The organism is Salinivibrio sp. IB868 (assembly GCF_001995655.1).
GTDB classification, from domain to species: Bacteria; Pseudomonadota; Gammaproteobacteria; order Enterobacterales; family Vibrionaceae; genus Salinivibrio; species Salinivibrio siamensis.
Genome location: NZ_MUEW01000007.1, coordinates 57,672 through 173,014, shown reverse-complemented (window position 1 = coordinate 173,014; position 115,343 = coordinate 57,672). Strand labels below are relative to the sequence as shown.

103 protein-coding genes, 4 tRNA genes, 1 pseudogene and 1 riboswitch (2 of these 109 cut by a window edge) are annotated in these 115,343 nt (G+C 52.0%); of the genes and pseudogenes, 62 read left to right on the top strand and 46 right to left on the bottom strand.

Annotation, left to right across the window (positions count from 1 at the left end):
- The 4 genes from BZG20_RS09595 to rsgA all read right to left on the bottom strand — a co-directional run.
- Nucleotides 1–551 carry the start of a methyl-accepting chemotaxis protein gene (locus BZG20_RS09595; RefSeq protein WP_077578845.1) on the bottom strand. It extends 1,336 nt beyond the left edge of the window, so only the first 551 of its 1,887 coding nucleotides appear in the window; the start codon lies at nucleotides 549–551; the stop codon falls past the left edge of the window.
- Nucleotides 552–790: 239 nt separating this feature from the next.
- The gene (locus BZG20_RS09590) at nucleotides 791–2,197 is read right to left on the bottom strand and encodes an SLC13 family permease (RefSeq protein WP_046074391.1); all 1,407 of its coding nucleotides are present in this window, start codon (nucleotides 2,195–2,197) and stop codon (nucleotides 791–793) included.
- A gap of 200 nt (nucleotides 2,198–2,397) precedes the next feature.
- Nucleotides 2,398–3,198, bottom strand: a complete 801-nt coding sequence (gene asd, locus BZG20_RS09585) for an archaetidylserine decarboxylase (protein WP_152799775.1) — start codon at nucleotides 3,196–3,198, stop codon at nucleotides 2,398–2,400.
- Between the two features lie 158 nt (nucleotides 3,199–3,356).
- Nucleotides 3,357–4,409, bottom strand: a complete 1,053-nt coding sequence (gene rsgA / locus BZG20_RS09580; RefSeq protein ID WP_046074389.1) for a small ribosomal subunit biogenesis GTPase RsgA — start codon at nucleotides 4,407–4,409, stop codon at nucleotides 3,357–3,359.
- Between the two features lie 79 nt (nucleotides 4,410–4,488).
- On the opposite strand from rsgA, the gene orn reads away from it, so the two are divergent.
- The 5 genes from orn to BZG20_RS09555 all read left to right on the top strand — a co-directional run bounded on the left by orn (nucleotide 4,489) and on the right by BZG20_RS09555 (nucleotide 5,555).
- Complete coding sequence (gene orn / locus BZG20_RS09575; protein ID WP_046074388.1) at nucleotides 4,489–5,034, top strand: oligoribonuclease; 546 nt, start codon at nucleotides 4,489–4,491, stop codon at nucleotides 5,032–5,034.
- A gap of 132 nt (nucleotides 5,035–5,166) precedes the next feature.
- Nucleotides 5,167–5,242, top strand: a tRNA-Gly gene (locus BZG20_RS09570).
- 37 nt (nucleotides 5,243–5,279) lie between these two features.
- A tRNA-Gly gene (locus BZG20_RS09565) sits at nucleotides 5,280–5,355 on the top strand.
- Between the two features lie 30 nt (nucleotides 5,356–5,385).
- A tRNA-Gly gene (locus tag BZG20_RS09560) sits at nucleotides 5,386–5,461 on the top strand.
- Nucleotides 5,462–5,479: 18 nt separating this feature from the next.
- A tRNA-Gly gene (locus BZG20_RS09555) sits at nucleotides 5,480–5,555 on the top strand.
- Between the two features lie 470 nt (nucleotides 5,556–6,025).
- Here BZG20_RS09555 and queG read toward each other — a convergent pair.
- The gene (queG, locus tag BZG20_RS09550; protein ID WP_158010030.1) at nucleotides 6,026–7,153 is read right to left on the bottom strand and encodes a tRNA epoxyqueuosine(34) reductase QueG; all 1,128 of its coding nucleotides are present in this window, start codon (nucleotides 7,151–7,153) and stop codon (nucleotides 6,026–6,028) included.
- 80 nt (nucleotides 7,154–7,233) lie between these two features.
- Here queG and BZG20_RS09545 point away from each other — a divergent pair, with 80 nt between their 5' ends.
- The 14 genes from BZG20_RS09545 (at nucleotide 7,234) to rlmB (ending at nucleotide 23,646) form a co-directional block, all read left to right on the top strand.
- The gene (locus tag BZG20_RS09545; RefSeq protein WP_077578843.1) at nucleotides 7,234–8,706 is read left to right on the top strand and encodes a bifunctional ADP-dependent NAD(P)H-hydrate dehydratase/NAD(P)H-hydrate epimerase; all 1,473 of its coding nucleotides are present in this window, start codon (nucleotides 7,234–7,236) and stop codon (nucleotides 8,704–8,706) included.
- 67 nt (nucleotides 8,707–8,773) lie between these two features.
- Nucleotides 8,774–9,244 carry a tRNA (adenosine(37)-N6)-threonylcarbamoyltransferase complex ATPase subunit type 1 TsaE gene (gene tsaE, locus BZG20_RS09540; protein ID WP_046074385.1) on the top strand — a complete coding sequence of 157 codons (471 nt, stop codon included), beginning with the start codon at nucleotides 8,774–8,776 and terminating at the stop codon, nucleotides 9,242–9,244.
- Nucleotide 9,245: 1 nt separating this feature from the next.
- Nucleotides 9,246–10,934, top strand: a complete 1,689-nt coding sequence (locus BZG20_RS09535) for a LysM peptidoglycan-binding domain-containing protein (protein ID WP_077578842.1) — start codon at nucleotides 9,246–9,248, stop codon at nucleotides 10,932–10,934.
- Nucleotide 10,935: 1 nt separating this feature from the next.
- Nucleotides 10,936–12,948 (top strand): DNA mismatch repair endonuclease MutL, encoded by a 2,013-nt coding sequence (gene mutL, locus BZG20_RS09530; RefSeq protein ID WP_077578841.1) that lies wholly within the window; start codon nucleotides 10,936–10,938, stop codon nucleotides 12,946–12,948.
- Nucleotides 12,941–13,882 carry a tRNA (adenosine(37)-N6)-dimethylallyltransferase MiaA gene (gene miaA, locus BZG20_RS09525; RefSeq protein WP_046074382.1) on the top strand — a complete coding sequence of 314 codons (942 nt, stop codon included), beginning with the start codon at nucleotides 12,941–12,943 and terminating at the stop codon, nucleotides 13,880–13,882. Before mutL ends, miaA begins: the two co-directional genes overlap by 8 nt.
- A 77-nt stretch (nucleotides 13,883–13,959) precedes the next feature.
- Complete coding sequence (gene hfq, locus BZG20_RS09520; protein WP_046074381.1) at nucleotides 13,960–14,238, top strand: RNA chaperone Hfq; 279 nt, start codon at nucleotides 13,960–13,962, stop codon at nucleotides 14,236–14,238.
- A gap of 28 nt (nucleotides 14,239–14,266) precedes the next feature.
- Nucleotides 14,267–15,559, top strand: a complete 1,293-nt coding sequence (hflX, locus tag BZG20_RS09515) for a ribosome rescue GTPase HflX (protein WP_046074380.1) — start codon at nucleotides 14,267–14,269, stop codon at nucleotides 15,557–15,559.
- Nucleotides 15,560–15,608: 49 nt separating this feature from the next.
- Nucleotides 15,609–16,769, top strand: coding sequence for an FtsH protease activity modulator HflK (gene hflK, locus BZG20_RS09510; protein ID WP_046074379.1), 1,161 nt, complete (start codon nucleotides 15,609–15,611; stop codon nucleotides 16,767–16,769).
- Between the two features lie 2 nt (nucleotides 16,770–16,771).
- Nucleotides 16,772–17,662, top strand: coding sequence for a protease modulator HflC (gene hflC / locus BZG20_RS09505; RefSeq protein ID WP_046074378.1), 891 nt, complete (start codon nucleotides 16,772–16,774; stop codon nucleotides 17,660–17,662).
- A 92-nt stretch (nucleotides 17,663–17,754) separates the two neighbouring features.
- A complete protein-coding gene (locus tag BZG20_RS09500; RefSeq protein ID WP_046074377.1) occupies nucleotides 17,755–17,940 on the top strand; it encodes a DUF2065 domain-containing protein in 186 nt (61 codons plus the stop codon).
- A 117-nt stretch (nucleotides 17,941–18,057) separates the two neighbouring features.
- Entirely contained in the window at nucleotides 18,058–19,356 is a 1,299-nt protein-coding gene (locus BZG20_RS09495) for an adenylosuccinate synthase (RefSeq protein WP_046074376.1), read from the top strand.
- Between the two features lie 203 nt (nucleotides 19,357–19,559).
- Entirely contained in the window at nucleotides 19,560–20,195 is a 636-nt protein-coding gene (locus tag BZG20_RS09485) for a tetratricopeptide repeat protein (protein ID WP_077578839.1), read from the top strand.
- A 217-nt stretch (nucleotides 20,196–20,412) separates the two neighbouring features.
- The gene (gene rnr, locus BZG20_RS09480) at nucleotides 20,413–22,908 is read left to right on the top strand and encodes a ribonuclease R (RefSeq protein ID WP_077578838.1); all 2,496 of its coding nucleotides are present in this window, start codon (nucleotides 20,413–20,415) and stop codon (nucleotides 22,906–22,908) included.
- A 3-nt stretch (nucleotides 22,909–22,911) separates the two neighbouring features.
- Nucleotides 22,912–23,646, top strand: a complete 735-nt coding sequence (rlmB, locus tag BZG20_RS09475) for a 23S rRNA (guanosine(2251)-2'-O)-methyltransferase RlmB (protein WP_046074372.1) — start codon at nucleotides 22,912–22,914, stop codon at nucleotides 23,644–23,646.
- 78 nt (nucleotides 23,647–23,724) lie between these two features.
- Here rlmB and BZG20_RS09470 read toward each other — a convergent pair whose 3' ends face one another.
- From BZG20_RS09470 to BZG20_RS09460, 3 genes are read right to left on the bottom strand one after another with little or no spacing between them, the layout of a single operon-like run.
- Entirely contained in the window at nucleotides 23,725–26,355 is a 2,631-nt protein-coding gene (locus tag BZG20_RS09470; RefSeq protein ID WP_077578837.1) for a glycosyl hydrolase family 18 protein, read from the bottom strand.
- Nucleotides 26,356–26,364: 9 nt separating this feature from the next.
- A complete protein-coding gene (locus BZG20_RS09465; RefSeq protein ID WP_077578836.1) occupies nucleotides 26,365–27,537 on the bottom strand; it encodes a lytic polysaccharide monooxygenase in 1,173 nt (390 codons plus the stop codon).
- Nucleotides 27,538–27,589: 52 nt separating this feature from the next.
- Nucleotides 27,590–30,415 carry a glycosyl hydrolase family 18 protein gene (locus tag BZG20_RS09460; protein ID WP_077578835.1) on the bottom strand — a complete coding sequence of 942 codons (2,826 nt, stop codon included), beginning with the start codon at nucleotides 30,413–30,415 and terminating at the stop codon, nucleotides 27,590–27,592.
- 610 nt (nucleotides 30,416–31,025) lie between these two features.
- Between BZG20_RS09460 and rpsF the strand changes: the two genes are divergently transcribed.
- From rpsF to rplI, 4 genes are read left to right on the top strand one after another with little or no spacing between them, the layout of a single operon-like run.
- Complete coding sequence (gene rpsF, locus BZG20_RS09455; RefSeq protein WP_046074370.1) at nucleotides 31,026–31,436, top strand: 30S ribosomal protein S6; 411 nt, start codon at nucleotides 31,026–31,028, stop codon at nucleotides 31,434–31,436.
- Between the two features lie 8 nt (nucleotides 31,437–31,444).
- Complete coding sequence (priB, locus tag BZG20_RS09450) at nucleotides 31,445–31,747, top strand: primosomal replication protein N (protein WP_046074369.1); 303 nt, start codon at nucleotides 31,445–31,447, stop codon at nucleotides 31,745–31,747.
- Nucleotides 31,748–31,763: 16 nt separating this feature from the next.
- Nucleotides 31,764–31,991, top strand: coding sequence for a 30S ribosomal protein S18 (rpsR, locus tag BZG20_RS09445; protein ID WP_021023493.1), 228 nt, complete (start codon nucleotides 31,764–31,766; stop codon nucleotides 31,989–31,991).
- A 32-nt stretch (nucleotides 31,992–32,023) separates the two neighbouring features.
- A complete protein-coding gene (gene rplI / locus BZG20_RS09440) occupies nucleotides 32,024–32,473 on the top strand; it encodes a 50S ribosomal protein L9 (RefSeq protein WP_046074368.1) in 450 nt (149 codons plus the stop codon).
- 47 nt (nucleotides 32,474–32,520) lie between these two features.
- On the opposite strand, the gene BZG20_RS09435 is transcribed toward rplI, so the two are convergent.
- Nucleotides 32,521–33,267, bottom strand: coding sequence for a DUF481 domain-containing protein (locus BZG20_RS09435; RefSeq protein WP_077578834.1), 747 nt, complete (start codon nucleotides 33,265–33,267; stop codon nucleotides 32,521–32,523).
- A gap of 177 nt (nucleotides 33,268–33,444) precedes the next feature.
- Here BZG20_RS09435 and BZG20_RS09430 point away from each other — a divergent pair, with 177 nt between their 5' ends.
- Together BZG20_RS09430 and alr (BZG20_RS09425) are read left to right on the top strand one after the other, a co-directional pair.
- Nucleotides 33,445–34,836 carry a replicative DNA helicase gene (locus tag BZG20_RS09430; protein WP_077578833.1) on the top strand — a complete coding sequence of 464 codons (1,392 nt, stop codon included), beginning with the start codon at nucleotides 33,445–33,447 and terminating at the stop codon, nucleotides 34,834–34,836.
- Nucleotides 34,826–35,956 carry an alanine racemase gene (gene alr, locus BZG20_RS09425; protein WP_077578832.1) on the top strand — a complete coding sequence of 377 codons (1,131 nt, stop codon included), beginning with the start codon at nucleotides 34,826–34,828 and terminating at the stop codon, nucleotides 35,954–35,956. The genes BZG20_RS09430 and alr (BZG20_RS09425) overlap by 11 nt, the downstream gene beginning before the upstream one ends.
- 40 nt (nucleotides 35,957–35,996) lie before the next feature.
- Here alr (BZG20_RS09425) and BZG20_RS09420 read toward each other — a convergent pair whose 3' ends face one another.
- Nucleotides 35,997–36,431, bottom strand: coding sequence for a secondary thiamine-phosphate synthase enzyme YjbQ (locus BZG20_RS09420; protein ID WP_077578831.1), 435 nt, complete (start codon nucleotides 36,429–36,431; stop codon nucleotides 35,997–35,999).
- Nucleotides 36,432–36,660: 229 nt separating this feature from the next.
- Between BZG20_RS09420 and pgi the strand changes: the two genes are divergently transcribed.
- Nucleotides 36,661–38,316: a glucose-6-phosphate isomerase gene (pgi, locus tag BZG20_RS09415; protein ID WP_046074363.1), complete on the top strand. Its 1,656-nt coding sequence runs from the start codon at nucleotides 36,661–36,663 to the stop codon at nucleotides 38,314–38,316.
- 156 nt (nucleotides 38,317–38,472) lie between these two features.
- Here the strand turns inward: pgi and BZG20_RS09410 are convergent, their stop codons facing one another.
- Nucleotides 38,473–38,937, bottom strand: a complete 465-nt coding sequence (locus BZG20_RS09410) for a chemotaxis protein CheX (protein WP_046074362.1) — start codon at nucleotides 38,935–38,937, stop codon at nucleotides 38,473–38,475.
- Between the two features lie 29 nt (nucleotides 38,938–38,966).
- Nucleotides 38,967–39,410 carry a zinc uptake transcriptional repressor Zur gene (gene zur, locus BZG20_RS09405; protein ID WP_046074361.1) on the bottom strand — a complete coding sequence of 148 codons (444 nt, stop codon included), beginning with the start codon at nucleotides 39,408–39,410 and terminating at the stop codon, nucleotides 38,967–38,969.
- 282 nt (nucleotides 39,411–39,692) lie between these two features.
- Here zur and azu point away from each other — a divergent pair, with 282 nt between their 5' ends.
- From azu to BZG20_RS09375, 6 genes are all read left to right on the top strand, one after another.
- A complete protein-coding gene (gene azu / locus BZG20_RS09400; RefSeq protein ID WP_046074360.1) occupies nucleotides 39,693–40,139 on the top strand; it encodes an azurin in 447 nt (148 codons plus the stop codon).
- A gap of 104 nt (nucleotides 40,140–40,243) precedes the next feature.
- Entirely contained in the window at nucleotides 40,244–41,221 is a 978-nt protein-coding gene (locus tag BZG20_RS09395; RefSeq protein ID WP_077578830.1) for a glycosyl transferase family 90, read from the top strand.
- A gap of 100 nt (nucleotides 41,222–41,321) precedes the next feature.
- A complete protein-coding gene (locus BZG20_RS09390) occupies nucleotides 41,322–41,837 on the top strand; it encodes a hypothetical protein (protein WP_077578829.1) in 516 nt (171 codons plus the stop codon).
- A 291-nt stretch (nucleotides 41,838–42,128) separates the two neighbouring features.
- Nucleotides 42,129–43,103 (top strand): hypothetical protein, encoded by a 975-nt coding sequence (locus BZG20_RS09385; RefSeq protein ID WP_241829527.1) that lies wholly within the window; start codon nucleotides 42,129–42,131, stop codon nucleotides 43,101–43,103.
- 3 nt (nucleotides 43,104–43,106) lie between these two features.
- The gene (locus tag BZG20_RS09380) at nucleotides 43,107–43,493 is read left to right on the top strand and encodes an STAS-like domain-containing protein (protein WP_077578828.1); all 387 of its coding nucleotides are present in this window, start codon (nucleotides 43,107–43,109) and stop codon (nucleotides 43,491–43,493) included.
- A complete protein-coding gene (locus BZG20_RS09375; RefSeq protein ID WP_077578827.1) occupies nucleotides 43,490–43,825 on the top strand; it encodes a hypothetical protein in 336 nt (111 codons plus the stop codon). The genes BZG20_RS09380 and BZG20_RS09375 overlap by 4 nt, the downstream gene beginning before the upstream one ends.
- Nucleotides 43,826–44,078: 253 nt before the next feature.
- Here the strand turns inward: BZG20_RS09375 and BZG20_RS09365 are convergent.
- A pseudogene (locus BZG20_RS09365) lies at nucleotides 44,079–44,258 on the bottom strand (tyrosine-type recombinase/integrase); the annotation flags it as partial.
- Nucleotides 44,259–44,638: 380 nt separating this feature from the next.
- On the opposite strand from BZG20_RS09365, the gene dusA reads away from it, so the two are divergent.
- The 9 genes from dusA to alr (BZG20_RS09320) all read left to right on the top strand — a co-directional run bounded on the left by dusA (nucleotide 44,639) and on the right by alr (BZG20_RS09320) (nucleotide 54,871).
- Nucleotides 44,639–45,667 carry a tRNA dihydrouridine(20/20a) synthase DusA gene (gene dusA / locus BZG20_RS09360; RefSeq protein WP_074214095.1) on the top strand — a complete coding sequence of 343 codons (1,029 nt, stop codon included), beginning with the start codon at nucleotides 44,639–44,641 and terminating at the stop codon, nucleotides 45,665–45,667.
- A 158-nt stretch (nucleotides 45,668–45,825) separates the two neighbouring features.
- Nucleotides 45,826–46,089, top strand: a complete 264-nt coding sequence (gene pspG / locus BZG20_RS09355) for an envelope stress response protein PspG (RefSeq protein WP_046074320.1) — start codon at nucleotides 45,826–45,828, stop codon at nucleotides 46,087–46,089.
- A gap of 161 nt (nucleotides 46,090–46,250) precedes the next feature.
- Nucleotides 46,251–46,895, top strand: coding sequence for a TIGR04219 family outer membrane beta-barrel protein (locus BZG20_RS09350; RefSeq protein WP_046074319.1), 645 nt, complete (start codon nucleotides 46,251–46,253; stop codon nucleotides 46,893–46,895).
- A 216-nt stretch (nucleotides 46,896–47,111) separates the two neighbouring features.
- Nucleotides 47,112–48,620, top strand: coding sequence for an aldehyde dehydrogenase family protein (locus BZG20_RS09345; protein ID WP_077578825.1), 1,509 nt, complete (start codon nucleotides 47,112–47,114; stop codon nucleotides 48,618–48,620).
- Between the two features lie 123 nt (nucleotides 48,621–48,743).
- A complete protein-coding gene (locus BZG20_RS09340; RefSeq protein ID WP_046074318.1) occupies nucleotides 48,744–48,971 on the top strand; it encodes a hypothetical protein in 228 nt (75 codons plus the stop codon).
- Nucleotides 48,972–49,111: 140 nt separating this feature from the next.
- On the top strand, nucleotides 49,112–50,920 hold the full coding sequence (locus BZG20_RS09335) for an assimilatory sulfite reductase (NADPH) flavoprotein subunit (protein ID WP_077578824.1): 1,809 nt from the start codon (nucleotides 49,112–49,114) through the stop codon (nucleotides 50,918–50,920).
- The gene (gene cysI / locus BZG20_RS09330; RefSeq protein ID WP_077578823.1) at nucleotides 50,920–52,635 is read left to right on the top strand and encodes an assimilatory sulfite reductase (NADPH) hemoprotein subunit; all 1,716 of its coding nucleotides are present in this window, start codon (nucleotides 50,920–50,922) and stop codon (nucleotides 52,633–52,635) included. Before BZG20_RS09335 ends, cysI begins: the two co-directional genes overlap by 1 nt.
- On the top strand, nucleotides 52,628–53,407 hold the full coding sequence (locus BZG20_RS09325; protein ID WP_077578822.1) for a phosphoadenylyl-sulfate reductase: 780 nt from the start codon (nucleotides 52,628–52,630) through the stop codon (nucleotides 53,405–53,407). The genes cysI and BZG20_RS09325 overlap by 8 nt, the downstream gene beginning before the upstream one ends.
- Nucleotides 53,408–53,635: 228 nt before the next feature.
- A complete protein-coding gene (gene alr / locus BZG20_RS09320) occupies nucleotides 53,636–54,871 on the top strand; it encodes an alanine racemase (RefSeq protein WP_077578821.1) in 1,236 nt (411 codons plus the stop codon).
- A gap of 79 nt (nucleotides 54,872–54,950) precedes the next feature.
- On the opposite strand, the gene BZG20_RS09315 is transcribed toward alr (BZG20_RS09320), so the two are convergent.
- Nucleotides 54,951–55,571: an FKBP-type peptidyl-prolyl cis-trans isomerase gene (locus tag BZG20_RS09315; protein WP_046074313.1), complete on the bottom strand. Its 621-nt coding sequence runs from the start codon at nucleotides 55,569–55,571 to the stop codon at nucleotides 54,951–54,953.
- A gap of 125 nt (nucleotides 55,572–55,696) precedes the next feature.
- Between BZG20_RS09315 and BZG20_RS09310 the strand changes: the two genes are divergently transcribed.
- Complete coding sequence (locus BZG20_RS09310; RefSeq protein ID WP_198531472.1) at nucleotides 55,697–56,317, top strand: LysM-like peptidoglycan-binding domain-containing protein; 621 nt, start codon at nucleotides 55,697–55,699, stop codon at nucleotides 56,315–56,317.
- Nucleotides 56,318–56,724: 407 nt separating this feature from the next.
- On the top strand, nucleotides 56,725–58,356 hold the full coding sequence (locus BZG20_RS09305; RefSeq protein WP_077578819.1) for a methyl-accepting chemotaxis protein: 1,632 nt from the start codon (nucleotides 56,725–56,727) through the stop codon (nucleotides 58,354–58,356).
- A gap of 65 nt (nucleotides 58,357–58,421) precedes the next feature.
- Here BZG20_RS09305 and BZG20_RS09300 read toward each other — a convergent pair whose 3' ends face one another.
- Both BZG20_RS09300 and cpdB read right to left on the bottom strand, forming a co-directional pair.
- Entirely contained in the window at nucleotides 58,422–58,889 is a 468-nt protein-coding gene (locus BZG20_RS09300) for a GNAT family N-acetyltransferase (RefSeq protein ID WP_077578818.1), read from the bottom strand.
- 79 nt (nucleotides 58,890–58,968) lie between these two features.
- A complete protein-coding gene (gene cpdB, locus BZG20_RS09295) occupies nucleotides 58,969–60,933 on the bottom strand; it encodes a 2',3'-cyclic-nucleotide 2'-phosphodiesterase (RefSeq protein WP_046074310.1) in 1,965 nt (654 codons plus the stop codon).
- Nucleotides 60,934–61,215: 282 nt separating this feature from the next.
- On the opposite strand from cpdB, the gene cysG reads away from it, so the two are divergent.
- From cysG to cysC, 5 genes are read left to right on the top strand one after another with little or no spacing between them, the layout of a single operon-like run.
- Nucleotides 61,216–62,643, top strand: coding sequence for a siroheme synthase CysG (gene cysG, locus BZG20_RS09290; protein ID WP_077578817.1), 1,428 nt, complete (start codon nucleotides 61,216–61,218; stop codon nucleotides 62,641–62,643).
- A 12-nt stretch (nucleotides 62,644–62,655) separates the two neighbouring features.
- Nucleotides 62,656–63,564 carry a sulfate adenylyltransferase subunit CysD gene (gene cysD, locus BZG20_RS09285; RefSeq protein WP_077578816.1) on the top strand — a complete coding sequence of 303 codons (909 nt, stop codon included), beginning with the start codon at nucleotides 62,656–62,658 and terminating at the stop codon, nucleotides 63,562–63,564.
- A 9-nt stretch (nucleotides 63,565–63,573) separates the two neighbouring features.
- Nucleotides 63,574–64,998, top strand: a complete 1,425-nt coding sequence (cysN, locus tag BZG20_RS09280; protein ID WP_077578815.1) for a sulfate adenylyltransferase subunit CysN — start codon at nucleotides 63,574–63,576, stop codon at nucleotides 64,996–64,998.
- 3 nt (nucleotides 64,999–65,001) lie between these two features.
- Nucleotides 65,002–66,744: an SLC13 family permease gene (locus BZG20_RS09275; RefSeq protein ID WP_077578814.1), complete on the top strand. Its 1,743-nt coding sequence runs from the start codon at nucleotides 65,002–65,004 to the stop codon at nucleotides 66,742–66,744.
- 34 nt (nucleotides 66,745–66,778) lie between these two features.
- Nucleotides 66,779–67,405: an adenylyl-sulfate kinase gene (gene cysC / locus BZG20_RS09270; RefSeq protein ID WP_077578813.1), complete on the top strand. Its 627-nt coding sequence runs from the start codon at nucleotides 66,779–66,781 to the stop codon at nucleotides 67,403–67,405.
- Here cysC and BZG20_RS09265 read toward each other — a convergent pair.
- The 7 genes from BZG20_RS09265 to BZG20_RS09235 form a co-directional block, all read right to left on the bottom strand.
- Nucleotides 67,402–68,304 (bottom strand): TIGR03899 family protein, encoded by a 903-nt coding sequence (locus BZG20_RS09265; protein WP_077458108.1) that lies wholly within the window; start codon nucleotides 68,302–68,304, stop codon nucleotides 67,402–67,404. The two genes, cysC and BZG20_RS09265, sit on opposite strands and share 4 nt — an antisense overlap.
- A gap of 238 nt (nucleotides 68,305–68,542) precedes the next feature.
- On the bottom strand, nucleotides 68,543–69,040 hold the full coding sequence (locus tag BZG20_RS09260; RefSeq protein WP_069361660.1) for a DUF3299 domain-containing protein: 498 nt from the start codon (nucleotides 69,038–69,040) through the stop codon (nucleotides 68,543–68,545).
- A gap of 3 nt (nucleotides 69,041–69,043) precedes the next feature.
- Nucleotides 69,044–70,303: an ABC transporter permease gene (locus tag BZG20_RS09255; protein WP_077578812.1), complete on the bottom strand. Its 1,260-nt coding sequence runs from the start codon at nucleotides 70,301–70,303 to the stop codon at nucleotides 69,044–69,046.
- A complete protein-coding gene (locus BZG20_RS09250) occupies nucleotides 70,300–70,995 on the bottom strand; it encodes an ABC transporter ATP-binding protein (protein ID WP_077578811.1) in 696 nt (231 codons plus the stop codon). Before BZG20_RS09250 ends, BZG20_RS09255 begins: the two co-directional genes overlap by 4 nt.
- Nucleotides 70,996–71,035: 40 nt before the next feature.
- Nucleotides 71,036–71,764, bottom strand: coding sequence for a DUF2796 domain-containing protein (locus BZG20_RS09245; RefSeq protein WP_077578810.1), 729 nt, complete (start codon nucleotides 71,762–71,764; stop codon nucleotides 71,036–71,038).
- 25 nt (nucleotides 71,765–71,789) lie between these two features.
- On the bottom strand, nucleotides 71,790–72,113 hold the full coding sequence (locus tag BZG20_RS09240) for a hypothetical protein (RefSeq protein ID WP_046074299.1): 324 nt from the start codon (nucleotides 72,111–72,113) through the stop codon (nucleotides 71,790–71,792).
- 63 nt (nucleotides 72,114–72,176) lie between these two features.
- Nucleotides 72,177–72,734, bottom strand: a complete 558-nt coding sequence (locus BZG20_RS09235; protein ID WP_077578809.1) for a YtfJ family protein — start codon at nucleotides 72,732–72,734, stop codon at nucleotides 72,177–72,179.
- A 373-nt stretch (nucleotides 72,735–73,107) separates the two neighbouring features.
- Between BZG20_RS09235 and BZG20_RS09230 the strand changes: the two genes are divergently transcribed.
- Complete coding sequence (locus BZG20_RS09230; protein ID WP_025673598.1) at nucleotides 73,108–73,314, top strand: DUF1107 domain-containing protein; 207 nt, start codon at nucleotides 73,108–73,110, stop codon at nucleotides 73,312–73,314.
- Nucleotides 73,315–73,410: 96 nt separating this feature from the next.
- Here BZG20_RS09230 and msrA read toward each other — a convergent pair whose 3' ends face one another.
- Complete coding sequence (gene msrA / locus BZG20_RS09225; RefSeq protein ID WP_046074408.1) at nucleotides 73,411–74,049, bottom strand: peptide-methionine (S)-S-oxide reductase MsrA; 639 nt, start codon at nucleotides 74,047–74,049, stop codon at nucleotides 73,411–73,413.
- 182 nt (nucleotides 74,050–74,231) lie between these two features.
- Between msrA and BZG20_RS09220 the strand changes: the two genes are divergently transcribed.
- Both BZG20_RS09220 and BZG20_RS09215 read left to right on the top strand, forming a co-directional pair.
- Entirely contained in the window at nucleotides 74,232–75,935 is a 1,704-nt protein-coding gene (locus BZG20_RS09220; RefSeq protein ID WP_241829526.1) for an autotransporter assembly complex family protein, read from the top strand.
- Nucleotides 75,932–79,702 carry a translocation/assembly module TamB domain-containing protein gene (locus tag BZG20_RS09215; protein ID WP_077578808.1) on the top strand — a complete coding sequence of 1,257 codons (3,771 nt, stop codon included), beginning with the start codon at nucleotides 75,932–75,934 and terminating at the stop codon, nucleotides 79,700–79,702. Before BZG20_RS09220 ends, BZG20_RS09215 begins: the two co-directional genes overlap by 4 nt.
- 49 nt (nucleotides 79,703–79,751) lie before the next feature.
- Here BZG20_RS09215 and ppa read toward each other — a convergent pair whose 3' ends face one another.
- Both ppa and fbp read right to left on the bottom strand, forming a co-directional pair.
- Complete coding sequence (gene ppa / locus BZG20_RS09210) at nucleotides 79,752–80,279, bottom strand: inorganic diphosphatase (protein ID WP_046074295.1); 528 nt, start codon at nucleotides 80,277–80,279, stop codon at nucleotides 79,752–79,754.
- Nucleotides 80,280–80,405: 126 nt separating this feature from the next.
- Nucleotides 80,406–81,428 carry a class 1 fructose-bisphosphatase gene (gene fbp, locus BZG20_RS09205; RefSeq protein WP_046074294.1) on the bottom strand — a complete coding sequence of 341 codons (1,023 nt, stop codon included), beginning with the start codon at nucleotides 81,426–81,428 and terminating at the stop codon, nucleotides 80,406–80,408.
- A 255-nt stretch (nucleotides 81,429–81,683) separates the two neighbouring features.
- Between fbp and mpl the strand changes: the two genes are divergently transcribed.
- The gene (gene mpl / locus BZG20_RS09200) at nucleotides 81,684–83,057 is read left to right on the top strand and encodes a UDP-N-acetylmuramate:L-alanyl-gamma-D-glutamyl-meso-diaminopimelate ligase (protein WP_077578807.1); all 1,374 of its coding nucleotides are present in this window, start codon (nucleotides 81,684–81,686) and stop codon (nucleotides 83,055–83,057) included.
- Nucleotides 83,047–83,667 (top strand): flavin prenyltransferase UbiX, encoded by a 621-nt coding sequence (locus BZG20_RS09195; RefSeq protein WP_046074292.1) that lies wholly within the window; start codon nucleotides 83,047–83,049, stop codon nucleotides 83,665–83,667. Before mpl ends, BZG20_RS09195 begins: the two co-directional genes overlap by 11 nt.
- A gap of 40 nt (nucleotides 83,668–83,707) precedes the next feature.
- Here BZG20_RS09195 and BZG20_RS09190 read toward each other — a convergent pair whose 3' ends face one another.
- The 3 genes from BZG20_RS09190 to argR form a co-directional block, all read right to left on the bottom strand.
- Nucleotides 83,708–84,139, bottom strand: a complete 432-nt coding sequence (locus BZG20_RS09190; protein WP_046074291.1) for a universal stress protein — start codon at nucleotides 84,137–84,139, stop codon at nucleotides 83,708–83,710.
- A gap of 59 nt (nucleotides 84,140–84,198) precedes the next feature.
- Complete coding sequence (locus BZG20_RS09185; protein WP_077578806.1) at nucleotides 84,199–86,769, bottom strand: TRAP transporter permease; 2,571 nt, start codon at nucleotides 86,767–86,769, stop codon at nucleotides 84,199–84,201.
- Between the two features lie 292 nt (nucleotides 86,770–87,061).
- On the bottom strand, nucleotides 87,062–87,532 hold the full coding sequence (argR, locus tag BZG20_RS09180; protein WP_046074289.1) for a transcriptional regulator ArgR: 471 nt from the start codon (nucleotides 87,530–87,532) through the stop codon (nucleotides 87,062–87,064).
- Nucleotides 87,533–87,838: 306 nt separating this feature from the next.
- On the opposite strand from argR, the gene mdh reads away from it, so the two are divergent.
- A complete protein-coding gene (gene mdh / locus BZG20_RS09175) occupies nucleotides 87,839–88,777 on the top strand; it encodes a malate dehydrogenase (RefSeq protein WP_046074288.1) in 939 nt (312 codons plus the stop codon).
- 77 nt (nucleotides 88,778–88,854) lie between these two features.
- Here mdh and ispB read toward each other — a convergent pair whose 3' ends face one another.
- Nucleotides 88,855–89,826, bottom strand: coding sequence for an octaprenyl diphosphate synthase (ispB, locus tag BZG20_RS09170; RefSeq protein ID WP_046074287.1), 972 nt, complete (start codon nucleotides 89,824–89,826; stop codon nucleotides 88,855–88,857).
- 367 nt (nucleotides 89,827–90,193) lie between these two features.
- On the opposite strand from ispB, the gene rplU reads away from it, so the two are divergent.
- The 6 genes from rplU to folA all read left to right on the top strand — a co-directional run bounded on the left by rplU (nucleotide 90,194) and on the right by folA (nucleotide 94,045).
- Entirely contained in the window at nucleotides 90,194–90,505 is a 312-nt protein-coding gene (gene rplU / locus BZG20_RS09165) for a 50S ribosomal protein L21 (RefSeq protein ID WP_046074286.1), read from the top strand.
- Between the two features lie 18 nt (nucleotides 90,506–90,523).
- On the top strand, nucleotides 90,524–90,781 hold the full coding sequence (rpmA, locus tag BZG20_RS09160) for a 50S ribosomal protein L27 (RefSeq protein ID WP_046074285.1): 258 nt from the start codon (nucleotides 90,524–90,526) through the stop codon (nucleotides 90,779–90,781).
- A gap of 217 nt (nucleotides 90,782–90,998) precedes the next feature.
- Nucleotides 90,999–92,159, top strand: coding sequence for an Obg family GTPase CgtA (gene cgtA, locus BZG20_RS09155; protein ID WP_046074284.1), 1,161 nt, complete (start codon nucleotides 90,999–91,001; stop codon nucleotides 92,157–92,159).
- A gap of 145 nt (nucleotides 92,160–92,304) precedes the next feature.
- Nucleotides 92,305–93,084: a threonine/serine exporter family protein gene (locus BZG20_RS09150; protein WP_046074283.1), complete on the top strand. Its 780-nt coding sequence runs from the start codon at nucleotides 92,305–92,307 to the stop codon at nucleotides 93,082–93,084.
- Nucleotides 93,081–93,545: a threonine/serine exporter family protein gene (locus BZG20_RS09145; protein WP_046074282.1), complete on the top strand. Its 465-nt coding sequence runs from the start codon at nucleotides 93,081–93,083 to the stop codon at nucleotides 93,543–93,545. Before BZG20_RS09150 ends, BZG20_RS09145 begins: the two co-directional genes overlap by 4 nt.
- A 17-nt stretch (nucleotides 93,546–93,562) precedes the next feature.
- Nucleotides 93,563–94,045: a type 3 dihydrofolate reductase gene (gene folA, locus BZG20_RS09140; RefSeq protein WP_046074281.1), complete on the top strand. Its 483-nt coding sequence runs from the start codon at nucleotides 93,563–93,565 to the stop codon at nucleotides 94,043–94,045.
- Here folA and apaH read toward each other — a convergent pair.
- The 6 genes from apaH to lptD are packed head-to-tail and all read right to left on the bottom strand — an operon-like array spanning nucleotide 94,042 to nucleotide 100,736.
- Nucleotides 94,042–94,869: a bis(5'-nucleosyl)-tetraphosphatase (symmetrical) ApaH gene (gene apaH, locus BZG20_RS09135; RefSeq protein ID WP_077578805.1), complete on the bottom strand. Its 828-nt coding sequence runs from the start codon at nucleotides 94,867–94,869 to the stop codon at nucleotides 94,042–94,044. The two genes, folA and apaH, sit on opposite strands and share 4 nt — an antisense overlap.
- A 17-nt stretch (nucleotides 94,870–94,886) precedes the next feature.
- Nucleotides 94,887–95,270, bottom strand: a complete 384-nt coding sequence (gene apaG, locus BZG20_RS09130) for a Co2+/Mg2+ efflux protein ApaG (protein WP_046074279.1) — start codon at nucleotides 95,268–95,270, stop codon at nucleotides 94,887–94,889.
- A gap of 14 nt (nucleotides 95,271–95,284) precedes the next feature.
- Nucleotides 95,285–96,091, bottom strand: a complete 807-nt coding sequence (gene rsmA, locus BZG20_RS09125; protein ID WP_077578804.1) for a 16S rRNA (adenine(1518)-N(6)/adenine(1519)-N(6))-dimethyltransferase RsmA — start codon at nucleotides 96,089–96,091, stop codon at nucleotides 95,285–95,287.
- A complete protein-coding gene (pdxA, locus tag BZG20_RS09120; protein ID WP_046074277.1) occupies nucleotides 96,081–97,073 on the bottom strand; it encodes a 4-hydroxythreonine-4-phosphate dehydrogenase PdxA in 993 nt (330 codons plus the stop codon). Before pdxA ends, rsmA begins: the two co-directional genes overlap by 11 nt.
- Nucleotides 97,063–98,358 carry a peptidylprolyl isomerase SurA gene (surA, locus tag BZG20_RS09115; RefSeq protein WP_046074276.1) on the bottom strand — a complete coding sequence of 432 codons (1,296 nt, stop codon included), beginning with the start codon at nucleotides 98,356–98,358 and terminating at the stop codon, nucleotides 97,063–97,065. Before surA ends, pdxA begins: the two co-directional genes overlap by 11 nt.
- 53 nt (nucleotides 98,359–98,411) lie before the next feature.
- Nucleotides 98,412–100,736, bottom strand: a complete 2,325-nt coding sequence (gene lptD, locus BZG20_RS09110; protein ID WP_077578803.1) for an LPS assembly protein LptD — start codon at nucleotides 100,734–100,736, stop codon at nucleotides 98,412–98,414.
- Nucleotides 100,737–100,890: 154 nt separating this feature from the next.
- On the opposite strand from lptD, the gene djlA reads away from it, so the two are divergent.
- Nucleotides 100,891–101,712, top strand: coding sequence for a co-chaperone DjlA (gene djlA, locus BZG20_RS09105; RefSeq protein ID WP_046074274.1), 822 nt, complete (start codon nucleotides 100,891–100,893; stop codon nucleotides 101,710–101,712).
- A 12-nt stretch (nucleotides 101,713–101,724) separates the two neighbouring features.
- On the opposite strand, the gene BZG20_RS09100 is transcribed toward djlA, so the two are convergent.
- The 3 genes from BZG20_RS09100 to rapA all read right to left on the bottom strand — a co-directional run bounded on the left by BZG20_RS09100 (nucleotide 101,725) and on the right by rapA (nucleotide 106,457).
- Complete coding sequence (locus tag BZG20_RS09100; RefSeq protein WP_077578802.1) at nucleotides 101,725–102,696, bottom strand: D-2-hydroxyacid dehydrogenase; 972 nt, start codon at nucleotides 102,694–102,696, stop codon at nucleotides 101,725–101,727.
- A gap of 68 nt (nucleotides 102,697–102,764) precedes the next feature.
- Entirely contained in the window at nucleotides 102,765–103,508 is a 744-nt protein-coding gene (rluA, locus tag BZG20_RS09095; protein WP_077578801.1) for a bifunctional tRNA pseudouridine(32) synthase/23S rRNA pseudouridine(746) synthase RluA, read from the bottom strand.
- A gap of 39 nt (nucleotides 103,509–103,547) precedes the next feature.
- Nucleotides 103,548–106,457: an RNA polymerase-associated protein RapA gene (rapA, locus tag BZG20_RS09090; protein ID WP_077578800.1), complete on the bottom strand. Its 2,910-nt coding sequence runs from the start codon at nucleotides 106,455–106,457 to the stop codon at nucleotides 103,548–103,550.
- 316 nt (nucleotides 106,458–106,773) lie between these two features.
- On the opposite strand from rapA, the gene BZG20_RS09085 reads away from it, so the two are divergent.
- The gene (locus BZG20_RS09085; protein ID WP_077578799.1) at nucleotides 106,774–108,147 is read left to right on the top strand and encodes a PhoH family protein; all 1,374 of its coding nucleotides are present in this window, start codon (nucleotides 106,774–106,776) and stop codon (nucleotides 108,145–108,147) included.
- A 45-nt stretch (nucleotides 108,148–108,192) separates the two neighbouring features.
- Here BZG20_RS09085 and BZG20_RS09080 read toward each other — a convergent pair whose 3' ends face one another.
- The 7 genes from BZG20_RS09080 to leuC form a co-directional block, all read right to left on the bottom strand.
- The gene (locus tag BZG20_RS09080) at nucleotides 108,193–109,197 is read right to left on the bottom strand and encodes a GGDEF domain-containing protein (protein ID WP_077578798.1); all 1,005 of its coding nucleotides are present in this window, start codon (nucleotides 109,195–109,197) and stop codon (nucleotides 108,193–108,195) included.
- Nucleotides 109,198–109,263: 66 nt separating this feature from the next.
- Complete coding sequence (thiQ, locus tag BZG20_RS09075) at nucleotides 109,264–109,968, bottom strand: thiamine ABC transporter ATP-binding protein (protein ID WP_077578797.1); 705 nt, start codon at nucleotides 109,966–109,968, stop codon at nucleotides 109,264–109,266.
- Nucleotides 109,962–111,551, bottom strand: coding sequence for a thiamine/thiamine pyrophosphate ABC transporter permease (gene thiP, locus BZG20_RS09070; protein WP_077578796.1), 1,590 nt, complete (start codon nucleotides 111,549–111,551; stop codon nucleotides 109,962–109,964). The genes thiQ and thiP overlap by 7 nt, the downstream gene beginning before the upstream one ends.
- A gap of 5 nt (nucleotides 111,552–111,556) precedes the next feature.
- Nucleotides 111,557–112,552, bottom strand: coding sequence for a thiamine ABC transporter substrate binding subunit (gene thiB, locus BZG20_RS09065; protein ID WP_077578795.1), 996 nt, complete (start codon nucleotides 112,550–112,552; stop codon nucleotides 111,557–111,559).
- Between the two features lie 43 nt (nucleotides 112,553–112,595).
- A riboswitch (TPP riboswitch) is annotated at nucleotides 112,596–112,697 on the bottom strand.
- 38 nt (nucleotides 112,698–112,735) lie between these two features.
- On the bottom strand, nucleotides 112,736–113,527 hold the full coding sequence (locus tag BZG20_RS09060) for a DUF547 domain-containing protein (protein WP_077578794.1): 792 nt from the start codon (nucleotides 113,525–113,527) through the stop codon (nucleotides 112,736–112,738).
- Between the two features lie 146 nt (nucleotides 113,528–113,673).
- Nucleotides 113,674–114,276, bottom strand: coding sequence for a 3-isopropylmalate dehydratase small subunit (gene leuD / locus BZG20_RS09055; protein ID WP_077578793.1), 603 nt, complete (start codon nucleotides 114,274–114,276; stop codon nucleotides 113,674–113,676).
- A 9-nt stretch (nucleotides 114,277–114,285) separates the two neighbouring features.
- Nucleotides 114,286–115,343, bottom strand: the 3' portion of a protein-coding gene (gene leuC, locus BZG20_RS09050) for a 3-isopropylmalate dehydratase large subunit (protein ID WP_077578792.1). 364 nt of this gene lie beyond the right edge of the window; only the last 1,058 of its 1,422 coding nucleotides appear in the window; the start codon falls outside the window, past its right edge; it ends in the stop codon at nucleotides 114,286–114,288.

Here is a 115,343-nt window from a genome sequence, read left to right as displayed (position 1 = left end):
TTGGGTAACCGCACGTTGAGCACTTCTTGCACAATGGCGTCAACGGAGAGATCCGCCGCGATAACGCCCTCAAAGCGTTGATTGAACGATTTGGCAAAACTGATCACCATCCCGGCACCATTGGCATCGACATAAGGTGGTGTGATAATGAGCTCATTGGCGGCGTTGGCTTGTTTGTACCAAGGTCGAGTCCGCGGGTCATAATTGGCCGGCCAGCTTTCTGTTTTGTCACCATAAGCAATCGAGCCGTCTGCAAAGCCGGCGTAAACGGTGAGAAAGTTACCCTGGCGCTTGGTCAGCAATAATTCACGATCGACATTCTGCTGGGTCGCAATCAGTGGCACATTGGCGACTAGCATGTCACTGCGGATATCTAGCCACTCTTCGATAAAGTTGCTGGTGGAAAGACCGACATCGCGCATTTGCTCAGTGACGTTTTGCTGCGTCTCTTGTTCCAATTGGTTAACGGAAAACCATGCCTGTACTGCACTGACTAAGGCAACGACCAAAGCAACAGCAAGCAATATTTTGGTCTTGATGGTGAATTTCATTAAAGATCCCTCGTACTACCACGTTTTGATGACACTTTCTTATTGAGTATCTGCTTAATTGTAGAAAGCTTGAGTCAATGAGGGATAAAGAATTTTGCAAAAAGTGGATTTATCCTCAACGCTCAGCTGGCTGTCTTACTCACATCATCAGTGTTATCCCATTTTTAGCGGATGAAAAATATCAATTTTCTCGTTCTGGGGCGAATCTATCGTTTTGTGTCTCAATCGTTAAACGATTGTCATGTGAGTAAGAGGACAGCGGTATAAACTAGGCCTAAGCCACTTATGCCTAAGATGATACCGACTTTGACCAAATCTTGACTGCTGATAAATCCGGTTGAATATGCTAGGGAGTTGGGTGGCGTCGAGACCGGCAGTATCATCCCCAAGGAAGCGGAGAAGGCGACCACAATCAATAGCCCCTGCATACCGCCAATGCTTGCCAGTGCGGGCATGGAGGTCGCGATGGCCGCGGCTATCGGCATTAAGAGGTTAGCGGTGGCTGTGTTGGACATAAAGTTCGCCATCAGCCAGCAGATAATCGACAAGGTAACCAGCACCGTCATGGCGGTAAGCAGGCTGTAATCGACCGCATGAGCGAGCGCCGCGGCTAGGCCGGTTTGGTCGAGCGCGATCCCCATGGCAATCCCGCCAGCGACCAGCCACAACACATCCCAGTTAATTTGTTTGAGCTCTGGCTTACCAATAATGCCAGTGAGGGTAAAAATCGCCAGTGGGATCACCGCCACCACATAAGTATTCATGCCATGCAAACTGGTGGTGAGCCACAGCACGATCGTGAGGGCGAAGGTGATATAGACAGTGTAAGCCTGCCAGCTTTGTAAAAAACGGCCTTCTAAAGCGAGATTCACGCGGGTTTGTTGACTCTGAAAGAGCCGTTGTAATAGCCACCAGGCGAAGGTGAGCTGAACGATCACGAAAGGCAGGCCCATCTGCATCCAACCCAGAAAAGAGACTTTATACTCCCCCGTTAAATACTGTAAGGCAATAGCGTTAGGTGGTGTGCCGATAGGTGTGGCAATGCCACCGGTATTCGCTGCCACGGGAATACAAAGCACGAGTGCCTTGACCAAAGGATCACCTTTGGGTAACACCGCGATAATTGGCGTTAATAGGGCCAGCATCATCACCGTGGTGGCAGTGTTTGACATAAACATCGAAAATACCGCGGTAATCAGCATCAGGCCAAGCATGATAAATTTAGGGTGGTGACCAAACGGCCTCAACAGCACACGTGCTAAATTGATGTCGAGTTCATATTTTGATGCGGCAATAGCCAGTGAAAACCCGCCCATAAACAGAATAATGATAGGGGACGAAAAGGCGCTGAGAATGTCGGTATAAGGAATTAAGTCTCCGCGAGGATGATGCAGTGTGATACCGCGAAACCAGTGTAAGCCTTTATCGGATATCATCACCAACTGCAGGGTAATGATCAGCAAAGAGGTTGAAAACACCGGCACAGGCTCAAGGACCCACAGCAAGGCCGCCATCAGAAATATCGCTAACAAACGGTGCTGAATGATAGTGAGGTTAGCAATGGGTAACCAATCGGTAGGGACTAACAGTAGTAACAGCGGTAAGCCGAGGGCGACCAGCAATTTGATAAAACGAGCATTAACCACAAATACGCTCCTTCGTCATGGATGGGCGAGCGCGTTCCGCCTTAGACGCGAAGAGTCGCGTGCGCCTTATTATCAGTAATGGAATATCCGTATCATACGGCGCTTTATCTTGGATTAACGGGAAAAATATCCGAATTTCGACACAAAAAAGGGACATAAATGCCCCATATTTCACATTTTTCTCAGGTTTTTAGCGGGAGTTAGTGCTGGCGGTGTGCGTAAGCTTGCCCCAATTGTGTCGGCTCACCAGGTAAGACGGCGTCATCAAAGCGTACCGCCCCTTTCGGGAAGAGGTTAATCACGGTAGAGCCCAGTTTGAATCGGCCCATTTCCTCTCCTTGAGCAAAGTGCATCGCCTGCTCACCGTCGGTTGGATATTGCCAACGACGAATACTGCCACCGGTTGGCGGGGTCACCGTCCCGGCCCACGTGGTTTCGATACTGCCAACAATGGTGGCGCCGACCAATATTTGTGCCATGGGGCCAAACGCGGTATCAAAGACGCACACCACGCGCTCATTCCGCGCAAAGAGGTTTGGCACGTTTTCTGCCGTCAGTGGGTTCACTGAAAACAAATCGCCAGGAATATAAATCATCTCTCGCAACACACCGTCACACGGCATGTGAACGCGGTGATAGTCGCGAGGAGAAAGGTACAAGGTGGCGAATTCGCCTTGGTCAAATTGCGCCGCAAGCGTGTCATCTCCGCCCACTAACTCGGTCAGAGAGAAGCTATGGCCTTTGGCTTGAATCAGGCGGCCCTGTTCAATCGCGCCTGCTTGACTGACACAGGCGTCAGCCGGAAAGACCAGCGTTGCCTCGTCGCCATCGATGGGGCGCAGCGCCGGCTTCAGCTCGCGAACGAAAAAATCATTAAAGGTGCGATAGTGGCTGGGATCGCTCACTTTTGCTTCGCTCATATCCACGTGATATTGCTTGATAAACCATTTGATCACAGCGGTGGTGAACCAACCCGCTTTCAAGTTAGCAAGTTTCCCCATCAATCGGGTCAACGCGTGTTTCGGCGTAAGGTATTGTAGGCCGACTTTCAAATCGTCTCGCACAGTGTAGTCCTAACCAATTATCGGGTTGTTGATGTCAGTGACGTGCCTTTTACTGGCGCGCAGTGTAGCGAATCTGTCAGTAAAGTGACAATCGCTCAGTGTTGCTTATTCCGCGAGAACTGACGGTTGTCTTTGGCTTCTTTCATGCTCTCAATGATGCGATGGTAGCTATCAAAACGTTCGACACTAATGTGTCCGTCTTCGACCGCTTGTCGCAGCAGGCAACCAGGATCATCGCCATGTTTGCAATCGCGGAACTTACAGCCACCTAAATAATCACGAAATTCGACAAAGCCATGAGCAATTTGTTCCGGTTCTAAATGCCATAAGCCAAACTCACGGACGCCGGGGGAGTCAATCAGATCGCCGCCTTGATCAAAATGATACAAGCGTGCGGCGGTGGTGGTATGTTGACCAAGCCCTGAATTTTCCGATACCTGATGCGTATGCGCGTGCACATCGGGGAGTAGGGTATTGACCAAACTGGACTTCCCGACGCCGGACTGCCCAACAAAGACGCTCACATGCTGGTCTAGGTGTGTCATCAACGCTGACATGCCTTCGCCCGAGTCCGCACTGACCATCACGAGGGGATAACCAATATCTCGATAAATATCGAGCAGATCATCGACCATCTCATGGCCTTCTTCATCCAACAAATCGACTTTGTTGATCACAATCAGGGGCGCGATATCCAGTGCTTCACAGGCAATAAGGTAGCGGTCGATAATGTTGAGCGACAGCTCGGGCAAAATAGCGGCCACGATCACCACCTGATCAATGTTCGCCGCGACGGGCTTGACCCCATCGTAATAATCGGGACGAGTGAGCACGGAGTCACGTTCATGCACCGCCTCCACAACGCCAGCAAAGCCATCGAGCGCTTCTTTACCGGGTCGCCATACTACACGGTCGCCAGTGACCAGACTATGGACAGTGCGACGAATATTGCATCTGTGTATCTTACCTGTGTCGGGATCTTCGATATCAGCATGTTGTCCAAACCGCGTGATAACCCGCCCTTCCCGCGCGGATTCCAGTGCGGCATCTTCCCATTGCAGATCGGTATCTTTCTCTTTGATCCGGCGTTGTTGGTTGGATCTTACCCGTCGCAGTTGACCCTTCGTCAGTTTTTTCTTTTTTGCCACGTTGACTCTTATCGGTTAAGTTGGCTTTCATATCAAGCACAGTATGATACATGGTTTATCGATAAAAAAGGCAAGTTCAATGGCGTTCAGTGAAAACAATTTAATCTGGATTGATCTGGAAATGACGGGGCTGGATCCGGATACACATAAGATCATTGAGATCGCGACAATTGTCACCGATGCACAGTTGAATATTCTGGCTGAGGGGCCCGTCCTGGCGGTACATCAACCGCAAAGCGAGCTCGACAAAATGGATGATTGGTGCACGCGTACCCATAGCCAGTCTGGCTTAGTGGCGCGCGTACAACAGAGTGATATTGACGAGCAAACCGCCATTGAGCAGACCATCGCTTTCTTATCGCAATGGGTGCCGTCTGGCGCGTCACCGATTTGCGGTAATAGTGTGGGGCAAGATCGACGCTTCCTCTATCGCCACATGCCAGCGCTCGAGCGCTATTTTCATTACCGTACGGTGGATGTAAGTACGTTAAAAGAGCTGGTACGTCGATGGCAACCTGAGGTGTTGAATGATTTCTCTAAACAGGGAACCCATTTAGCGCTTGACGACATCCGAGAATCAATTGCAGAATTACGCTTCTATCGAGAGAGGATCTTAACGATCTGATGGGTCAGTCATCGATCTGATGCTCTTTTGAGCGATTAAAAGAAAAAACCAAAAAATTGCTCACCAGCACTTGCAACCCGGTTTTTTCTTCGTATAATTCGCAGCCCTAACGACGTGAATCGTCTGTTGAAAGCGACATTAGCTCAGCTGGTAGAGCGCAACCTTGCCAAGGTTGAGGTCACGAGTTCGAACCTCGTATGTCGCTCCAAATTAATATCGATCTGATGTTGATCAGGTCGATCTAAGCGACACTAGCTCAGCTGGTAGAGCGCAACCTTGCCAAGGTTGAGGTCACGAGTTCGAACCTCGTGTGTCGCTCCAAATTAAAATGCGATGTAATGCATCAGCAATGCGACATTAGCTCAGCTGGTAGAGCGCAACCTTGCCAAGGTTGAGGTCACGAGTTCGAACCTCGTATGTCGCTCCAAACAACAATTCGGAATAAGCGACACTAGCTCAGCTGGTAGAGCGCAACCTTGCCAAGGTTGAGGTCACGGGTTCGAACCCCGTGTGTCGCTCCAATCACTTGGTTAACCACCAGTGTGGCGTTTAACATAGCGCCATCTTTAATGCTGTGAAGCATCATTTCTTACACAAATCCCATCCGTCCATGCTTTCTCTGAAAGCGCACGGTGGCGCGGTTTTTACCAATACTGCACAGACTTATCCACAGAGAAAGCGTTGTGGATAAACCAGTTAATGGATTTGTTGCTGTGTACGGTGCTGGTTATCTTATCATCAGGCACGGTATCTATGTTGCACATGTGAAATAAACGCAAACATACCTTAAATACTTGTAAAATAAGAAAAATACATGGTTTTCTTTCAGGTTAGCTAACGCTTTTCCACAGTGTTATTCACTTACGTGATCTTGCTCGCTTAATGCACCATCAATGTGTTTAACTATCAAAAAGCGCACCATAAATGCGCATTGCGTGACGGTTTTCCACATTATGTGAATAGCGTCATCTTTCCGCTTGTAAGCCTCCGATTAAGCGTCACGAGGCAATCCTTTTTCTATAATGCGCACGAGACGACGCGTCCCTGTGGGTAATGGTTTGACATCAATACGCTGTCGTTTTTTCTCTTGTTCGCTGAGCGCCCAGTGAATATGTTCGTCAACCAGCTTGTCCTCACCGAGCCGCGCCTTGAGACTATCGATGATCGCTTGATTGAAGGGGGCATTGCCCATGGCAATCGCTAGGTTGCGCCGCCATTTTTGGATCCCGATGCGACGTATCGCCGACCCCTGTGTGAGTGATAAGAAGGTTTCCTCATCCCAGTTGAACAGCGTGGTGAGTGGCTGTTGTTCGAGGCTGGGGCGACAATGAAAATCAGCCTCTAAGGTGATCTCGGCCTCACGGTTAAACGGACAAACCAGCTGGCAGTCATCGCAACCATAGATACGGTTACCGATGGCATGGCGAAATTCTAAGGGGATCACGCCATCATATTCGATAGTCAGGTAGGAAATGCAGCGGCGCGCGTCGACCACGCCTTCTGCGACGATTGCTTGAGTGGGACAACTGGTCATGCAGGCAACACATTTACCGCACTGATTCTCGACAGGGGTGTCGACGGGTAAAGGAAGATCCACCAATAACTCACCGAGAAAGAACCAGGATCCGGTTTCATCATTGAGGATCAGGGAGTGTTTGCCTGTCCAACCTAAGCCGGCTTTCTCCGCGAGCGGGCGCTCTAAAACAGGTGCAGAGTCGACAAAAGGACGATATCCGTATGGGCCCACTTCAGCCTCAATCTGTTGGCCCAGCTTTTTGAGTCGATTCCGAATCAGTTTATGGTAGTCACGTCCCAGCGAGTAACGACTCACATATCCTAAATCAGGATTGGCCAGTGTTTGGGCAAAGCCCGCGTTAGGCGGCAAGTAGTTCATCCGCACACTGATCACGCGCACTGTGCCTGGCACCAGTTCGTCCGGTCGCGCACGCATCATGCCATGTCTGGCCATCCACGCCATCTCACCGTGATACCCGTTGTCGAGCCAGCGCTGTAATTGCGCTTCATGTTGCTTGAGATCAACATCCGTGATCCCCACTTGCTGGAAGCCTAGCGCTTGCCCCCATTGCTTGATACGTTGGGCAAGTTGGTCGAAATCAATGGATGCATCGGGCTTGGGTTGCGACATAGCGATAGATCCTGAGGCCTTGGGTGGTGCAGTACAATCAATGGAGGCACTTAATGGCGACAAGTTTACCACAGAGTTTCTATCGCGCAGAGCAAGTTCGTGAAGGCGAGCAAGCGGTCGCGCGTGCACTGTCGATTCCCATGTATCAGCTAATGCTACGTGCTGGGCAGTCAGTGTTTGACTGTATCAATCAACATTATCCCAATGCGGCACGACTATTAATCGTATGTGGTGCCGGTAACAATGCGGGTGATGGTTATGTGATTGCGCGGCTTGCCAAATCCGCGGGGTTAAGCGTTACCGTGTGGTCGCTAGTGACACCAAGCAAACTGGAGGGTGATGCGGCGACCGCTTGGCAAGAGTGGCAAGATTGTGGTGGTAGCTATGTTGAACACCCACCAACGATTAGCCAGTTCGATGTGGTGGTCGATGCTATCTTGGGTACCGGATTATCGCGTGCCGTGGAGGGGGAGTTTGCTCAGGCGATCAGCGCCATCAACCTCGCGGCGGTACCTGTGGTTGCGGTAGATATTCCCTCTGGGCTTTGTGCCAATAGTGGCTGTGTGAAAGGCGTGGCTATTGACGCCGATGTGACCGTCACCTTGATTGCGTTAAAGCAAGGATTGCTCACCGGCCAAGCGGTTGCCCATCGCGGTGAGTTAATGTTTGCAGGCCTGAATGTCGCGACAGCATTCTCGCGTCAGTCCACCCCTGCGGGTTACCTTGTTCGTGATGACTGGGTCGAGCCGCATTTACCTAAACGCTCGCGTAGCGCACACAAGGGACAATTCGGTCGCGTCCTGTGTTTAGGGGGCGACCAGGGCATGGGGGGCGCAGTGGCCTTGTCAGCGCAAGCGGCGTTAAGAACCGGTGCCGGGCTTGTCAAAGTGGTGACGCAAAAAGCGCATACCCTGATGCTGGTAACACGTCAGCCAGAACTGATGACGCAAGGGTGGGAGCCCGGCCAATCACTCAGTGAGACGTTGGCATGGGCAACACATTTGGTCATTGGCCCGGGACTCGGCCAGAGTGCGTGGTCGGATGCGTTGTGGACGATCGCCATGAGTGCCCGGACGCCCAAGGTGATTGATGCGGATGGTCTCAATAAGTTAGCGCGGCAGCCACAACATCGCGATGACTGGATCCTCACCCCACATCCCGGTGAGGCCGCGCGCTTATTAGGTTGTGAAACCAAAGAAGTGGAACTTGACCGCTTTGCTGCCGTCAAAGCGATACACACGCGTTATGGTGGCGTTGTCGTACTTAAAGGAGCGGGAACAATCGTATATGATGGCACAAATTATGCTGTTGCTAATGTCGGTAACCCTGGCATGGCGTCTGGGGGAATGGGCGATGTGTTGTCGGGTGTCATAGGCAGTCTTCTGGCGCAAGGCGTAGACTTATTTCCTGCCGCGGCTCTGGGGTGCTATCTTCATGGCAAAGCGGGTGATAAGGCGGCCGAGGCAGGTGAACGGGGGTTATTGGCCAGCGATCTATTCCCCTATTTGCAACAATTAGTAGATTAGCGCACGGGTGGCGGTAGCCATGCAAGGTGCGACGAATACCCATATAAAGATGAGATCCCTTTGTAGTATGACCCAGACTTTTACCACCTCATTGACTGATGCCGATCGCACTGTGGCGTTTGGTGCCGCGTTGGCGCGTGCATGTACGCAAAATACCACTTGTTACTTGCACGGTGATCTTGGCGCCGGCAAAACCACCTTCTGCCGCGGTTTTGTGCAAGCAATGGGACATACCGGGAATGTGAAAAGCCCCACCTATACGCTCGTGGAACCTTACCTATTGCCACCCTGGCACATATACCATTTTGACCTTTATCGGTTGGGCGATCCGGAAGAGCTGGAGTTTATGGGGATCCGTGATTATTTTAATGATCAGGCGCTTTGCTTGATTGAATGGCCGGAAAAAGGCCAAGGCTGGTTACCGCGCGCCGATCTAGACATTACTCTGCGCTATGACGGTGAGCAGCGTGAACTGGTTATTGACGCGAATACCCGCGTTGGGATCGCAATTATCGACCGTCTAGAATGGGAAGACTAGCATGATGTGGCAGCGGCTTTGCATCTTGATGATCGCCAGTTTGTTGAGTGCAACAAGTTGGGCCAATAAGATTGAGAATATTCGGGTATGGCCCGCCCCCAATGAGACACGGGTGGTGGTAGATCTTGAAGATAAACCGGATTTTAGCTATTTCTCACTGTCACGTCCCGATCGGCTGGTAGTTGATTTAAAGCAGAGCCAGCTGGCTACGCGCTTACCTAAGCCGGTCAAAGGCAGTGATATCTTGCGTAAAATCCGTAAGAGCAGTCCGCCCGAGGCATCGACGTATCGGTTAGTTTTTGAGTTAAAAGACGGTGCCAAGCCGCATATCTTCTCGCTCGCCCCCGGGGGAGAATATGGCCACCGGCTGGTGGTTGATTTACCCCATCCTAAGAAWGTAGATAAAAATAAACCCGCGTTGTCTGTTGCTGAAAAGAAGCGACGTGAGACGGTGGCTGCATTGCCTTTTGGCACCGAGGATATCGTGGTGGCAATTGATGCCGGGCATGGCGGTAATGATCCCGGTGCGGTGGGGCCTAGCCGTAAATTTGAAAAATATGTCACGCTCTCTATCGCTAAGCAAACGGCGGCACGCATTAACGCTGTTCCTGGCATGCGTGCGGTCTTAACGCGGACGGGGGACTACTTTGTCGATTTGAACCGTCGGTCTGAAATTGCGCGTCAACACAAAGCCCACTTATTGGTCTCGGTGCACGCAGATGGTTTCCATAAACCACAACCTCGTGGCGCATCGGTATGGGTCCTTTCTCGTCGCCGTGCGAACAGTGAAATTGGTCGTTGGATAGAAAAACATGAAGAGCAATCTAACTTGTTGGGTGGGGGCTCTTTGCTGGCTCAGAATAATGAGGACGAATACTTAAGTCGTGCGGTATTGGACTTGCAGTTTAGTAACTCGCAAAAGGAAGGCTTTAATGTCGCGAAACGCGTACTAAAGGAGCTCGGCAAAGTCACCAAATTACATAAATCGAGTCCAGAGCACGCCAGCCTCGCCGTATTAAAGTCACCAGACATACCGTCTTTGCTCGTCGAAGTTGGCTTTATCTCTAATCCACAAGAAGAACGCCTGCTATTTCAGCGGGATCATCAGCGCCGGCTCGCGGATGCGGTCTATCATGGTATTCGCAATTATTTTGAGCGCTTCCCGCCGGATGGCACCTTGTTTGCTGCGCGCAAAAACGGGGTAAAACACAAAGTCAGTGCCGGCCAGTCACTGTCGGTCATTGCCAAAAAATATAAGAGTTCCGTCGCCGCGATAAAATCGGCGAATGGATTAACCTCCAATACCTTGCGGGTTGGCCAAGTGTTATCGATCCCTAATGTTGATGTCGCTAAATTAGCAGGCAAGACCAGCAAAACGACGTCAACGCGTACGCTGACGCACACCGTGAGTCGCGGAGAGTTTCTTGGCAAAATTGCCGAGCATTATCAGGTCTCGGTGGCGACGCTGCGCCGCGCGAATAACTTGAAGTCTGACACGCTCTGGGTGGGGCAAAAGCTAAGCGTGCCGGGTGCGACATCGCCAGCGGTCAAACACAAAGTCAAACGCGGTGAATACCTTGGCAAAATTGCCAGCAATTACGGAGTGACCATTGAGAGCCTCCGTCGCGCCAATGAATTACACTCTGATACGCTGGCGGTTGGGCAAACCTTGATCATCCCAGGAAGCTGATATGGCGATTGAGATTTTACCCGCGCGCCTTGCTAACCAGATTGCTGCTGGGGAGGTGGTCGAACGTCCCGCCTCGGTGGTGAAAGAGCTGGTCGAAAACAGCATTGATGCGGGAGCGACCCGTATTGATGTGGATATTGAAAAAGGGGGAAGCAAGCTGATCCGCGTGCGTGATAATGGGTGTGGGATCAGCAAAGCGGATCTGCAACTTGCCCTCAGTCGACACGCCACGTCTAAGATCCACAGCTTGGATGATCTTGAGGCGATCATGAGCCTCGGATTTCGCGGTGAGGCGCTAGCGAGTGTAAGCTCGGTATCACGTCTTACTATCACCTCGCGCCCTGCTGACCAGCAAGAAGCATGGTCGGCGTTTGCTGAGGGGCGAGAGATGGCGGTGAATGTAAAGCCCGCCGCCCACCCGGTTGGCTGTACCGTTGAGGTGATGGACTTATTCTTTAACACCCCAGCGCGGCGCAAATTTTTACGCACTGAGAAAACCGAGTTTGGCCACATTGATGAGTTACTGCGGCGCATTGCATTGAGCCGGTTTGATATCACCATCAACCTGCGCCATAACGGTACCCAAGTGCGCCAGTATCGACGTGTGCCAGAAAACGGCGATCCATTACGCCGCGTGAAGGCGATTTGTGGGCAAAAGTTTGTTGAGCATGCGTTGCGGATTGACCTGCATCATCACGACATGGCACTGACAGGCTGGATTTGCACACCAGAAGGTGCTCGTCAGCAAAATGATATGCAGCATTGCTTTGTTAATCAGCGCATGATGAAAGATAAGCTGATTAATCACGCGATTCGCCAAGGTTATGAACAAAGCCTTGCAAGGGATCAGTACGCCGCTTTCGTACTGTATATTGATGTCGATCCGCATCAAGTGGATGTCAATGTGCACCCAGCGAAACATGAAGTCCGTTTTCATCAGGCGCGCTTGGTGCATGATTTTATCTATCAAGCCATTTATGACGGCTTACAACAAGCGTCGTTACCTGAAGACCACAGTGTGAACCCTGAGACGGGCGAAGTGAGAGAAGCGGTCACTTATCAGCCGCGTGCCTCTGCGACCGCCAATCCCAACCCTTACCAACAAGCGGTTGACGCGTTCCCTGATTACCCTGGTAAACGGCAGGAAGACGGGGCATCACCGGCTTCCTGGTCGCGTGATACAGCGTATAAGCACCACGCCGATGACGACCCAACGCGTGGCCGACCTTCTCACGGTTCAGACTGGCCGGGGAGAGCGGATACTCCTTCTCGCTCACCCTCAAAGCAAGCGACGCAAGCGTATCAAGCATTGATGGCCCCCCAACCGGATGCCGGGGCTGACCTAGGTGGTGCCACGCCAACGCGTGCGATGAGTTTGTCGCCATTCGACAGCGTCCCGGCAGCTCTTGATACCGTCTCAACAACCACGAGCACGGGCCAGCCTGGATTAGGGAAGGTGCTTTCAGTGGTTGAGCAGCACTATGTGCTGATGGTATGGGGTGAGAGATTATGGCTGGCCGATCATCACCGGTTAGAATGCTGGCGCCATCAAGGCGCGCTACAACCCGCTCTGGGTGAGGGGCTAGTCACGCAACCTCTATTGATCCCACAACGGTTATCTGCCTCTACAGAAGAGTGTCAGCGCGTGATCCAGTATCAGGCGTTACTTGGCCAGTTTGGTATTCATATTCGCCCTAAAGGGCAGCAATTAATGGTGATGTCAGTCTGTCAGCCACTAAGACAGCATAACTTACAGGCTTTTATCCCTGCGTTATTGGCGTTTTTAGCGCAATTAGATCCTGAGCAATCCCACATGGATCACAGCGCGAGTATGTGCTGTTGGCTGGCAAAGCAGTTGACAGTAGCATCGGATCCAGTCAGCCTTGCGCAAGCGGTACAAACCGTATCGGACGTTGAACAATATTGGCAGGGGGACGCGTTAGAAAAGGGCCGCCAGCGCTACTTTAAACGCATCGACCTGACCTCAGTGATAGAAGCACTACAGCATGACTAATCCGCTGCCTAAAGCGATTTTTTTGATGGGACCGACCGCGTCCGGGAAAACGGATCTGGCCATTGCGCTGCGCCAGACCTTGCCGGTAGAAATCATTAGTGTCGACTCGGCACTGATTTATCGCGGGATGGATATTGGCACCGCCAAGCCGACAGCGGAGGAATTAGCGCAAGCGCCGCATCGTCTAATCGACATTCGTGATCCGTCTCAAGCCTACTCGGCGGCAGATTTTCGTGAAGATGCGCTCACAGAAATGGCGACGATTGTCGCCGATGGTAAGATCCCACTGTTGGTGGGAGGCACCATGCTGTATTTTAAAGCATTGTTAGAAGGGCTATCGCCGTTGCCGAGTGCGGATCCTGATATCCGTGAGGGGTTAGAAAACGAGGCGCAACAGCATGGTTGGGAAGCATTACATGCTCAGTTATGCGAGGTTGATCCCGTGTCGGGCGCTCGGATCCACCCTAACGATCCGCAAAGAATCATGCGGGCGTTAGAAGTCTATCGGATCAGTGGGCAGACCCTAACAGCATTAACAGAAAAAAAAGGTGAACCTTTGCCGTATCAGGTACACCAATTTGCAATAGCGCCTCAGGATCGAGGCGAATTGCATCGCCGCATCGAGCTTCGTTTCGATAAAATGATCGACGCGGGGTTTGAAAAAGAGGTACGCACATTATACGAACGCGATGATCTGCATGTCGATCTGCCATCGATTCGTTGTGTCGGGTACCGTCAGATGTGGGACTATTTGGCCGGACGTTGCACCCATGATGAAGCCGTTTACCGTGGGATTTGCGCGACGCGCCAGTTAGCCAAGCGTCAAATAACCTGGCTAAGAGGCTGGGATAATGTGACGTGGCTTGATAGCGACACGCCGTCGCTGTCTTTACAAACGGTGACAAAAGCGTTGACGGCAGGGACGGAAACTTGATGTATACTGTCACTGACAAGGACGCTGCTTAACCGCGACAATTGACTACAATTACAAACAAATAAGGAAAAGAAATAATGGCTAAGGGGCAATCATTACAAGACCCATTCCTGAACGCGTTACGTCGTGAGCGCATTCCTGTTTCCATTTACCTAGTAAATGGTATTAAGTTGCAAGGCCAAATCGAATCGTTTGATCAGTTCGTGATCCTGCTAAAAAATACGGTTAATCAAATGGTGTACAAGCACGCGATTTCAACCGTTGTGCCGGCACGTGCTGTGAGCCACCACAACAATAATCAAGGGGCTGGTGAGCGTCCACAGGGCGAACGTCAGCAAGAAAAACCTGAGGAATAAAGCATTCTATTGCTAAGGAGTCTATCGCTTGTTTGACCGTTACGAGGCCGGTGAACAGGCTGTACTCGTTCATATAAACTTTACCCATGATGGCGAGTGGGATGATCTCAGCGAATTTCAAATGCTGGTGTCATCCTCGGGTGTCGATGCCTTGCAAGTTGTTGTCGGCAGCCGTCAGTCCCCTCATCCCAAATATTTTGTTGGCGAGGGAAAAGCCCAAGAAATAGCAGATACTGTGCAACAAGTCGGCGCGGACATTGTGATTTTTAATCACACTTTATCCGCGGCCCAAGAGCGCAACCTAGAGCAGCGATTTAAATGCCGAGTGTTAGACCGAACCGGATTGATCCTCGATATTTTTGCCCAGCGTGCGCGTACCCATGAGGGTAAGTTGCAAGTTGAGCTGGCTCAGTTACGCCACTTATCTACCCGGCTTGTGCGAGGCTGGACTCACCTTGAGCGTCAAAAAGGCGGGATTGGCTTGCGTGGCCCGGGTGAAACACAGTTAGAAACAGACCGTCGCTTAGTGCGTGATCGGGTGAAAGCGATTTTAAAGCGACTGGATAAGGTTGCGAAGCAGCGTGAGCAAGGGCGACGTGCGCGTGCGCGGGCGGAAGTGCCGACTGTGTCATTGGTCGGGTATACCAATGCGGGCAAATCAACCTTGTTTAATCGGATCACCGAAGCGGGGGTATATTCGGCCGATCAGCTGTTTGCCACCTTGGATCCGACATTGCGCCGTATTGAAGTGGACGACGTGGGTACCGCGATATTGGCGGATACCGTCGGCTTTATTCGTCACTTACCGCATGACTTGGTCGCGGCATTTAAAGCAACGCTTCAAGAAACGCAAGAAGCGAGCTTGCTACTACACGTGGTCGATGCCAGTGATGAACGCTTTGGTGACAACATTGAAGCGGTCAACAGTGTGTTGGATGAAATCGATGCGGCGGATGTGCCTCATCTTATCATTATGAACAAAATAGATAGTCTGGATCAGGCTGAGCCTCGTATTGAACGGGACGAAGAGGGCGTTCCGAAAGCAGTATGGGTGTCAGCGTTGTCTGGTCAAGGTATCGCGCTCATATTTGAAGCCCTTACCGAGCGTTTATCTGGCACCATGGTGCGGCATCAATTACGGCTGCCACCAAGTATGGCTGGGCGAATGCAAAGTAAATTTCACCAGATGCGATGCGTTATCAGTGAAGAGTACCAAGATGATGGGCATCTACTCGTCGATGTCAGGCTGCCGCAAACGGACTGGTATCGGTTAGAAAAAAGAGAAGGCAACCAACTCGGCGACTTTATCGTCAGTGATTAGGCTGCTAGAGTAAAAAATTATCGTCAGATCAATTTGATGGAGTGCGCGAATGGCGTGGAATGAGCCAGGAAACAATGGCGGTCCCGACAAAGACCCCTGGGGGAATCGTGGAGGCCGTAATCAAGGGCCACCGGATCTTGATGAATTGTTTAACAAACTAAGCCGCAAATTGGGCGGCTTAGGTGGCCGCAAAGGTAAAGGACCATCGTTCGGCGGTGGTATGGCAGGGCTAGGCGTTCTCGCGCTGGTAGGTATCATTGTCTGGGGTATTTCCGGGTTCTATACCATCGGGGAAGCTCAGCGTGGTGTGGTTCTGCGGTTTGGTCAGTATGATCGTATCGTTCAACCGGGCCTGAACTGGAAGCCAACCTTTGTGGATACGGTCAGCACGGTGGATGTAGAGTCGATTCGTTCGCTCAATAGCTCTGGCCTGATGCTGACCAAAGATGAAAACGTCGTCAACGTGGAGATGGACGTTCAGTACCGCGTGATGGATCCACAGCAATATCTTTATAGCGTGACCAATGCAGATGACAGCTTGCGTCAAGCAACCGATTCAGCATTGCGTGCGGTCGTCGGTGACTCTTTGATGGATGACATCATCACTCGTGGTCGTCAAGAAGTGCGTGAGCGTACTCAGGTTGAGCTGAACGAAATCATCGACAAGTACGATATGGGCTTGTTGGTGGTGGATGTCAACTTCCAGTATGCGCGCCCACCGGAGCAGGTCAAAGACGCCTTTGATGATGCGATTGCAGCGCGAGAGGATGAGGCCCGCTTTATCCGTGAAGCCGAAGCGTATCGTAATGATGTGTTGCCGAAAGCAACGGGTCGTGCTGAAACGCTGAAAAAAGCGGCATTGGGTTACAAAGAGCGTACCGTTAACGAAGCAGAGGGTGAAGTCTCTCAATTTGAGAAACTCTTGCCTGAGTATCGTGATGCACCCCGTGTGACGCGTAACCGGCTATACATCCAGACCATGGAAGAAGTGTACAGCAATACGAGTAAGGTGATGGTGGATTCGCAAAGCGGAAACAGCAACCTCATGTATCTCCCACTGGATAAGCTAATGGGAGGCGCAGCCGTTGGCGCTAACCAGCGTAAAGAAACGTCGAGCAGCCAATATGGTATTGAGCTTGAGCAAAGCTCTCAGCCTCAACAGCAAGAGTCGGCACCGCGTTCTGGTTCATCACGAGAAGGGAGATACTAAGCATGCGTAAGATGATGATCCCAGTTGTCGTCCTAGCGGCAGTGGTCTTTTTGATGTCGATCTTCGTGGTGAGTGAAGGTGAGCGTAGCATTGTGATCCGTTTTGGACGTGTGCTTAAAGCGGATAACGACGTGGCGAAAATCTACCAGCCCGGTCTGCACTTCAAACTGCCGTTGTTTGATCGCGTTAAGACCTTGGATGCGCGTATTCAAACCATGGATGATCGCGCTGACCGCTTTGTTACCGCGGAGAAAAAAGACGTTATTATCGACTCTTACGTCAAATGGCGTATTAAAGACTTTGGCCAGTATTATCTGTCCACAGGGGGCGGTAATAAATTGACGGCTGAATCTCTGTTGCAGCGTCGTGTTGCCGATGGCCTGCGTGCCGAAATTGGTAACAAGACCATCAAAGAGATTGTGTCTGAAAAACGTGATCAAGTGATGAAAAGTGTCCTTGAGCGGGCGGCCAGCGAGGGCTCGCGTGATTTAGGGATTGAGTTGATTGACTTGCGTATCAAGCGTATCAACCTACCGAGTGAAATCAGTGAGTCGATTTATGCGCGTATGCGTGCTGAGCGTGAGGCCGTAGCCCGTCGCCATCGCGCACAGGGTCGCGAGCAAGCGGAAATCATTCGTGCGCAAGCGGAGCTCGAAGTGGCGACGATTTTGTCCAAAGCAGAACGTCAAGCGCGGATCACTCGTGGTGAAGCTGACGCAGAAGTGGCGAAGCTATTTGCCAGCGCTTTCAAAAAAGAGCCTGAGTTTTATAGCTTTGTTCGCTCGCTACAAGCGTATCGTAAGAGCTTTAACAGCAAGAGCGATATGCTCGTCGTGGATCCGAAGAGTGATTTCTTCAAATACATGAAGCAACCTGAAGCGATAGAAAAGTAAATCGTTAGATGGGTAGCGACGCATAAAAGACAAGGCTCTGGCCTTGTCTTTTTTTATGTCGTTATCCCCTATTTTCGACGTAGGAGGTAAGAATGACTAGCTTGTGGGGCGCGCTAGCGCTGGTATTAGTGGTTGAGGGGTTAGGGCCGATGTTACTGCCGAAACAGTGGCGACAGATGGTCATGGCTTTAGGTGAACAATCTGACACCCAGTTGCGGCGTATTGGTGGCTGCTTAGTGGTGATTGGGAGTGTGCTGGCTTACCAGCTTTTAACCTAGCATTCAGCCACCTGGCACCGAGCAGACAAGTGAAAATGTCAATACGGTTAAAAAATGACTGCAACCGAGTTTTTAAGGTGCTAGAATCCATTTTTAACTAGCTGCATATCGAAGAAGATGGGTAATAACGTAGTCGTTCTCGGCACCCAATGGGGTGACGAAGGTAAGGGAAAGATCGTTGATCTTTTGACTGAAGATGCAAAATACGTGGTTCGCTACCAAGGCGGTCACAACGCAGGTCATACTCTTGTCATTGACGGTGAAAAGACCGTCCTACACTTGATTCCTTCTGGTATCCTCCGCAACAACGTTAAATGCATTATCGGCAATGGTGTGGTGCTGTCCCCGGACGCCTTGCTGAAAGAAATGGGTGAGCTGGAAGCACGTGGCGTGCCTGTGCGTGAGCGCCTATTCCTGTCAGAAGCGTGTCCACTGATCCTGCCTTATCACATTGCGCTTGACGCAGCACGTGAGCAAGCACGCGGTAAGAAAGCTATCGGTACCACAGGCCGTGGTATTGGTCCTGCGTACGAAGACAAGGTCGCCCGTCGTGGCCTACGCGTTGGCGATTTGTTCGACAAAGAAGCCTTTGCTGAAAAGCTTAAAGAAGTGATGGAGTTCCATAACTTCCAGCTTGAGCATTTCTACAAAACCGAGCCAGTAAGCTACGAAGAGACCTTGGCGAAAGTCATGGAGCAAGCGGACATCCTCACCGGCATGGTGATGGACGTGACTCAAGAGCTGGATGATGCCCGCAAGCGTGGTGACAAAATCATGTTTGAAGGCGCGCAAGGCACTTTGCTTGATATCGACCACGGCACCTATCCGTATGTGACCTCCTCAAACACCACCGCCGGCGGTGTTGCTGCAGGTTCTGGTTTTGGTCCTCGTCATCTTGGCTATGTGTTGGGGATTGCTAAAGCTTACTGCACCCGTGTAGGGGCAGGCCCATTCCCAACTGAGCTGGATGATGAGATTGGCATGCACCTCGGTACCAAGGGCGCTGAATTCGGTGCCACGACTGGCCGTAAGCGTCGTTGTGGTTGGTTTGATGCGGTGGCCATGCGTCGTGCCGTACAGATTAACTCGGTATCAGGCTTCTGCTTAACCAAGCTTGACGTGATGGACGGCTTGGAAGAAATCAAAATTTGTACCGGTTACAAGATGGCAGACGGTTCAACCGTTGAGGTGTCTCCACTAGCAGCTGACGCGTATGAGAACATTGAGCCTATCTATGAAAGCATGCCGGGGTGGAGTGAAAACACCTTTGGGGTGAAGTCTCTGGATGAGCTTCCACAAGCTGCACTGAACTACATCAAGCGTATCGAAGAGCTGACTGGTGTGCCTATCGATGTGGTCTCGACCGGTCCAGACCGTAACGAAACCATTATCAAAGTGCATCCTTTTAATAGTTAAGCACGTAAGACGGTTCGATACCAAAAGCCAGCGTTGATCGCTGGCTTTTTTTATATTTTAGTGTGGCGTAGGAAGCCAAATCGCGTGAAAGCGGAAAAAACTTGCCGCCTTTGCTAAAGTCAGTATGCAAGGTGCCGATACAAAAAAGCACACGGCGAGCGTGCGCGTTGCTGTTGGGTTTCTTGGTTGAATAGCGAGTAGGCATGAAGTTTCGAACGCTGATTTTTTCACTTTCTTTGACGACAGCTACGCTGACGACAGCAACGGCCCATGCGGACGTCGGGGCGGCTGTGCCTTTATACGAAGAAAGTGAGCTTATCACGCTGTTTGAAACCAACTCTCACCTTGAGCGTGTCAAACAAGACGAATGTCAGCTCGTACAAGATATTGAAGCCCGTGCCACCCGTGTGGGCTCCCCTGCCTATGAATTTTTATATGGCGATATGCTGGCGTGGGGGGTGTGTGTTGAGCAAGACGCGGATCTCGGTGTTTACTATATGAAGCAAGCGGCTCAGCAAGGGCTACCCGCCGCATTGGAGCAAATTGGCCGTTACTACGCCAATGGCACACTGGTGCAGCAAGATCCGCACCGTGCGATCCCTTATTTACGTGAAGCTGCCTCGCTGGGTGATACGCGTGCCCGGATCCAGCTGGCAGAGTTGCTGGTGGACGATGTCGGTTCGCCGCTTGATTATGAAGACGCTTACCGCTGGTTATATCAAACCATCACCTCGGATTCTCGCACCCGCAATCGTATCGCACAGTTACGTTCAGCACTTGAGGCGCGGATGCCGCAAAACATTATCGCCCGTGCTAAACGGCGCACCAGCTACTGGTAGCCGTCGGTCTTGTCAGTAGGCGACTTTGCGCGCAAAATCCGTTATACTCTCTATACACATCTGTTCCCAATCTGATTTGATATGGCCTATACGCCATGCTCCTCTCGTTGCCTGCAAGCAAGGCGCTGAAACAAAACGTCAAACTGCGATCATCGCGGCGCAATAGCGACAGTTTACAGATATAATGAAATCAACATACGCCAATAGGAAAAGGTCTATGTCGCAAGACACAGGTTCGACAAATAATACCTCGAGCAGCCTCGCAGCCGATCCTCATCAGGCACGCGAAGCGGAGAAATACGAGAATCCGGTCCCCAGCCGCGAGCATTTGCTGGAAGTTATCCGCAGCTTCAAGGCACCAGTGAGCCGCGATAATCTGTTTTCACATCTGGGCCTAGCTGGTGATGAGCAGTATGAAGGGCTACGTCGACGCCTGCGCGCCATGGAGCGTGATGGACAATTGGTGTTCACCCGTCGCCAATGCTATGCCTTACCCGAGCGGTTGGACTTGGTCAAAGGGACCGTGATTGGTCATCGTGACGGTTTTGGTTTTCTGCGTCCAGAAGGCAAAGGCAACCACGATGATTGGATGCTGCCGCATCATCAAATGCGGAGCGTGATGCATGGTGATGTGATTTTAGCCCAGGGTGTTGGCACCGATAAGCGTGGGCGCAAAGAAGCCCGTGTGGTTCGCGTGCTCGAAGCGCGCCAAGGCCAGATTGTAGGCCGTTACTTTGTGGAAGACGGTATGGGCTTTGTGGTGCCCGATGATAGCCGTCTCGGTCAAGATATTGTGATCGACAAAGAACAAACCCAAGGTGCGCGTATGGGCAATGTGGTGGTGGTCGAGATCATGCAGCGCCCAACTCGCCAAACCAATCCTGTCGGTAAGATTGTCGAAGTGCTGGGCGAGAACATGGCGCCGGGCATGGAAATCGAGATTGCACTGCGCACCCATGATATTCCCCATCAATGGCCGGATGCCGTGCTCAAGCAAGTCAAAAACTTGAGTGAAGAGGTGCCAGAAAAAGCCAAAGAGGGGCGTGTCGATCTGCGTGATTTACCACTGGTGACCATCGATGGTGAAGATGCCCGCGACTTTGATGATGCGGTGTATTGTGAGCGTAAACGCTCTGGCGGCTGGCGCTTGTGGGTGGCGATTGCCGATGTCAGTTACTATGTGCGTCCTGACTCGGCGCTGGATAAAGAAGCGCAAAACCGCGGCAACTCGGTGTATTTCCCTAACCAAGTCGTGCCGATGTTGCCGGAAGTGCTTTCTAATGGCTTATGCTCGCTGAATCCGCAAGTCGACCGCCTGTGTATGGTGTGTGAGATGACGATTTCAGAATCAGGGGCGTTATCTGGTTACAAACATTACGAAGCGGTGATGAACTCCTACGCGCGTCTGACCTATACCAAGGTGTCCCATATCTTGGAAGGCGACGAGGAGCTGCGTGAGCGCTACCGTTCTCTGGTCCCGCACTTAGAAACCTTACACGATATGTATAAGGTGCTGAGCGATGCACGTCAGCAACGCGGGGCGATTGAATTCGAGACGGTGGAAACCCAGTTTATTTTCAACGCACAGCGTAAAATCGACCGCATTGTGCCGGTGGAGCGTAATGATGCACACAAGATCATCGAAGAGTGTATGATCCTGGCCAACGTCGCGTCTGCCCGTTTTGTGGAAAAACACAAAGAGCCGGCGCTTTATCGTGTCCACGAAGCGCCGGGCGAAGAGCGCCTCAGCGGCTTTAAAGATTTCTTAGGCGAGTTAGGCTTGAGTCTCAGCGGCGGCCTTGAGCCGACGCCGAAAGATTACGCGGCGCTGATGCATGTGGTGCATGGTCGTGCTGACAGTGAACTGATTCAAACCATGCTGCTACGCTCGATGAAGCAAGCGGTGTATCAAGCGGATAACCAAGGCCACTTCGGTTTGGCGCTCAAGCAATACGCGCACTTTACCTCGCCCATCCGTCGTTATCCGGATTTGCTTCTCCACCGAGCGCTTAAATACCTGATTGCCAAGCAAGCGGGTAAGAACCAAGATCGTTGGACACCCACTGGCGGCTATCACTACTCATTTGACGATATGGATGTGCTGGGTGAGCAATGCTCGAAAACAGAGCGACGTGCCGATGATGCCACCCGAGATGTATCGGACTGGCTCAAATGTGAGTACATGCAAGATCACGTTGGCGATGAGCTGGAAGGCGTGATTGCTAATGTCACTGGCTTTGGTTTCTTTGTCCGCCTTAATGAGCTACATATCGATGGTTTAGTCCATATTTCCAACCTCGACAATGATTACTATCGCTTTGATATGGTAGGGCAACGCTTGGTGGGCGAAGGGTCTGGCCGTGTGTTCCGACTCGGCGATCAGGTGACAGTGAAAGTCTTGGCGGTGAACTTGGATGAGCGACAAATCGACTTTGAGCTGGTAGGCTCTGAACGCAAAGCTCGTCGCCCGGGTAAAACGGCTCGTGACAAACGTAAAAAAGGCCGAGCGGAGTCGAATAAAGACCCGCAAGCCCGTCGTGAGCGAACCTCGGTTCGCCAACAGCTTAAACGTGGTGCGGTGCCAAGTGTTGAAGAAGACAAGGCGCCTGCAGATAAAAACGGCAAAAAGCGTAAAGTGAAATCGCCTGCGGAAAAAGCGCGTAAGAAAAAGGCGAAGAAACAAAAAGCCAAAGCGGGTCAGAAAAAGAAGTAAATCATGAGTAATGAAGTAATTTACGGTATTCATGCCGTTAAAGCGATTTTAGCGACCGACCCTTCCCGCTTTATCGAAGTGATGGTGTTAAAAGGGCGCCAGGATGAACGTCTGGTACCTGTGCTAAATGAGATTGCGATGTTGGGGGTCAGCATCCAACAAGTGGGTCGCAAGGCCTTAGACGACAAAACCCAAGGTGCGTCGCACCAAGGGATAGTGGCACGTGTCAAAGCGGGCCGTCAGTACAACGAAAATGACTTGGAGGCGATCCTCACCAATACCGAGAACCCCTTGCTGCTGGTGCTTGATGGTGTCACCGACCCCCACAATTTGGGGGCGTGCTTACGTACCGCGGATGCGGCGGGAGTCAGTGCGGTGATTGTCCCGAAAGACAAGTCCGCTCAGCTCAATGCCACGGCGCGAAAAGTGGCCTGTGGCGCCGCTGAAGTGGTGCCTTTGGTGCGCGTCACCAACTTAGCGCGAACCATGCGTGCGCTCAAAGAGCAGGGCGTGTGGTTTGTGGGCACGGCGGGTGAAGCCGATCATGATGTTTACGACACCAAATTGGTGGGGCCGCTCGCCTTAGTGATGGGCGCAGAAGGAGATGGCATGCGCCGTTTGACGCGTGAAACCTGTGATGAGCTGATCCGGATTCCGATGGCGGGCAGTGTGTCGAGCTTGAATGTGTCCGTGGCGACTGGCGTTTGCTTGTATGAAGCGGTGCGTCAGCGTCGTTAACTGCAGTGTCTCTTGTTCACCGTTGAAGAAAAACGCCCCAGCTTGGGGCGTTTTTTATTTGGTAGGAAAAGCAGCTCGTTACAGTAATTGCCAGACTGCGGCGCTGCCCGGCTTGTCGCCTTGCGTCCACCACTTGGCTTGGTAGCGTTGGTTGTTATATTCAACTTCAGCGCCGCCGGAATAAGCGACGGTCGCTTGCCATTCACTGCTTTGGTTGGCTTGGCTATCCCCGACGCGTTCCCATGGGTCGCCTTGGTCTGGGCGCTGGCCTTTGGTCCACCACTTGGCGCGATACTCAACCCCTTGATATAGGACACGATCGCCGCCCACATACACAGTGTTTTCATCCCACGTTGGTAAGCCACTGGCCGGCGTCACGGTTACCGTGAATTGCGCTTGCGTGGTGTTGTCGCCATCGCTGACCTCGACCGTGACCACATAGTCGCGATTCTCCGTCACGGTGGGCGCGGTCAGCGTGACCTGATCACCGGAGCCAGAAACGGCCAGATCGCCGGATGCACGGTAGGTGTAGCTAAGTGTATCGCCATCTGGGTCGTTTGCCTCAATCGTCACACTGGTTTGCTCACCGCTTTTCAGGCTAACAGGGGCGATAGGCGCCACGGTGGGGGCTTGGTTTTCACCCGGTACCACCACCTTAATGATGGCGCTGGCCTCGTCATCGGCTTGGCCGTCTGACACCGTCACCGACAGGGAATAGTCGGTGCTGGTGCTCACATCGGGAGCGGTCACTGTGACCGAATCCGTGTCGCTATTGGTCAGAGCCAACGCCGCATCGCCTTGCCAGCGATAGGTCAGTGTATCGCCATCCCGATCACGCCCATTGGCGGCAATGGTTAACGACGCTCCGGGCGCCAGCGTATAGCTTTGCTGCGCAAGGGTGACGGTTGGAGCACTATTGACGGGTGGTTGACCATCCTGTGCTAATCCCTCGTGCATCGCATTAAGGATATCGCCATTGTCGGCATCGATTTCCCAAGCAAACAAACCGGCAAAGTTATGATTACGCACATACTGGCCTTTGGCTTTGACCGAGCGTTGGTTGTCATAAGTGACGAGCTTACCGTTGTCTGGGTTCCAAACATAAGCCGCTTCGGCTTGCTCATCATAACCGGGTTGGAAGCCATTGATACCGTTCCCCGCGCTGCCGAGCATGGATTTGACGATGCCTTTGTAGTCAATCACACCGGCCTCCCAAATACCGTCTGCGGTGCTGCCTTTGATCGGGCCATTTCCGGGTGCGGTCATCGGGTTGCTAGGATCGGTCGCATTGGCAGGGAAAACGCCTTCCCAGCCACGGCCGTACATCGCGGTACCAATCACCATTTTTTCCGGTGGTACGCCGCTTTCTAGCAGTAATTGCACGCCATTATCGAGCGTGTAGGCAGGGCCTTTGCGGGGCTCGCCGTTATCATCGACGCCAGTACCATCACATTCATCGGCGCTCATATGACTGCCGCAGTAAAGGGCGGTTTGGTGACCGGTGACATTATTCCACGCGCCGAAAAAGTCGTAGGTCATGGCAAAGATGTAATCCATGTACGGCGCGCTGGCGCTGTAATCGACGTTGGCGATTTTGTCATAACCGGCACCGACGGCCGAGGTGAGTTGGTACTCACGGCCCGTGTCGGCCTCGAGCTCGTCCAACATCGCGCGCAGCTCACGCATTAAGGCTGCGTAGGCTTGGCTGTCTTTATCTGGATTGCCTAGATCTGGGTTGGCACCGCCACCGCCTGGGTATTCCCAGTCAATGTCGACCCCATCATAGAATTTCCAGGTCTGTAGGAACTCTTTCATCGACGCAACAAAGACATCACGGTTGGCTTTGTCGGTGAAATCATAGAAGGGGTCTGATAGGGTCCAGCCGCCCACGGATGGGAGAATTTTCAGATCCGGGTAGCGCTGCTTGAGCGCCATCATTTGTGCATAAGTGCCACCAATCGGATCTTTAGCTGGTGTGCCGGGCAGTTTTTTCTGAATCGCCGCCCAAGGATCGTGGATCACCACTTCATAGTCTTGTGAGCCTTGGCAGGCGAGCTCTAGTGCGCGCAAGCTGTTGCCATTTTCGATGTCGCCCAATGACTCATTGGGGCCACAAATGGGGATAAAGCCATATAAGATGTGGGTGAGATTCCCCGCGGGCACCTGACTGACATCGAAGTTACGGCCATAAATGCCCCATTCGACAAAGTATGCCCCCACCACGGTATCAGGCTGTTTGGGGTAGTCATTGTTATTGGGGTCGACATTCATCGGCAGTGGGTCAAGGTGCACACCGTCGGTGTCTGCGATCACGATGGGTTTGGCGGCACTGGTCGCGCACTGGCCATCCACGCCTCCCTCACATAAGGCGAGTTTAAGCTGGTGGCGGCCGCCTTTGTCATAGGGGAAAGTGACAACGCCAGATTTGGTTCCTGCCGGTAAGGTGCCTTGATTGACGATCTGATCGTCAAAGTACACCTTGTAGCTATCACCGCCATCACCGGACCAGGCATTCCATTTAATTTCAATTTGGACTTCGTCCACGCGTTGTACCAGATCTTTGTACGATCCGCGGCCATATTCGTCGACTTCAACAAAAGAATAGTTTTGTGGCTTCCAGTCCAAACTTGGGGTTGAGGGGGCCGCCACGGCGTGGCTGGCACCCAGTGCCCCAGCAATCGCCAGAGAGAGTAGGGTCATTGGCTTCATGTTTGCTCCTTATTGTGTCACGCGTTGCCAAACAAGGGCAGCGCCGGGTTGCTCGTTTCGTGTCCACCATTTTGCTTGGTAGATGTTATCGCCGTAGCGCACGCGATCCTTGGCCACATAGACCTCAGAAGCGCTCCACGCGGGCAGGTTGCTGGTGGGTTCGTCGGTAGCCGGGATCACCGACAGGTTGAAGCTATAGCTATCGTGATGGCTAAATACTTGGTTTTGCACCACGTCATCGGCATTAAACTGGATCTCACCGTTGCGCATCACCCCGATACGTAAGGGCTCGTTAGCCTGTTGTTCGATAAGGCTGGCCAGCGCGTGTGGCCAATTCGCCACATTTTGGTCCGTCAGAGTGAGTGTGACATCTACCACTTCTTGGCCTTGGCGGTTGTGCAAGCGGGCACGTACGCGATCGCCCAAAGCTGCCATTTGTGGATGCGGGACAAAGTAGCCCAGCTCGTGCCATTGGGCTGGCGCTGTCTGACGGGGAGTGATAGTGATGTCGGCACAGTTGTAGAAGCCTTCACCGGCCGGATCAATGCGTTGCCAACGGCTATAGAGAATGGCGTCACCTTGACGATCGGCGGGCAGGGTCACGGTCATCTCGTAATAACGGTTTCCGTCATCGCCGATCACAATGGGCAGATCGCCAAAGGTGTCGATCTTCTCGAGATCATCCCACGTCAGCGCATCGGTCGCGCCGTTGTAGTCTGGCTTGGTGAGATAAATTTCCCAATAGCTTGGGTTGTGAGGTGTGGTGGCGCGAAAGCGTACATCAATTTGGCCATTGCCATCTGGGGTGACCTCGGTGCGTTGCCAATCCGGTGAGGGCAAACTGATACCAGATTTATTGGGATCGCCGGCACCACATAAGTTGCCATCGGTAACGGCCGCTTTCACCGCATCCATATTGCGATAATCCGCCACCAATTGCGCTGATTCGTGGTGTTGTACAAACGGGTAGTGCCCCGATTCTAAGAACGCAGCGCGACAGGCAGCGTTAGGGATTCGTGATCCATCTGAAGGCCACCAATAGCCCCCTTGCCCATGGCAAATCGCTTGGCGTGCTTTGGGGCTGTCTAAATAGCCATGTGCCATCACCTGTGAACTGCTTGCGACCAGCGCAAGGGCCACGGCGGTACGACAGGAAAACTGTGTGAACGAAGACTTGAACATAACGACTCCTTAACGGGGGCACGCAGCCCCCGCATTCAAGACCAGAAATGGATTAGAGACTGCAGACTTGGCGCCAAGCTTGACCACCGGGTGCCGCTTGGGTCCACCACTTGGCTTCCCATACCGCCTCTTGGTAGATAAGTTGGTCGCCACCGCTGGCATGGTTGCCCCCGTTAGGCCAGTTGGGATAGGTACTCAGGCTGGCAACATCGACGCCGGGACACTGAGACTCTCCGCCACTTTGGCTGGTGCTACCGGGTAGCGCAGGCGGAAGGCTTGGATACTCCTGCTTCACCGCATAGCGCTGGCCATCTTTTTCGATGGTGATATTGGTCGGGTTGGTGATCGGCATGTAGTACATCACCTGAGCATCCAAGGTTTCACCGGGCTTAAAGCTTTGCTCAATGCCGCCCCATTCGTTAATCAGGGTGATGGCAAAGCGATGGTGCGTAGCATCAAACCCGCCGATGTTGTTGCCACTGGCGTTGCTGCTATCACGGACCACTTCCATGCGTAGCTTTTTCTGAGCGTTCCAGTCAGATTTAAAAATGGCCGAGGTGGAAACTGGCACATCAAAGCTGATGGTGGCGCCCGATAAGTCCAGATCGGAGTGGTTGGTAAAGCGGAACGTGGGGCGAATAGGATAGTTGTCATCGCCCACTGGGAAGTTCAGCGCGTCAAAGGTGACATCCACTTGCTCGCTTGGCACTTGGAAGTTGGCATCGCCACGTTGCAGTGAGTAGTCGCTGCCAGCTTGTTTAAAGGTTTGGTACGCCAGCGAAGTCAGGGTATCGCCCATAAAGTAGGCWTGACGCTGATCATCATAGCGATAATCCCCCGCCAGCTCCCAGAACATCACCCCGCCTAGACCTTTATTGATCACGTAGTCGACCTTTTCGGCCATCGAGGTTTCGTCTTCCATCGATAGGAATACGCGTTTTTCTTCGTTCCAAACCCACGGCGCTTTGGCGATGTCATCGTAATAACGTTGATAGTTACCGGTGAGACGGTCGCTAGGATCTTGCTCAGGATCGAGTCCGTACTCCGCGGCGTAGGCCGGTAGTTTGCCGTCGAGCAGGTTTTTCACATGCCATAAAGGGTTGGAGCCAGCAGGCACTTCGTTGCCGAGCTCGTCCACATCATGCCAAAGGTTATCAATGCCGATTGCACCGTTGCCGCATTTGTTTTTCTCACCGACCCCGGTGCCGGCAGGGCACTCACTTTGGTTTGGTAATGGCGCGCGTCCCCAAAGGCCTTTATCGCCGCCTTGTACGTCTTTAAAGCCGCGGGTGTAATACGGGATACCGATATTGATACGGCCGGGAGACATACCGCCCATAAAATAGGTTGCTGCCCAGTCGGTATTTAAATAACCAATTCCCTCGAACTCAGGGGTTTGGTAAACATTCCACTGTTTAAGCTCCGAGTCTTCGCCGGTGTCGTACAGCGGCGCTTGATGGCCAACATGATCATTCCATGCCCCATGTAGGTCATAGCTCATGATGTTGACGTAATCTAAGTATTGGGTGGTTTGGAAGGTTTCCATCCCGCGCAATAAGTAACCCGACGACGGTGCGGCGATGGTCAGCATATAGTGCTTGCCATCTTGCGCACTGGCTTTATCGAGCGCTTCACGTAGCGATTTCATCAGCACTTGGTAGGATTTATTCAAGTGCGCCCGACGTGGGTTAGAGTATTCGAAATCGTCCGGATGTCCCGAGTCTTTCATTGACGATGGGTATTCATAATCAATGTCTAGACCATCAAAGCCATACTGGCGCAAGAAGGCGACGGCACTGTCGGTGAAAGCTTTAATGCCTGCTTGGTTGACACTGCCATCGGCATTGGTGGTCATGGTGTAGAAACCGCCACTGTCGATACGCTCGCCGTTTTCACCGAAGTAGCCCCCAGTTTCGGCCCAGCCACCCACGGAGATCAGCGTTTTCACGTCGGGGTGCTGCTTTTTATACTTGTTGAGCAAGTTAAAGTGGCCTTTGTACGGCAGGGTTGGATCCATCTCTGCGCCGGCCACGCCCGGCCAGGTCATCTGGGTTGCTGGATTATCGGGGGCATTGGGATCGCCGATAGACAATTGGTTGTCCGCATTGACGTGAGCAAAGGCGTAGTTAATGTGGGTGATCTTGTCCCAAGGAATATCGCTGACTAAATAAGCGGGCTGGCCGTTGGCACCGTTTCGCCAACTGGTGAAATAGCCGATAACACGGCGAGGGTGATCGGCGCCCATGTCTTCAAGGCCGTTCTCGTCATACACCGAACAATATGGCACGTCGACATCTGGGGTGGTGTATAAACCAGCCGGACGACAGGCATACTCATCGCCGCCGGTTTGGTCATCACCCACCACCTGTTGCAATGTTTGGGTATCGGTCGCGCCTTTGTCGTCGGTCACGGTGAGAGTAAAGGTAAAACGACCCGTTTGTTCGGCTTGCCAGTCAATGGTGGTCGCTTCTGCACCTTCATATAAGACAGTGTCGCCTTGTGAGAGCACGAATGAGGTCACTGTGCCATCCGTATCGGCCCCGGCGAGGGTGAAGGTGAGTGTGTCGCCAACCTCAACGGGTCCAGACGGTGACACGGTTAAGGTTGCGGTAGGGGCTTGGTTAACGCTGCCCGCGCACTGGCCGAGGATTTTCCATGCTTTCCACTCGCCAGACTGAGTGGCAGGATCGGCTTGCGTCCACCACCTTGCCTCATAGGCGGTATTGTCCGCTTTAACTTGATCCCCTTTGGTGTAGGTATTGCCATTCTGCCAACCGGGCAGGGGCTGGCAATCAACCGCAGCGTGCACACTGGGGCTACTTAACGCGAGCCCCGCCAAACCTAGCGCGACGGCACGTGATGGCGTCATTAGTTTCATATTTTGCTCCCAAAATTTTTGAAGCGAATTTCATCAATGCAGTCAGTGATTGATGCGTCCTTCCCTACGCTTTTTGCACTAAAAAACCGACTTTCAGGTCAAGCCTAGGCAACAATGTGGTTATATTGGGCAATGAATGCCAAGAAATGGAGGCGAAGGTGTAATAATTTGAGCGCGGGTTCAGAAATTAATTATCGATAAAAAAGAAGTGCATCAATAGCGTGATGTCGGTTGAAAATTAAACAAACTTGACAGTTTGCAGGCTTGATTTCTTGATTTTTTTGCGATTCGTCATGCTTTTTCGGTCTATGTCACGGAGAATGTTATCAGTAGGTTGTTGTTTTGACCGAATTAAGTGGTGCGCACATTCTATGTTGTAAAGGGGGAGGATAAGGCGCGTGTTCCGATAAGTAACGCAGCGAGGGCCTTTTGACGTTGTGGTGACACGGTGACAGAAAGATAAGCGGATAAAGAGAAAATCTGTTTGCTTATGGCGCTGCAATTCTGTACTATCTCGCGCCTGATTCTCGGTCTTTTACTTTTCGTTCCTTGCTTCCGCTGGACGACCGAGCCAATTGTGGAAGCTGATTAATCCGTAAGGAGCAACTCAATGCGTCATTACGAAATCGTATTCATGGTGCACCCTGATCAAAGCGAGCAAGTTGCTGGCATGATCGAGCGTTACACTGCGTCTATCAAAGATGCAGGCGGTCAAATCCACCGTCTAGAAGACTGGGGCCGTCGTCAACTGGCTTACCCAATCAACAAGCTGCACAAAGCACACTATGTTCTGATGAACGTAGAAGCTGAGCAGGCTGTGATTGACGAGCTGGAAAGCATGTTCCGCTTCAACGACGCGGTGATCCGTAACATGATCATGCGTACCAAAGACGCTATCACTGAGCCATCTGTCATGATGAAGGCTAAAGAAGAGCGTACCGCTAAGCGTGAAGAGCGCCCAGAAGCGAAACCAGAAGCAAAAGCTGAAGCGCAAGCTGAAGGCGAAAACGCAGCTGAGTAATTGCTGTGATGACCAATCGGTTGGAGCTTGCTGGTGTTATCAGTAAAGGTCCGGTCCGTCGCCAAAGTCCTGCAGGAATTCCGCACTGTCACTTTGTGTTAGAGCACCGTTCCACGCAGGTTGAAGCTGACCTACCTCGACAAGTGTTTTGTCGCTTATCTGTGGTAGCCAGTGGGCAAGTGTCAACACAACAAACGCAAAATTTAGTTTTAGGCAGCCATATCAAGGTAAGCGGGTTTCTCGCCTACCAAACCAGCCGACAAGGCGAGGGTAAATGGGTATTGCATGCCGACAACATCATAGACATTTAGATCAGGAGATAAGCCCATGGCACGTTTCTTCCGTCGTCGTAAATTCTGCCGTTTCACTGCAGAAGGCGTTACAGAGATCGACTACAAAGATGTAGCGACTCTAAAAAATTACATTACCGAATCAGGTAAAATCGTACCTAGCCGTATCACTGGTACTCGTGCTAAGTATCAGCGTCAACTGGCTCGTGCTATCAAGCGCGCTCGTTACCTGGCCCTGCTGCCGTACACTGACAAGCATCAGTAATCGGAACTGTCCAAGTTAGAGAGGATTGAAGAATGCAAGTTATTCTACTTGATAAAATCGGTAACCTGGGTGGCCTAGGTGATCAGGTAACTGTTAAATCTGGTTATGCGCGTAACTTCCTTATCCCTCAGGGTAAAGCAGTTATGGCAACCAAAGCCAACATCGAACACTTTGAAGCACGTCGTGCTGAGCTAGAAGCGAAAGTTGCTGAGCAACTGGCAGCCGCTCAAGCGCGTGCAGAAAAAGTTGAAGCACTAGAAGCGGTTGAAATCGCGTCTAAAGCGGGTGATGAAGGTAAACTATTTGGTTCTATCGGTACCCGTGACATCGCTGATGCTGTGACTGCAGCAGGCGTTGAAATTGCGAAAAACGAAGTGCGTCTACCAGAGGGCGCATTGCGTCACACTGGTGAGTACGAAATCAGCGTACAGCTGCACTATGACGTGTTCGCAACCGTAAAAGTAAACGTTGTTGCTGCTTAATCGCGCATCAAAACGTTGATCAAAAGCCAGCCCTCGGGCTGGTTTTTTTATAGCCACTGATAGCGGAGGCCGACGGTTAGCACGCTGTCGTGGTGCTTCAATCCTGGTGGCACATCCGTCATATAGTTGTGTTTGCTGGTTATTTTTATCGAAAGCTTTTCGGTAATGGTAGAAGCCAGAGTGACGGCAGCTTCCACGCTGGTATTACTGGCGCCCGAGATTACAATGCTTCTCCCCTCTAAGCTGACACTGTCGACCAGTTGCCACTCTCCTTTAGCCTGTGCACGAATCACCGGCTCGCGAACCGAGTAAGGCATGATGAGATCGTCATCGTCGATTTCATCAAGATTGGGACGCTGGTAGCGATACCCTGGCCCCACTTCCGTGCTGAGTTGGAAGGTGTCACTTTGCCACCATTGGTGGCCAAGCCCTGTGGCCAACATAAAGTCATCGTAATAGGGACCGTAGCGGTCAGCGACATAGGTAGCGTTCAGTAAGACATAGCTGCGCGCGCTAATACCACGGTTTGCTTGGGCTTCTAATTCTGTTTTACGTTTATCTTCCTCGCCATCTTTTTCCACTTGTAGCACGCTCGCGCTGGCTTGATAACGTGTTTGTTCGCCATCATATTGGCCATTCACTTCCCCGTTGACTGTTTGTGAATCGGCATTGCCGCTTAACTGTTGCAGTCCTAACGACAAATCACTTTGCCAAGGGGATGACGTGGTCTCCGTGGCGTGGCTAAAAGGGATATATAATGTGGACATCACAAGGAAGAGGGACGGCACTTTCATCGTGAATCACCTGTTGACAATATCGCGCCTTATCCTAGGTGTCCTGGCCTCCTAGGCGGTCAAATTTAAGTTAAAATCTCGGGGACTTATTCAGCGTTTGGAAAAAAATGCTGTATGGGGCAGCGTCCTGCGAGGACAGCGGGTATAATGACCCCCAGTAGCAATAGGTGAGTTTTTATGGCAGACAATCGTAAACCCGCAAAAGATCAGCAAGTCGCTAACCTCAAAGTGCCCCCACACTCTATCGAAGCCGAGCAGTCTGTGTTGGGTGGTTTGATGTTGGATAACGAACGTTGGGACGCGGTTGCGGAAAAAGTGGTCGGCCATGACTTTTATAGTCGTCCGCACCGATTGATTTATGAGTCCACCAAGTCTTTGCTTGATGAAGGCAAGCCGCTTGACTTAATCACCTTATCTGAACACCTAGAAAAAACCGGTCATTTGGATGATGTGGGCGGCTTTGCTTATCTGGCTGAGTTGGCTAAAAATACGCCAAGTGCGGCGAATATTGTCGCTTATGCGGATATTGTCCGCGAACGAGCCATGGTTCGTAACCTGATCGGGGTAGCCAATGAAATTGCGGATGCCGGCTATGACACCCAAGGGCGCACGTCAGAAGATCTGCTCGATATGGCGGAGAGCAAGGTGTTTGCGATTGCTGAGTCACGAACCAGTGAGACCGAAGGGCCGCAACATATCGACTCGGTGCTCAGTAAAACCCTTGAGCGTATCGAAGAGCTTTTCAAAACCCCACAAGATGGAGTCACGGGCGTATCGACCGGCTTTACTGATCTGAACAAGAAAACGGCAGGTCTGCAGCCTTCTGATCTTGTGATCGTGGCGGCTCGTCCATCAATGGGTAAAACCACCTTTGCGATGAACCTGTGTGAAAACGCGGCGATGGATCAAGAAAAGCCAGTACTCATCTTCTCGCTCGAAATGCCAGCTGAACAGCTGATGATGCGTATGCTGGCTTCGCTCTCACGGGTTGACCAGACCAAGATCCGTACCGGTCAGCTTGATGATGAAGACTGGGCGCGTATCTCGTCATCGATGGGGATCTTAATGCAGAAAAAGAACATGTACATCGATGACAGCTCCGGCCTAACGCCGACTGATGTGCGTTCACGCGCGCGCCGTGTTGCCCGTGAGCATGGCGGGGTGAGCATGATCATGGTCGACTATCTGCAGCTAATGCGTGTTCCTGGCTTGCAAGAGAATCGAACCCTTGAGATTGCCGAGATTTCTCGCTCGCTCAAAGCGCTCGCCAAAGAGTTGAATGTGCCTGTGGTGGCGCTATCACAGCTTAACCGTTCGTTGGAGCAACGGGCCGACAAACGCCCGGTTAACTCGGATTTGCGTGAATCGGGTGCCATTGAGCAGGATGCTGACTTGATCATGTTTATTTACCGCGACGAAGTCTATAACCCGGAAAGTGCGATGAAAGGGATTGCAGAAATCCTGATTGGTAAACAGCGTAACGGCCCGATTGGCTCAGTACGACTGACTTTCCAAGGGCAGTATTCGCGATTTGATAATTATGCAGGGCCGGCGTTTGATGACGAGTAATCCTTTTATCATGACGAATGCGGCCAAAGCCGTTATCGATCCGGAGGCGATGATACACAACATCCAGGTGATGCGTCGCCAAGCGCCCAATAGCAAAGTGATGACAGTGGTTAAATCGGATGGTTACGGCCATGGTTTGGTCTCAGTGGCCTCCACACTTGCGCCTTATAGCGATGCTTTTGGGGTGGCACGGATTGAAGAAGCACTGACGTTACGACAGGCCGGTATACGCTTGCCTATTGTTTTGTTGGAAGGTTTTTATGAAGCCGACGAGCTGCCGCTATTGGTTGAACACCAACTGACCGCCACGGTGCACTGTGATGAGCAAGTCACCATGCTGACTAACGCGACACTGAGTGAGCCTTTACCCGTGTGGTTAAAGGTCGACTCAGGGATGCATCGCTTGGGCTTCGAGCCGGACCAAGTACCAGACGCGCTCTCTGCCCTGACAGCGTGTGACAATGTGGCGCCTGACATCGGCTTTCTCAGTCATTTTGGTTGTGCCGATGAAATGGATAACCCCATTACGCAAGCGCAAATAGACACCTTCACACAGGTGACAGAAGGACTGCCGGGTGAACGCTCACTGGCGGCGTCGTCGGGAACCTTGTTTTGGCCGCAAAGTCACTTTGATTGGGTGCGACCCGGCATTTGCCTATATGGTATTTCGTCGCGGATTGAACTGACGGGTGAACAGCTGGGCTTAAAACCGGCGATGCGCTTAACCTCAAGGGTGATGGCCGTTCGCAAGCTAAAAGCCGGTGAGCCGGTAGGGTATGGCGCGCGCTGGCGTAGCGAACGCGATACGCTGATTGGTGTGATAGCCATCGGTTATGGCGATGGCTACCCACGACTGGCGCCCGATGGCACCCCTGTTTGGTTGAATGGCCGCGAAGTGCCACTTGCTGGGCGGGTATCGATGGATATGATCACGGTCGATTTAGGGCCAGATGCCACTGACAAAGTAGGGGATGAGGCGGTGTTATGGGGGCCTGAGCTTCCCGTCGAGCGCATTGCCCGCTTGGTCGATACCATCGGCTATGAGCTCGTGTGCCAAGTGACCGGCCGAGTGCCGCGCCAATACCTGACCACCACCTCCGAGCGGCGGGCGGTGGGCTAGGCCCCGCCACCCTTATCTAAACGCATGCTGGCCAGCGAGACTAGACGTTGGCTTGTGGTGTGCCTTGCAGGGTCACTACCAAGGTACGCATGCCGCCCTCATCGCGATGCTCGCCCAGATAAATCCCTTGCCACGTGCCTAAATTCAGCCGACCTTGGCTGATGGGCACCGTGACGCTTGCGCCTAACAATGACGCTTTGATATGCGCTGGCATGTCATCGTCCCCTTCGTAGGTGTGGCGATAATAAGGCGCTCGCTCAGGCACTGAGTGATTAAAGTGCGCCTCCATATCTTGGCGCACGGTCGGGTCGGCGTTTTCATTGAGGGTTAAGCTCGCCGAGGTGTGCTTGATAAACACTTGCACCATACCTACATTCATGTCGCCCAACATGGGGAGCGCGTGCACGATCTCGTCGGTGATCAGGTGAAACCCGCGCGGCCGAGCACGCAGACGAATCTCAGTTTGATACCACATAAGCAATCCTTGTTGTGATCTTTATCGTATGCTGTTGGCTCACAGGCGATCCAACTATTCTATGATTGATCGCAACCTACTCACAGCGATTAGATGTGAGAATCGAGCCATGATTATGTAATATTACACCAATGACCGCTGCGTACAGCGTGGTGGTGCTGACGTTATACAGGATCCTTGCCTGCTGTGATACCCACAGCAGCACTCACAACGCGATTTGGATGACATGATGCTAAAGACAACGAATCCCACTCAGACCGTGGCGTGGCAATCACTGACCGCCCATTTTGAAGAAGCGCAGGACTACACACTGGCTGATCTGTTTGCTGATAACCCAGAGCGATTTGCCCACTTCTCAACGCAATTCGAAGACAGCATTCTGTTGGATTATTCCAAAAACTTGATCAGCGAAGAAACGCTGACCAAGTTATTGGCACTCGCCGACGAAACCGGGGTAGCTGAAGCGATTGAGTCAATGTTTAGCGGTGAGAAAATCAACCGTACAGAAGATCGCGCGGTTCTCCACACAGCACTACGTAATCGTAGCAACACGCCTGTGATGGTTGACGGCGAAGATGTGATGCCTAAGGTTAATGCGGTACTGACGCAGATGCAGTCTTTTTCCGAGCGCGTGATCAGTGGCGAATGGAAAGGTTATACCGGTAAAGCGATCACCGATGTGGTGAATATTGGTATCGGCGGATCAGACTTGGGTCCTTATATGGTCACTGAAGCGTTGGCGCCGTATAAGAATCACCTTAACCTGCACTTTGTCTCTAATGTCGACGGCACCCATATGGCCGAGACGTTAAAAGACCTTAACCCGGAAACCACCTTGTTCTTGGTGGCGTCAAAAACCTTTACCACCCAAGAAACCATGACCAACGCACACACGGCGCGAGACTGGTTTATGAATGCAGCAGGGGATGAGACCCAGGTGGCGAAGCATTTTGCCGCGCTATCAACCAATGCCGATGCCGTGGCGAATTTTGGTATTGATACCGCCAACATGTTCGAGTTCTGGGATTGGGTTGGCGGCCGCTACTCACTGTGGTCGGCGATTGGTCTGTCTATCTGCTTGGGTGTAGGTTACGACAACTTTGTCGCGCTGCTTGATGGTGCGCACCAAATGGACAATCACTTCAAAACCGCGCCGATGGCACAGAACATGCCGGTTTTGTTGGCACTGATTGGTCTTTGGTACAACAACTTTCACGGCGCGGAATCAGAAGCTATTTTACCGTATGACCAATACATGCACCGTTTTGCGGCTTACTTCCAGCAAGGCAATATGGAATCAAACGGTAAGTATGTCGACCGCAATGGTCGCCCGGTTGACTACCAAACAGGGCCTATCATCTGGGGCGAGCCAGGCACGAATGGTCAGCACGCTTTCTACCAGCTGATCCACCAAGGCACCAAGTTGATCCCATGTGACTTCATTGCTCCTGTGCACAGTCATAATGCGATTGGCGATCATCACGCCAAATTGATGGCGAACTTCTTCGCCCAGACTGAAGCGCTAGCCTTTGGTAAGAGCCGTGAGCAAGTCGAAGCTGAGTTGACGCAAGCGGGCAAATCAGCCGAAGACGTGGCTGCGATTGCGCCATTTAAAGTGTTTGAAGGCAACCGTCCAACCAACTCGATTTTGGTGGAGAAAATTACCCCTTATACACTTGGCGCGCTGATTGCCATGTATGAGCACAAGATTTTCACCCAAGGGGTGATTTGGAATATCTTCAGCTTTGATCAGTGGGGCGTTGAGCTCGGTAAACAGCTGGCGAGTAACATTCTGCCTGAGCTCGGTGATGCGCAGCAGGTCGAAAGCCACGATAGCTCAACCAATGGCCTGATCAACGCGTTTAAGCAGTGGCGCCAAGCCTAAACTGAGCGGAACCGTGATTGAGAAAGTCAAACGCCGCGATGGTTATCGCGGCGTTTTTATATTTTTGGGGCCAACTATTGGGGTCCAACCATTGGGGGCCGCCTAGTGAGCTATCGCCTTTGGCACAACGCGTGACCGTCTGCGACGTATGTCTGTTTAGTGATCGAAGCAGATCTCAATAAAGGCAGTGCCGTGCGGGGATTTAAATGGCATGATGATCACAGGCCCATCACTTTTGTGGTTGATGGTATGGCCTTTGCCGGATACGACCACAGGGGTCGCCATCTCAAATTCGAAGCCCTTTTCTGACAAAATACGCTTCGCACCACCTGTCACCATATTGGTGATCTCACCGACCATATCCGTCACTTCTTCATCAATCGACTCGGACCGCTCTCCAAGCATACGCTGCATGATTTCAAGCGCCATATCTTCATCAAAGGTGACGGAAAAGGAGCCCTTAGTCTGTGGGCCGACCATGCCAATTAACCCAGAAACGTCCCCTTTGGCGATCTCTGACTTTTTCAAGTGAGGCTTCTCTGGCTGGATTTCCAGCTGTGCCATCGTCTGTAGCACATTGATCAGTGAAGTAAGAAACGGGTTGACGAATTGTGCTTCCATAAAGAATGTCCGTCCTAATCAATTCAGTATTAGTGAGCTAGGCATTGTGCGCAGGTACCATGGGTTTCAATCACGTGATGTTGGACCTCAAACCCCATTGTTTGCGCCTTTTCACGCAACGCCTCAGAAAGCTCCTCAGTGTGACACTCTTCCACGGTGCCGCATTGATCACAGATGAGCAGTTGGGAGCAGTGCCCCTGGTGGCCAAGATGACAACAAGCGATATAGCTATTGGTTGACTCCACCTTATGCACAAACCCCTGCGCTAACAGAAAGTCTAGCGCACGATAAACCGTTGGTGGTTTGGCTTGTGGCTCTGTTTCACGCAGCTCGTCTAGCAGCTCATAGGCGGTGATCGCACGTGAATAGTTGGCGATAATCTCGTAAACGCGCGTCCGCTGCGGCGTTAATCGCACGCCGCGTTGCTCGCAAAGCTGCTGTGCGCGGTGCAGTAACCCAGTGGTGTTGGTCATAGCGCCTCAAAGTGCTAACAGTCAGTCAGTTATATTACCATAGCTGTATAACATCGCACCCCACCTATCGTCATCCTATGCGCTTTGCCACAAGTGTAAATAGGTAGTCCAATATCACTTGATCGCGATCAGTTACCCTACAGTAATGATAGAAGTAAAAATAAAAACCAATCAGTCGATTTTTGAATCGGCTAACTGTTTTGCGCTGTCATGTCAGTATGATGACAGCGTGCCACAGGCATTAAAAACATACCTTTACATCCATAATAGGAGTATGTACCGATGAAAAAACTGTTAGCCCTCGCCGCCCTGGCGTTCGCGTCTGTTTCAACGCAAGCGGCTGCCAATGAGTGTGAGTTAACTGTCACCACCGGCGATAAAATGGCCTACGACCAGTCATCGTTGTCCGTACCAGCAAGCTGCAGCGAAGTCACGTTAACGCTGGAGCATCAAGGCTCAATGCCTGTGACCTCTATGGGCCACAACTGGGTGCTGTCGGAAACGTCTAACCTGCAAGATATCGCCATGAAAGGCGCCGGTGCCGGCGCAGATAACGACTATCTGCCACAAGGCGACGATCGCATCTTGGCACACACTAAGCTGATTGGCGGCGGTGAAAGCACCACCATCACCTTCTCAACCGAAGGTTTGCAAGGCAAAGACTTAACCTATTTCTGCTCATTCCCAGGCCACTGGACTGTGATGAAAGGCAAATTCACCATCGAATAAGTCTTGTCGCGAGAGAGCACATCGTTCGGCTCTCTCGCCCATTTCATACCCTCGTCATCTTGCTCAACTAGGCTTTCCTGCATATGGATTGACGGAGCAAGGCCGTGAATAAACTCCGCTACTATAGTTATAACTTGGCACTCAATGCGATCCCTAATGATTGGTATCGCACTTGGATGCGCAGGCAACTTTTCCCCACTTATCAGCAACATCAATCCGATATCGACCAGCGCGTCAGCTACTATAACCGTTTGAATGCGCCATTTTGTTTGTCTGAGCAATATTGCGATCATCAGACGGGCCGTGTGAGACAAGATCAAGGCTCGGTATATTTTCTCGATATATTGCGGGTAATGCGCTGGTTCCCAAATGGTTTGTTTCTGCATTACTTAGGCGGCGATGTGACACAACCGCCGCCCACGCCAGCATTCGTGAAAAGCCGACCGATTCATGGCGACAATCAAAACGCCGTCCTGCTCAAGCTCAACGCGGTGCGTCACTTCCAATTTATTAATGATCCTGTGCCGTTTGGGCAAAAACGCGATAGCGCGGTATGGCGTGGGCGCTGCTTCAATCACAAGCGCCGCCAGCTTCTTCAGCGCTTTTACACGCATCCAACCATTGATGTCGGGGATACACGCCCCGTGAATGATACTGACCAAGCCTATCGAAAAGCCCCGCTGACACCGCAAGCGCAGCTACAGCATAAGTTTATTCTCAGTGTGGAAGGGAAAGACGTTGCCACCAACTTAAAATGGATAATGTCCTCCAACTCGCTTTGCTTGTCACCCCCAATGGAATATGAAACTTGGTTTATGGAGGGCCAATTAATCCCTGGAGTCCACTATGCCGAGGTCAACGCCGATTTTTCCAACCTAGAGGCAGTCATCGACTACTACCTCACCCATCCGCATGAAGCACAAGCGATCATCAACAATGCTCATCAATGGGTAAACCAATTTCGCGACCGACAAAAAGAGGCGGTGATCAGCTACTTAGTGGCAGAGAAATACTTTCGGCTTTCGCAGCAAGTCAGAGAAAGAACTGACGATGCTTTTGGACTGAGCGTGTATGCAAAATGAGAAAGTGGTAGGGGTATAAGTTACTGACATATAGTACAGTTGAGTGTGGCTCAGCGCACAAAGAGGCGCTTTTGTCAGTTGGTTTAGGGAGATAAAAGCAATGGAAGCTAACGAACTTTACTTTATTTACTGCTCTCAGCGTATGAACCTTAGTGCGGTACGTCTTTTTGATTGGTCTGAGTCTAAAGAACATTACCAAGGTATGGCCGAAGTTGACGGTGATACTTACTTTAGAACCTACCGTAAAGACTGCATTGTCGAAAGCTATGAAAGCCTTGCCGAGCTGGCTAAAGCTGAACACTCTTTACAAGAGTTCATAAACTCGCCCGAAAACATCCACTTTAATCGTCCTGCACCTAAACCAGTAGACACCTTTGACGTTCACTTTACGGGCTTCAAAAAAGACGATAAAGCGCGCCTTAGTGAATTGGCTAAATCAGCCAACATGAAAGTTCGCGGTGAAGTAACTAAACATCTAAATGTCTTGTGTTATGGCTACAATGCTGGCCCCAAAAAACTGGAAAAAGCACGCTCTCAGGGTGTGATGATTATCAATGAGCCGGAGTTTCTTCACTTCATTGAGACGGGTGAAGTAGTTGACTGTGCAATAAGTTAATCTTTTTTATAGCTAGTTGGTTTGTAGGGATAATAAGAAATGCCCGTGACTTACTGTTCTACAAGGAGTGAGCGTGGAAAAGTCAAAAGTTAAAAGCATTGCGAGAAAACGTTGGTCGAGAAGAATATACTCTCGATATTTGAATAGTGATAGTAAAAAATACAATTGGGTTCGAGAAAGAAGTCTTGTTTCACTTCCAAGGCTAATGGTTCAAGGGCGGTTCATGCTAATAAATGTAGGGGTAGGGTTGAAAAATTTAAGTTTTTCGCTACCACTTTAACAGTGGCGCCTGTGAAAGATAAAGATAGAAAGTGTGCTCTTGAGTTCTTTAGTAAAATTAATGCTTTTTTAAAAAGCAGTGAGGGGCGCTGCGATATTTTACTGAATTTTGAGGGGGTTGAGAAAGTTGATCCAAGTGGATGCGTTTTTCTTTTTTCATATATAGAGATGTTTCAAGAAGTTTACCCAGGATGTAATATAAAAATAAAGTATCCAAGAAAGATTAAGCCCACGCCTGGGAATGGTTGTCATCATACAGCTCAACCGAATCATGTTTTTAATCACTTGAAACTTTATGAACGACTAGGAACTCGTAAAGCACCTGTTTTTCATACAGTCGCTCCTCCTAACCTAAAAGTTTGGGAAACTATTTCTTTTGTCAATGACTCTGAGCTAGTTGGAAAAATATTAGAAAATGTGTGTGAAAAAGTTCCTGATATATCGCCGGCTCAGCGTTCTCAAATATGGAAGGTGCTGATCGAGGCTGTGAACAACTGCCCCGAGCATGCTTACGACAAAGCTTTTATGCGCGATAAAGGCTTGAAGTACAACAAAACGCGGTGCTTATTTGCTATCATAGAAGGACATTTAGCTATTGCGGTTGCTGACTTAGGAGTCGGTATCCCGTATACTCTGGAACACGGGAAGGCTAAAGAAGTGTGGAATATCATTAGGAAGCTATTGAAAGTTTCTACAGCCTCTGGCACTAAAGATAGCCACTATTTGCAAGGTATGATAAACATTAAAGATGTTCGTAAGAGACTTTCTAGATACACTAAATATGATAATCGAGGACACGGTGGTGCTGATCTACGGAAGGCTATTAAAGAGTTAAAAGGGAAGATACTGATTATGTCTGGTAAAGGTTCTCTGATGTTAGACGCTTCAACCCCTGAGCCCAACAAGCTAACTCTACGCGATTTTAATACAGGATTGGATGGAACGCTAATTTATATGTCTATTCCCTTAACCGATATTAATGAGTGACTTATGTTATATTTAAATATTGCTGATTTTACGAGATATCCTGGGCCACGTTACATACATATTGGACCTAATAGTGGAGAAGAGTTTCGAGAGAGATTTCTTATTAAATCTCTTGAAAAAGATTCTAAAGTTTCAATTAATTTTGATGGGGTCCTTGGTTATGGTTCCTCATTCTTGGAGGAGATATTTGGCGGTGTTGTACGCGCTATGCCATCTCACCCCAAAACCGAACATCCAAATGGAGATGAAATAGTAAAGCATGACTTTTTAACGTTGGATATGATTGATTTTCTGAAAGAGAATTTAGTTTCTCATGAAGATCCGTCAGTTATTGAAGAGGTGACTGAATATATTAACCATGAACTTAAAGGTATGGAGAGCCAAAAATGACTTGGTGGATCGCCTTCATAATTGCTGTCCTAGGGTGGTTTTTTACCGCTAAGCAAAATGCAAAGAGTAATGCACGTACGTTATTAAACCAGGAAATTAAAGATGCAAGGGAGAAACTTCATGGAATAATGGTTTCTTGCAGTGCTAGTGATAAAAATTTTCCTTTTCTTGCTAAGGATGAAATCAATATAAAAATGCAAAACTATATTGTTGCCATTCAAGAGGTTGATAGACTATACAATAGCTATCACTTTCCATTTTTTAAACGTATTAAGATTTTAAATTGGCTTTTTTCTCAGTGGAGTTTTTTTCCCATCATGCTTTTCTGGTAAGCGTTAAAAGTTCATTTAATGAGTGGGTTATGCCCGAGCCATATGCAACTAATAAAAATCAATATTCAGATTTTAACGTTAACAGTCATGCGAAGGAGATTCGTAAGGCTATAACGGATGATGATAAAAATGTTACGGATGATTTACGCCTTCATCGAATTCAATTGGAATATAAGAAATTGTGTTTGCATTACAAACTGGTTAGCTAGTGTAAAATACATGTTTATAAGTGATATGGATTTTTATAGCCACGTCAGTTTTCATGCAGCTCATGAGGGAACAACTCCGTGTACACCGTCCACAGCACGTTCAGGTTCCGGTGGCCAGTTACTTGTGCCACTTCTTCTATTGAATAGCCTTTCTCCAATAGTCGGCTGGCGCCCTCGCGGTGTAAATCGTGATAGCGCAAATCGGTAATGCCTAGCGCATTGCGCCCAAGCTAAATCATTCGCAGCGTGCGGATTAAGTATTGTTTGGTACGCTCTGTGTGACCTCAAACACTCCGCTTATTCAAGAACATATCAATGTTACCACTAATCTTTGCTGACACCTTTTAGCCGATAACGTTGGTTTCTCACTCACAGGGAGGCTTGTTTGCTCACGTTACTGCATGTGGATTCTGCTTAAATGTCTTGGGCACTCTGTGTATAATCCGCGTCCGCCTGTTGCGTGTATCTACAGGTGGTGCTTTTCAGTATTTAAGGCATTCGCGGGTGTTCGTCTATATTTGTTCCTCTGCTCTGAGGCGTACTATTGGCGTACCGCCTGTCGAAAACGACTGTCGTTTAACGTAATTTGCAGAGATTCGAGACCATGACTAACCCCAGCAAAACCGCCGCCAGCCCTGATGTGACGCCTAAAACGGTGATGCAGCGTTTCTCTGTTGCGCCTATGCTCGATTGGACCGATCGCCACTGCCGGTATTTTCATCGCTTACTATCAGAACACACTTTGCTGTTTACTGAGATGGTCACCACAGGCGCGATCATTCATGGTAAGGCCGATTACCTTGCCTACAACGAACAGGAGCATCCGGTGGCGTTGCAGCTGGGGGGATCGGATCCGGCGGACTTGGCAACATGCGCCAAACTGGCGGCTGAGCGTGGTTATGATGAAATTAACCTCAACGTTGGTTGCCCGTCGGATCGGGTGCAAAACGGGCGTTTTGGGGCGTGCTTAATGGCTGAGCCTGAGCTGGTGGCGCAGTGTGTGGCTGCCATGCGCGAAGTGACCGATGTGCCTATTACGGTGAAAACCCGCATTGGTATTGATGAGCAAGACAGCTACGAATTTTTGACTGACTTTGTGGGTACCGTCAGTGAAAAGAGTGGTTGTGATATGTTTACCGTGCATGCACGTAAGGCGTGGCTAAAAGGGCTGAGTCCCAAAGAAAATCGGGAGATCCCGCCGCTGGATTACCCGCGTGTTTATCAGCTTAAAAAAGATTTTCCGCACCTCACACTTGCCATCAATGGCGGGGTGAAAAGCCTTGAGGAAGCGGAACAGCACCTAGCGCATCTTGATGGCGTGATGGTCGGCCGCCAAGCTTATCAGAGCCCGTTTATGTTGGCCGAGGTCGATCAGCGTTTATTTGGCAAGACAACCCCTCGCATTACACGTCGCCAAGCAGTCGAGGCGATGTTCCCATACATTGAACAGCAGCTCACTCAAGGGGCGCAACTCAACCATATTAGCCGCCATATGTTAGGTCTGTTCCAAAATATGCCAGGCGCGCGGCAATGGCGCCGCTATATCAGCGAGAATGCGCACAAGCCGGGTGCGGGTGTTGAGGTACTGACCACCGCAATGAGCCATATCCCTGAGCAATGGCTTGATGCCTGAACCGGTGAAAAGCACCAATTATTGGTGAAAATATAACCGCACCTTCATGGAGACCTGAAGGCAACGCTGTAATCCATTGAATTAATGAGAAAATATAGAGTGACAAATTGGCCTGAAACCTGCAAAGTCTGTCTCGCTATCAAGACAAGGAGATCGCAATGATCGAAATACTCTTTCTGATTGGCTTTGCTGTTGTATTGTTTATGACAGGCGTAAGCATCATGGGCATGGTGCTGGCCATGCTGGCCGGCTTTGCCGTGATGATGTTGGCCGGGATGATAGGTACGCTGCTTAAGCTACTACCATGGCTGTTGGTGATCGCCTTGGTTGTGTGGCTTGTTAAACGCCAGCGTCGCAGCCGCAAAGGTGAGCCTGAAGTGATTATCAACGAAAAGCGCTGGGCACGATTCCGTCGCCGTTAAGCGCACAAAATTTGCGCGTCGACACAGCAAACATACGCCGTTGCGGGTTTTTCTCTTCACCTCGGCACAAAGCTTGCTATTATTCTAAGCAATCGGCGACAAGGCATGGCTTTGCCGCCTCCGCGTGACGACCTTTTTTAATCGACAATGTGGAGAGTTTCATGAAAACCACTTCAATGACGCTTGCTGCCGCAGCGCTCACTGCGTTTTTGGCCATGCCCGCTCAGGCAGATACCTTGGCAGGCGGTAAAGTAGGGGCGGATGCCTGGTTTATGGATGCTGACGTCAATAATGTAGAAGCCGATGATGCGAGCACTGCTGGCTCTTATTATGCGGCGATTGAGCATCCGTTACCATTGATCCCCAATGCGAAAATCCGCCAAACCTCGGTGAGCGTGGATAACCCTGATGTTGATTTTGACCAAATCGACTTTGTTGCCTATTACGAGTTTCTCGATAACGATCTCGTGTCGGTGGATGCGGGCATTAATATGCAGCGTTTCCAATCTGGCAAGTTTCAAGGGCAAAGCTTTGACGAGTGGCAACCGAACATTTATGCCGATGCACGTGTAGGTCTAGTCGGCACGCCTTTATTTGTATTTGCCACCGTGAGCAAAGGCGAGTTTGATGGCACCAGCACCTTGGATGCCGAAGCGGGCTTGCAATATCAGTTAGGTTTAGTGGCCGCTGATTTGAACGTGCGAGGCGGTTATCGCATGATCGACCATGACTTCGACTACTTTGACAATAATGACGGAGAGCTTGATGTGACTGGCTTCTTTGTCGGTGCAGAACTCGACTTTTAATCGGTTGAGCGTCAAGGCAACGCGTAAAAGCCGCGCACATGCGCGGTTTTTTTATACCTGAAGATTCTGCCTATTCGCTTCTGTTGCCCATGTCTCACTGCGACTTTCGYCTAATACCCAGCCATTAAAAACTCTGCCACGCTTTTTGAGCAATAACGGCAAGGAGAGAGCAGTACGTGCTCCGCCATCTACTCAAACACGGAATAAGGAAAGAGTATGATCTACGCAAAACCAGGAACAGATGGGTCAGTGGTTAGCTTTAAGTCGCGTTATCAAAACTTTATTGGAGGTGATTGGGTGCCGCCGGTGAAAGGGCAGTATTTTGCCAATACGTCACCGTGCACTGGCGAAACCCTTGCTGAAGTGCCGCGCTCAAGTAGCGACGATGTGGATCTGGCACTGGATGCGGCGCATCGCGCGAAAGATGCATGGGGGAAAACCTCTGTCACTGATCGGGCCAATATTTTGTTAAAAATAGCGGATCGGATTGAAGCGAACCTCGAAATGCTCGCCGTGGCGGAAACCTGGGAAAACGGTAAAGCGGTACGTGAAACCTTGGCGGCGGATATTCCTCTCTGCGCCGATCATTTCCGTTACTTTGCCGGTTGTATTCGCGCCCAAGAAGGTACTGCGGCGGAGCTGGATGCGGGTACAGTGGCGTATCATATTTACGAGCCTTTAGGTGTTGTGGGGCAGATCATTCCGTGGAACTTCCCCTTACTGATGGCGTCATGGAAGCTTGCGCCGGCCTTGGCGGCGGGCAACTGCGTGGTACTCAAGCCGGCGGAGCAAACCCCGACGACCATCTTGCTATTGATGGAGTTGATTGGCGATCTGCTGCCTGCTGGTGTGGTTAACGTGGTCAATGGTTATGGCGCAGAGGCGGGCCAAGCGCTTGCGACGTCGTCTCGGATTGCCAAACTGGCGTTCACAGGCTCTACGCCAGTGGGTCATCACATTCTACGTTGCGCGGCAGAAAACCTCATTCCTTCAACCGTTGAGCTGGGCGGTAAATCCCCCAACATCTATTTTGAAGATGTGATGCAGCAAGAAGAAGCATATATCAATAAAGCGGTAGAAGGCCTGTTGCTTGGCTTTTTCAACCAAGGCGAAGTGTGCACCTGTCCGTCGCGCGCGCTGATCCAGGAAAGTATCTATGACGACTTTATCGCACGCGTGATTGAGCGCGCAGGCACGATAAAACAGGGTAATCCGCTCGACACCGAGACCCAGGTCGGGGCGCAAGCATCAGACGAACAGTTTGATAAGATCATGAGCTATTTGAAGGTCGGGCAAGAAGAGGGCGCGAAGGTATTAATTGGCGGTAGTCACCAGGATTTGGGCGGCGGCTATTATGTGCAGCCGACCCTACTGGAGGGCCATAATAATATGCGGGTGTTCCAAGAAGAGATCTTTGGGCCGGTGATTGGGGTGACCACCTTTAAAGATGAGGCGGAAGCTTTAGCGATTGCTAACCACACCGAGTACGGGTTGGGTGCAGGGCTTTGGACCCGTGATATGAACCGCGCCTATCGTGTCGGACGTGCGATTGAAGCAGGGCGGGTCTGGACAAACTGCTATCACCTTTATCCTGCACACGCGGCGTTTGGCGGCTACAAAAAGTCAGGGATCGGGCGGGAGACACACAAAATGATGCTGGGTCACTATCAACAAACGAAGAACTTACTCGTTAGCTACGACATTGATCCATTGGGTTTCTTTTAATAGAGACCACCTCAATGCGGAGGCGGTGACAACATCGCCTCTGCTCATCAAGCCTCCTGCATGGCAGCTTTTCTTATCTGAGACTAAACTCAATAAGTGATCCAATTCAGTGGGCAAAGCATCATGACAGCCGAACAGCTACGTGCTTTATACCGTCAGCAGCTTTTGATTGAGGCGGTTGTTGAGCCTTCGTTAGATAGCGAGGGGTGGGTTGTTGAGTGTCGCCACACCGGTGGTGGTTTAATGGCGCTTACCAATGCTGAAGGGATTGAGCAATGCTTTACCGATATTGACCAAGCGACGTTGAATGCGCTTGAGATTGGTTTTCAGCAAGTTCGTATTGCTGACTAACGTTATGTTCCCGCTCAATGACACGCCGCTGCGCACCTACCTTACAAAAAGTTATAAAACATTCACATCTATTCTTTATTGTTATTAATTGGTGAGGGTACGCTAGCATTCACGCAATGTTAGCAAGGAATGTCGTCACCATGTTACTCAAGGATCTCTCCGGGTTAACCAGCCCGCTCAATGATCAGCAGATAGGCCAGTTGCAACAAGCAGTGGCGGAGTTGTCACCGCAGCAACTGGCCTGGATCAGTGGTTATTTTTGGGGGTTAAGCCAAACACCTGCTGGTGAAGCGGCGGCACCCAATGCTATGCCACAAGCCAGTTCTGCTCCCAACCATACCCTAACTATTTTGTATGCGTCACAAACCGGCAATGCTAAAGGCGTGGCGGAGGCGCTGCATCAGGAAGCGGAAGCGGCTGGGATCCCGGCCAAATTGGTTGCAGCAGATAACTACAAAGGCAAGCAACTGGGCAAAGAAACCCATCTTGTGATTGTTGCTTCCACCAATGGTGAAGGCGAGCCGCCCGATAACGCCATTGAGTTACATGAATTTTTGCAATCGAAAAAAGCCCCCAAACTGGATCATCTTCATTATGCCGTCTTGAGCTTGGGAGACTCGAGTTATGAGTACTTCTGCCAGACGGGGAAAGACTTTGATGCCTTTTTGCAAAAGCTTGGCGCCAAGCCGATGGTTGCCCGCCTTGATTGCGATGTGGATTATGAAGCCACGGCCAGTGCTTGGCGAGAGCAAACCTTAGCCGAGGTGAAGCAACAATTTAAGGCCAGTGGTGATGCGCAGGTAGTGCCGCTTCATCAAGCCACCGCGCAAGCAAAATACACCAAACAGTCGCCTTATACCGCTGAGCTACTCACCTGCCAGCGCATTACCGGACGAGGCTCAGATAAAGCGGTTTATCATGTTGAGCTGGATCTGGATGAATCCGGCATTGAATATCAGCCAGGCGATGCTTTGGGGGTGTGGTATCAAAATGATCCCGAACTGGTGGACAGCATCGTCGCCAAGGTGGGTCTGCGTGGCGATGAAACCGTCGATATCGACGGTGACAGCCTCTCGTTGCGAGACGCGCTAATTGCCCACTATGAGATCACCGCCTCTAACCCACAGCAGGTCAGTGCGCTGGCAGCGTTATCTGAGAGCGATACACTCACCGCATTGACGGAAGACAAAGCCGCATTGCGCGAGTTTGCTAATCGCACTCAGCTGATTGATGTGCTGGCACTGGCGGACGTCAACCTGAATGTCGAGCAGTTTCAATCGATATTGCGTCGGCTCACGCCGCGTTTGTACTCGATCGCCTCTAGCCAAGCGGAAGTGGAGGACGAAGTGCACCTTACCGTCGGGCTGGTGGATTATCAGCATGAGAGCGGAGAATCACGCCAAGGCGGCGCTTCGAGCTTTCTCGCCCACCGCGCTGAAGTGGCCGAGACGGTCAAGGTGTTTGTTGAGCACAACGATAACTTCAAGCTGCCAACCAGTGATGACACCCCCATTATTATGATTGGCCCCGGTACTGGCATTGCGCCATTTCGTGCTTTCTTGCAAGAGCGAGAGCAACGAGAGGCAAAGGGTGATAACTGGCTGTTCTTTGGCGATCGCACCTTTACCGACGACTTTCTTTATCAGGTTGAATGGCAGCAATACCTTAAATCTGGCCTGCTGACGCGGATGGATGTGGCCTTTAGCCGCGATCAGGCTGAGAAAGTCTATGTCCAGCACCGGTTACTCGCGCGTGCTGAGGCGGTATGGCAATGGCTATCGAACGGCGCTTACATCTATGTGTGTGGTGATGCCAATCAAATGGCGAAAGATGTTCATGAAGCCTTAATCGAGATAGCCCAAACACAGGGCCAGCAAAGCCGTGAGCAAGCGGAAGCCTTTATTAATGAATTGCGCAAAGATAAGCGCTATCAAAGGGATGTGTACTAATGAGTGAGCAGAAATTTGCGGGCGATACACTGGGCCCACTAGCTGATAACGAGCGTTTGAAAGAGCAAAGTGATTACTTGCGTGGCACCATTGATCAAGACTTGGATGATCCGATCACTGGCGGATTCACGGATGATAATTTCCAGCTGATCCGCTTCCATGGTATGTATCAGCAAGATGATCGCGATATCCGTGCCGAGCGACAAAAACAAAAACTGGAGCCTTTGCACAATGTGATGTTGCGTGCGCGGATGCCGGGCGGGATCATTACGCCCCAGCAATGGCTGGCGATTGATAAGTTTGCCCGTGAAAGCTCGCTCTATGGCAGTATTCGCCTGACCACTCGACAAACCTTTCAATTTCATGGTGTCCTTAAGCCTAACATCAAGCTCATGCACCAGACCTTGAATGAATATGGCATTGACTCGATTGCCACCGCTGGGGATGTGAACCGCAACGTATTATGTACGTCCAACCCGGTGGAGTCAGAGCTCCATCAGCAAGCTTATGATTGGGCAAAGCGGATAAGCGAGCACTTGCTGCCTAAAACCCGCGCTTACGCAGAGATTTGGCTCGACGGTGAAAAAGTCGAAGGCAGCCAAGACAAAGAGCCGATTTTGGGTGAGCGTTATCTGCCACGTAAGTTCAAAACCACGGTGGTGATCCCGCCACAAAACGACGTGGATGTGCACGCCAACGATCTCAACTTTGTTGCCATTGCCGAGAAGGGCCAACTGGTTGGGTTTAATGTTCTGGTAGGTGGCGGGCTTGCCATGACCCATGGTGATACCAACACCTACCCGCGTCGCGCGGATGACTTTGGCTTTATTCCGCTTGAGCATACACTGAAGATCGCGGAAGCCGTGGTCACCACCCAACGTGATTGGGGAAACCGCTCAAACCGTAAAAATGCGAAAACCAAGTACACACTTGATCGCGTTGGTGCGGATGTGTTCAAAGCGGAGGTGGAAAAGCGCGCCGGTGTGAGTTTTGCGCCAAGCCGCCCGTATACCTTTACCGGACGCGGCGATCGCTTAGGCTGGACCAAAGGCATTGACGGTAAATACCACCTCGCCCTGTTTATCGAAAATGGTCGTTTGCGTGATACGCCAGAAAAACCACTCAAAACCGGCATGGCGGAGATAGCTAAAGTTCATCAGGGCGATTTCCGCATGACCGCGAATCAAAACCTGATCATCGCGGGGATCCCGGAAGCGCAAAAAGACGAGATTGAGGCGTTAGCGCGCCGTTACCGTTTAATTAATGACGAACACAGTGTGCAGCGCACCAACTCGATGGCGTGTGTCTCCTTCCCAACGTGTCCACTGGCGATGGCTGAAGCCGAACGCTTCTTGCCGGACTTTGTCACGGAAGTGGAGAAAATTCAGCAAAAACATCAGGTGCAAGATGATCCGATTGTACTGCGTGTAACCGGTTGCCCGAACGGCTGTGGCCGAGCCATGTTGGCAGAAGTGGGTTTGGTGGGTAAAGCGCCGGGTCGTTACAACTTGCATTTAGGTGGGAATTGGGAAGGTACCCGCATCCCCAAAATGTACAAAGAGAACATCACCGATCGTCAGATCCTTGAAGAATTGGATCAGTTGATTGGTCGCTGGGCGACAGAGCGCGAAGCGGGTGAGCACTTTGGTGATTTCTTGATCCGCCGCGAGGTGATTGCTCCCGTGCATGTATCTAAGAGGGATTTTTATGCCTGAAACCGTTCAAACTAACGCGACGTTGGCCTTAGCTGACATTGCCGCGATGAATAAAAGCCAGCAAGCCTTGGCATTGGCGGAGGTGAATGCCACCTTGGAGGCACTCTCGGCATCTGAGCGTGTCGCCTGGGCGTTAGAGCACCTTGAAGGGCAGTTTGTCCTCTCGTCGAGCTTTGGGGTGCAAGCGGCATTGATGCTGCACTTGGTCAGCCAGGTGAAGTCGGATATTCCAGTGATTTTAACCGACACGGGTTACTTGTTTGCAGAGACCTATCGGTTTATCGATACCTTAACCACAAGGTTGGATTTGGACTTACGGGTGTATCGCGCCGCACTTAGCCCCGCTTGGCAGGAAGCGCGTTATGGCCAACTGTGGGAGCAAGGGGTGGAGGGGATCACCCAATACAATCACATCAACAAAGTCGAGCCGATGAAGCGCGCGTTGCGAGAGCTAAACGCCGGCACCTGGTTGTCGGGATTGCGCCGGGGTCAATCAGACTCTCGCGCCAATCTGCCGATACTCAGTGTCCAGCATGGAGTATTTAAGTTCTTGCCCGTGATTGATTGGTCGAACCAAGCGGTGGACGACTACTTGCGCGAGCATGATTTGCCGTATCATCCCTTGCGAGACCAAGGCTATGTGTCGGTAGGGGATGTGCATACCACCCAGCGCTTGGAGCCAGGTATGCGAGATGAACAAACACGCTTTTTTGGCTTAAAACGCGAATGTGGATTGCACGAAGATGACTTGAATGATGGCGCTGGCATATAGCGTGTTGAGTCTTGTCTGCGACAACGCTTCTCTCAAACGTCACCCTAGGGTGGCGTTTTTTTGTTCAAACACGCGGAACTTGTCTATCTTTTTTTATTGAGTGACTCGTCAGCCGTGAAGTGTTCTGTGATATAAACAGCGCGCATTGCCAGGAGGCATAAATAAAAGCGGTCAGCTTTTATTTAACACGTCACGGATGCTCCATTTATGTGACCAACAGTGAAGCTTATGAACAAAAAATTCTCTTTAGTGGCGCTTGCCGTCGCCGGTGTCGTTGCCCTTGGGGCACCCGCCGTCATGGATTACTCCTCGCCTACGCCGTCGACGCCTGATACCGGCAATCGTTATATGGGGCATGGCAACGGCTGGCTAGAAGTGAGCACCTCCACCTTTGGCGACAATATTCAACGTGTGCAGCAGAAAGTCAGCGAAGGCACCAAGATTTGTGTGGTCATGAAAGCCGATGCCTATGGCAATGGTATTGCTGGTCTTTTACCTACTGTGATTGCCAGTGGCATTGATTGTGTTGGCATTGCTAGCAATGAAGAAGCGCGGACCTTGCGTGAAGGCGGTTTTACCGGCGAGATCATGCGTGTGCGCACCGCGACCTTACAGGAAATGGAGAGCGCATTAGCATTGAATATGCAAGAGCTGATTGGGTCGGCAGAGCAAGCCGAACAAATGCGTCAGCTTGCCGAGAAACATGATATTACCATTCCAGTCCATATGGCGTTTAATGCCGGTGGAATGGGCCGCAATGGCATCGAGATGAACGAGGAGTCGGGTAAGCAAGTCGCGTTGGATATTGCCACTGACCCGCGTTTTAACGTGGTCGGTATCATGACGCACTTTCCTAACTACGAAGCCGATTATGTGCGCAGCAAGTTAGGACAATTTAAAACCAACAGTGAGTGGTTGATTGAACAGGCAGACTTGAAGCGTGAAGATGTCTTGCTGCATGCCGCGAACTCGTTTGTCACTTTAAACGTGCCAGAGGGTCATTTTGATATGGTTCGCCCTGGTGGGGCGCTGTATGGCGATCAGCCAACCAACCGGGAGTTTCCGCCCATCATGAGCTTTAAGACCAAGGTGGCCTCTGTGCATCATTTACCCGCGGGCAGCACGGTTGGTTATGACAGCACTTATACCTTGGAGCGCGATTCTATTCTGGCCAATTTACCGGTCGGCTATTCGGATGGTTTCCCCCGTAAAATGGGTAATGATGCCGATGTGCTCATTCAGGGGCATCGCGTGCCTGTTGTCGGCGTTGCGTCAATGAACACTATTATGGTTGATATTACTGATATTGCGGATCAAGTGGCCCCCAACGATGAGGTGGTGCTATTCGGTCAGCAAGGGGATAAAACCATTGGTGCAGTGGAGTATGAGACCAATGCGGATGTGATTTTCCCAGAAATCTATAGCTGGTGGGGCGCGGTGAACCCACGTGAATACGTGCAATAACGCCGGATTAAAAGACAAAAAGCGATGCCGAGGCATCGCTTTTTTCATTCCTGACTTGGCGCTTGTATTCAGTCAGCGATTACAGGATGTCGAGTAGCTCAACTTCAAAGACAAGGGCGGCAAACGGAGGAATGGCTGCGCCCGCACCACGCTCGCCATAGGCGAGATCTTGTGGCACATACAACTTCCACTTAGAGCCAACTGGCATCATTTGCAGGGCTTCAATCCAACCTTTAATCACGCCAGTCACCGGGAATTCAACCGGCTCACCACGTGTGACTGAGCTATCAAATACACTGCCGTCAATCAATTGACCATGGTAGTGAACACGCACCTGCTTATCGCTGGTTGGAATTTCACCGTCACCTTGTACCAGTACTTCGTACTGCAAACCTGAATCTGTCACGGTGACGCCTTCGCGCTTGGCATTGTCTGCCAAGAAGGCATCGCCTTCTGCTGCTTGTGCTTTTGCAGCCTCTTGACGAACTTCTTCCGCTTTTGTGTGAAGCTCACGCAATGCGTTATTGATGTCGTCAATTTCAATCTCTGGCATTTGGCCAGCCAGCGCGGTGCTGATGCCTTTTGCAATGGCATCAACATGTAAGCCTTCTAGGCCGCTACCGGCAAGCTGTTGGCCCATTTGTAGGCCGATGCCATAGCTCGCCTTCTGCTCGACAGTTTCCAGTTGTACGTCAGACATAACGTCTCTCTTTTTTGCGTCAATAAAGTGTGAAAGGATAACAGGTGATGGTTTCGTGGGTAAACTTTTGTGCCAATAAGGCGTCCAAGATGAGGACAAAACAACAAAACATGCGCGGAGTGGCAATGAAGTTAACAGCAATGCGTTCATACTGGAACAAACTGCGTGCTGGATGGCGAGAGAAACTCACAGCGGGATGGGAAAACCGTCCTAGCGTAAAAAGCCTACATGGTTTGACGGGGCTAAAGCAGGGTTGGCAACGCCTACCGGCTTTACACCGACGCCTATTGATGGTGCTTATCCCGACTGTATTGGTGTTGGCTGTGCTTCCTAGTCCCTCGCCCAAAGCCCCCTCGCCCCAAACTCGTCAACCCGTCGCCCTGAATACAGGGGCGAATGTATCGTCAGCGTCGCAAAGTGATTCGTCAGTCGCGGCGTCAACTGCTGAGCCTGCGACTCAAAAAGCTGAAAAAAAAGAAAATAGCCCTTGGGTGAGCCATCAAATTGAGCCCGGTGACACGCTGGCCAAAGTCTTTCGTCGCTACGATCTAGCGTTAACCGATCTGTATGCGATTGCCAATATTGAAGGTGAGGGAAAGCCGATTAGTCGCATCCAGCCAGGACAGTGGATCCGCTTTAAACGTACACAGAGTGGTGCGTTAGATATTCTGCAAATCGAAACCGAGAAAGGGCAATCGGTACTCTATTTCCGTTTGTCTGATGGCGGTTTTGCTCGCCAACGCTAGTCTTTTGACGCCACGAGCCCAACCGAAAGCACTGGTAACAGGGTGCTTTCGGTAGTCAACCTCTCTTTATCTCAGCCTTGTTCTGTCTTTTTTCTACTTGATGTGTGATTAAAGTCGCTGCCGGATGATTTTTGATCTACTTTTTATAAATCGGTCAATAGAGCCGAATACGCTACACCATTGGGGCGGAAAAGGGATAAGTTGCTGTTCAGGGCAAGAATGCTTACACAATCAGCCATCATTGTATGACAGACTTTTTGCAAAAATAATGAGTCTTTCATCACACTTTGGTTATTTTTTGTGCTAGTATTCGTGCCGCTGTGTAGGACAGACACGCAAGCCCGCCTCAACATGGATGTCTAGGCATTAACACGCTAATCACTAATTTGTTGAGGACTCGCTTTTCCATGTTGAAAAATCTATCTATTGGTAAAAAGTTTACGGCGGCTTTTTCCCTGATTGGTATCGCTGTGGTGATCTTTGGGTTTTATATCTATACCCAAGTCAGCGGCATGCGCGATAATATGCTGAACTTTACGGACGATACCCTCCCCGCAGTGCTTGAGATCGAGCGACTCAATGAAGAGATAATACGTATTCGTCAAGATCAGTATGCGGTTCTCACCTTTAGTGATCCGGCAGAACGACGTGAAATCTTGGGTGAAATCGATGTCATGAAGCGCGATTATAGCCGCGCGCTTGATGCCTATGAAGAAAGCCTTTGGTACGACAACGAGCGTGCTATTTTTACTCGTATTCAAAATCACTGGGACCAATACAATCAAGAGCTCAGTGCCTTTCCGGACAGGGTCGAAGCGGGACAACTGACCGCGGCGCAAAAAATCCTGTCGAACTCGTTCGGCACCTTTGGCCAGTTGGATAAATCGCTTAAAGAAATGTCTGAGCTTACCCAAGGGTTTATTACCTCAAACCGCACCTCCATGCTGAATCAAGTGTCTACGGTGAGCATGACCATTATCGGGGTATTGTTTGCGGTGATTGCCTTTATGATTGTGGTCGCGATTATCTTCACCCGCGCGATTATCAATCCGCTACGCTTGGTGATGGAGCAGTCGTCTGCGATTGCCAAGGGCGACCTGACTTACCAGTTGGATCGTAGCCAGATTGGTAATGATGAAATGGGTAAATTGGCCGACTCCAGTATCGCCATGCAAGATAGCTTGCGTAGCTTGATTGAAGAAGTGATTGCCGCGGTCACTCAATTGAGCAGTGCGGTAGAAGAAGTGAGTGCGGTTTCTAGCCAAACCTCGACGGGGATGCAAAATCAGCAACACGAAGTGTCGCAAGTGGCGACCGCGATGGCGCAAATGAAAGCCACCGTGGCGGATGTGGCGCAGAACACCGAGAGCTCATCCACCGCGGCCAATGAAGCGAGTGAACAGTCGCGCATGGGCGCACAAGACATTGACGGTATGGTGGCCTCGATTCGTAAAGTTGCCGAGGACATGCGTCAAACCGGCGATACTGTGAATGAATTGGATCAGCAGTCGAAACAAATCAACATGGTGGTGGATGTGATTCGTGATATCGCTGAGCAAACCAACTTGTTGGCCTTGAACGCAGCGATTGAAGCGGCACGTGCCGGAGAGTCGGGCCGTGGCTTTGCGGTGGTTGCCGATGAAGTGCGTACCCTCGCGGGCCGGACGCAAGATTCGACCGGTGAAATCACCACTATCATTGAGAAACTGCAGCAGTTTGCAACCCAAGCGCGCAACGCCACCACCCAAAGCTGTGAAAGCATTGAGCAATGTGTGGAGCAGGGCGATCAGGCGCAGCAATTGGTACGTGGCATCGAAACCTCGGTTGAGAACATTGCTGATATGGGCATGCAGATCGCCAGTGCCTGTGGTGAGCAAGACTCAGTGGCGGATGAGCTCAGTCGCAATATCGAGCGCATCAATGATTCAGCACAAGAAGTGGCGGGTGGCGCCGATCAAACTGCGCAAGCCTGTAGCGAATTGAGCCAATTGGCGCAATCACTGCAAAGCACTATGCAGCGTTTCCGCCTGACAAAATAATCGCGAAACGATCGCGCACGCTTCATGACAATGAATCCCGCTCCTTGAGCGGGATTTTTTTTTGCTTAAACGGCAGACGTCTCACTGACTGATAAGCGCATATCGATATGTGGGATACCGTCTTCTAAGTAAACGTCGGAAAAGGTCACAAAACCATGCTTTTGGTAAAAGCGCTGTAGGTGTGCTTGAGCGCCTATTTCGATGTTTTGCGCGGGCCATTGCTGTTGGCATACTTGAATGGCTTGGCGGATCAGCTGATGACCCCATTGCCCATTGCGATGAGTGGGTGCAATGATCACGCGGCCAATACTGCTCCCTAGGTAACTTGCCCCGGGGGCGAGAATACGGGCATAGGCGGCGAGCTCTCCGTTCAGCCAGCCCATTAAATGCACAGTATCTGGCGCCGTATCGTGCGTGTCCAGCTCTGGATAGGCGCAGGCTTGCTCAACCACAAACACATCGACACGCAATTTCATCAGTGTGAATAAAGTGCGCGTATCCAGCGCGTCAAAGGTTGCCTGTTGCCATTCCATGTCATTTCCTCTTGATTGAACATAAAAAATACCGCAGACAGGCTGCGGTATTCAAAGGCTATTTATCTTTCTGTGTTAATTATTGGCGAGGTTGGCCTAAATCAACATGATAAACGGCAAAGCCGACCTCATCTTTTCCTTCTCGCGTCATCGACCAGCGGCCTTTTTGCTCAATAAACTGCGCTGCTTGCTCACTCGGGGAGGTTTCAAAGCTCACCACGGCATCTCCCTTAATCGGGGCAATCGACCAGTTATTGTCAGCGCTAACGGTCACCTCACCTTCCTCTTCACTCACGCGACTGATGTAGTTGGCGACCACGGTGCGGTTTTCATCCGGCGCGGCAAAGGCAATATGATCGCTGCCGGTGCCCGGGAACTTCGCCCCATACGCACGGTAGTTATTGGTCGCCACCAAGAAGGTTTGCTCGGGATCAACCGGCTTGCCTTGATAGGTGAGGTTGACGATCCGTGATGCCTCTGGGTTCACTTCATTACAATCGCCGTCGTAACGCGCGGGCTGGGTGACATCAATTTGGTATTCCACCCCATCAATCACGTCAAAGTTATAGGTGCGGAAACCGTCCCAGTTGATCAGCGATTGCGGCTGCGCTGCGTTTGGATCGATTTGATTAAACTGGCCGGCGCTGCACTCCAGCCATTGGGTGAGTTCGGCGCCAGAGACTTTCAGCGCCACCAAGGTATTCGGATATAGGTAAAGATCGGCGGCGTTGCGGAAGGTCAGTTGACCGGCTTCCACTTCCGTAAAGTTGCTCGGATCGTTTTTGCGTCCACCGGCCTTAAAGGGCGCAGCGGCAGAGACAACCGGAAGATCGGCCAAATCTGGGTCGCCTTGGATCATGCGCTCGACATAATCTTGTTGAGCGAGATTGACGATTTGTACGGTTGGGTCATCTTGTAGCAATGCCAAATAAGAGTACATCACATCATTGGCTTTGCCGATTGGTTGATTCACAAAATCTTGTGTGGCTTTATGATCGGCTTCTACCGCATCAAGCATCGCCTTATCGGCTTCAACCAATGCCTTGTTGTTGGCGCGGTCAAAAATGGGTCTCGCATGCGCGTTGCTATCAGTGACTTGCCATTGACCGTCCACTTGTTCGAGGGCGAGATCAATCACCCCCACGTGGCTGCCCCAGCGGCCAGCCATCACACTGGCCACGCCATTGATGGTGCCTTTTTCGATATCCGCGCCGGGAATATTGGCAAAGTCCTCGCCAGGGAATACCGCGTGCGAGTGACCAAAGGCAATGGCATCAATGCCGTCGACATCGGTGAGGTAATACACGGAATCTTCAGCCATCGCTTTATACGGCGCTTGGGAGATACCAGAGTGTGGGATTGCCACCACCACGTCAGCACCCTTGGCTTTCATCTCTGGGACGAGCTTTTCAGCGGTTTGTTTAATGTCTTTGGCGATCACTTTGCCTTCAAGGTTGGCTTTATCCCAAGTCATGATCTGCGGCGGCACAAAGCCGATGTAGCCGACTTTGATGGTATGGCTGTCACCGTCTTCATCTTTGAGTTGGTATTCTTTAATCAAATACGGGTCAAAGTAATGCTCGCCAGTCTCTGCATCGAACACGTTGGCGTTGATATACGGGAAGTTGGCGTCGTTAATCGACTCTTTTAAGAATGCTAAGCCGTAGTTGAATTCATGGTTACCGATGTTACCCACTTCATAATTGAGCAAGTTCATCGCTTTATATACCGGATGTACTTCTCCGGGTTTAATGCCTTTGCTGGCCATGTAGTCGCCCATCGGGCTGCCTTGAATCAGGTCACCATTATCCACCAATAGTGCGTTTTTTGCTTCATCACGCGCTTGTTTCACCACGGTGGCGGCGCGAACCAAGCCGATTTTTTGTGACGGTTTGTTTTTGTAGTAGTCATAATCCATCACGTTGGTGTGAATGTCGGTGGTTTCAATCACACGTAGGTTAATGGTGTCGGCAAAGGCACTGCCAGAGGCGGCAAATAAGCCGGCTACCACAGCAGTGGCGACAGCAGATGGCATCAAACGCATAACAAAGTCTCCAGTGAAAAATGTGCGTTAGTTATCAGGCAGATGAATTATGCCGTTTCTCATACCTAGAAAGCTGTGCGATTGATCGGCTTATTATCTTCGGCTGTCGCTCAACACCGATATCTTGCACGCTTTGCGATCTCAGTCATCGTTAATCCTTTCAGGCAAAGGCACTCCAGATCTTTTAATCACAAAAAAGAATAAAAAATGAATTTATAGAATTTCAGGTAATAGATGTGGGGCGATATAGTGGCGGTATTGTCATCAAGGGAATGCGCGATCATGGATTATCTCCCCCTCTTTGCTCAGCTCAAAAACCGTCCTTGCCTCGTGGTAGGGGGCGGTGAAATCGCATGGCGCAAAACGCGCATGTTGCTTAAGGTGGGCGCGGCCGTCACTGTGGTTGCCCCTGACGTCGACCGTGAAATTGCGGAGGCGCAAGCGCAAGGAAAGCTGACGGTATTGCGTGAGGCGTTTCGTCCCGAGCATCTGGACGGAAAGATGCTGGCGATTGCGGCGACTGACAATGCCCTCGTCAATGAGCTGGTCTCCACTGCCGCTGATAGCCGTAATATCTTAGTCAATGTCGTTGATGATACCCCTAAATGCAGCTTTATTGTCCCTTCTTTGGTTGATCGCTCTCCCATCATTATTGCCATCTCATCGGGCGGCAAAGCGCCGGTATTGGCGCGGATGTTACGTGAAAAAATTGAAACTCTAGTGCCGCAACATATTGGCAAAATGGCGGCAATGGCGGGTGCGTTTCGCGACAAACTGAAAACGCGCATTCCGACCTTAACGGGCCGGCGCAAATTCTGGGAGGCCGCTTTTAGTGGGCGGTTTGCCGATTTAGTCGCGGCAGGCAAACACCAGCAAGCCGAGCAAGCGCTGGAGCAGCTTAGTGGACAAATCACCACCCAAGGCGAAGTGGCGTTGATTGGTGCCGGGCCGGGGGATCCTGGGCTATTGACCTTGCGCGCGTTGCAATTGATGCAGCAAGCCGATGTGGTGCTTTACGACTACTTGGTGGCTGAACCGATTATGGAGCTGTGCCGCCGAGATGCAGAGCTGATCTGTGTGGGCAAACGGGCGAGCTACCACAGTGTGAGCCAAGACGACATCAATCGTCTGTTGGTCGAGCATGCTCAAGCCGGAAAACGGGTGGTGCGCTTAAAAGGGGGCGATCCTTTCATGTTTGGCCGTGGTGGTGAGGAATTACAAACCCTTGCCAACGCCGGTGTCTCGTTTCAAGTGGTGCCGGGGATCACTGCGGCGGCGGGGGCGACGGCCTATGCCGGTATTCCGCTCACCCATCGTGATCATGCCCAGACCGCACTGTTTATTACCGGTCATTTGAAAAAAGAACAAGACACCTTGGAGTGGGCGACGTTAGCGCGCCCGCGTCAGACCTTGGTGATTTATATGGGATTGATGAAGTCGGCCCATATTCAAAGCCAACTGATGGCTCACGGCCGATCGCCGGACACTCCTGTGGCGGTGATTGAAAACGGCACGCGTCCGGAGCAGAAAGTCTTTACCGGTCAACTCAACAACTTACCGTCGCTGGCGGAACAAGCTGCGTCGCCCGCGCTTATTGTGGTGGGCGAAGTGGCGGCACTCGCCGGTCAGCTGACATGGTTTGGCGAGGGGCGCGCGGTAAGCGATGCCGACCCCACGCAAGCCCCCACCGCTGTGGTTAACTTCGCTTAAAGGATAGTTAGGATGGATGCAAAAACACTCACTCACCTCCAGCAGTTAGAAGCCGAGAGCATTCATATACTGCGGGAAGTCGCGGCGGAGTTTGATAACCCCGTGATGCTGTATTCGATTGGCAAAGACTCGTCAGTGATGCTGCATTTGGCGCGCAAAGCTTTTTACCCCGGAAAGATCCCGTTTCCGCTGCTGCATGTCGATACCGACTGGAAGTTTCGCGACATGATTGCCTTTCGCGATCGTACTGCCAAGGAGTTCGGGCTGGATCTGATTGTGCACAAAAACCCAGAAGGGATGGCTCAGGGGATCAATCCTTTTGATCACGGCTCCGACAAGCACACCGATATCATGAAAACCCAAGCGCTGAAGCAGGCGCTGGATCAGCATAAGTTTGATGCGGCATTTGGCGGCGCGCGTCGGGACGAAGAAAAATCCCGCGCCAAAGAGCGTGTCTATTCGTTCCGTGATAAGAACCATCGCTGGGATCCGAAGAACCAACGGCCAGAGCTGTGGCGCAACTATAACGGTCAAGTGAATCCGGGCGAGAGTATTCGCGTGTTTCCGCTCTCTAACTGGACTGAGCTCGATATCTGGCAATACATCTATCTGGAAAATATCGACATTGTTCCGCTTTATTTAGCGGCCGAGCGCCCCGTGGTAGAGCGCGATGGCACCTTGTACATGGTGGATGATGCGCGGATGCCGATTGGACCCGACGAAACCGTGACCCATAAATCGGTGCGTTTTCGCACCCTGGGCTGCTACCCATTGACCGGGGCAGTCGAGTCACACGCCAATACCTTGCCAGAGATCATCGAAGAGATGTTGGTCGCCACCTCGAGTGAGCGTCAAGGGCGGGCGATCGACCACGATCAGTCCGGGTCCATGGAGCGCAAGAAGCGTCAGGGTTATTTCTAAGGAGCAGTCATGAATCCAGCAATTCAACAACAGGTGGCCGATCTGGGTATTGAAGGTTACTTGCAACAGCACCAACACAAAAGTTTATTGCGCTTTCTGACCTGTGGCTCGGTCGATGACGGTAAATCGACCTTGATTGGCCGTTTGCTGCACGACTCGCAGCAGATCTATGAAGATCAGCTGGCTGCGGTCCATGCAGATAGCCAGCGTGTCGGCACAACGGGCGAGAAACCCGATCTGGCGCTACTGGTAGACGGCCTGCAAGCCGAGCGTGAGCAGGGGATCACCATTGATGTGGCGTACCGGTATTTCTCCACCTCCAAACGTAAGTTTATCATTGCCGATACCCCCGGCCATGAGCAGTACACCCGTAATATGGCTACCGGCGCGTCGACCTGTGATGTGGCGGTGATCTTAATCGACGCGCGTCACGGCATCTTAGATCAGACCCGCCGCCATTCATACATCGCTAACTTACTGGGTATTCAGCATTTTGTGGTAGCGGTGAACAAGATGGATTTGGTGGAATATAGCCAAGCCCGATTTAATGAAATCCAAGAGCAATATTTGGCGTTTGCCGATCAGCTCAACCCCGGCTTGTCGGTGTCTATGGTGCCCTTGTCGGCACTGGAAGGCGACAATGTGGTCAATGCCAGTGACGCGATGGCGTGGTATCAAGGCGAGCCGCTGCTCAGCCAGCTAGAAGCCATCGACATTGAAAAATCGCGCGGGACGGGCGCATTCCGTTTTCCGGTGCAGTATGTCAATCGACCAGATCTGAACTTTCGCGGTTACGCCGGCACCCTTGCCAGTGGCGAGTTGCATGTGGGCGATGAGGTTAAGGTACTCTCCTCTGGGCTTGCCGCGAAGGTCGCGCGCATCGTCACCTTTGACGGTGATCGTGAATTTGCCTTTAGCGGTCAAGCGGTCACCCTCACTTTGGATAGAGAAATTGATATCTCGCGTGGCGATCTCTTGGTGCGAGCGGATGATGACGTCGCGGTGGGGCAACGATTTGACGCCGACGTGGTGTGGATGACGCAAATCCCACTGGCTCCGGGGCGTGAATACGAGATTAAGTTGGCCAGCAAGAAAACCTCGGCGCAGGTTGAGTCGCTGTCCTATGGGGTCGATGTTAATACGCTTAACACCCATGACGCAGACACCTTGCCGCTCAATGGCATTGGTCGTTGCACCTTGACCCTGAGCGAAGCGGTGCCGCTGGATACCTATCACGATAGCCCGAATACCGGTGGCTTTATCCTGATTGATCGTCTCACCAATGTGACGGTCGGCGCGGGCATGATCCGTCATGTGGCGGAGACGCAGCCGCAAACCACCTCGTCGTTCTCAGCGTTTGAGCTTGAGTTAAACCAGCTGATCCGCAAGCACTTTCCGCATTGGCAAGCGCGGGATCTGCGTCAACTGGGATAAACGATGAGTTGGCAGGAAACCACGGTACTCACCTTGCTGGTGGCGATTGTCGCCGGCTTGGTGCTCACTCGATTAAAGCCTGCGCTCTTGTTTGCGGGGGCCGCGTTTGTGGCGTTCCAAACTGGGCTGACCTCGGTTGAAGCGCTGACGGCGAACTTTACCGCGCCATCACTGCTGACCTTGGTATTGCTGATTTTGGTTTCTTGTGCGCTAGAGAAAACCCATCTGACCAGCTGGGTCGCGCGACAGGCGTCGCACGGCGCACTCCCCACTGTGATTGCTAAATTAGGCATCTCAAGTGCGCTGCTGTCGGCGCTGGTCAATAACACTGCGGTGGTGGTGTCCATGATTGGCGCGATCAAGCGCAACCGACGTCACTCACCCTCGCAGCTTTTGATCCCATTGTCATACAGCGCCATTCTCGGCGGCACCCTGACGCTGATTGGCACGTCCACCAACCTCATTGTGAACAGCTTTGTTGAGCGGGCGGGATTACCCAGTTTGGGATTTTTCACCCCAACGGTCATTGGTGCCGCCGCACTGGTGGCAGGATTGTTGGTGTTAATTCCGTTCAGCTACCGGTTGCCACGCCAGGATGGTGAACAAGAAGAGAGCTTGCCGTATGTGCTCGAAGCGCGGCTAGCCGCCGACTCGCCCTTATGTGGGCAAAGCGTGGCAGACAATGGCTTGCGAGCACTACGGCGTTTGTACTTGGCCGAAATTCATCGTCAAGACGGCGTCATTGCACCCGTGTGTCCGGAGACGCCGTTATTGGCTGGTGACAAGTTGCAGTTTGCCGGCGATGTGGAAAGTGTTGCGACCTTACAAGAGATCCCTGGCTTGACCTTGTTCGGCCAGCATCACATTGATGGGCAAAATTTGATTGAGGTGGTGGTGAGCCACAGCGCCAGCATTTGTGGCAAAACCCTCAAAGCCGCCCGGTTTCGCGAGACCTTTGATGCTGTGGTGGTCGCCATTCGTCGCGGCCATGAAAAACTTGACGGTGGGCTGGGTAATATTCCTTTGCATGCCGGCGATACGCTGGTGTTGGTGCCGGGCAAAACCTTTCGCCAAGACAGCCAAGCGCTGCGGCGTGAATTCGTGCTCTTTAATGGTTTGGAAGCCAGTACCCGTCTTTCCGAGCGGAAAAGCGTTGCGGTACTGGCAGGATTTGTCGCGGTGATTGGCGCGGCCTTGCTCACCCCGATGCCACTGCTCAATGGCTTAGCCGCGTATTTGGTGGTGTTGCTGGTCACCGGCATTATCTCTTTGCACGATTTACAACGTCGCTTTCCCGTTGAGGTGGTGGTGATTGTCGGTGCGGCGCTGACATTGGCACAACTGATGTTGGCGTCAGGGCTGTCGGCACGCTTTAGTGATTGGTTTATGGCGACCTTTAGCGCAGGGGGCGCGATAGGGGCGCTGGTGGCTGTGTACTTGCTGACCTTGTTACTGACCGAGCTTATCACCAACAATGCCGCGGCGGCGCTGGCTTTCCCGCTGGGCTATAGCTTGGCGCTAGGGTATGGGGTGGATCCTATGCCTTTTGTGATGGCAGTGCTGTTTGGCGCCAGTGCCAGTTTTATTTCCCCTTACGGGTATCAAACCAATTTATTGGTATACAGCGTGGGCAATTACCAGCTACGTGATTATTTGCGTCTGGGGCTGCCATTATCTGTGGTGTATTCCGCAGTAGTGCTCACCTTGTTACCGATTGTTTTTCCTTTAACGGTGGTCGCCCCTTAATCATGGCGTGGCCAACGAAATAGCGGAGATTTTTATGACTGACACTGTATCTGCGTCAACCGATCCCAATGTGATCTGGCACCAGCATCATGTTGACCAAGCCCAGCGCAGTGAACAAAAACAGCAACAACCCGTGGTGCTTTGGTTTACCGGCTTGTCTGGCTCGGGCAAATCGACCATCGCCGGCGCGCTGGAGGCGGCCTTGGTGGCCGAAGGGCACCATACCTATTTGCTGGATGGCGATAATATTCGCCATGGCTTATGTCGCGACCTGGGTTTTTCCGATCAGGACAGAGCCGAGAACATTCGCCGAATTGGCGAGGTGGCTAAGTTGATGACTGATGCTGGCCTGATTGTCTTGAGTGCCTTTATTTCACCGTTCCGCGCGGAGCGAGAGCGGGTGCGCGAGCGTTTGTCTGAGGGGCAGTTTATCGAAGTCTTTGTCGATACGCCGCTGGCGGTGTGTGAGCGGCGCGACCCCAAAGGGCTGTACAAAAAAGCGCGTGCCGGCGAGATCCCGGCGTTTACCGGCATATCGTCAGAGTATGAGCCACCGCGAACACCGGCGATCCATTTAAGCGGAGAGCACAGTGTCGCCGAGCATGTGGCGACCTGTCTTCGCGACCTGCGTGAACGCGGGGTGTTGCGCTCGTCAGATTAAGCGTGAGTGTTGACCGTATCACCCACATCGCTGTGCATCTCAAAGCCTTCGGCGAGCAACGCACAAATGGCGTGGTGGTAATCGGGATGCACGCGTTTACCGACCAGTTTTGCTAGCTCATGGCCAGTGGGGCTAAAGCGGTAATAATAAAGACGCATCCCTTTGTGGAGCGGGGTGAGCATGTATTGGGTGTCTTGCAGTTTAAACGGCATCGCTGGCTGCATTTCAATCACACCAGATTCAAGCTCGGTGCGCAGGATCAGCCCCAAGTCCATCAACAGCATTAAGTCGGTGTAAGACAGTTGGTAGTGACCCAGCGAGAGCTTATGAGGCGGCTCTGGGCGTAGCAGTTGCACCAAGCCTTGACGGCGGCGAAAACCAGTGACTAGCTTTTTGGTGCTGTCTTGCCCAAAGGTGCTGGACAATGCACAGGCGCGTTGCAGTGCTTGCGCTTCGCGCTGGGTCATAGTCTCGAGAATGGTCAGTGCTTTAATTGAGGTGCTGCCGGGGCGGAGCATTTCTTGTTTGAGAATCTTCGCCCACAACTGCTGCATTGCATGGCCGTGAATATTGCGGGCTAAATCGAAAAAACGAACCAGCCAATCTGGGTCCGGGGTCTGAGCGGTTTCGCTATGACACTGGTCGTAGGTCAGAGCAATGATGGCTTCGAGGTTAGCCTGCTGCTTTTGCATCACATGACGCTGGCGGGTGGCACTGCGATGCGCGAGATCTTCCTGCTCAACCTCCTGCAGGCGCGCATCAACATAATATTCACTGGCAATGGCTTTTAGTCGCCCTTTACTGCCACGCAGATCCGCGTCTTCTTTATTCTTGTGATCCTGATGTTGTCGTTTATCGGGGTGGACGTCGACGACCTCGGGTTTGTCTTGCTCTGCCATGCGATTCTCACACTGATTGTCAGCAAATTTAGTGCTGGCAAATATGTTAATTAAAGATTAAATTTGTTAACATTATGAGCGTTAACAATCAAGCATAGGGATGCGTGTGCGCAAGCAAAAACTCAACCCCATCAATCTGCTACTGATTGCCGTGTACATTGGCGCACTGGCGATCTTGTCTCATTATATTGTCTGACAACATCGGGTGCGCCGATCAGGCTCACTGATTGATAGGGACTTATCCGTCGTCGTAGTCCGTTAATTCGGTGCCTTGTAGCACATAACCCACCTCTGCCAAGTCATGGCTCACATGTTCGGTCTTCAGCGTGCCTTCGACATAGACCACATCCCATAACTGTTGAATCGGCGCGCCGCCGGCAAACTTTACATAAACAATTTGATTGGGTGGCGGGGGTGGAACATGAATACAGGCGCCAAGAAAGGGCACCAGTAGGAATTCCGTGACCACTTTATCGTCGCCTTCCAGTGGGATCACGAAGCCAGGGATTTTGACTTGGCTGTTGTTGAGCTCTGGGCGAACAGAGCCGACCAGGCTTTGTGGGTTCTCACTGTCGTGGCTGATTTCCGGCATCCCGCGGCTATCAAATTGAGCACGTTCATGCTCAGGCACCAAATCAATCCAATCCAGCGTGAGTGGTTCGCTATTTGCCCAAGCCTGAGAGCCAAAAAGACTGCTAAGCAAGGCGATAAGTCCGAGCATTATCCGTTTTTTCATCTGTTATACCTTAATTGTCATGCCATCAGCGAGCGCCTGTCGATAGGCGCGCCAAGCCGGGATCAAGCCCACGATAAAGCCAGCGACCAACACACCGGCCATCAGTGATAGCTCATAAGAAGACGGCCAGTCGAGTGGCAAGAACAAGCCAAACTCACTGAGGATATAAGGCTGCGCCAGCGCCAGCCCGCCATAAAGCAGGAGCACACCAAAGACGATCCCTGCGACGGTGATCGCGACCGCCTCACTGACCAGAAGCAAAATAATATGCAAAGGACGCGCGCCCATCGCACGTAAGATTGCCATTTCTCGCCGACGTTCATTCAGGCTGGTAAGTAGGCTTGAAAGCATGCCCAAAAGCCCGGCGACGGCGACAAATCCGGAGATCACCAGCAGTGCTTGCTCGCCAACCCGCATCATACCCCAGAGTTCATGCAAGGCAATACCGGGCATAATCGCGGTGAGTGGCTCGCGTGGATAGGTATTAACCCAGCGCTGGACGGCAAAGGTTTTGATTTTGCTGTTTAGTCCCACCATCACTGCGGTCAGCTGCTCCGGCTGTAGCTCGCGTTGCTGCGCTTGCGCTTGGGTGAGACCTTGGCCGAGTCGCGCGCCACTTTCCCAGCCGACATGAATCGCTTCGATGGCTTCAAGCGACACATGCACACTGCGGTCGACGGGGGTGCCAGTGGGCGCCAAGATCCCGGTGACCGTAAAGGGTAAATTGTCATGCTGATTAAAGCCTTTGTCGGCCAGTCCATGGGCAATGATCAGACTATCGCCCATCTTGTATCCCAGCTCTTTCGCCACTTGGGCGCCAATCACGGTATCAAATAAGCCGGAAAACGGGCCGCCTTGGCGAAAGGCGAGTGGTTTTTTTTGACCATATTGATAATGAGCAAAGTAATCATTGGTGGTGCCGACCACGCGAAAGCCGCGATGAGAATCGCCCAGTGAAATGGGAATGGTCCAATTCACATCCGAGTGCTCACGAAGGCGCTGGTAACTGTCCCAGCCGATATTGTTGGTGGCGTTACCAATACGAAACACCGAGTAGAGCAGTAAATTAATGGGACCGGAGCGGGCACCGACAATTAAATCGGTATTGGAGATGGTGTTGGCAAAGCTGGCCTTAGCTTGGGTGCGCACCTTCTCCACCCCGAGTAAGAGCACCACGGCGAGGGTGACAGTCAGCAAAGAGAGCAGGGCGGTGGCGCGGCGATTCTTGAGGCTTTGCCCTGCCAATCCTAGTAGTGAAATCATTGGTTGGCCTCCTCGCGGTTTATGGCGCGATTAAGCGCGGGAAGCGAGACATCGCGGTCAAACAAGGGCGCCAATTGGCTGTCATGGCTGACAAACAATAAGCTGCTATTAGCTTCACGGCATCGGTCTTGAAGTAATTGAATAAAGGTATTTCGGGTGTCTGCGTCGAGCGCAGAGGTGGGCTCGTCAGCGATAATCAATGCTGGTGCCCCAATTAATGCGCGAGCCGCTGCGACCCGCTGTTGCTGGCCGATACTCAGTGCAGTGACTGGCTGATGGTAACAGTGCGCGGGAAGACCAAGTTTATCGAGTAAATAGGCGGCCTCTTGGTGTGCAGGCTGGCTGAGTGCCTGACGCCGCGTGTGAGAAAAGCGCAGCGGGACGGTGACATTGTCAATCACCGATAAATAGGGCAGCAGATTAAATTGCTGAAAAATATAACCAATGTGGTTAGCACGGAACTGATCCCGTTGACGATCATTCAGTGCGGTTAGCGCTTGATGATTGACCGTCAGTGTTCCCGATTGTGGGTTATGAATGCCTGCAATCAGGCTCAGCAGGGTGGATTTCCCACTGCCACTGGGGCCTTTTAAAAATACATGCTCGCCCTCACCGACCGCAAAGGTGTCGATATCTAAGATCGGTTGCGGCTGATCTGGCCACGTAAAACGCAGTTGTTCGATGGTTATCATGCCTGACAGGGGCGCTTAACGCGCCCCGCCTCCTTGTTCACTACCACTGGATGTGCGACTTGGCACGATTCAAGGTGTCTACCCAGACCTTATCATCAGTAAAGGCCTGAATTTTGATGGTTTCTGTGTTGGGGAACAGGCTAAACCAATCAGTTTGCAATTCGGTGAAGGCTTGCGGGTTTTGGCAAACGAATTGGTAGTTCGCTGATAAGGTGTTGTGGTTACCGTGATCATGCCCATGATGCTCATCGTGGCCGTGGTGCTCATCGTGGTCATGGTGCTCGTCGTGGTCATGGTGCTCATCGTGGCCGTGGTGCTCGTCGTGGCCGTGGTGCTCATCGTGGCCGTGGTGCTCATCGTGGCCGTGGTGCTCGTCGTGGTCATGGTGCTCATCGTGGCCGTGGTGCTCATCGTGGCCGTGATGCTCATCGTAGTCGCTAAAACTGCTGGTGACTTTGGCCTCGGCGAGCTGGCAATTTGCCTCTTTGGCTAGCTGGAAGCGTTTCCCTCCATCACGCAGCAGTGCATAAGCATCTTCAAGTGTTTGCTGGTCGGCGGCATTTTTCGGGTGGTGCTCAAACCCAACCACATCATGGCCGGGTGCGGTCAGTTCAATCAGCACACGCTCACCGTCTTGGGCAAGGCTTGCGGTGACTTCACCGTGCACATGGGCATCGAACGACTGATAGTTGGCTTCTTCGGCGAGCGTGGCTGTGGACGCGGTTGCGATGGCCATGGCGATAACATTGGGTAAAAAACGGGTTTTCATTGGGTTCTCCTAGTGAATAAATGGGTTAACTGATTGCGGTATTTATCCAACTAGGTGGGTCGCGCGCCGAAAAGGCGATGGCGATGTGGTAAGCACGTGGTGGCTTAGAAAGGGTAATAATTGCGTTGACCACATAGGTGGGCGCAGGTGCTGTGACAGCATAAGCTAAGAGGGCGGGTGGCACCAAGTGGCAGGCGCTGCAGTGCTCACTGTGATGCGTTGGAGTGAAAGTATCGAGGTGATGATGCCCCCACAGCCCAGCTTGGCTGAGCAGCAAAACAAACAGCAGATGGACGATCAATCGCCGAAACATACCAACTTCCGCGCCATATAAGTAATGTGATAACATAACAATTATCATCATCAACGCCAAGTATTGAATGGCAGCGCGGGCTGTCCCCGCGCGCGGTTGTTATTGGTTGACCAGTTGGGTGACTAAGCTGACGACTTGATTCACTTCATCGGCACTTAATTTGCCTTCTTTGACAAAACGTACTGAGCCTTTGTCATCCAATACAGCAATTAACGAGCTTTCTTCTTTTAGGCGCCACGCTTCGGCAACACTGCCGTTTTCGTCGAGCACGATAGAAGACCAACTAAACTCGCGTTTACTGTCTTCGGCTGATGATTTCACAAAGCCACCGGTGCCCCACATGGCATCATCTTGGTTAATGATGGTGGTGGTTTGGTAGCGAGCGTCATCAAAGTCCGCGGCTGTGATGGCTTCCATTAACGGCGCGTTCATTTCCTTGGCACTGCTGCGTCCGGCGATAGCTTGGATCACGCGCACCTTGCCTGGCAATTGCTCGGTTTGCCAGTCTTGATAGACGATATCGTCGCCATTGAGGGTCAATTCGCCATGCTCGGCGACCTTGGCTGAAGGTAAAGGTGCACCATTTTGGACCGTATGCGCCATACTGGTGCCAGAGAATAACGCAAAGACGAGAGCAAGTAGGGTGGTTTTTTTCATTATTAATCATCCATGTTTGTGGTCACTATTTGGCATCAGGTGCCAAGTTATCTATGGTTACGCCAGACGGTGATTTGTGCCAAGTATCTAAGGTGAATCCGTGCGCAAGATCGGAATTTTATCCGGTGATCTTAAAAAGCGTTGGCTCGTCATCGATCAAACGAGGGAACTTTTGGTGTTGTGTTGCCTCTAACACTGTGTTGGTCACCTTGGCAAGGTGGCACTTTGCTTGCTTAGCTTTGTACGCGGAGATGGTTAGATAATCTTCTGCTCTCCATGGTGGTAGCTCATATTTGCTGTGAACAGTGAATGAATCGGGTTACCGTTTCGGTCTGTTAATCAGACTTTGTTGAGAAAAAAGAAAGGGATCCTTATGCTTCGCATCTTTCGTCAATATCGACCAACCCAGATTGCGCGGTATGTGAAACGATTTTTTAAGGGCCGACTCTATATCGAAGGTGTAGGCGCGTTTGAGTTTGATGGTGGCCGTTTGCTGCCGCCGGGACACAGTGACAAACGAGCGTTATCGGTAATGACCGAGGTGAATAAAGAAATTAAAGCCATGGCCATTACCGCATAAACATCGCCACACTGAAAAAACACGTCCAACCGGACGTGTTTTTTTATGCCTCATCCTTCAGCCATGGTTGATGATGAATGGCTGAGCACCAATGGTTTACTGCGGGGGGAAACAAACACCTGTGCCACCTAAGCCGCAGTAGCCTTGCGGATTTTTGTGCAAGTACTGCTGGTGGTCAGTTTCCGCGAAATAGTACGCGCCAGCGGGTGCGATCTCAGTGGTCACCGCATCTGGCTTACCCGCCTCTCTCAATGCCGCCTGATAGGTCGCTAGGCTCGCCTCGACGCTGGCTTGGTCCGCTGGATCGCAATAGTAAATTGCGGAACGATATTGCGGGCCGACGTCATTGCCTTGACGCATGCCTTGGGTCGGATCGTGGTTTTCCCAGAACACTGCAAGTAGGGTGTCTAAACTCACCACTGACGGGTCAAAAATCACGTTAACGACTTCGGCATGGCCGGTTTGCCCTGTGCACACGTCTTGATAACGCGGATGCTGGGTGACGCCGCCACTGTATCCGACTGATGTCATGACTACCCCTGGCTGTTGCCACCACTTTCGCTCGGCCCCCCAAAAACAGCCCATGCCAAAAATAACCTGTTTTTGACCGGCCGCTGGCGTGGCCGTGATAGGCTGATTAAATACCGCGTGCGGTTCGGTTGGAATAATAGGATCGGTGCGATCGGCTATCGCATTGTCAGGTTGGGTAAAGGAAGATTGCATCGACATAGGCATCCTTTGACTGCTGTGATGGAAAAGCGCAACGCGTGCTGCTTTGCGCGTTAATGGTTGGCGTTCAGGCATGGCTCCCGCACCTTGTGATCAACATGGTACTGGCATCCATCCCCGCTCAACACGTAATATGGCAAGATATCATCAATTTAGCCGGGCGACACCCGGGTAATGGATCTCACTGTATGAATATACGGCTACTCCCGCTATTCGCGATCGCTATCAGCTTGATGGCTAGCGTTGCTCGTGCGGATGTCGACATTGATATTGAAGGGCTAGACGGCATTGCACAAGACAACGTCGAGACCTATCTCGCGGCGATTGCCCCAGAAGAGCGAGATGGCTCCTACCGATTTATAGCCCGGGTCGAAAAAGATGTGCGCAAAGCGCTGCAAGCGGTGGGCTTTTATCAACCCAAGATCACCACGCGAATGGATGAAGACGCCACGCTGGAGGTCAAGGTTGACCCAGGTAAACCCGTTCGCTTGGCACAAGTGGATGTGGTGTTCAATGGCGAAGCTAATATGGATGATGACTTTCATGCTCTCATCGCCCAAGGGCCTCAGCCGGGCGCGAGGCTCAATCACAGTGATTACGAGACGCTAAAAAGCCAGATTCAAAGTTTGGCAGTGAAAAAGGGATATTTTGATGGTCGCTTTACGCAAACGCGATTAGAGGTTGCCCCTGATCGTCAGCAGGCCTTTATTCGGCTTCACTTTGCCAGTGGTAAGCGCTATCACTTTGGTGCGATTCGCTACCAAGGTGCGCAAATTCAGTTGCAGCGTCTCGACACTTTACGTGATTTTTCTCCGGGCGAGCCGTATCGCGTGTCGGTATTGGGCGAGTTTAACCAAGCTCTCGCGAATACCGGTTGGTTCGCCAGTGCCTTGGTGCAAGCGGACATGGAAGAAGCCGATGACAACGAAGTGCCGATCAAGGTGACGCTCACCCCTGAAGCACGCAACAAGTTTGAAACCGGGATTGGGTACTCCACCGACATTGGTCCGCGGTTCAAGTTTAACTGGCGAAAGCCCTGGTATAACTCACGCGGCCACAGTATCACCACATCACTGGCGATTTCTGAGCCCGAACAGACGCTAACCTCGACCTACAAGGTCCCCTTGGAGGATGTTTCCCGCGAGTATTATCAAGTGCAGTTAGGGTTACAAAATACCGATCAACGCGATACCTCCAGCCTCGAAGTGTCCACCTCTGTCTCTCGCCATTGGCTGTATGATACCGGCTGGCAACGCAGTGTCTCATTGCGCTGGCTATATGAAAACTACACCCAAGGGCAAGATGAAGACATCGTTAGCGTGGTGCTGCCTGGGATCAATTTCACTCGCACCCGCGCTCGCGGTGGGTTAATGCCGCATTGGGGAGACAAACAATCTATTACATTGGAAGCGGCTGATCCGGTTTGGCTGTCCGACATCAGCTTGGTGCGCTTACAAGGGCGGAGTGCGTGGATTCGTAGTCTGAACAAAAACCATCGCGGCTTATTACGCGTTGATGGTGGTGCTTTGATTTCTGAAGAATTTAGTGAAGCGCCACCATCGTTGCGTTTTTTTGCCGGGGGCGACAACAGCATTCGTGGTTATGCCTACGAAACTGTTTCCCCGCGTGACGATAGCGGTCAGCTCAGTGGCGCGCGCTATATGTTAACCGGTACGTTAGAGTATCAATATCGCCTCGGCGGCAACTGGTGGTGGGCGTTATTTACCGATGGCGGTGATGCGTGGACCAGTCATTTATCGTGGAAGCGTGCGGCCGGTACCGGTATTCGCTGGTCATCGCCGGTCGGCCCGATTCGTCTTGATGTCGCCCATGGCTTTGATAATGACGATGATGATTTTCGTGTACACCTTACCTTGGGGCCTGAGTTATGAGTCGCTGGTTCGTCAGGCTAACGTTTATTGCGTTAATTGCTCTTTTTTCATTGGTGGGGCTGGTGGCGGCCGCACTTTTTACTCCGGTGGGTCTGCAAGTGGGCCTGTGGGGCGCGCAAAAAGCCTTGCCAGCGTTATCGGTCGATGAGGCCGAAGGCAGCCTGCTGACCGGCTTTATGCTGCAAGGAGTGCGCTATAAGGATGCGCAGCTGCAACTGAACGCCAAACAGCTGAATCTTGTTATTGAAGGTAAGTGCTTACTGACGCCTGAGCTTTGTATTGACCAATTGGCCGTCGAAGGGGTCACGCTCGATATTGATTTGCCCGCGAATAAGGAGGATACATCGTCGGAAGACGTATCCACGTCGGTTATCCACGCGCCGTTGCCTATTCATGTCAATGCCTTTGCTTTTAACGAGGTGGCGATTCAGGTCGCTGGACAGTCGGTGAGTTGGCACCAACTGCAAGGTGGCGTGCATTTTGTGGGTGATACGTTAACTGTATCGCCGACCGATTGGCAGCAGTTGGTGGTGAGTCTGCCGAGCAACACCGAGCCTCAACAAAATACCGACCAAGCGGTCGGCAAACCGGATAGCGCGGTGGCAAGCACACCATGGCATTACCCGGGCTTGGAGTTACCCACGGTGGCGCTGCCGCTGGCTATCGAAGTGGAGCAGCTTCGTCTGCAAGATACGCGGATTGAAGCGGGCACAGTACAAACCCTCTCAGCGTTATCCTTGGCGGGCAGCGTTCGAGGCAGTGCGGTAACCATTGATAGCTTCTCGGTGACCGCCCCCCAAGGCACGGCAAGCCTTGCAGGTGATATTACACTCGAGGGTGAGTACCCACTGACCTTGCAAACCCAGTTGACCACTCATCTCGCCCCCCTTCAAGGCCAAGCCTTATCACTGTCGGCTTCAGGAAGCCTGGCCGCGCTTGAGCTAAGCGCGAATGCGCGCGGTCCGGTGACAGCGACGCTGGAAGGAGAGGCAAACCTGCTGGCGGCGAACTTACCTTTTGCGGTGCAATTGGATAGCGAGGCATTGACGTGGCCGCTGACGGGGGAAGCGATCGCGGCATTACGCGAGCTACAATTTCACGCCGATGGGGATTTGTCTGACTATCAGCTCGGCTTACAAACCGGTGTCGGTGGCCCTGACGTGCCAACCACTCAGCTGAATCTTGCCGGCCAAGGCAGCCTGACGGTGCTGACCCTCTCGCAGCTGGAGGCCAACACGCTCGGCGGCAAGGTGGCTGGCCGTGCTAGCGTGGATTGGTCCAGCGTGCCTTTTTGGCAAGCTGAGTTAGGCTTTGCCAACATTCAACCTCAGCAGCAATGGCCAGAGGTGACGGGAGATTTAACCGGTGCAATCAGCCACCGTGGCCGCTTAACCGCCCAAGGCGGCTGGGATGTGTCGGTGCCCACGTTGGTGGTGCATGGCGAGTTGCAAAAACTGCCGCTAGCGGTCGCGGGCGCGCTCAATGCGCATGATCGTGATGGCGATGGTCAGCCGAGCGTGTCAACACCGGGGTTGACGCTGTCACACGGTCCCAACCAAGTGACGGCGCAAGGGCAAGTGCGTGATGAGTGGCAAATGGGGCTATCGGTCGATATTGCTGATTTGTCGCAATCCTTGCCCATGCTCACTGGTGTGATCCGCGGAGATGCGCGACTGAGCGGGCCGTTTGCACAGCCAACCGCAAAGTTGGCACTCCATGCTAAGCAGCTGCGTTGGCAAGATGTGCGCATCAATCAGCTGACGGTAGACGGCAATCTTGCCGTGAAAGACCGCTTGGGTGGTGATCTGACGGTATCGGTATTGGGCGGGCGCTATCAAACCGCGCGTTTAGATAACCTCGATTTAACCGTGCGCGGTGATGAAGCCGCCCATCAGCTGGATTTGCGCTGGCAAGGTGCTCCAGCTTCTGGCGCGCTGCGCATTGAGGGTGCATTGACGCGAGACACCGGCTGGCAAGGAAAGTTACTCGATACATCGGTTAGCGTGGAAGATCTTGGCGACATCGTGCAGCAAAGTGCAGCACCGATTACGCTCGGTTTCGCCGATATGCAAACTGAGGTTGGCGAGCATTGTTGGCAGTGGCAAGCGACCTCTTTGTGCTTATCGCAACCGGCGACAATCGGTGCGCAAGGGGAGGTGGTTGCCAAGATTGAAGGCTTTGAAGCCGCGCAAATCGCTGCCTTCTTACCGCCGGAATGGCAACTTGATACACGTGCCAATGCCGCGGTTCATGCACGCTGGCAGCCTGACGCCTCGCCCGATGTGCAAGCCTCGATTGATATCGCGGATGGTGATGTGCGCCAGCAGGCCGACACACCACTGGTGATTGGCTGGCAGCATGCCAATCTCAATGCGCGTTGGCATCAGGATAAATTGCAAGGCGCGATGGCGCTGACATTGTCCGAAGGAGGCACCCTAGCCTCGGCCTTTACCTTGACCGATCTGTTGGCGCCAAGTCGCGCCTTATTGGGGGAGGTGACGGTCAATGACGTTCAACTCGCGACACTCGAACCTTTGCTGGGTAGCGATCAGCAAGCAGATATTAATGGTGAAGTGAACGCTAACTTGCGGATGGAGGGGCCGCTGACCTTGCCGAATGTGTACGGCGGGCTGACGATTGACGCGTTACGAGTCAAAGGCTTGGCTTCACCTGTCGATGTGAACGATGGGCGGTTAGCACTCACGGTGGATGGTAAGCAAGGCAAGGTAGAAGGCGAGCTGGTGACGCCGGATGGTGTGCTGGCACTTAACGGCGATGGGCAATGGCCCAGCATGGACGACTGGCGCTTTGGCTTAAACGTGGCGGGGGATACCTTACGCGTCAACGTGCCGCCCATGGTGCGGCTGGATGTGGCACCTGACCTCACGGTATCGGCAACGCCGCATGATATGACTATTCGGGGCGATATTCGTGTGCCTTGGGGGCGGATTGAAGTCGAGAATCTGCCCGAGTCTGCGATCACGGTCTCGGATGATACGGTCCTGCTGAAAGAGAACTATGTGCCAGAGGATATTGAGCAAAGTGAATCTGTGCCCTTTAATTTACAGACTGATGTGCGACTGGAGCTGGGGCAAGATGTGCAATTAGCGGCGTTCGGACTGAAATCGCGTTTGGCAGGTGAGCTTAATATTAAAAACAATCAGCAAGGCGCCTTGATTGTGGGGAATGTGAGCTTGCTTGATGGTACTTACCGCTCCTTTGGTCAAGACTTGCTGATTAAAAAGGGCGAGATCTTATTCAATGGCCCCGCTGATCAGCCGTATTTGCAGGTGGAAGCGATTCGAAATCCTGAACGCATCGAAGGGGATGTCACAGCAGGGATCCGTTTAACGGGGCCCGCCGATGACCCGGTTGCTGATGTATTTATGGATCCGGCAGGCTCGCAGGCAAACGCCCTGTCTTATTTGTTACGTGGCCGCGCGCTTGATGCCGGCGCCGGTGATGCCAATATGACCTCGATGCTGATTGGCTTAGGCTTAGCGCAAAGTGGCAAGCTAGTGGGCGAAATCGGTCAAGCGTTCGGTGTGGAAGATCTCACTCTTGATACCGCTGGCGCGGGTGATGAGCAGAAAGTAGAAGTATCGGGTTATATCCTGCCCGATCTAGAGGTGAAATACGGTGTGGGGATCTTCGATGCGATAGGGGTGTTTACGGTGCGCTACCGATTGATGCAAGACCTTTATCTCGAAGCGGTCTCTGGGGTGGATCAAGCGGTGGATTTGCTCTATCAGTTTGAGATCAAATAGAAAAAAGCCCGCGAAGGCTCGCGGGCTTATGTGTCATTGACGCGGAGGATTACTGCTTTGCGCGCTCAAATGATGACAGGATTTCGTCTTTTGCCGCCTGGGCATCTTCCCAGCCATCCACTTTCACCCACTTGCCTGCTTCTAGCTCTTTATAGCGCTCGAAGAAGTGCGTGATTTGGGCTTTTAGCAGCTCAGGTAGGTCGTTCACGTCTTTCACGTGATCGTACTCTTTGGTTAGCTTGCTGTGCGGTACGGCGATCACTTTCGCATCTTCACCCGACTCGTCGGTCATTTTCAGCACGCCAACAGGGCGGCAGCGGATCACTGAGCCTGGTACCAATGGGAAGGGAGTGGGTACCAGCACGTCGACAGGGTCACCGTCCAACGACAAGGTGTGGTTCACATAGCCATAGTTACATGGGTAGAACATAGGCGTTGCCATGAAACGGTCAACGAAAACGGCGCCGCTGTCTTTATCGACTTCATACTTGATAGGATCGGCGTTAGCTGGGATCTCAATCACCACATAAATATCTTCAGGCAGCTCTTTGCCCGCAGGGACCTGGTTCAGGCTCATGGGATGTCCTTTTGTTTAATGAAAAAGTGTGTGCCAATTATAACCGCCAAGCGTGAAAATAACAGAGGCGACCGTGTCGGCCGCCTCTTTATCATGGAAGACTGTCGTTAGGCGTCTATTTTGCGCTTATTCGTCGTCATGATCCGGATAAGCGTCGAGATACTCCTCGACTTTATCGACCATATTGCTCGAGCCAACAAAGAATGGGACGCGCTGATGGAGCTCATTCGGAGCGATGTCCATGATTCGCTGGGTGCCATCGGTTGCTTTGCCGCCGGCTTGCTCGATAATAAACGCCATCGGGTTGCACTCATACAGCAAGCGCAGTTTGCCATTGGGGTAGGCGAGCGTGCTGGGGTAGAGGTAAATGCCGCCCTTTAGCAGGTTACGGTGAAAGTCAGCGACCAAGGAGCCAATATAACGCGACGTGTAAGGACGTTTCTCTTGTGGGACGTTTTCTTGACAGTATTTGATATATTTTTTGACGCCTTGCGGGAACTTGATGTAGTTCCCTTCGTTAATCGAGTAGATATTGCCGTCTTTAGGAATGGTCATGTTTTCGTGAGACAGGCAAAACAGGCCGAGGGACGGGTCATAAGTGAAACCATGCACACCATCACCGGTGGTGTAAACCAACATGGTCGATGAGCCGTAAATGATATAGCCGGCGGCGACTTGGCGGTGACCGGGCTGGAGAAAATCTTCTTCGGTGGGCGGTGTCCCCACAGGCGAGACGCGGTGGTAAATGGAGAAAATGGTGCCAACAGAGACGTTAACATCAATGTTAGAGGAGCCATCAAGTGGGTCAATCAACACCACATATTTGGCATTACGGTTAAGCTGTTTACTAAAAATAACCGCGTCATCTTCTTCTTCGCTGGCCACGCCACACACTTGGTCGCGCGCTTCCATCGCGGCTTTAAATTTTTCGTTGGCATAGACGTCGAGTTTTTGCTGCTCTTCGCCTTGTGCGTTTTCCGTCCCAATCGCGCCGGCAATGTCGACTAAGCCGGCTTTGTTGATTTCACGGTTAACAATTTTGGCGGCCAGACGAATCGAGGCGAGAAGAGAAGATAAATCGCCGCTAGCATGCGGAAACGCGTGTTGCTTCTCAACAATGTACTCGCCGAGGGTCTTAATGTCGGGCATTCTCAATCCTTAATGATGATGAACTGTCTTTCTTGTGCAATCGGATACATGGGCAGTGGGCTGCCTCTTGGAATCGCCGCTATTCTAGCTTTCGTGACTTTTTAATCGTACTGAAGAAATGAATCAGGCGAGGGAAGTGTGATCGCGACATAAAAACCATGTCAGATGCGCGCAAGCGATAAGACCCAAGCGTTAATCCGAGGCATAATAAACGCCTGCGCCAAACGGCAGGTAATCAACAATACAGTGAAGGCTATGCATATTCATATTTTAGGCATCTGCGGGACTTTTATGGGTGGCGCAGCCATGCTGGCAAAACAACTTGGGCACACGGTGACGGGCTCTGATAGCCATGTTTACCCACCGATGAGCACACTACTGGAGTCTCAGGGAATCGATATTATCGAAGGCTATGACCCTGCCCAACTATCGCCTGCACCTGACTTAGTGGTTATTGGCAATGCCATGAGTCGAGGCAACCCTTGTGTTGAGGCGGTCCTCAATCAAGGGTTGCCTTATACCTCTGGCCCGCAATGGCTGCACGACTTTTTACTGCAAGACCGCTGGGTGCTGGCGGTATCTGGCACTCACGGAAAAACCACCACCGCGAGTATGCTGGCGTGGATTTTAGAAGACTGTGGTTATCAACCTGGCTTTTTGATTGGTGGGGTGGCGAGTAACTTTAACGCGTCGGCGCGATTAGGAGAGAGCCCGTTTTTCGTGGTGGAAGCCGATGAATATGACAGTGCGTTTTTCGATAAGCGCTCTAAGTTTATTCATTACCAACCGAAAACTTTGGTGATCAACAATCTTGAGTTCGATCATGCTGATATTTTTGATGATCTGGCGGCGATCCAGAAGCAATTCCACCATGTGATTCGCACCGTGCCAGGGATTGGGCAGATTATCGCTCCGTCAGACGATGCCAATGTCACGGATACCCTCGCCATGGGATGCTGGAGCGAGTGTGTTTATGCGGGCCCGGATGGTCAGTGGCAGAGTGTGAAAAAAGCCCCGGCTGGTAGCCAGTTTGATGTGTACTTTGCCGGTGATCTCGTGGGGACGGTGAGCTGGGATTTGGTCGGTGACCACAATGTGCGTAACGCCTTGATGGCGATAGCAGCGGCCCGCCATGTGGGGGTAACCCCGGACCTTGCTTGTCAATCGCTCGAACGATTTATCAATACCAAGCGTCGGCTTGAGTGGCGCGGTGAGCAAGCCGGCGTCACTGTATATGACGATTTTGCCCATCACCCAACGGCGATTCGATTAACCCTTGAAGGGGTGCGCGCGAAAGTAGGCAGTGGCCGTATTTTGGCGGTGTTAGAACCACGCTCCAATACCATGAAGCAAGGGGTGCATAAAGACACCTTGGCAACGTCATTAGCCCGTGCGGACGCGGTGTTCTTGTACCAACCGCAAGGGCTGGATTGGTCGCTCGACGCGGTGGCGGACAGTTGCACCCAGCCGACGCACATCCATGCCGATATTGAAGCCCTTGTCGCTGCGCTTTGCGAGCAAGCCCAAGCAGGCGATACCGTGCTGGTGATGAGCAACGGTGGATTTGGCGGCATTCATGACAAGCTGCTAACAGCACTGGCGAGTAAGGAGGCGGTTTATGGCGGATAAACGAATAACCTTGGCGTGGACAGGCGCATCCGGTGCGCCCTACGGCCTACGTTTGCTCGAGTGCCTGCTTGCGCAAGACTATCAGGTTTTCTTATTGATTTCGTCGGCCGCACGTGTGGTGTTGGCGACCGAGCATGGGCTGAAGTTGCCCGCCGGGCCGGATGCGGCGAAAAAGGTTTTAGTGGAACACTTACAATGCCACACCGATAAGCTGGTGGTGTGTGGCAAAGAGGATTGGTTTTCGCCTGTTGCGTCTGGGTCTGCGGCGCCGAAGCAAATGGTGGTGTGTCCCTGCTCGGCAGGCTCGCTATCGTCCATTGCGCATGGGTTGTCCGATAACCTGATTGAGAGAGCTGCCGACGTGGTGCTTAAAGAGCGCGGACAGTTGCTATTGGTGGTGCGCGAAACACCGTTTTCGACCTTGCACCTAGAGAATATGCACAAGCTGTCGCAGATGGGGGTAACGATTATGCCCGCCGCGCCAGGCTTTTATCATCAGCCTCAGTCAATTGACGACTTAGTGGACTTTATGGTGGCGCGCATTTTGGACCACTTGGGGGCAGAACAAACCTTGGTGCCGCGCTGGGGCTATGATCAACGCCAGCGGTAATAAATGTTCAGGCACGCCGATGCGTGCCTGAACCGTATGGTTAAGGTTTTAACACCATCACATGGACACTCGCACCCTCGAGCACTTTGGCGGCGACTGAGCCCAGCATCATTTTATTGACGCGTGAGCGCTTATGGCTTGGCATCACAATCAGATCGCAGCCGATGCGCTCTGCCGTTTTAATGATCCCCTTGTAGGGCTTGCCTTCTTCAACAGAGACCTGACAGGCCACGCTTTTGGGGACGTATTTATCCGCAAACCCTTGTAAGTTGCGCTTCATGTCGCGTTTCATTTTATTGGCAGCTTCTTCAGGGAAGTAAGAGGCGACCATCGAATTGTGAATGCCGGGCAGTACAGTGAGCAGGTGTATTTTGGCCCCTGACTGGCTGGCGAGCCAAACGGCGTGATCCACTGCGGTATCTGCAAAGCTTTCGTCGTTCAAATCAACGGGAACCAAGATATGTTTATACATAGCGATATCCTTTGCGCTTATAAAAGAAAGGGGCACGTGTTACACACGTCCCCCTGTTATTAGGCTTGGCGAATACGACGGCGTTGATTCCACCCCAACAATGCCAATAGCAAGAGGGTGGGGACAAACACCCACTCTTTCCATGGACGGACATTATCAACCGTCACCGTTTTGATTTGCCAGTCAAAATCGATGCCCGCTTTGTCAGCGTCACTGCCAAACTGGATCATATCCACCAACAACTTGTCATCTTCCTCACGAAGCATTAAGCCTGTGTCGTTAATGCGGGCTTCACCGCTTTCAAGGCTATGATCCACGGGCAGAACCACGTGTTTGGAGACTTGCTCACCAAAGAAGTTTTCCCCTTCCACTTCAAGCTGCAGCGGCTTTCCTTCTGGTAGCTGCTCCGCTACACGGGTGATCTCTGTGCCTGGGAAGCTGGTGGTCGGTGGATACACTTCGTCCCACCAAAACCCTGGGCGGAAGAGGGAGAAGGTGATTAACAACAGCAGCGCGGTTTCCCACCATTTGTTCTTGGTCATCCACCAACCTTGTGTCGCGGCAGAGAAAGCCAGCATGGCTATTGTCGCCGACACAATGGTCAAAATCAGGTGGAAGGGGCCATCGAGATCGAGCAACAACAACTGAGTGTTGAAGATAAACATAAATGGCAGGATGGCGGTGCGAATATCGTAGGTGAAACCTTGCACACCGGTGCGGATGGGGTCGGATTTAGCGATCGCTGCCGCCGCAAAGGCAGCCAGCCCCACCGGGGGCGTGTCATCGGCAAGGATACCAAAGTAGAACACAAATAAGTGCACCGCGATCAGTGGAATGATCAGCCCTTGTTGTGCACCTAAGGTAACAATGACCGGCGCCATCAGGGTGGAGACCACGATATAGTTGGCGGTAGTCGGCAGCCCCATCCCTAATAGCAAGCTGATGACCGCGGTGAACAGCAGCATCAGGAAGATGTTACCGCCGGAGATGAACTCGACGAAGTCTGTCATTACCAAGCCGATACCGGTGAGTGTCACCGTACCCACCACGATCCCGGCCGCTGCGGTGGCGACACCGATACCGATCATGTTGCGCGCACCAGTAACAAAGGCCTCGGCTAAGTCTGTCACCCCGTCACGGATCTCTTCTTTAAAGTTGGTACGCTGGTTGAAGTAGGCAATCAGCGGGCGCTGGGTGAGAATGATAAAAATCATAAACACAGTCGCCCAAAACGCAGACAGGCCTGGCGAGAAGCGCTCGACGGTCAAGCACCATACCAATACGCCGATTGGCAGCAGGTAGTACAAGCCTGAACGCACGGTGGGGCCCGGCTCTGGCACTTCGGACAAATCGGCCGCCGCGGGGTCTTCCGCTGCTTGCGATTTATACTGGGCGGAGTAGCGTACTAAAAGTACATAAGCCACCAAGGTGAGGGTACCGATGACTACGGTTGCCATGGCGCCAAATACATCCTTGGTCCAACCAATGCCGTAGTAAACCGCAGCGCTGAGCACCAGCAAGCCGACAAATACCGTCATGAATGAGAACAGTTTTTGCAATACCGTGCTGGTATGGCGGCGTGGTAAGCCTTCCATACCGGCTTTACAGGCCTCTAGGTGCACGATGTAAATCAGCGCAATATAAGAGATCAGTGCAGGAAGTAGCGCGGCTTTAATCACCTCGACGTAGGAAATCCCCACGTATTCCACCATCAAGAATGCGGCAGCGCCCATAATCGGCGGAGTCAGCTGGCCATTGGTCGACGCGGCAACTTCCACCGCCCCGGCTTTATGGCTCGGGAAACCCACGCGTTTCATCAGTGGAATGGTGAAAGTCCCGGTGGTGACGACGTTGGCAATCGATGAGCCCGAGACCAAGCCTGAGAGGCCAGAGGCCACGACCGCGGCTTTCGCAGGACCGCCGCGCATATGGCCTAATAGTGAGAAGGCCACTTTAATAAAATAGCCACCGGCGCCGGCACGGTCGAGGAGTGCGCCGAAGAGCACAAACAGAAAGACGAAAGAGGTGGACACCCCCAGTGCTACGCCAAAGACGCCTTCAGTCGTCAGCCACAAGTGTGACATGGCTTTGTTCAAGCTTGCCCCTTTGTGAGCGATGACGTCCGGCATGTAGGGGCCGGCAAAGGTATAGAGTAAGAAGACACCAGCCACCACCATCAATGGGGGGCCAAGGGCGCGGCGTGTTGCTTCCAACATCAGAATCATGCCGATGGCGGCAACCGTGATATCAAACGAGGTGTAAGCACCAGCGCGATCAGCAAGCTGATTGTAAAAAAGGAAGAGATAACCTGCGGCTAAACTGCCTACGAGTGCAAAAACCCAATCGAGCAAGGGAACGCGATCACGGGGTGAGGTTTTACGCGCGGGATAAGCGGTATAAGCCAAAAACATTGCGAACGCTAAATGGAGCGAACGTGCTTCGGTATTATTGAGTACGCCAAAGTCGAGCGCAAAAGGTAGCGGTGACGCATACCAAAGCTGAAAAAGGGACCAGCAAAGTGGTACCAGCCAAAGAATACGTCCTGATAGTCCATGCGGTGATCGTGCGCCTGTGTCTGCTTGCGCCACCATGTCTTGCACATCAGGAGACGATTGATGTGTCTTCGTCATGCAGTTTGTCCTTATTATCATATGCACCGCTGATGCGGCTACAGTGTCCCGAGAAATGCATACCCGGCTGCGTCACTCTCCATGAGCGACTCGCCTGTCTGCAGCCCACTGCTACGTTCGCAGTATAATTGACGTTTAACGAAAGCGTGAACAGTGTGTGGCAGCTAAAGGCAGATAGTAACAGAGGGGTATCAAAAAATTAAAACGATGTTATCGCTTTTGCTTTCGTTGTGGCGACTCAAAAGTAAGACAGGGCAGGTAGGCAGCGGCTTCACGCTGCCTGATAAAGGAATCAATAATGATATTCAAAGAGATCACACACGGCCTCAAATAAGGCTTCTGTGCTGGTACCGCGGGTGGGTGTGATAAAGATGGTGTCGTCTCCAGCCACTGCTCCTAGGATACCTTCAGCCTTGCCCAGAGAGTCAAGTAGACGAGCGATGAGTTGCGCCGCCCCTGGCCCCGTATGGATCACGACCACAGCCTCATTATAGTCAATTTCCATCACCAGCTCGCGCAAGGCGCTGCCAGTGGTTGGGACACCGAGTTCAATCGGTAAGCAATAGACCATTTCCATTTTGGCGTTGCGGGTACGCACAGCGCCGAACTTGGTCAACATGCGTGATACTTTCGACTGGTTGATGCCCTCAAATCCTTGAGCACGTAGGGCTTCGACAATCTCACCCTGAGAACTGAACTTTTCTTCTTTGAGGATCGCTTTAAACGCTCGAACCAATTGGTCTTGTTTTTCTGAGTTACGCATGACGGCAGACTCGCAATGACAAACGAGTGGCTATTTTGCATATACATGCAACGAGGGGCAATCACTGAGGGTGTAAAATGGCGACAATATCACTGTTGCTGACCAGACACCCCGCGACAACGAAAGGGTGGGGGAAAGGGAGAGCGAAAAAATGAGAGCTTAGGCTGATCATCACCGCCTGAGGCTTGAGTGGGGGTAGGGGCGGGCATATGATGAAGCAACAGTTCGCACCATTGATGGGCGATTTGTGCCCGAACAGAAGCCGGACCGGATCCGGACTATAAGAAATATCGAAAGGAGAACGACATGAAAGTTGCTGTGATTGGCGCCGCGGGAGGCATTGGTCAGGCTCTAGCCCTACTGCTAAAAAACAATTTACCAGCCGGTTCCGACCTGGCTTTGTATGATATCGCTCCTGTTACGCCAGGTGTGGCGGTTGACCTCAGTCATATCCCCACGCCGGTCACCATCAAAGGCTACAGCGGCGAAGACCCAACGCCAGCACTTGATGGGGCTGATGTGGTATTAATTTCTGCGGGGGTGGCCCGTAAGCCGGGTATGGATCGCTCTGACTTGTTCAATGTAAATGCCGGGATTGTTAAGTCATTGGCGGAAAAAATCGCCGATGTCTGTCCAAAAGCCTGCGTAGGCATTATCACTAACCCAGTGAACACCACGGTGGCGATTGCCGCGGATGTACTGAAAGCCAAGGGCGTGTATGACAAAAACAAACTGTTTGGCGTGACCACGCTGGATGTGATCCGCTCTGAAGCCTTTATCGGTGAGCTGAAAGGCATGGATCCACGTGAAGTGTCTATTCCTGTTATCGGTGGCCACTCGGGCGTGACCATTCTGCCGCTATTGTCACAAGTAAAAGGGGTGACGTTTAGCCAAGAAGAGGTTGAAGCCTTGACCCCACGCATTCAAAACGCTGGCACCGAAGTGGTGGAAGCCAAAGCCGGTGGTGGTTCTGCGACCTTGTCTATGGGTCAGGCTGCATGCCGTTTTGGTCTATCACTGGTCCGTGCCCTGCAAGGCGAACAAAACGTGGTGGAATGCGCGTACGTTGAAGGCAGTGGCGAGCATGCCCGTTTCTTTGCTCAACCCGTACGTCTAGGCAAAGAAGGGGTCGACGAGATCCTAAGCATCGGTGAGCTCAGTGCCTATGAGCAACAAGCGATGGACAAGATGCTAGAAACGTTGCGTAAAGATATTAAAATGGGCGAAGAGTTCGCGGCAAAGTAGCGGGCAATTCGACATTTTTGGTCAGAGAAGCGGCGCAACAGCGCCGCTTTTTATTTTGGCTAGGGGCTTATATTGAGCTAGGTGTTGCGGTCAACAGCTAAATGCGCCAACGCCACTAAGGCGTGTTTATACGGGGTATCTGGCAGCGTATCGAGCGCACGGATCGCTTTTTCTGATTCCTGCTCGGCACGTTTTCGCGTATAGGCGAGAGAGCCGCAGGCGTCCATACAGGCCAGAATCGCCTCGAGTTTATCGCGACCATTGCCTTTTTCGATGGCGGTACGGATCATCGCCGACTCTGCCTCAGACCCATGTTGCATGGCGTGCAACAAAGGCAATGTCGGTTTGCCTTCGGCGAGATCATCGCCCGTTTGCTTACCCATTTCATCGTCAGCGCTGGTGTAGTCAATCACATCATCAATTAACTGGAACGCCGTCCCGAGGTAACGGCCATAGTCTTGAAGGGCTTTCTCCGTCTCCGCGTCCGCCTCGTTAAGAATCGCGCCAATCTGGGTGGCTGATTCAAACAAGCGCGCCGTTTTAGAGTAGATCACCTGCATGTAACTGGTTTCTGTGGTATCAGGGTCGTTACAATTCATCAATTGCAGCACTTCCCCCTCAGCGATCACATTGGTAGCCTCACTCATTAAGTCCAGAATGCGTAACGAGCGCAGGCTGGTCATCATTTGAAACGAGCGGGTATAAATGTAGTCACCGACTAACACACTGGCCGCATTACCAAACAAGGCATTGGCCGTTGCGTTACCGCGACGCAAATCGGATTCATCGACCACGTCATCATGGAGCAAGGTGGCGGTGTGAATAAACTCAATAAACGCGGCGGCGGTGGTATGTTTGTCACCGTGATAACCAAGCGCACGCGCCGCTAATACAGCGAGCATCGGGCGCAGTCGTTTACCACCGCTGTTGACGATGTAAAAGCCGAGCTGATTGATTAGCGCGACATCAGAGTTTAGCTGGGCGAGGATCTTTTGATCGACCTGCGCCATGTCGTCACTAATTAAGGCTTGGATTGATTTGAAATCCATGAATATATCCGGGCGTTGTCCTAGTTACTTGCCTGCCGAGCTAACGAAATAAATCACAACTCACTAGCAGCAAGAGGCGAAATATTGCATGTTAATACGTTCAGAATGGCGTGAAACCTTCGTCAGTATCGGCACCAGAGCGGGTATTTAGCTTCGCATAGTACACCAGATAACAGGCGACGAGATAGCGCTCACACAGGGAAAATGTGCGGGAATTAATGCTGAGCACCTTTTCACCAATTTTCTTGCTTTCCCCTCTTGCCTCAAATCAATTTCTGCCGTAGAATTCGCGCCCTATTGATGAATTATATGCGCACCCCTTGTTGCTCAATAATGCAGCAGGCCGTGCGGAAATGCGGAGTAAAACATGTACGCAGTTTTCCAAAGTGGTGGTAAGCAACACCGAGTAAGCGAAGGCCAGACTATTCGCTTGGAAAAGCTAGACGTTGAAACTGGCGCAAGTGTAGAACTTGACAAAGTATTGCTAGTGGCAAACGGCGAAGACGTTAAAGTTGGCGCGCCTTTTGTTAGCGGTGCAAAAGTAACAGCAGAAGTTGTTACTCACGGTCGCGGCGATAAAGTGAATATCGTTAAGTTCCGTCGTCGTAAACATTCTCGCAAGCACATGGGCCACCGTCAGTGGTTCACTGAAGTCAAAATCACTGGCATCAGCGCTTAAGAGTAGGAGAGAGAAGAGATGGCACACAAAAAAGCTGGCGGTTCTACTAAAAACGGCCGCGATTCAGAAAGTAAACGCCTAGGTGTTAAACGCTTCGGTGGTGAGTCTGTACTAGCAGGTAACATCATCGTTCGTCAACGTGGTACTAAATTCCACGCAGGCAATAACGTAGGTTGCGGTAAAGACCACACTCTATTCGCTCTGTCTGATGGCAAAGTGAAATTTGAGACCAAAGGTCGTCATAACCGTAAATTCGTTACTATCGAAGCTGAATAAGCTTCAACGCCAAGCGAATTTTTGAAGCCCTGCCTTTTGGCGGGGCTTTTTATTGTGTCTGGTGATCACCGGTCAGTGAGCGTCTGATCAGAGCAGCACAGAAAAGCGGTCAAAACAGAAAAATGATCCTAAGATCGATAAGATCGCCATTCACTAATCTGGGATAAAACTAATTGCAATAAACGTGCGTTTTAGCGATTGGTGCGGAGAAGTTAGCATGAAGTTTGTAGATGAAGCGATTATTCGCGTCGATGCCGGAGACGGGGGCAATGGCACCGTTAGCTTCCGGCGGGAAAAATATGTCCCTAAAGGGGGCCCAGATGGCGGTGATGGCGGCGATGGTGGTGACGTCTATCTGCTGGCCGACGAAAACCTGAATACCCTGATCGATTACCAGTTTGAGCGCTTTCATTCTGCGGCTCGTGGCGAAAACGGTCGCGGTGGCAACTGTACCGGTAAACGGGGCGACGACTTGGTGCTGAATGTTCCGGTGGGCACGCGCGCCATCGATGAAGATACCGGTGAAGTGATTGCCGATTTAACCGAGCATGGCATGCAGGTAATGGTGGCCAAAGGCGGGTTTCACGGCTTAGGCAATACCCGATTTAAGTCGTCCATCAACCGCGCCCCACGACAAAAAACCATGGGAACCAAAGGCGAAGTTCGTCAGCTGCGTTTGGAGTTGTTGCTGTTGGCTGATGTGGGGATGTTGGGCTTGCCGAATGCGGGTAAATCCACCTTTATTCGTGCGGTATCCGCGGCGAAACCGAAAGTGGCTGATTATCCTTTTACCACCTTGGTGCCAAGCTTAGGCGTGGTCCGTGTAGCGGCTGACAAGAGCTTTGTGGTGGCCGATATTCCAGGCCTGATTGAAGGTGCGGCGGATGGCGCTGGGTTGGGTATCCGCTTCTTGAAGCACCTAGAGCGTTGCCGCGTCTTATTGCACATGATTGACTTGCTGCCCGTGGATGGTACCGATCCGGTCGATAACGCGTTCACCATTATTGATGAGCTGAACCAATACAGCGAAAAGCTGGCGGATAAACCGCGTTGGTTGGTGTTTAATAAAGTGGATTTGATGCCGGAAGACGAGGCGCAGGCGCAGATTGACCGCGTGCTTGAGGCATTGGCGTGGGATGACAAATACTATGCGATATCTGCGATTAATAAAGCGAACGTCCAACCGCTTATTTACGATCTGATGGCGTCGATTGAAGCGCTACCCGCGCCGAAACCTGAAGTTGAGCCGGAAGATGAGACAGTGGCGTTTAAGTGGGATGATCACCACGAACAGCAGCTCAATCAAAGTGATGACGACGATGATTGGGACGACTGGAACGAAGACGACTACGATGTCGAGATCATCTACAAGCCTTAATCTTATAAAGCCGTTACTGTTGTAGCGGCTTTTTTTATCTCCGACGTGGCGATAATCTGAGCACAACTTTATTTGCATCAAAGACCGAGATGACGCTGTGGTGAATACTGCGAGTAGATAAGTGCAACGAAGAGGGATTTTTGAGGTGGGAAAGCGGTTAACCGAACCAGAGCAACGGGCCATATCGCGTCTGGTGATTGAAGTCGGCCAGCGGCTATTACAGCATGGTGCGGAAAGTAAACTCGTCAGTGATGTGAGCATCCGTTTAGGGCGGGCGCTAGGGCTCGATAGCGTTGAACTGGCGTTATCGGCGAGCTCCTTAGTGGTCACCACACTCAGTCAAGGTCACTGCATTACCACCGCCAGACGTTGTCCCGATCGCGGGATTAATATGAAAGTGGTGACCGATATCCAGCGCACGGTCATTTTGGCCGAGAAAGGGATCCTCGACGCCTTGGCGGTACGTAAGCGCTTGAGCCGGATTGAACCCTTTCGTTACCCACCTTGGCTCGTGGTGGGGATGATAGGGCTTTCTTGTGCGGCCTTTAGTCGTTTAGCGGGCGGTGATGCGGTGGTGTTTGCACTCACGTTTATCGCCTCTGCCACCGGTATGCGGGTACGCCAGTTGATAGCTCACCGTCAATTTAATCCGCTTCTCACCTTCGCGGTCACCGCCATGGTCACCACCTTGATATCCAGTGTGGGGACCATAATGCATTGGGGCAATGAACCCTTCCTCATCATGGCCTCATCAGTCTTAATGTTGGTACCTGGCTACCCGTTGATAAACGCGGTATCAGATATGGTCAAAGGCTTTGTCGATATGGGTATCGCACGCTGGACGATGGCATCCTTGCTCACCTTGGCAACAGCATTAGGCATTGTCGGTGCTATGAGTCTCGTGGGGGCGTGGGGATGGTTATGAGTTTATTGCTCGCCTTACTGGAAGATATGTTTTTTGCCATGATCCCTGCGGTGGGGTTTGCATTAGTGTTCAATGTACCGGTTAAGGCGCTCAAATACTGTGCTTATGGCGGTGCCGTGGGGCATGGCTTACGCTTTTTACTGATGGAGTCTGGTGTCGCGATTGAATGGGCCACGCTGGCTGGGGCGACCACGATTGGGTTTTTAGGTGTGTACTGGTCGCAGCGCTTTTTGGCGCACCCCAAGGTGTTTACCGTAGCAGCGATCATCCCGATGATCCCCGGCGTTTACGCGTTTAAAGCGATGATTGCGTTGGTAACCATCAACAATCAAGGCTATAGCCCTGCTTTATGGGCGAGCCTTATCGAAAACCTCACCACAGCCGGCTTTATTCTCTCGGCATTGGCCATTGGTCTTGCGATGCCCGGGTTATTGTTTTATCGTCGCCGACCAGTGATTTAAGGAAAAAGGCACCTAGAATGCGCATCAGTTTAGTGGCTGCGATGGCAAACGATCGAGTGATTGGCAAGAATAACCAAATGCCGTGGCATTTGCCGGCGGATTTAGCGTGGTTTAAACGCACCACCCTTGGTCACCCTGTGGTGATGGGGCGTAAAACCTTTGAGTCGATTGGTCGTCCGCTGCCCAAACGACCGAACATTGTGATCAGCCGCGACCCTGATTTTCAGCCAGAGGGCGTCACAGTGGTGAGCTCGCCAGAGCAAGCGCTTGAAACCGTGGTCGAGTATGAGGAGGTCATGGTGATTGGTGGCGGTACCATTTATCAGGCGTTTTTGCCCCGTGCTGACCGTTTGTACCTGACCTTTATCGATCTCGACGTCGACGGCGACACCCGCTTCCCGCAGTGGGGAGAAGGATGGGTGAAAACAGAGGTCGGCGCCCATCCTGTGGATGAAAAAAACGCCTACCCCGTCACTTTTACTGTCTGGGATCGTGCCTAAGTGGCGCTATTGTCTGCCGCTAACGTAAAGCAGGCTTTATCTTCCCAACGAAGGAGCGTGAGCTTACCGCCCCATACGCACCCAGTATCTAGCCCATAAAGCTTGGGCTGGATGGTGCCATTTAACGCCGCCCAATGGCCAAACACCACCGACTGATCAAGCGGCTGGCGCGCCGGCACCTCAAACCAAGGTAACAAACCACTGTCTTCGGCCTGGTTGGGCGGCAATTTGCATTGCATATCAAGGCGGCCATCTGGGAAACAAAAACGCATGCGGGTAAAGCTATTGATGATATAGCGATAGCGGTCAAGCCCGGTGAGTGTTGGATCCCACTGATCGGGGCTGTCGGCATACATGTTTTCTAGTAACCAGCGCTGATCATCACTGCGCAATATCGCTTCTACCTCGCGAGCACAGGCGATCGCTGTCTTTTTATCCCATTGCGGGCTAACCCCGGCATGGGTGAGTAAAAAGCCACCGTCTGGCGCGGAGACATCCATCAGAAGCGGTTGCTGAGAAAGCCAGCCGAGGAGTTGCTCCCTATCTGGCGCATCGAGAATGGGCTGGGTGTTGTCTTTGGCTTTGACCGGTTTTATGCCATGGGCAACGGCCAGTAAATGTAAGTCATGGTTACCCAAGACAACCTGAGCTGCGTCACCGAGCTGATAAAAGTAACGTAATACGCCAAGGGAATCTGGCCCACGTGCGACCAAATCCCCAACTGAGTACAAAGTGTCTTTATCTGGGGAAAACCCGACTTGGGTGAGAAGCGCATCTAATGTGCGCTCACAGCCATGGATATCCCCGACAAGATAGGTCGCCATATGCCTCCCTGTTGGGGTTAGTGGAGAATGTTTGGCAGCGCGAGACGAAACGGTGCGATGTCGACTTTAAATGACTGATCGTCTTGACCTTGCATGGTATAAAAACCTTGCATCACACCCACAGGGGTCTCGATGATGGTGCCACTGGTGTAGGTGTATTTTTCCCCCGCGGCAATCTTGGGTTGCTCGCCGACAACGCCTTCTCCTTCTATTTCTAGCTCTTTACCATTGGCATCGGTAATGAGCCATTTTCTGCGCATAAGTTGCGCAGGGGCATCGCCGCGGTTTTCAATGGTGACGGTATAAGAGAAGACAAAACGCTCATTGTCAGGCTCTGATTGGTCTTCCACGTATTGGGTCGCGACGTGAATCTCGAATTGCGATTGTTCAGTGGCTTGCAAATCAAGGCTCCTGTTTATGATGAGTGATTGGCGTCCAACCAGTTAGCTAAGCGGGAGAACTGCGCCAAAGTCATGTGCTCAGGACGTAAGCTAGGGTCGATACCGAGATCGGTCAAGGTGTCCGTGCTGACTAATGATTTAAAACAGTTACGTATGGTTTTGCGACGCTGATTAAAACCTTCACGACACACGCGCTCTAACCATGACAAATTGGTGACCGGGTGTGGCAGGGTTTTGTGTGGCACCAGACGGACAACGGCAGAGTCCACTTTTGGTGCGGGTTTAAAGGCACTCGGTGGCACTTCCAATACAGGGATGACTTGGCAGTAGTATTTTGCCATCACAGTGAGACGCCCATATGCTTTGGTGCCCGGGCCTGCAGCCAGACGGTTAACCACCTCTTTTTGCAACATAAAGTGCATATCTTGCACTTGATCGGCAAACGAGAACAGATGGAACATTAACGGTGTAGAGACATTGTATGGCAGGTTACCAAAAATCCGCAGTGGACCTTGCTTGGCAAGCTCGGCAAAATCAAACGCCATGGCATCGGCCTCATGGACCGTGAGTTTGCGTCCCATAAATGGATGACTGCGTAGGCGTGCGGCAAGATCACGGTCAAGCTCAACCACGTTTAAGTGATCAACTTGCTCAGTGACGGGCTCAGTGAGCGCGCCAAGGCCTGGGCCAATCTCAACTAGATTCTCGCCGGATTGGGGATTAATGGCTGACACTATCCCATCGATGACATATGGGTCGTTTAGGAAGTTTTGTCCGAAACGTTTTCTGGCACGGTGGCCTTGATGGACTTTATCGCTCATGCTTGCTATCTACTAATTCAATGGCGTGGGAGATGGCCGTCCGCAGGCTTCCTGTATCCGCCGTACCGGTACCCGCTAAATCCAGTGCAGTACCATGATCTACTGATGTTCTGACAAAAGGCAGACCCAGGGTAATATTCACTGAGCGGCCAAATCCTTTGAATTTTAACACAGGTAAGCCCTGGTCGTGATACATCGCCAGCACGGCGTCTGCATCTTGCAGGTATTTTTCCTGGAAAAGCGTGTCTGCAGGTAAAGGACCGACTAAATCCATCCCTTGTTGGCGCAGATCATCCAGCGCCGGCTCAATGGTGTCGATTTCTTCTGTTCCTAAACAGCCCCCTTCACCAGCATGCGGATTCAGGCCGCACACATAAATACGAGGATGTGTGATGGCAAACTTTTCGCGTAAGTCTTGATGCAAAATGCCGATAACGTCGTGCAAGCGCTCACGGGTGATGGCCTTGGAGACATAGGCCAATGGAATATGGGTGGTGACCAAGGCGACGCGTAGCCCCTCAGTGGCGAGCATCATCACGACTTGATTGACATTGGCGTGCTGGGCGAAAAACTCGGTGTGGCCACTAAAAGAGACCCCAGCACGGTTGATGATCCCTTTATGAACCGGACCGGTGACAATCGCGGCAAACTCGCCGCTCATGTTTCCTTCCGCGGCGCGGGTGAGGGTATCAAGTACATAGCGGCCGTTGGCCTCATCCAGTTGCCCGGGCGTCACCGGCGCGCCAATCGGCGTCTCTGCGACAATGAGCTCGCCCGCCTTGTGTGCTTGCGGCTCAGTGCGGGGATCGTAGTCGCGTAAGCTGATGGCTAGCCCTAACTGCTTGGCGCGCTCAGCCAGCATCTGCTTATTGGCGACGGCGACAAGCTGATGAGGCCAGGCATGAAGCGCCATGGCCAAGACAAGATCAGGCCCGATGCCTGCAGGCTCTCCGGGCGTAATCGCGATACGCTCAGCTGTCATCGGTGAGCACCTCGACGTAAGCCCCTGCGCGTAGCTCTTGCAGCCAGGCCTGCGCTTCTTCGTTGAATTTTCTATTGAACAGCATGCGGTAAGCGCGATTTTTCACTGCCGCATCGGTTTTATCCACTTCACGACGATCAGTGACTTCGACAATATGCCAGCCATGTACGGTTTTAAACGGCTCGCTGACTTGTCCTTCTGGCAGGGCATCGACTTTGGCTTTGAAGGCAGGCACATAGGCATCTGTGGTTGACCAACCTAGATCCCCCCCATTGACTGCCGAGCCAGGATCGTCGCTGTACTGCTTGGCGAGATCGGCAAAACTTTGCTCACCACGTCGGATTTGGTTCGTCAGTTGGTTGAGCTCTTTCTCCGCGCCTTTATCACTCAGTACGATCGATGGTTTGATCAGGATATGACGCGCTTTCACTTCGGTGACCGCGACCGTTTCTAGCCCTTGTACATCGTCAATTTTGAGAATATGGAAGCCAACCCCGCTTCTAAACGGCCCGATGATCGCCCCTTTACCTTGGTTGGTGATCTGGTCGGCGAAAATGGTCGGCATTTCTTCTCGTCGCAACCAGCCCCAATCACCGCCGTCGAGCGCTTTGGGCCCTTTGGAATATTCCATCGCCAGTTCAGCGACATTCCCGTCATGGCGTAGAGTATCGACTAAGCGATGAGCTTGCTGTTTCACGCTTTCACGCTCAGCCTTGCTAGCATCGTCGTCTAACTTGAGCTGAATATGCGAAAGTTTGTATTTCACTTTTTGCATTTTTTGCTCGTTTAGTTGGCTAGCGAGCGTCTCGACTTCTTGCGGTAAAATACTAATACGGCGCCGTACTTGCGCATTACGTGCTTCGGAAATGGTGAGCTCACGACGCACTTGTTCACGGTATTGTGCCCACGCGACACCTTGCTCAGCCATTTTTTCACGCAGGGCTTGTACGCTAACCGATTGCTCCTTAGCAATGTTTTCAATTGCTTGTTGCAATTGGCTGTCGTCTATCTGAATCCCTAAACGTTTAGCCTCTTGCAGCTGTAGCTCCTCAATAATCAGCCGCTCACGCATCTGCTCTTCAAGCACCTCTTGCGGCGGCAATTCGCGATCGCTGTTGGCGGCATTAAGGGTAACGGTACGACGCATCGCCGTCATATCACTTTTTAACACCACGCCGTCATTGACGACCGCAATCACGCGATCGAGTGCTTTCGGCGCGGCTTGTGTTAAAGGGGTCAGCAACACTAAAACGCCAGTGATGAGGGCGTGACTCCATTTGTTCATGCTTTGTCCACTTCTTTTCATAGGTTCAACAGTCCAGACCACAATATGGCGGGTTAGTTCTTCAGGGCAAAAGGATTACGATAACCCAACGCATTACCTGAGTCTGTGTTGAAGTTAAAGCCACTGTCAGCTCCCAGTCCCAATAGGCTAAACGAGAGGGTCACGTTGTTGTCGTATTCTGGGTCTGCATTAATATCAGAGCGCGAGAGTAAGTACTCGTTATAGCTCAGGCCGACCACCCAACAATCCGAGCGATAGGTCAGGCTAAACTGATTTTCTAGCATCACGTCTTGAGTCAGATCGCGCCAGTATTGGCCTTTAAAACTGAGGCCTCCCCACAATGGGAAGCCTGTGACCACACCGGCTTGGGATAGGCCGTCATCGGTGAGTGCGCTGATATCGCGGTTAGGCAAGGTAGACTCAATGTATTCTTGGGCCACATAGCGATAACTGGTTTGCGCGTAGAATTGTTGGCGGCGATACTCGGCAATCACGTTACCAAATTGCATTTCACTGAGGTTGCTGTCGTACTGCATTGATGCCCGTAAAAACAGGTAGTCATCAATATTCGCTTCCCCTTCGAGCGCCCACGATGAATAGTCAAAGGTTTCTGCGTCTTGGTTTGACGGCTGATCAAAGTAATAAATTTGCCCGAACGACAGGTTGAGTCGCTCTTTATAGCCACCGTCGTAAAAACGTGTGGTCGCCCCGTAAGTCAGCTGGTTAGCCGGGTTAACATAATCAATGCTGCTAAATTGATTGCCGCGGAACAACCCATAGTAGTCGGTTTGTAAGCGTGCGGTATCGTAGCCACCACCACTGAAGTTGACGGGGTTATAAATATCCCCTTGTTCTACGTCTTTGATGTACAAGTATTGTACTTGAGGTTCGATCGTTTGGCTAAAGTGCCCCCCCATCGCCCAAAAGTTACGCTCTAGAACCACGCCGGAATGCAAGCGCACGGTTGGGATTTTACGCTCCACCGACTTACTCAAGGTCGCCGTCGACTCGGCATCTGGCATGGCATTGTCAAAGCGCTGATCGTAATGGGTGTAGAGCATGCTGGCTTCGGCCGTGGCATTAAACCAAGGGCGTGTGAAGGGCATGGTCAAGGTCGGGGCGAGATGTGTGCGCGTTGCTTCGGGTTTATTCGGGTCGTCGTTAGCAAACACACTAAATTGTGCCGGTACGCTGATATCCAACCATGGCACCACTTGCGGCGCGTAGTAGTTAAAATCGACTTGCGGCATCAAACGATACACGCTGGTATTTTCTGTGAGCGGTTGGAAATCTCTCACGCGCACGGTGCTGTTCCAATCTAAGCCGCGGTAGCTGATTTCACCGGTTTGCAGCAAGGTATTGTCTTCCCGTTTACCTACGTCCGAGTCAATGTTTTGGAAGTAGGTGATGTCACTGACCTTGCTGTAATCGGCTTGGTAGCGCCAGTGACCCTGTACGCCGCTGTGTGTCCAATTAAAGCCCCAGCGTGCGTCAAGATCTGGGTTACGCTGATCATCAGGCAGATATTCTGAGTACAAGGCGCCTGAGCCGAGTGGGGTTAAGTAACGCACCTTAGTATTGAGCTGCACACCCCGTTCCGACATGTATTTGGGCGTGATCGTGGCGTCAAGTTGCGGATGGATGTTCCAATAAAATGGCGTTTCCATCTCGATACCATCGCGATCACTCCAAGAGACTGATGGGTATAAAAAGCCCGTTAGCCGGCCATCTTCAACGGGCACCCGCAGGTATGGCAGATAAAAGATCGGCACATTCATCACCTCAAACCGAGGGTGATAAAGGTCAGCAAATAAGCTACTGTCTTCTTTTTCTATTTTCGAGGCAGAAAAGCGCCAGCTTTTGTCTTCGTCCGGGCAGGTGGTATAGGTGCCATCTTCCAGCTCATAGAAGGTGGTACCGTTTTTAAATACCCGCTTGGCTTCCCCTCGCCCTGGCGTACACAGCATCTTGTACTGCGCATTATTGAGTGTGGTGTCTTCGTTTTCTAAATTGGCTTGTAAATAGTCCGATGTCACCATCATCTGGCCGTCATTGAACACCACATCACCTTGAGCGGTGACGATCCGTTCTGGATCGCGCAAGGTCGCGGTATCTGCCGTCATTTTACGATGACCTTGGGTCACCTCGACATTACCGTTGTAGATGGCTTTTTCATTGGTTTGCGCTTCCGCGCGATCGGCCACCACGCGAATAGGCGCATTGTTCACATCTTGGGTTTGCTCACTTGCTGGAATACAGCGCGCCTCGCTATCAGGACAAGGTTCGTTGGATGATTCCGCATTAGCAAAAACAAGGGCTGGGCCATAAAGCGCCAGGCTAATCATGGTGGCTAAAAAGCTACGTGCAGTCGGTGACATTGAAGAAGACATTCCTGTTTTATCTGATTGCGTGGTGTACACGAAGGCAACGCATCAGTATGCTTTGGCTGCAAAATGCGATTATCATAAATCAATTTACGCCCGGCATCACCTGTAAATGTTCAGGGTGTGAAACTAGCAATGAGACCATGGCATGCGACTAAATGGCAAGGTAATTGGTGCAATTCTCGGCACATTGTTGGGAGGCCCAATCGGTTTTCTTCTTGGCCTTTTCTTGGGTCATCAGTTTGATAAAGCGAAACAGCGCGCGCGTTTCGGCGGTTTTGGTGCCCAAGGCCCACAAGCACAACGTGTTTTTTTTCACGGTACCTTTGCCGTGATGGGACATATCGCCAAAGCCAAAGGGCAGGTGACACAGGATGAAATTCGTCTCGCCAGCTTATTTATGGACAGAATGCAGCTGCAAGGTGAAGCCAGGCAGTTGGCTCAGCAGGCATTCCGTGAGGGGAAAGACAGTGATTTTCCGCTGGATGAAACCCTCAACGGCATTCGTGCTTTGAGCCAAGGGCAGCGTGATTTGTCGCGTGTCTTTCTGGAAATGCAAATACAAGCGGCGTTTGCTGACGGCGAGCTACATCCTAAAGAGCGCGAACTACTCTATGTGATTGCTGAGAAACTGGGTTTTTCGCCGCAGCAACTGGAGCAACGGTTACGGATGCAAGAAGCCGCGTTTCGCTTTAGCCAAGGTTATCAAGGCGGCTGGCAGCATCAAACCGATGGGCCGGGCGCACCACCACGGCAAAGTGAGATTGATGATGCCTATGATGTGCTGGGTGTTGATGCGTCGGCTTCCTCTCAGGAGGTGAAAAAAGCCTACCGTAAGCTGATGAATGAGCATCATCCCGATAAATTGATGGCAAAAGGCTTGCCGCCAGAAATGATGGAGCTTGCCAAAGAAAAGGCGCAAGAGATCCAAAAAGCCTACGATGTGGTGAAAAAAGCCCGCGATATGTAGCGGGCTTGTGCGTTAGTCAACCAGTGTATGTTGCGGCGATCCGCTTAAAAAGCCATCAATGTTATCCACCAGTTGGTTGGCGAGACGGTTAACCGCTTCATCTGCGCCCCATGCGATATGAGGGGTGACCAGCAGGTTAGGCAATGATGCGGCGATCAGCGGGTGAGTGTTAGGTGCCGGCTCTTCACTCAGTACATCCAATCCAGCACCGCCAATTTGACCCGTTTCTAGCGCGTGTAGCAGCGCGGTCTCGTTGACTAAGCCGCCACGTCCGGTGTTGATCAATATGGCATTCTCTGGCATCAACGCCAGCGTGTCTTGGTCGATAAGATGATGGGTGTTATCGGTGAGTGGGCAATGTAAGGAGAGCACATCTGCTTGGCATAGCACGTGTTCAAAAGGCAGATAACCAAGCCGGCATGCCTGTGCACCACGGTGCTCGGCGAAAACCACCTTCATTCCTACTGCGCGCGCAAGTTGTGCGACGGCCTCGCCCAATGCACCTTTTCCAATGATCCCCAATGTACTGCCGGCCACACTGCCAATAGGGTGGGTGAAAAAGCAGAACTGTCCTTGCTTTTGCCATTCGCCATTTTGGACATCTTGGTGATAGCCGAGGAGCTGGCGCTTGAGGGCAAAAATCATGGCAATGACATGCTCAGGCACCGACTGAGTGGCATAGCCTTGCACATTGCATACTTGTACACCATGCGCTTGGCAGGCCGCCAAGTCGACATTGTTTACCCCTGTTGCGGCCACCGCAATCAGTTTGAGTTTCGGGCAGGCGGTAAGCACCGTCTCATCGATCACCACCTTGTTGGTAATGGCGATATCAGCGTCTTGTAAGCGCGCGATCACATCGCTGGGTTGCGTTTCACCGTAGGCTTGCCAGTGATGTGGATACTGGGGCGTGGGCAGGACAATATGCGCTGGGATAGTGTTGCGGTCGAGAAAGACGATATTGACGGGGTCGTGCTGAGCCATGTTGATCTCCGAGTCTCAATCCATGGCTCTAGGGTGCGAGATATCGCGATGTTGTGCAATGGTTTCAGCTAGCTGGCCTGTGAATCCGTCGTTGTGCTCGCAAGTGGTACGGCCAATTGATACTCATTGGCCAAGCGGTTGTCGGGCATTGTGGGGTAAAAATCACAGGGAGCCTGAAAATGGAGCGTTTCACCGGTGGCCGGATGCAGCAGGCTGAGCTCGGCAGCATGGAGGTGCAGTCGATGGGTATAGGCGAGCGCGTCCGGGCAGGCATAAAACTCATCGCCGACAATGCTGTGCCCTATAGACTGCATATGCACACGCAGTTGGTGCGAGCGTCCCGTCAACGGGTACAGGGCCATCAAGCAGGTAGGTGATGAGGCTTGCAAGCAACGGTAGTGGGTTTGTGATGGCTTGCCATGTTCAAAGCACACTTTCTGACGCGGGCGGTTGGGCCAGTCACAAATCAGCGGCAAGTCAATGATGCCGTCATGGCTGTCGGGTTGTCCCCACACTTCCGCATAATAGAGTTTGGTGGGGACGCGGTCGCGAAACTGCGCTTTAAGGTTGCGCTCTGCTTCTTTATGGGCGGCAAAGGCCATCACCCCTGAGGTGGACATGTCTAAGCGGTGAACCAGCTCGGCGGAGGGAAACGCGGCTTTCACGCGCGACCATGCGCTGTCGTAATGCTCGGGATTGCGACCAGGGTTGGCCAGCAGACCACTGGGTTTGTTGATCACCACCAGATCCGCATCTTGATAGAGGATGTCTAACCAAGGGTCTGTCGGTGGATGGTATTCAGTCATTGCCATAGGGTTTATCGGGGCCGCCGGGCCCCGTCTCACTTTGGTTTATTGGTGGCTAACCACAACAAGGCGCAGCGCATCGAGTTCAATTTGTGCGTGCTGAATATGGTGCGACAAGGTACTGATTTGCTCGCGTAATGCGTCTAGCTCATCATCACGAATATTCGGATTGACCGTTTTCAGTGCCTCCAAGCGCGCTAATGCCTGCTGGAGCTCCGCCTCCATCTCTTGGTGCGCACTGGCTTGAATGTCTGCCAAAGCTTTTTCTGCCAGTGGCTCGCTTTTCTCAATCAGATTGTGGATCTGGCTTTGTACCGAGTTAACCATTTTACTGCCAAGGTGGCGGTTAACGGGGCTCAGCTGGCGATGAAAGCTTTCAAACTCGACATTGGCGGACAGGTCATTGCCGTTGGCATCAAGCAGCAATCGCACGGGTGTTTGCGGCAAAAAGCGGTGGATACCACTCGATTTTGGAGCCTGGGCGTCAATGGTGTAGATAAGCTCTACAAACAGGGTGCCCACTGGCAGTGACTTATTTTTGAGCAGTGACACCGCGGTGGTGCCGATGTTTTCGCTCAGCAACAAATCAATGCCGCCTCGAACAATCGGATGCTCCCAAGACACAAACTGAACATCTTCGCGACTCAATGCGGTATCGCGGTCAAAGGTGATGGTGCAGCCATCGGCAGGCAGTCCTGGGTAGCTGGGTACCATCATGTGTTCAGACGGTTTAACCACTAAGGCATTCTCGCCTTTGTCATCTTGGTTAACACCGATGGTATCAAACAGCCCTAAGGTGAAGGTGACCAAGTTAGTGTCGCCATCCTGCTCGGCAATGGTACGTGCCAATTGGTTAGCGGCCTCCCCACCGTGGGAGTGCATTTCGAGGAGCTTATCCCGGCCTTCTTCCATTTCTGCTTTTAAGCGCTGATTCATCACGGCACTGTCACTGATCAGCGCCGACAGCGCCTCATCCTGTTGATTGGCCGCGAGCAGCGTTAACAAGGTTTCGCCATATTGTTCAAATACCGCACGGCCGGTTGGGCAGGTATCTTCAAACGCATTGAGGCCTTCGTGATACCAGCGCGCCAAAATGGTCTGAGCCGTGCCTTCAAGATAGGGGACATGAATGGCAATATCTTGCGTCTGACCAATGCGGTCAAGACGGCCGATACGCTGTTCAAGTAAGTCGGGGTTCATCGGTAAGTCGAACATCACTAACTGATGGGCGAATTGGAAGTTGCGCCCTTCCGATCCAATTTCTGAGCAGATCAAGACCTGCGCGCCCCCTTCCTCTTGGGCGAAGTAAGCAGCGGCTTTGTCACGCTCTACAATCGACATCCCTTCATGGAATACAGTCCCGCGAATACCTTCGCGCTCACGCAGCGCTTGCTCCAGGGTCAGTGCGGTTTGCGCCCGCGAGCAAATAATTAGCACCTTCTCGCTGCGGTGGGCTTTTAAGTAATCCAACAGCCAATCAATACGTGGATCAAAGCCCCACCAGCTCGCGCTATCCCCTTCAAACTGTTGATAGATATCTTCCGGGTATAGGTTTTGCACGGCTTTTTGTTCGCTCGAGCCGGTGTTGCCCATCATGCCGGCGACCCGCATGGCGGTTTGGTATTGGCTCGGCAGAGCGAGCGGGTGCATATGGAGGTGGCGGCGGGGGAAGCCGCTGATGGCCGCTCGGGTGTTACGGAACAATACGCGTCCGGTGCCGTGGCGGTCCATCAGATCATCAATCAGTTGTTGGCGTGCTTGAGCGCTCTCTTCTGCGTTATCACTGTGTACTTGGGCTAAGCGCGCTGACAGCTCCTCGTGCTGCAATAGCTGACGTATCCCTGCTTGTGCCGCGTCGGTCAGTGGCGTATCGTCCAGCAGCGCTTCCACCGCTTCAGCCACAGGCGCGTATTGTTGAGCTTCTTCAACAAAGGCATCGTAATCATAGAAGCGATCGGGGTCGAGCAGGCGCAAGCGGGCAAAATGGCTTTGCTGGCCCAATTGCTCTGGCGTGGCGGTGAGCAGCAATACGCCAGGGGTGTGCTCAGCGATGCTCTCAATAATTTGATATTCGCGGCTTGGCGCATCCGGCGCCCACGTCAGGTGGTGGGCTTCGTCGACCACCAATAGATCCCAGTGGGTATCGCACACTTGTTCGACCCGGCGGCGGTTTTTGCGCAAAAATTCCAATGAGCACAACACCAACTGTTGGGTATCAAACGGGTTGGGGGAGTCGGCAAAGGCTTCCACACAGCGCTCTTCATCGAAAATCGAGAAATGCAGATTAAAGCGGCGCATCATCTCCACCAGCCACTGATGCTGTAAGGTTTCGGGCACCACAATCAGCACACGCTCCGCACGACCCGCCAGCACTTGCTGGTGGATGATCATGCCTGCCTCAATGGTTTTCCCCAACCCTACTTCATCGGCGAGCAGTACGCGCGGTGCATGGCGGCGACCGACTTCGTGGGCAATGTAAAGCTGATGGGGGATCAGGCCGGCACGCATGCCGGTTAAACCGCGTAATGGGCTGCGCAGTTGCTGGTGCTGATTGGTCAGCGCACGATAACGCAGGGCAAAACGGTCCATACGATCGAGCTGACCAGCAAACAGTTTGTCTTGCGGCTTGTTAAAGCGAATCTGGTGGCTGAGCAAGATCTCACGCAGTGCAACCTCATCTTCCCCTGTGTCGGTACGCTGGCCGTAATAGGTTAATACCCCGTCGTTTTCCTCAACGCGAGAGACGGTCATGGTCCAGCCTTCGTGGCTTTCCACCTCATCGCCGGGATTGAACATCACCCGAGTCACGGGCGCATCGTGGCTGGCGTACAGCCGTGTTTCATCACTAGCAGGAAACATTAGGGTCACGGTACGGCCATCAACGGACACCACAGTGCCGAGTCCAAGATCATGTTCCGTATCACTGATCCAACGTTGTCCAAGCGCAAATGACATAGGGGAAAACCTCTGAATTAACTCGATTGTCGAAAGACGCGACGCTATTCAATACAGCGTCGTTTAAATACTTTGCTATTCAGTGTGGCACTGAAAAAATTGGCCGCCAATAGTACTCGAACTTGTGAGGAGGGTCACGATGAAACTCAACGAATCTCATCAAAGGTCACGCTGACATACAAACGTCATTAATGGACGGCAAAGATAAAGCGTGAGCTGGCGCAGTAAAACAAGTTGGGCGCATCCCAACGGCCAGGTCTACGCTTATTTTAAGCGCTGTCACCGAGACAGTGAACTGCCGACACAGGAGGTGCCTATGGGCGACGCCGACCGGAAGCTGTTTGTACTCGATACTAATATTCTCCTCCACGAGCCTTTCTCGATTTACTCTTTCCAAGAACACGATGTCGTGATCCCCATGACTGTCCTCGAAGAACTTGACCGAATTAAAGATAGCAAACGCGATGTCTCACGCGATGCGCGTGTGGCGATCCGTGCTTTGGAAGATATTTTTAAAGAGGCCACGCCTGACGAAATTGGCGAGGGCATTGCCGTTGGTAAAGGCGATGCAACGGGCACCGTATCGATTCTCGCTGACTTTGAGATCAAAGAAACTGTCCATGCCTTTGCGGATAAAGCGGGTGATAATCGAATACTCAATGCGGTGTTATATCTGCAAACCAAACGCTCGCCACGTAAAGTGGTGTTGGTAACCAAAGACATCAATATGCGTCTGCGCGCCAAAGGGGCGGGGGTGATGTATGTAGAAGATTATCGTACTGACCAGCTGATTGATGATGTGCGTTTGCTGACCAAGGGGTTCCACCAATTTTCAGGTAGCTTTTGGGACAAAGTAGGGGAGTGCAATAGTCAAGCTTATGGCACAGAGACCTTACATACGTTGCCCTCTGAGCTTCTCGATACGCCGTTTGTGAACCAATACCTGTTGGACGAAAGCGACGATTTTGCCGCGCGAGTGCAGGCCATTGATGGCGATAAAGCGGTGATCAAAGATCTGAGCAGAGAGCGATTGATGCATCGTGCCGCGTGGGATGTGAAACCGAAAAATATCTACCAAGGCATGGCGATGGATGCGTTGCTCGATCCGAGTATTGACTTGGCGATCCTCACCGGTCCCGCAGGCTGTGGTAAAACCATTTTGGCGATGGCTGCAGCCCTTGAGCAGGTGGTGGAGAAAGGGATGTATGACAAGATTATCGTGACCCGCAACACCCCAGATATTGGCGAGTCGATCGGCTTTTTGCCGGGCACTGAAGAGGAAAAAATGTTGCCTTGGCTGGGGGCTGTCACTGATACCCTGGAAGCGTTGCACATGCATGATGAGTGCACCGATGGTTCGATGCGGTACATCATGGAGAAAGCCAACCTGCAGTTTAAATCGATTAACTTTATGCGTGGCCGCTCGATTCAAAACGCGTTTGTCATTTTGGATGAGTGCCAAAACCTGACTGCCTCTCAGCTTAAAACCATTATCACCCGGTGTGGGGAGGGTACCAAGTTAGTGTGCTCGGGGAACTTAGCGCAAATCGATTCCTCGTATTTGACCCCAGTGACATCTGGGCTGACCTATATTGTTGAGCGGTTTAAAAACTTTGAAGGCAGTGCGTGTGTGTACCTCAATGGCGTGGTGCGCAGTCGCTTAGCGGAGTTTGCCGAAGAGAATTTGTAGTGGATATCAGGTGGCGACCATCAGGCTGTCACCTTTATCCATGAGCTAAAACAATTCAACATCGTCCTCGGCGACAAAGGTTTTTATCACCCCAGATTGCAGTAAGTCATCATAAAAAGCGACCTGATTACGGCCGTTTTGTTTGGCGTGATAGAGCGCCTGGTCGGCATTGCCTAAGATGGTGCTGGTGCTCAGTTGCCCTCGCTCAATCTGCGTTGCCCCCATGGAAATCGTCACGGTTTGGGCGGCACCAAAATCACGCGCGTTGACATTAGCAATAAAAGTATTGGCTTTTTGCTCTGCCATGGCGCGAGTACACGGCTGAAACAGCACCACAAATTCATCGCCGCCATACCGGAACAAGGTGTCTTGTGAAGAAAAAGTCTGGCGCATCAGCGAGGCAAGTAACAAGATGACCTCGTCACCGAAAACATGGCCAAAGTTATCATTAATTTGCTTAAAGTGATCAACATCGAAGATACACACCCAAGGAACCAGGGCGCTGCCATTTTCACTGGCAGGGGAAGGCTCACTTTGCGCTAAGCGATCACAAATAAGATCCAGCTTTTTAGAGAGGACTTTGCGATTAAATAAGCTGGTGAAACTATCACGCTCACTGGCCATGATAATCTGCTGATAGTTTTCATAGATACGCGTTAGTCCAGCGACGAGTGCGCGTTGGTCCTTGCTAAGGCTTTTGGCGCGACCGCATAAAACCCCGCTGACACCTTCTTCTTTCTCGTAATAAATGGGAACGGCAATCAATACATGATCATTGGCGTAGTGTTGAGTGACCGCTTGTGTCGCCAGGCACTCATCAAGCAGGGCATCAATTTGATGAATGTTTTCTTGCTGAAAGGCACTATTGTCGTTGGTGCCGAGTACGGTAAAGGCAGGCTGCATGTCACCGCAGTAATCGAGCAGCACAACCTCGCTTATTGGGGTAAGCTCGGTCATTGAGGTCAGCAAGCTTTTGGTGATCGCGTCGACTTCTGTTTTAGCGGTGAAATCGACAATGGAGTCGAGGATTTTTATGCTGCTGGCGGCCACTGGGCGCCTCCTTGGAATCTTCCGTGTTTTCCTTAGTATAGAAGTCAATCCAAGTGGCGCCACCCATCACTCTTCGTCCGTCTTGCCCATGTAACCTTGCATTATCGCGGGTGGGGTCTCGAGGGTTTCGACAGGACAATGCAGGCGGACTTGCCCGTTATCCAAATAAAGAAACTCAGAGGCGATGGCTTGGGCGTCTTCGGGATGGTGAGTCACCATCACCACCGTTGTGCCTTGCTCTTGGGCGGTACGCTTGACCAGTGCCAGCATGTCCTTTTTTAGCGCAGGATCGAGTGCCGAAAAGGGCTCATCGAGCAACAATAAGGGTTGGTTGCGTGCGATGCTTCTACCCAACGCGATGCGCTGGCGTTGGCCGCCCGACAGTTGCCCAGGTAGACGTGACAGATAGTCTGTTAAACCGACGGCGTGGGCCGCACGGTGGATGCTGTCACGCTGGGAGGCGGTTAGCTTCAGTGATGGTGATAAACCTATCGCCATATTGTCGAATACCGACAAATGGGTAAAGACGTTGTGCTCTTGAAACAAGATAGACAAGGGGCGTTGGTGCGCTGGGGTTGTTGTCACTGGCTTGCCATTAATAGCAATCTCGCCACTATCTGGGGCAATCAATCCGGCAATCAAGGATAATAAGGTGCTCTTACCCGCGCCGCTGGGGCCGAGCACAGCCACAATCTCCCCCGGCGCTATTTTGGCATCAAAGGTCATCCAATCTTGCTGGTAACGATAGTGGACACTAGAAAGCGTCAGCATGCTTGTCTCCATTGAATAAGGCGCGTAAGCAGGGCATAACACCCCAAACTTGTGAGCAGTAACAGCATCGCCGCGGCAGCGCCGGCTTCCATTTGGTAACTGCCCATTAAGCGGAATAAATACAGGGGCAGAGTTTGAAAGTTTTGGCTGCCAAATAGGGCAATCGCACTGAGATCGCCCATCGATAACACAAAACTCACTGCGACACCGCGTGCAATAGGTGCACGTAAACAGTCCCACTCAATCAGACGTAAACGGGTGATGCCCCTTACGCCTAAGGTGGCGCACAGATTATGGTAAGACTGGGCAACTTGAAACGCGGGAGCACTTAGTACTTTGATGAGATAAGGCAGGGCCATCAGGGCGTTCACGGCCATCACCAGCCACAGCGCCAAGCTGAATACGTCGCTAAATTGGCGAAACAGCAAAAAAAGCCCGGTACTGAGGACAATACTCGGTACCACCAAAATAATCGCCCCGAGGGTTTCTATCCCATCCGCCTGTTTTTTGCGCCCATGCAACCGCCAGTGGCGGCTAGCGAGGATCACTGCGGCTGCGAGCACAAAGGCAAAGCTGGTTGCCCCAAAGGCAATGGCCAGTGAGTGCAGTGTTGCCTGCCACAGTGCGCTATCGCTGAGCACAGCTAATGCGCTGGGATTCAGCCCCCGAGCAATCACCACACCCAGTGGTGGTAACACCAGTAGCAAAACGAGACCAATCCATAGACTGTCCCAGCATTTGGCAGCACGGCTATCCAAAGAGGCGGGAAGAGGCAGTACTTCACTGGGCGTACTCGGCAGCGGGCGCGTTAACGTTTGCACGGTAAATGCGATGGCGCCACACAACAGCATTTGCCACAGCGCAAGGACAGCACCTGTTTGTAAATCGAAATCAAAATGAATGGCTTGGTAAATGGCCAACTCTATTGTGGTAGCTTTCGGTCCGCCACCCAGTGCCATCACGGTGGCGAAGCTGGTAAAGCACAACATAAACACTAGCCCGATGATATGGGGCAAGCTTTGGCGTAAATACGGCCATTCTAGGTGCTTAAAACGTTGCCAGCCCTTAAGTCCTAACTGGGTAGCGAGACGACGCTGATCAGCGGGGATCCCCTCTAAAGCTTGCACCATGAGTTGGGCAGAAAAAGGCAGATTAAAAAACACATGAGCGAGCAAAATGCCGCTTAAGCCATAAATAGAAAACGGCATAGCCACATCAAAATGCGCAAAGGCTTGCGCAATCCAGCCGCTGCGGCCATAGATGGCAACCAAGCCAAACACACCCACCAATACCGGTAGTACTAAGGTCATGGCGAATAGCTTAAGTAGCCATGCCTTGGCTGGAAACTGTCGGCGAGACAGTGCGTGGGCGACGGGTATCGCAAGCCCAACGCTGAGCACCACAGATAAAGTGGCCTGCTTAAAGCTAAAGTAGGTGACATGGCGCAGATAGGTATCTTGCCACAACGCGGTGAGCGCTAGGTCGTGGCTGTGAGAGAACAGCGCCCATAGCGCGCTGCCAATCAAAGCCACAACCAGGCTGGCCGCCATACTGCCCGGCCAGGTTCGAGAGGGGTTGAGCATGAAGGTTATTCAACCAACGCCGTTTGCCAATCACGTACCCATTGTTGGCGGTTACCCATCACTTCATCAGGTTGATATAGCAAGCTTTCTTCCGGCTTGTCTAAGGTATAAAAAGCGTCAGGTAAGTTGACATCAGTAACCGGGTACATCCACTGAGTGGTTGGGATCACAGACTGAGCCGCATCACTGAGCATAAATTGTAAAAACGCGTCTGCACGTTCCGGTTGATCGGTATAGGCTGATTTAGCGGCCACTTCGATTTGCATGTAGTGACCTTCTTCAAACATGGCGGCGGCAAAGCGGTCGTCATCATCGGCAACCAGGTGATAGGCTGGCGAGGTGGTGTAAGAAAGCACCATGTCGGCTTCTTTGTTAAGGAACATGTTGTACGCTTCGGTCCAACCTTTGGTCACTGTGATGGTGTTGTCAGCCAATTCGCGCCATGCTTGTTGATTGTTGTCGCCATACACTTTTTGGATCCAAAGCATTAAGCCTTGGCCCACTGTTGATACGCGCGGATCTTGGTAAATCACACTGATGTCGTCACGCTCCTCAATCAAGGCTTTGAGGCTTTTGGGCGGATCGAGTAAACGCGTGGTGTCATACACAAAGGCAAAGTAGCCGTAATCGTAGGGGATAAAGTAGTTGTTATCCCAACCACCAGGCACTTGCAGGCGCTTAGTATTGACCGCGTGCTCGGCGACAATGCCGCTACGCTCGGCTTCTTTCATTAAATTGGTATCCATACCCAGCACGATATCGGCTTTGGTGGTTTCCCCTTCAATGCGCAGGCGATTGAGCAAGGCGGCGCCATCATCAAGAGAGACGAATTCAAGTTGGCAATCGCATTGCTGTTCAAACTTCGCCTTAATTTTAGGCCCTGCTCCCCATTCAGCAATAAAGGAGTCATAGGTGTACACGGTCAGTGGGTCCGCGGCACGGGCACCCAGTGATAATAGCGATAAAGCAACCAGAGTGAGAACAGAGGTAAAAACTTTCACAGCACGCTCCTAAGTTGGGCGTGGGTGTTGAGGCAAGTTGATGGCAACATCAAGTCTCAATCCCTACGCCAGTGTTAGCTGGATCAGGTTCGATGGGTCTAGCGCGGTGCGCAATCTCAGCCGTGAGGCTCCCCAATGAGTACGAGGCCATTGTACTGATTGGCTTAGGGTTAACCAAGCCTTTTAGTTGCCGAGTTGGTTAAGGTCCCAGTTGTAGTCGTATTCCAATGTTACCTCTTGTGGCAATGGAATATCGCGATACTGGTTTATGTGAGCGATCACGCCTTGCTTATCGCCACCAAAGTCAGCCTCAAACCACTTATAGATAGAAGAAAGCCGCCACTGATTGCCTTGCTGACTTACGCCTTTGTCACTGTTAATAAAGGTGTAGGCGGCTTGCTCGAGCTGCGCCTCAAGCGCGTTTGCTTGGAAGGCCTTGGGTTGCAGGTTTGGGCAGCCTAAACTGGCACAATTGACTGCATAGTGGGTACGCGGGTCTTGCCATAGCGGGCGCAGAATACGGTGCTCAATATCATTCAAGGTAAGCGGCTCACCTGCCACCGTGACCACTTCATCATCCCAAGGCCCAAAGCTAAATAACCCACCGAGTTTGGTGATCGAACGGACTGGATAGGCCTCCAAAATCAGCGTCACCGTGACCGCATTGTAAAGGTTGACCCAATACGCGTATTGCTCGTTTTTGGTCAGCGTGCGAGGGTCGCGCGCGGTGAGCATGCGGATGTAATGATCGAGAGCCTTCTTGTCAGCCTCGGTGACCGCCGCATAGTTAAATAAGGTGTGCTGCCCCTGAGGTTGCAAATACTTATCCAGTAATACTTGCCAGCTGTGATGTGTGAAGGTCGCCTGGCTGTCAGGGTTATGCGCATCCCACATCGCCCAATACTCTACTTTGGGGGCCGCTTGGCTAAACAGCGGAAAAACCAAACAGAATAGAAGTATTAAACGTTTTTGCATTGCCCGTCCTTATTTTCAGCAAGCCTTCTTTTCAGACTAGACCAAGCGAATGCGTTGTTGGTTTCATGGTGAATGGAAAAAAGTGGGGGGGACCAATAAGCGCGAAGAAGATCGCGCTTATTGGTGGCGTGGGCTAAAGCAGGGACTTACGACAAAAAGTCCGGGATGCGCTGCTCAAAGCGCGAGATGTCAGCGTCGTGCTGAAGCGTGAGGCCAATGCTATCTAACCCCTCCAACAAGCAATGACGGCGAAAATCATCCATCTGGAAGCTAAAGCAGTGTTCACCGGCACGGATGGTTTGGGCGGGCAAATCCAGGGTTACCGTTGCGCCTTCATTTTCGTCCACATACGCAAATAAAGCATCGATTTGGCCTTCTTCAAGGGTCACCGGCACCATTTGGTTATTGATGCAGTTGCCATAGAAAATATCGGCAAAACTGGGAGCGATAATCACTTTAAAGCCGTAATCATCCAGCGCCCAGGGAGCATGTTCGCGGGATGAGCCACAGCCAAAGTTTTCGCGGGTGAGTAACACGCTCGCCCCTTGGTAGCGCGCTTGATTGAGCACAAACTCGGGGTTAGGCTGGTTACCCGCATCGTCTAAAAAGCGCCAATCGTGAAAAAGGTGCTGACCAAAGCCAGTACGGGTGACTTTTTGCAAAAACTGTTTAGGGATAATCGCGTCGGTATCGACGTTCGCCGCATCCAATGGGGCAACAATGCCGGTGTGAGTGTGTATGCCTGACATAAGGCCTCCTTATAATTGGTTAACGTCGACAAAATGACCGGCGATAGCAGCGGCGGCGGCCATCGCAGGGCTGACCAAGTGGGTGCGACCTTCACGGCCTTGGCGGCCTTCAAAGTTACGGTTGCTGGTGGAGGCGCAGCGCTCTTTGGGGCCTAAGCGATCGTTATTCATCGCCAAGCACATCGAGCAGCCGGGCAAGCGCCACTCAAAGCCAGCGTCACGGAAAATCACATCCAGCCCTTCTTGCTCTGCTTGGGCGCGCACCTGCTCAGAGCCAGGTACCACCATGGCATGCACACCCTCTGCCACACGCCGCCCTTTAGCGACCGCGGCGGCTGCGCGCATGTCTTCAATCCGTGAGTTGGTACAAGAGCCGATAAAAACCTTATCAATGCTGATTTGGTTAATGGCTTGTCCAGGTGTCAGTCCCATGTATTTTAACGCACGTTCTGCTGAGTGGCGCTCAATCGGATCGCTCATTGTCTCAGGGGCGGGCACAGTATCATGCACACTGACCACTTGGCCGGGGTTGGTGCCCCAGGTCACCTGATGATGGATTTGACTGCCATCGAGAGTGACCACGCGATCAAACTGTGCATCGGCATCTGAGTGCAAGGTTTGCCAATACGCGACGGCTTGCTGCCATTGCTCGCCTTTAGGGGCAAATTTCTTGTCTTTTAAGTAGGCAAAGGTGGTGTCATCCGGCGCGATCAGGCCAGCTTTTGCGCCTAATTCGATGGCCATGTTGCAGACCGTCATTCGCCCTTCCATCGACAAGGCCGTAATGGCGTCCCCACAAAACTCCACCACATGCCCGGTACCGCCGGCATGACCGACCTTGCCAATAATGGCTAGGACAATATCTTTGGCAGTGATCCCGGGGGCGGTTTTGCCCGTGACTTCAATTTTCATCGTGCGGGCGCGGGATTGCTTGAGCGTTTGGGTGGCCAGCACGTGCTCGACTTCTGAGGTACCAATGCCAAAGGCCAGTGCACCAAAAGCGCCGTGGGTTGCGGTGTGGGAGTCACCACAGACGATGGTGGTGCCGGGCAGGGTAATACCAAGCT

Coding starts and splice junctions, on each gene's coding strand:
- asd (WP_152799775.1), bottom strand. CDS start 3,198: ATGGGGAAACTTGCTAACTTGAAAGCGGGTTGGTTCACCACCGCTGTG.
- orn (WP_046074388.1), top strand. CDS start 4,489: ATGGCGTTCAGTGAAAACAATTTAATCTGGATTGATCTGGAAATGACG.
- BZG20_RS09545 (WP_077578843.1), top strand. CDS start 7,234: ATGGCGACAAGTTTACCACAGAGTTTCTATCGCGCAGAGCAAGTTCGT.
- tsaE (WP_046074385.1), top strand. CDS start 8,774: ATGACCCAGACTTTTACCACCTCATTGACTGATGCCGATCGCACTGTG.
- mutL (WP_077578841.1), top strand. CDS start 10,936: ATGGCGATTGAGATTTTACCCGCGCGCCTTGCTAACCAGATTGCTGCT.
- miaA (WP_046074382.1), top strand. CDS start 12,941: ATGACTAATCCGCTGCCTAAAGCGATTTTTTTGATGGGACCGACCGCG.
- hfq (WP_046074381.1), top strand. CDS start 13,960: ATGGCTAAGGGGCAATCATTACAAGACCCATTCCTGAACGCGTTACGT.
- hflK (WP_046074379.1), top strand. CDS start 15,609: ATGGCGTGGAATGAGCCAGGAAACAATGGCGGTCCCGACAAAGACCCC.
- hflC (WP_046074378.1), top strand. CDS start 16,772: ATGCGTAAGATGATGATCCCAGTTGTCGTCCTAGCGGCAGTGGTCTTT.
- BZG20_RS09500 (WP_046074377.1), top strand. CDS start 17,755: ATGACTAGCTTGTGGGGCGCGCTAGCGCTGGTATTAGTGGTTGAGGGG.
- BZG20_RS09495 (WP_046074376.1), top strand. CDS start 18,058: ATGGGTAATAACGTAGTCGTTCTCGGCACCCAATGGGGTGACGAAGGT.
- BZG20_RS09485 (WP_077578839.1), top strand. CDS start 19,560: ATGAAGTTTCGAACGCTGATTTTTTCACTTTCTTTGACGACAGCTACG.
- rnr (WP_077578838.1), top strand. CDS start 20,413: ATGTCGCAAGACACAGGTTCGACAAATAATACCTCGAGCAGCCTCGCA.
- rlmB (WP_046074372.1), top strand. CDS start 22,912: ATGAGTAATGAAGTAATTTACGGTATTCATGCCGTTAAAGCGATTTTA.
- BZG20_RS09470 (WP_077578837.1), bottom strand. CDS start 26,355: ATGAAGCCAATGACCCTACTCTCTCTGGCGATTGCTGGGGCACTGGGT.
- BZG20_RS09465 (WP_077578836.1), bottom strand. CDS start 27,537: ATGTTCAAGTCTTCGTTCACACAGTTTTCCTGTCGTACCGCCGTGGCC.
- rpsF (WP_046074370.1), top strand. CDS start 31,026: ATGCGTCATTACGAAATCGTATTCATGGTGCACCCTGATCAAAGCGAG.
- priB (WP_046074369.1), top strand. CDS start 31,445: ATGACCAATCGGTTGGAGCTTGCTGGTGTTATCAGTAAAGGTCCGGTC.
- rpsR (WP_021023493.1), top strand. CDS start 31,764: ATGGCACGTTTCTTCCGTCGTCGTAAATTCTGCCGTTTCACTGCAGAA.
- rplI (WP_046074368.1), top strand. CDS start 32,024: ATGCAAGTTATTCTACTTGATAAAATCGGTAACCTGGGTGGCCTAGGT.
- BZG20_RS09435 (WP_077578834.1), bottom strand. CDS start 33,267: ATGAAAGTGCCGTCCCTCTTCCTTGTGATGTCCACATTATATATCCCT.
- BZG20_RS09430 (WP_077578833.1), top strand. CDS start 33,445: ATGGCAGACAATCGTAAACCCGCAAAAGATCAGCAAGTCGCTAACCTC.
- alr (WP_077578832.1), top strand. CDS start 34,826: ATGACGAGTAATCCTTTTATCATGACGAATGCGGCCAAAGCCGTTATC.
- BZG20_RS09420 (WP_077578831.1), bottom strand. CDS start 36,431: ATGTGGTATCAAACTGAGATTCGTCTGCGTGCTCGGCCGCGCGGGTTT.
- pgi (WP_046074363.1), top strand. CDS start 36,661: ATGCTAAAGACAACGAATCCCACTCAGACCGTGGCGTGGCAATCACTG.
- BZG20_RS09410 (WP_046074362.1), bottom strand. CDS start 38,937: ATGGAAGCACAATTCGTCAACCCGTTTCTTACTTCACTGATCAATGTG.
- zur (WP_046074361.1), bottom strand. CDS start 39,410: ATGACCAACACCACTGGGTTACTGCACCGCGCACAGCAGCTTTGCGAG.
- azu (WP_046074360.1), top strand. CDS start 39,693: ATGAAAAAACTGTTAGCCCTCGCCGCCCTGGCGTTCGCGTCTGTTTCA.
- BZG20_RS09390 (WP_077578829.1), top strand. CDS start 41,322: ATGGAAGCTAACGAACTTTACTTTATTTACTGCTCTCAGCGTATGAAC.
- BZG20_RS09380 (WP_077578828.1), top strand. CDS start 43,107: ATGTTATATTTAAATATTGCTGATTTTACGAGATATCCTGGGCCACGT.
- BZG20_RS09375 (WP_077578827.1), top strand. CDS start 43,490: ATGACTTGGTGGATCGCCTTCATAATTGCTGTCCTAGGGTGGTTTTTT.
- dusA (WP_074214095.1), top strand. CDS start 44,639: ATGACTAACCCCAGCAAAACCGCCGCCAGCCCTGATGTGACGCCTAAA.
- pspG (WP_046074320.1), top strand. CDS start 45,826: ATGATCGAAATACTCTTTCTGATTGGCTTTGCTGTTGTATTGTTTATG.
- BZG20_RS09350 (WP_046074319.1), top strand. CDS start 46,251: ATGAAAACCACTTCAATGACGCTTGCTGCCGCAGCGCTCACTGCGTTT.
- BZG20_RS09345 (WP_077578825.1), top strand. CDS start 47,112: ATGATCTACGCAAAACCAGGAACAGATGGGTCAGTGGTTAGCTTTAAG.
- BZG20_RS09340 (WP_046074318.1), top strand. CDS start 48,744: ATGACAGCCGAACAGCTACGTGCTTTATACCGTCAGCAGCTTTTGATT.
- BZG20_RS09335 (WP_077578824.1), top strand. CDS start 49,112: ATGTTACTCAAGGATCTCTCCGGGTTAACCAGCCCGCTCAATGATCAG.
- cysI (WP_077578823.1), top strand. CDS start 50,920: ATGAGTGAGCAGAAATTTGCGGGCGATACACTGGGCCCACTAGCTGAT.
- BZG20_RS09325 (WP_077578822.1), top strand. CDS start 52,628: ATGCCTGAAACCGTTCAAACTAACGCGACGTTGGCCTTAGCTGACATT.
- alr (WP_077578821.1), top strand. CDS start 53,636: ATGAACAAAAAATTCTCTTTAGTGGCGCTTGCCGTCGCCGGTGTCGTT.
- BZG20_RS09315 (WP_046074313.1), bottom strand. CDS start 55,571: ATGTCTGACGTACAACTGGAAACTGTCGAGCAGAAGGCGAGCTATGGC.
- BZG20_RS09310 (WP_198531472.1), top strand. CDS start 55,697: ATGAAGTTAACAGCAATGCGTTCATACTGGAACAAACTGCGTGCTGGA.
- BZG20_RS09305 (WP_077578819.1), top strand. CDS start 56,725: ATGTTGAAAAATCTATCTATTGGTAAAAAGTTTACGGCGGCTTTTTCC.
- BZG20_RS09300 (WP_077578818.1), bottom strand. CDS start 58,889: ATGGAATGGCAACAGGCAACCTTTGACGCGCTGGATACGCGCACTTTA.
- cpdB (WP_046074310.1), bottom strand. CDS start 60,933: ATGCGTTTGATGCCATCTGCTGTCGCCACTGCTGTGGTAGCCGGCTTA.
- cysG (WP_077578817.1), top strand. CDS start 61,216: ATGGATTATCTCCCCCTCTTTGCTCAGCTCAAAAACCGTCCTTGCCTC.
- cysD (WP_077578816.1), top strand. CDS start 62,656: ATGGATGCAAAAACACTCACTCACCTCCAGCAGTTAGAAGCCGAGAGC.
- cysN (WP_077578815.1), top strand. CDS start 63,574: ATGAATCCAGCAATTCAACAACAGGTGGCCGATCTGGGTATTGAAGGT.
- BZG20_RS09275 (WP_077578814.1), top strand. CDS start 65,002: ATGAGTTGGCAGGAAACCACGGTACTCACCTTGCTGGTGGCGATTGTC.
- cysC (WP_077578813.1), top strand. CDS start 66,779: ATGACTGACACTGTATCTGCGTCAACCGATCCCAATGTGATCTGGCAC.
- BZG20_RS09265 (WP_077458108.1), bottom strand. CDS start 68,304: ATGGCAGAGCAAGACAAACCCGAGGTCGTCGACGTCCACCCCGATAAA.
- BZG20_RS09260 (WP_069361660.1), bottom strand. CDS start 69,040: ATGAAAAAACGGATAATGCTCGGACTTATCGCCTTGCTTAGCAGTCTT.
- BZG20_RS09255 (WP_077578812.1), bottom strand. CDS start 70,303: ATGATTTCACTACTAGGATTGGCAGGGCAAAGCCTCAAGAATCGCCGC.
- BZG20_RS09250 (WP_077578811.1), bottom strand. CDS start 70,995: ATGATAACCATCGAACAACTGCGTTTTACGTGGCCAGATCAGCCGCAA.
- BZG20_RS09245 (WP_077578810.1), bottom strand. CDS start 71,764: ATGAAAACCCGTTTTTTACCCAATGTTATCGCCATGGCCATCGCAACC.
- BZG20_RS09240 (WP_046074299.1), bottom strand. CDS start 72,113: ATGTTATCACATTACTTATATGGCGCGGAAGTTGGTATGTTTCGGCGA.
- BZG20_RS09235 (WP_077578809.1), bottom strand. CDS start 72,734: ATGAAAAAAACCACCCTACTTGCTCTCGTCTTTGCGTTATTCTCTGGC.
- BZG20_RS09230 (WP_025673598.1), top strand. CDS start 73,108: ATGCTTCGCATCTTTCGTCAATATCGACCAACCCAGATTGCGCGGTAT.
- msrA (WP_046074408.1), bottom strand. CDS start 74,049: ATGCCTATGTCGATGCAATCTTCCTTTACCCAACCTGACAATGCGATA.
- BZG20_RS09220 (WP_241829526.1), top strand. CDS start 74,232: ATGAATATACGGCTACTCCCGCTATTCGCGATCGCTATCAGCTTGATG.
- BZG20_RS09215 (WP_077578808.1), top strand. CDS start 75,932: ATGAGTCGCTGGTTCGTCAGGCTAACGTTTATTGCGTTAATTGCTCTT.
- ppa (WP_046074295.1), bottom strand. CDS start 80,279: ATGAGCCTGAACCAGGTCCCTGCGGGCAAAGAGCTGCCTGAAGATATT.
- fbp (WP_046074294.1), bottom strand. CDS start 81,428: ATGCCCGACATTAAGACCCTCGGCGAGTACATTGTTGAGAAGCAACAC.
- mpl (WP_077578807.1), top strand. CDS start 81,684: ATGCATATTCATATTTTAGGCATCTGCGGGACTTTTATGGGTGGCGCA.
- BZG20_RS09195 (WP_046074292.1), top strand. CDS start 83,047: ATGGCGGATAAACGAATAACCTTGGCGTGGACAGGCGCATCCGGTGCG.
- BZG20_RS09190 (WP_046074291.1), bottom strand. CDS start 84,139: ATGTATAAACATATCTTGGTTCCCGTTGATTTGAACGACGAAAGCTTT.
- BZG20_RS09185 (WP_077578806.1), bottom strand. CDS start 86,769: ATGACGAAGACACATCAATCGTCTCCTGATGTGCAAGACATGGTGGCG.
- argR (WP_046074289.1), bottom strand. CDS start 87,532: ATGCGTAACTCAGAAAAACAAGACCAATTGGTTCGAGCGTTTAAAGCG.
- mdh (WP_046074288.1), top strand. CDS start 87,839: ATGAAAGTTGCTGTGATTGGCGCCGCGGGAGGCATTGGTCAGGCTCTA.
- ispB (WP_046074287.1), bottom strand. CDS start 89,826: ATGGATTTCAAATCAATCCAAGCCTTAATTAGTGACGACATGGCGCAG.
- rplU (WP_046074286.1), top strand. CDS start 90,194: ATGTACGCAGTTTTCCAAAGTGGTGGTAAGCAACACCGAGTAAGCGAA.
- rpmA (WP_046074285.1), top strand. CDS start 90,524: ATGGCACACAAAAAAGCTGGCGGTTCTACTAAAAACGGCCGCGATTCA.
- cgtA (WP_046074284.1), top strand. CDS start 90,999: ATGAAGTTTGTAGATGAAGCGATTATTCGCGTCGATGCCGGAGACGGG.
- BZG20_RS09145 (WP_046074282.1), top strand. CDS start 93,081: ATGAGTTTATTGCTCGCCTTACTGGAAGATATGTTTTTTGCCATGATC.
- folA (WP_046074281.1), top strand. CDS start 93,563: ATGCGCATCAGTTTAGTGGCTGCGATGGCAAACGATCGAGTGATTGGC.
- apaH (WP_077578805.1), bottom strand. CDS start 94,869: ATGGCGACCTATCTTGTCGGGGATATCCATGGCTGTGAGCGCACATTA.
- rsmA (WP_077578804.1), bottom strand. CDS start 96,091: ATGAGCGATAAAGTCCATCAAGGCCACCGTGCCAGAAAACGTTTCGGA.
- pdxA (WP_046074277.1), bottom strand. CDS start 97,073: ATGACAGCTGAGCGTATCGCGATTACGCCCGGAGAGCCTGCAGGCATC.
- surA (WP_046074276.1), bottom strand. CDS start 98,358: ATGAACAAATGGAGTCACGCCCTCATCACTGGCGTTTTAGTGTTGCTG.
- lptD (WP_077578803.1), bottom strand. CDS start 100,736: ATGTCACCGACTGCACGTAGCTTTTTAGCCACCATGATTAGCCTGGCG.
- djlA (WP_046074274.1), top strand. CDS start 100,891: ATGCGACTAAATGGCAAGGTAATTGGTGCAATTCTCGGCACATTGTTG.
- BZG20_RS09100 (WP_077578802.1), bottom strand. CDS start 102,696: ATGGCTCAGCACGACCCCGTCAATATCGTCTTTCTCGACCGCAACACT.
- rluA (WP_077578801.1), bottom strand. CDS start 103,508: ATGGCAATGACTGAATACCATCCACCGACAGACCCTTGGTTAGACATC.
- rapA (WP_077578800.1), bottom strand. CDS start 106,457: ATGTCATTTGCGCTTGGACAACGTTGGATCAGTGATACGGAACATGAT.
- BZG20_RS09085 (WP_077578799.1), top strand. CDS start 106,774: ATGGGCGACGCCGACCGGAAGCTGTTTGTACTCGATACTAATATTCTC.
- thiQ (WP_077578797.1), bottom strand. CDS start 109,968: ATGCTGACGCTTTCTAGTGTCCACTATCGTTACCAGCAAGATTGGATG.
- thiP (WP_077578796.1), bottom strand. CDS start 111,551: ATGCTCAACCCCTCTCGAACCTGGCCGGGCAGTATGGCGGCCAGCCTG.
- BZG20_RS09060 (WP_077578794.1), bottom strand. CDS start 113,527: ATGCAAAAACGTTTAATACTTCTATTCTGTTTGGTTTTTCCGCTGTTT.
- leuD (WP_077578793.1), bottom strand. CDS start 114,276: ATGTCAGGCATACACACTCACACCGGCATTGTTGCCCCATTGGATGCG.